We start from the raw sequence: 114773 nt of genomic DNA on the forward strand, positions 1-114773 counted from the left end.
GATCATCGAGCGCGTGCGCCCGGCGACGGTGGTGCTCTCGCAGAACGAGATCCATGCCCGCGCCCGCATCCGCGCGCTCGGCACAATCGGCTGATCAGGACCCGCTGGGCCACAGTCATCCTATAATGGAAATTGCGGGCCCAGACGCCCGCCGTCGAGGCACCTGAATGCAGATAAATACCATCGGGTTTCCCACGGGCCTATTCGGCGCAGGGGGCGCCGCTCCCGACGCCGGTATCGGCTTCGCGCAGTTTCTTGGCGCACCGGCCAACCCGGCCGGCGCTGGCGGGACTGCGGGTGCTGTTCCGAACCTGGGCGTGACCCCGCCGCTCGCTTCGAATGATACCGTGGCACCCGCCGCGACGATGAGCATGGCCCAGCTGCTGACCACCGCCGCGCCGCTGGCGCCGCCGGTCGCTGCCGCCCCGATTGCCACCGTCCCGGTCGACACCGCCCCAGTAGCCGATGCACCGGCTGTGGCGGCTCCCGAGGCGCAGCCGATCGTCGACGATCCTGCGGCCGCCGCGCTGCCCGAGGAGGCTGCTGCAACGGTGCCGCAGGCGCCGGGCAAGCCGATCGTCCAGGTCAAGCCGAACCAGCCCGCCAAGCCGGCGCCGGACGCGAAGCCCGAGCCGAGCCTCGACCTGGTCGCCGATCCGGCTCCCCAGGCGCCCGTCGCCGAAGCGTCGGTGGCACAGCCTGCCGAGGACGCCAAGACCGAGACGCCGGCAAAGCGCAGTCCGCGCCTTGCCAAGGACGTCGCCGAAGAGATTCCCGTCACGCTGGATGCCCAGCCGACCGCTGCCGATCCATCCATCGTCATGGCCGCCGTCGCCCAGGCGCCGGTGCGGCCCGAGCTGGCGGTCAAGCCCCAGCCCTCGCCCACCCGCCAGATCGGCGAAGTGACCGGCAAGCCCGGCAAGACGGATGCCGTGCGGGCCGAGCCTGACACCGCCCAGCCGGCGGCCGGCAGCGAAAAGACGCACGCCGCGGTATCGGCGATTGCCGGCAAGGCTGGCGACAAGAGCGACAACGCACCGTCCGACGAGCGCGGCCAGGCGCCGGCCTTCACGCTACGTAGCGAGGCGCACGCACCGGTCCATGCCGCACCCGAGACTGCTCGCAGCCAGGCAGCACCCGCCGTCGCGGCAGCCGAGCCCGTGGTCGCCGCGCGACCCGGCCATCTCGGCCAGCAGATGGGCGTCGAGATCGCGCGCAAGGTCGAGGCCGGCGAGGATACGCTTCGCATCCGGCTGAGCCCCGACAATCTCGGCAAGGTGGAGGTCACCCTCTCCTTCGACGATGGCGGCAAGCTGCGCGCCACGGTGCGCGCCGAGAGCCAGCAGGCGCTCGACATGCTGCGCCAGGACGCGCCCGACCTCGGCCGTGCGCTCGACCAGGCCGGCATCCGCGCCGACGCCCAGAGCTTCCGCTTCGAAAGCGGCGGAAATGGCGGCGGGGCGCAGGCCCAGCAGCAACAGCAGAACCAGAATTCATCCGGCGGCCCGTTCGCCGGCAATGACGAACCCGACACGACCGAAGTCGCGTATCGCGAGATCCGCAGCGACGGCCAGGTCGATCTCCTCGCCTAGGAGCAGCACATGACCAGCGTTACCAACACGACCAGCACCACCGCGGCCGCCGCGACCGGCACCACCGGCTCGGCCACGGGCCTCAATGCCGATTTCACGATGTTCCTGAAGCTGCTGACCACGCAGATGCAGAACCAGGACCCGCTGAGCCCGATGGACACGAGCCAGTACACGCAGCAGCTGGTGCAATATTCGCAGGTCGAGCAGTCGATGTCCCAGACCTCGACGCTCAAGTCGATCCTTTCGACGCTCGGCACGCAGAACCTGACCCAGGCATCGTCGCTGATCGGCCATGCGGTGGAAGCGGATTCGAACGTCGCCGGACTGACCACCAGCGTGCCTGCGCAGTGGAACTGGACCGCTCCGCGCGATGCCGCCACGGTGGTCGCGACGATCAGCGACGCTTCGGGCAAGGTCGTCGACACGCGCACCGTGAGCGTGACCGGGTCGACCGGCACGCTGGGCTGGGACGGCGAGACCTCGAGCGGCCGCCAGATGGCCGCCGGCAAGTACTCGATCACGATCAAGGCGCTCGACAGCTCGGGCACCGAGATCAGCAACACCAGCGTGCGCAGCATCGGCACGGTGAGCGACGTGCAGCTCGACAATGGCGCAGTCCTGGTGACCGTGAACGGCAACCAGTTCGATGCCAGCAAGCTCACCCGGATCGGCAATTGACTAGGGTATTCCCTGAGGGGACTCGGTTTGGGCACCCCTCGCTTTCTCTCTATATTTAAAGAAGAGAGGCGAGCGGGCGTATCAATCCCCTCGCGACCCGCTCGTCTCTCCACCGGCGCCCCGGCGCCCAGTATTCCTTTCGCTTAAATCAGGGCGGCCCGGTTCTCCTCCACCGGGCTGCCCTTTTTTGTGTCCGGAACCAGGCCAGGGGCGAGGCCCGGCCCCATGCGGAGGCCCGCCAGGGCCTCACAGAGCGGCCTTCATCGCCCTCCCCTTCATCGCTTGCAGGCACAAAAAAGGGGCCGTGAAGGCCCCTCTTTCGGTTGGTGCTGTGTGCCGGCGATCAGGCGTGCGCGGCGCGCAACACCGGGTGGCTTGCCAGCTGGATGATCTGGGTCGGCACCAGCTCGGCACCGTTCTCGACGATATCGAAATCCTCGATCGCACAGCCGGCGATCGCGGCCGGGCTGGTGAGCATCGCGATGCAATCGGCGATCGACGGATCCTCGCGCGGGCCGATCGTGTCGAGCACATCGGCCAGCGTCATGCCCGGCGATGCCAGCGCGCGATCGGCAGCGGCCGACCAGAGCGCGCGGACGTCTTCGACGGCGAGCGTAAGAGACACAGTGAAGCTGCCCGAAGCTTCGATACCATACGCCATGTTACCAACGCCCATTTGTCACCCCTGACCCGTTCGTGTGGAATTTGAGCCTAGATGCCGGAAACCCGGCCGTTCGCGTAGTACGGGCATGCCCCTACGTGGTTTTGCGGAATCTAGTGCACCCGCGCCTCTGCCCGCCGCCCGAGCTCGCGGGCATGGGCTGCGACCAGGCACAGCTCGGCATAGAGCCGGTCCCAGAAGGGCGCGGGAATATCGAGCGCCGGCACGCTCGACTGGTGGAGCGCCAGCGCCGCGCAGGGGTCGAGACCCAGGCGGAAGCGGGTAGCGAAGACACCGTCGATATGCTCATCCGGCAGGCCATGCGGCACGGCCAGGCGCGCCGACATGATATAGCCCGAAAGCACATCGACACCGTAGCCATCGAGCATCACGCGGGGCCGGCCGGCAATATCCGGGCGCTCCAGCACGACCAGCGCGCCCGACGGATGCTCCTCGACGCTGACCTGCAGGCGGCCGCCGAATGCATCGGTGATTTCTCTGATCCTTGGAAACACGCGCGTTAACTCCCTCTTCCCATCATTATAGAGGCGTCAACCAAGGCCGGGTCTGGAGCGGACACGAAAAAAGGGGGCCGGGACTTGCGTCCCGACCCCCTTCGTCAGGGCCATAGACTCCAGGGAAAAGTCTGGCCTTAACGGAACAGCGAGGTGATCGTCGACGGCGCCTGGTTGGCGATCGACAGAGCCTGAACACCGAGCTGCTGCTTGACCTGCAGCGCCTGCAGCTTCGCCGATTCCTTCGCGAGATCCGCGTCGACGAGGTTGCCGATGCCACCCTCGATCACGTCCGAGAGCTTGCTCGTGAAGGTCGACTGAGCGTCGATCTTGCGCGAAGCAGCGCCCAGGGTGCTGAGGCTGGTCTTCAGGTTGCCCTGCGTGGTGGTGATCGTGTCGATCATCGCCTGAGCCGAGGCCTGGCTGCTGATGTTGCCCGAAGCCGAGATCGTGACAACGGAGCCACCGAGGTCGAGACCCTGGTTGGCGACGCTGAGCGAGTCCGGGTTCCAAGCGGTCGTGCCGGTGTTCGAGTCGTTGAGCGACTGGAGAGCCGTCACGGTGCCACCGCCCGAAGCCTTCAGCAGGTTCGTGCCGTTGAAGTCAGACGAGTTGACGATCGTGGTGATCTGGTCACGCAGCGCAACGAAGTCGCTGTTGAGCGCGTCACGGGTCGCCGTGTCGATGCCGGCGTCAGCAGCCTGGTAGGCCTTTGCCTTCATCTGGTTCACGACGTCCGAGATCTGCTCGGCGCCAGCCACCGCCACATCGGTCACGCTCTTGGCGCGGCTCAGCGACGAGGAAACGGCCGCGAGGCCGCCCATGTCGCCACGCAGGCCCTGAGCAATCGTGTACGAAGCCGAGTCGTCCTTGGTCGACGCAACCTTCAGGCCGGTGTTGATGCGGCTCTGAACCTGCGACAGGCCCTTGTTGGTCTCGTTCAGGCTCTGAAGAGCCGCCATCGCACCGACGTTGGTGTTAACCGAAAATGCCATTGTAAAAATCCTTCTTGGATCAAGGGCCGCTTCTGCGACCCGAACCGGAGACGCCGGTTCGCGACGGAGACATGATCGGTATGTCCCGCACACTCATTGTGGGAAGAATTATAGGATGACCAAAATTAGGCTGCGAATTTAGTTGGTTAGCAAAGGGTTAAGGGAAATTCCGGGCCTCCCATGCTCATGATTCCAAGCACTTAGCCCCGGCCTCCCACCCGTCGTCATCCCCGCGAAGGCGGGGATCCAAGGTTACTGTGCCCGGCCAGTTCTGCCTGGCTCTGGATTCCCGCCTTCGCGGGGATGACGGGTGAGCGGCCCCGTCCCACACACCCCAAAAGAAAATCGCCCCGCAGCACGGGCTGCGAGGCGATCCTCTCAATGGTCTGGAGACAGGCTCAGAACGGGAAGAGCGCGTCGTAGATCTGCTGGCCCCAGCGCGCCTGCTGCGCATCGGTGAGCTGGCCCTTGCCGCCATAGATGACGCGTGCCTCGGCGATCTGCGAGTGGCTGATCGAGTTGTCGCGGGCGATGTCCTCGGGGCGGATGATGCCGGTGACGATCAGCTCGCGCATCTCGAAATTGACGCGCACTTCCTGGCGGCCACGGATCATCAGGTTGCCGTTGGGCATCACCTGGGTGACGATGGCGGCCATCGTCATGTTGATCGTCTCCGAGCGCGCGGTGGTGCCACCGCCGGCGTACTTCGAGCCCGAATTGGTCTCGAGCGCGGCATTGGCGTTGCCGCCGAGCACCTTTGCGACCGGCGCGATGCCGAGCAGGCCGCCGACGCCCCCGCTCTCGCTGCCGCCGCGGGTGCGCGAGGTGTTGTTGCCGAGATCGGCCTTGTCGGCGATCTTGATCTTGATCGTCAGGATGTCGCCGGTCTTGTTGGCGCGCTGATCGCGGAACAGCGCGCCGGCCCCGGTGCGGAACAGCGACGCGCCGCTGCCCGGTTGCGGCTGCCCGGGGACTGCGGCGGTGCGGACGACGCCCGACCGGTCCGACGGCATCGCCAGCGACGGCTCGATCTCCGGCACGTCGATCGGCTGGATTTCCGAGAGCTTCGGTGCCTTGCCGACGGCCTTCAGCCGACCGGTAGCGCCGCAACCCGAAAGCGTGGCGGCGATCGCCACCGCGAGAATGATCTTACGCATGTTGTTTTCCCTCAAAACTTCAAGGCGTTACGATACGCACGGTACCCGAGGCCTCGACGACCCCATCCAGCGTGCGGTTGGTGGCATTGGCGACGACCCGGATGGCCTCGCCCTTCGATCCGCCCGCGAGCGCGCGGCCGGAAGCAGTGATGATCAATGCGCCGCTGACGATACGGATCGTCACCGGCTCCCCGCGCCGCACCAGTTGCGGGCGGGTGAGATCGCTCTGGCGGACGACGGTGCCCGCCTGCAGGTTGCGCACGGCTTCCCAGCCCGAAGCCTGGTCGACGGTGAGCGCACCGCGCGCCGCGGCGGCGGGACGCGGCTCGAACGCGAAGTCGCCGCTCTCGATGCGATCGCCCTTCTGCACGGCATGGCCGAGCACCGCGACCGGCACGTCCTCGGGCGAACCGAACGCGAGCAGGGCGAGGCTGAGCAGGCCGAACATCAGCGCAGCTGGCTGGTGGTGGCCAGCATCTCGTCCGCGGTCTTCACGACGCGGCTATTCATCTCATAGGCGCGCTGCGCCGTGATCAGCGCCGTGATTTCTGCGACCGGATTGACGTTCGAGGCTTCGACGAAACCCTGCATCAGCGTGCCGAAGCCGGGATCGCCCGGAGCGCCCGAGATCGGCGCGCCCGAGGCCGAAGTCTCGAGGAACAGATTGCCGCCCTTGGCTTCGAGACCGCCTTCGTTGACGAAGGTCGCGAGCTGGAGCTGACCCAGCGTCTGCGGCGTGGGATTGCCCGAAATCACGGCATCGACCTGGCCGGTCTTCGAGACGGTGACGCTCACTGCGTTCTGCGGCACGGTGATGCCCGGCTGGACCGGGAAGCCGTCCGCGTTGACCAGCTCGCCCTGATCCGAAACGCCGAACGAGCCATCACGGGTATAGCCGGTGCTGCCGTCGGGCATGGTGATCTGGAAATAGCCATGGCCCTGGATCGCCAGGTCATACTGGTTGTCGGTCTGCTGGGCGGCGCCCTGCTCGTTGATCCGATAGATCGCGCCGGTCTTCACGCCCGAGCCGATCTGGATGCCGGTCGGGCTCATCGTCTGGGCGCTGGTCGCCGAGCCGGGACGCACGACCTGCTCGTAGAGCAGGTCCTGAAACTCGGCGCGCTGGCGCTTGAAGCCGGTGGTGCTCATGTTGGCGATGTTGTTCGAGATCACATCGACGTTGGTCTGCTGCGCGAGCATGCCGGTCGAGGCGATGGAGAGCGTACGCATGGACTAGTTCCTTATGCTCGGTTTGTGGGTCAGCCGACCTTGCTCAGCCGGTCGATCGCCGACTTGCGCATGTCGTTCATGCTCTGGGAGAGGTTCTGGCTGGTCTGATAGGCGCGCAGGATCTCCACCATGTCGGTGGTCTCCTGGATCGCGTTGACGTTGGAGCCTTCGATGCCGCCCGTCTGGAGGTGGGTCTCGCCCGAAGGCAGCTCGCGACCGCCGGTGCCGCTGAACAGCCCGTCGCCGCGCGGATCGACGCTGGCTTCATTGAACGTCGTCACGGTGAGGCGGCCAAAGGGACCGCCGGGACCGTTGATCGTGCCGTCCTTGCCGATTTCGATCTGGTTCGCGGCTTCGGCGGGGATGGTGATCGGCTTGCCGCCCTCCCCCAGCACCTTGTTGCCGCTGGAGGTGGCGAGCTCGCCGGTAGGCAGCATCTTGAGCTGGCCCGAACGCGTATAGGCGGTCGAGCCATCGGGCGCCTGCACCGACAGATAGCCATTGCCCTCGATCATCACGTCGAGCGGATTGCCGGTCGGCTGGAAGCCGCCCTGGCTGAAATCATGGGTCGCGCCATAGTCGAGCACGAACGCAGTCGTCTGCGCAGGCTTCACCGCGCTTTCGGTCTTCTCCACATATTCGCGGAAGACCGGCTGTTCGCGCTTGAAGCCAACCGTATTCATGTTGGCGAGATTATTCGCCGCCACATCCATGCGACGGCGGAGCGCCGTTTCCTGGCTGAGCAGCACATAGGAAGAAATGTCCACCGGACGTCCCTCAAAAATTCGCACTAGGCAACAATTGCCGGGCACTGATCCTATAATAGAATGAAATGCACCGGCGCGGTGTCGGCGTGCAGATTTCGGAAGGTCACCAGGGAATGTCGTCTCCGGAAATCATCGAGGAGGGCGCAGAGGCTGTGAAGGCCGCCAAGCCCAAGTCGAAGAAGAAGCTGATCATCATCGGTGCCGCGGCAGGCGTATTGCTGCTCGGCGGCGGTGGCGGTGCGGCCTTCATGCTCTCGGGCGGCAGCGCCAAGGCCGAGACGGCCGAAGGCGGCCACGCCAAGACCGAAGAGAAGAAGGCCGATAGCGGCCATGCCGAGGGCGGTGCCGAAGGCGAAGCCGGCAAGGACGCCTATGTCGATGTGCCCGCATTCATGGTGAACCTGCGTTCGCCCGACGGCCAGGCCCGCTTCCTGAAGCTGCATTTCATGATCGTGCCCGCGGACGGCGTCGCTGCGGACTCGCTGAAGGAGAAGCTGCCGCTGGTGATGGACAGCTTCCAGCCGTTCCTGCGCGAGCTGCGCCCCGAGGATCTCGCCGGCTCCGCCGCGGTCTTCCGGATCAAGGAAGAGATGATGGTGCGCGCCACGGCAACGCTTGGCGACGGCCAGGTGAAGGACATTCTGATTCAGGACCTAGTCCAGCAATGATCGATCTCGACGATTTCGACCTGCCCGAACCCCCGGTCGCGATGGGCGACGTGGGCGGCGGCAGCTTCGACCAGGCGGACATCGATGCGCTGTTCGGCGATTTCGGGCCCACGGTGGGCAAGAAGGGCCTGCGCGCCGTCATCGAATCCAAGGTCATCAGCCATGAGCGCCTGCCGATGCTCGAAGTGGTGTGCGACCGCGTGGTGCGCTCCTTCGCCCAGTCGATGCGCAACCTGACTTCGGACGGCGTCGATGTGAGCCTGGAGGAAGTGACCTCCACCCGCTTCGGCGAGTTCATGAACCGCGTCGCGCTGCCGGCCATGGTCGGCGTGTTCAAGATCGAGGAGTGGGAGAGCTATGGCCTCGTCACCGTCGATTCCAACCTGATCTACTCGGTGGTCGATGCGCTGCTCGGTGGCCGCGGCGGCGGCGGATCGACGATGGTGATCGATGGGCGCGCCTTCACCACGATCGAGACCGGCCTGGTGTCGCGCATGCTGAGCCTGGCGCTGAACGACTTCTCCGAGGCGTTCGCCCCGATCGAGCCGGTCCACATGAACCTGGAGCGCATCGAGACCAACCCGCGTTTCGCGGCGATCGCCGGCGTCTCCAACATCTGCGCCACCGCCACCTTCCGGGTGGACATGGACGGGCGCGGCGGACGGTTCACCCTGGTGTTCCCCTATGCCACGCTCGAGCCGGTGCGCGACAAGCTGCTCCAGCGCTTCATGGGCGAGAAGAGCGGCCGCGACAGCATCTGGGAGGCGCACATGGCCGCCGAGGTGCGCAAGACCAACGTTTCGATGAGCGTTCTGCTGGGCGAGAAGGCGATGAGCATCGCCGACCTGCGTGGCCTCGAGATCGGCCAGACCATCTCGCTCCACAAGAGCCCCGACGATCCCCTCGATATTGCCTGTGGCGGCGTGAAGCTCGCCCAGGGCCAGATCGGCCAGCGCAGCGGCAAGGTTGCCGTGCGCCTGGTCAACGACGTTTCCTCCGACAAGAAGGTGAAGCAATGAGCATCGCGCTACTCGCCAATGTGCTGACGATCATCCTGTGCATGGCCGTGCTCGTGCAGAGCGTCCGGATGATGAAGAGCCTGCGCACCGTCAAGGACGGCGCGCTGACCCAGGTGGTCGAGGCGCTGCAGATCGCCACCGTCCAGGCCCGCGCCGTGCTGTCGGACATGAAGCACACGCTCGGCACCGACTGCGCCCGCCACGCGCAGCTGGTCGAGCGCGCCCGCGAGCTGCGCGACGAGCTGAGCCTGATGACCGGCATCGCCGATTCCGCCGCCGAGCGGATCGTCAATGCGGTGAGCCTGGCCAATGCCCAGCGCAACGCCTCGGACGGCGAAACGGCGGACACGGCGGAAGCCGAAGCCATTGCGGAGGCCGTCGCCAAGATCGCGGAAGCCGCATAATGGCACGCCCCACCCTCCTCCTCCTCACGGCCGGCGTGGCCGGGCTAGCGGCGGTCGCCAATGCGGCGACGATCGCGACCGGTGCGCAGGACAATAGCCCGACCACGACGCGGCTCGGCAATGCGATCACGCAGGACATGAGCGACCGCGATGCCGCCGCCGCGCGGCGCAAGCGCGGCCTCGACCTGCGCGAGCAGGCGGCCAAGGCGGCCTCTGCCCGGCTCGCCGCCGACATGGAGGCGCGCAAGAAGCAGGAAGAGGCGCAGCAGCAACCTGCCGCGGGCGCGAATGGTGCCCCCGGCGCGGCCGGCCCGGCGGACTCGCAGTTCGACGAGCTCGCCCGCATCTATCAGGCGATGAAGCCCAAGGCCGCTGCGGTGGTCTTCGAGCAGCTCGACATGGAAGTGCAGATGAAGGTGGCGCAGCGCATGCGCGAGCGCTCGACTGCGATGATCATGGCGGCGATGACGCCCAAGGGCGCCGCGACGCTGAGCATGGCGATGGCGCGGCGTGGCGCCAAGCCGCAGGCCCAGCCGCAGGTGGCGGGGCGTGCTCCCGCCGGACCGGCGGCCGCTGCCCGGCGCTGAGCCGATCATCTACCCTTAACCGGGAGCGGTTAGGCATTGACGCTCTTCTCGGGAGGGTGGGATGCGCCGAATAATATTTGGAATGGTCCTGATGGGTGCGGTTGTCGTGCCCGCCATGGCCCAGGAAGCCGGAGTTCCACAGCTCACGCCCGACCAGAAGGGCTATATCGTCTACGATCAATGCATGATGCATGCTGCGATCAAGGCGTCGCATACCGATGCCAGGGACGAAGAGATTTTCGGCCTGGCCAAGGCGCAATGTGCCACGACGCGTACGCTGGTCACCAGGGGACAGGAAAGCAATCGCGCGTTCCTGGCGGCGCTGGACGCTGCGGATGCGGACAAGGCGGCCAACTTCCCGGCATGGATCAAGGGTGTGCGGGAGCGCCGCAAGAGCTTCGACGCGCAAGCACCCGCTCCGGCAGCCCCGTCGCGTCCGTAGCGGTTCGGCTGACGAGAAAAAGCCCGTCCCGGCGATCTGCCGGGACGGGCTTTTCTTTGATCCTTGCGGAAATCCGTCAGCCGGTTCGCGCTTCGACCTCGACGATCAGCACACGCACCAGGCCCGGCTCCGTGGTCTTGAGCGCGGCGGTGAGATCATGGTCGAGGCGCTGGGCGTCCACTGCGCGGAGCGCCGACGCGTTCAGCCGAGCGAACTCCAGGCCCGCCGCGATCGTGGCGGAGCGGAGCACCGGCATCTCGTCCGTGAGCTTCTTGGCGGTCTCGTCCGAGCCGGCGTCGATCACCAGCTTGAAGGTCAGCGCGCCATTCACCCGGTCGCTGTCGATGATCGGGACGGTGACCTCTTCCATCGGGACGAGGTGCGGACCTTCGCCGCCACCGCCGCCCGAGGCAAGCGCACCTCCGCCCGGCAGCGGCAATGCCGCGAGGCCCAGCGCTGCAAGCGTTTCGCGTCGCAAATCCATTCTCCGATATCGGTACACGGCGCGCCGTCCACGCGCCCATCCCTCTATAATAGAATGGAATCAGCGAGCAGGTGGTGACTTGAGCTACGATCAACGCCCGGGAAAGATGCGCGTCGTCTCCGACGCAGCCAATCCCAATGTGCGGACGATAATCGACAACCCCGCCCAGCCTGCCAAGGCGGCGGCGGCTGCCGCGCCCGGCAAGGCCGCGCTGCCGCTCATGTCGGCGATCCTGTTCCTGCTCGCCTGCATCGGCGGCGGCGTGGCGATCGCGTTCGTGCGTCCCTTCGGGATCGGCTGATGCGCAACCTGTTCCTCATCCTCGCCGCGGGCGCCACCACGGCCACCGCGCCTGCGCCGCACGACGCCGCCAAGCCGGCCGCGCCCGCGGCGCCGGCGGCGCCTGCCGCCCCCGCCGCGACCATCCCCAACGCCGCCCTGCCCCGCTTCGCGGCCGAGCTCGCGCAGATGCCGTCGATCACCGGCGGCGATGGGTGGAGCGGCATCACCGGCACCGAGGCCTGGCACCAGCTCGCCACCGCCACGCCCGACAAGCGCCAGTTCGTGCGCTGGAGCTATGCCAAGGGCCTGATCGCCGCCGAGCGCGGCGCCGAAGCGCTGGGCGTGCTCGAAGTGATGCGCCTGAGCGACAAGGACCTGGCGCTGGTGGCCCCGTATCAGCTGGCACGCGGCGCGGCGCTCACCCTGATCGGCCGCGATGCCGAGGCAGTGGAATCGCTCGCCTCGCCCGAGCTGGCAAGCAATCCCGAGGCGTGTGCCTGGCGGATGCGCGCGCTGGCCCATTCGGGCGACGCGAACGCAGCCGTGGGGCAGATCAACTGCGCCCGCATCGCGATCAACGCGCGTGCGCCGGGCGACCGGGTGGACTTCATGCTTTCCGCCGCCGGTGCGGCGATCGATGTGGGCCAGCCCCAGCCGGCGCTGCAATGGCTGGGCCTGTTCAACGACCAGAACCCCGAGGCCAATATGCTGCGCGGCCGCGCGCTGCTCGCCCAGAAGGACCTGCCCGGCGCACGGCTGCGCTTCGAGCGCGCAGCGCTCGACGGCAATGCCGAGATAAAGGCCGCGGCGCGGCTCGGTACGATCGAAGTCGGCATCGACGGCCATTCGACGAATCCTGCCGAGGCGATCAAGCAGCTCGACGCGCTGCGCTTCGGCTGGCGCGGCGGCCCGGTCGAGCAGCGTGCGCTGACCATCGAATATGGCCTGGCCAAGGACCAGCAGGACCTGCGCACCGAGCTGAAGAGCGGCGCCACGCTGCTGCGCTATTTCAAGCTGGGCGCCCAGGCCGGCCCGATGCTCGCCGAGCTCCAGCAATCGCTGACTGCGGTGCTGGCACCGGAGAGCAAGGTGCCGCTGGCCGAGGCCGCCGGCCTTTATTGGGATTATCGCGAGCTCGCGCCCTCCGGCGGCGATGGCGATCTGCTCGCCAACCGCCTGGCGGACCGGCTCCAGGCCGCTGGGCTCTATGCCCGCGCCGCCGAACTGCTGAGCTATCAGCTGAGCCAGCGCGCGCAGGACGTGGCGCAGGGCCCGCTTTCGGTGCGCGTCGCGATGCTGCAGATCCTCGCTGGCCGCCCGGACCTGGCGCTCACCGCGCTGCAGACCACCGAGCAGCCGAGCTATACCGACCAGATGCGCTGGGACCGCAAGCGGATGGAAGCCGTCGCGCTCCACCGCCTGGGCAAGGACGACGCTGCCGCGGCAGCGCTGGACGGCGTGCCCGATGGCGCGGCGGTGCGGGCGGAAATCCACTGGCGAACCCAGGACTGGGGCAATTTCGTCACCGAGAGCGAAGCCAGCCTGCCGTCGGCCAAGGCGCTCGGCGCGCCGCAACAGGCCGCGGTGCTGCGCTACGCCGTGGCGCTGGCGATGCTCAATCGGAACGACAAGCTCAAGGGGCTGAACGGCCGCTATGCAGCGGCGTTCAAGGGCCTGCCGACTGCCGGCGCCTTCGAGGCACTGACCGGCAGCCTGGACAAGATCGACCCGGCCAAGCTCGACGCCGCGATCGGCGCGATTCCCGAGGCGAGCCCCGCGGGCGCGATCGGCGATCTGCTCGACGCCGGGGGCTGAACTCCGACTTTCCCTTCCGTGCAAGGGAGGGGCCAGGAGTGGCTTAGAAAAGGTCGGGCTCGATGCCCGGCCTTTTCTTTTTCCGCTATCGACTGGCTGGGCGCCTCGGCTCGATGGGGTCGCGAAGAAAACGAAAAGCCCGGAGCATCGCTGCTCCGGGCTTTCCGTTCATCGGCGCGAGGGACGCCGATCAGCGGATATAGTTGACGAGGCTCAGGCCCGAGAGCTGCGAGAATACCGAGTAGCTCGCCTCGAGCACCGTCTTCTGCTGGGCGAGGTCGATCGCGACCTGGCCGAGATCGGCGTCCTCATTCTCCTGGATCACGTTCTGGAGGACCAGGCCGCGTGCTTCGCCGCGCGCTGCAAGCGTCTCGACCTGGTTCTGCTTGCGGCCATTCTCGGCGTTGACGGCGCGAAGGTCGCCCAGGCCGGTATCGAGCTGCGACACTGCCTGCTTGATCGCGTCCATCTGCGCATCGGTCGCCTTCAGGCCGATGTCGCCGACCGCGCCGAGCGAGCGGAACGCTTCGTACAGGCTGGCGCCGATCTCGCTCGCGCCGACGCCGTAGCTCACGTCCACACCATCGGCCACGCGGGCATTGGCGCGCACAGTGTCGTTATGGAAGGCGCTGGCGCCGGGGGTGGCGGCCGCGTCGGCAAGCGTGTTGACCGAAAAGGGCGCCTGATCGGTCTGGCTGCCGCCGAACAGCGGCGTGCCGCCTTCCGACGCGTTCAGCGAAGTGCGGAACTGGTCGAACGCCGTCTGGATCGCTTCCTGCAGGCCGGCGGCATCGCCCGTACCGACGGCGTTCATCAGGCTGGTGCGCAGGTCCGAAGTCGCGCTCTCGATGCCTTCCATGTTTGCCTGGTACAGCGTCAGCGTGGTGCCGACACGCTTCGACACGGTCGACTGCGCTTCCTGGCGGGCCAGCAACGAGTGGGCCGAGAGGTTGCGCACCGACTCGGTGCCGAGATCGGCGAAGCTCGAGGCCTTCTTGCCGGTCGACAGCTGGGTCTGGGTGATCGCGAGCTTCTCCTGCGCGCGCGACATCGCGCTGGACATGGTGCGCTGGAGTGGAATGGTGGCGACGCGGGTCATTGATGTTCCCTCTTCTTCTCTTATCAGACCATGTTCAGGAGCGTGTCGTACATGTCGTTCGCGGTGCTGATCACGCGCGCGGCAGCCGAATAGCTGTTCTGCAGCACGACCATCTGCGAAAGCTCCTCGTCGATGTTGACGCCGGCGAAGCTGTCGCGGCGGTTGACCGCGTCGTCGCGCCGCGCCGAGGCATCGGCGAGCTGGCCCTGGGCCTGGCTGGCGTTGAGGCCGATCCTGCCCATAAGGTTGCTGGCAAAGGCCTCGACCGTGGACTTGCCGTCCTTGCCGAGGTCGATCGCCGTGCCGAGCTTGTTCACGAAGGCTGTCGCCCCGCGCATGTCGCCCGCGCCCAGCGCCTTGGCGCCGACCGCGACGTCCTGCAGTTGGGCGAGGCCAAGCTTCTTGGGATCGGCGAGGATCTCCGAACGCACCTGCGCGGTGTCGAGGCCGCTCGATGCGCCGGTGAGGCTCATCAGCTGCGACAGGCTGCGGCCTGTACCGAGGCGGTTGGTCGAGTCCGACGGGATCGACAGCGTCGCACCGGCGACGTTCGGCGCGGCCTGGAAGCGCAGGCGGCCGGCGTCGTCGAGCGAGAAGGTGCCGAAGTTGGAGAGCGGGCTGCCGTTGAGATCGTCGACGATGTCGCCGAACGTCCCACCGGCGGTGGGCGCCAGGGTATAGCTGGTCAGCGCCCGGCCCGAACTGTCGCGCAGCACGATCTGCGAAGTCTCGCCCGCAGCAAAGCCATGGGGGTCGCTGCTTGCGAAACCCGAGGGGACCAGCGCAGAGCTATCGCTGCGGACGAGGTCGTTGAGCCCGAAGAATTGCGAGACGCCCTGCCCGCCACGCGCGCTGGGCGCAGTGGCGTCCTGGCCGATCGCGATGCCGGTGCCGGTGCCGTTCGCGGTGATGCTGAGCGCACCATTCGTGAAGCTGGCCGTGCCGGCACCGCCCAGGCCCGTATTGATCGCATTGACCATGTCATCGATCGTCGCGCTCGGCCCGAGTGCGTCGAAATCGACCTTGGTGCTGGCGACGAGCGTACCGTCGGCCTTAGTGACCGCGAAGGTGGCCGCGCCGGTGAAGCCCAGCCGATCGCTGCCGACCATGCCGCTGTTGCGGCCGGTGAGCGTGCTGGGCGGCGGCACGGTGCTGCCGGCGTTGGACACCGAATTCAGTGCCTGCGACAGGCCGGTGAACAGCGTGCCGAGCTGCTCGGAGAAGGCCGGGAGCGCGCGGTCGCGCAGATCGAGCAGGCCGCCGAGCTTGCCGCCGATCGCGGCGGAATCGATCTTGTCGCCGGTCGAGGCATCCGGATTGGCGAAACGGACTTCGATCGCGGGATAGGTGGGCTGCGAACCCGCCCCGGTGGTGGGATAGGAAAGCTGGCGCAGGCGCTTGTCGAGCAGCACCTGGCCATTGGCGCTCTCGATGGTGACGCGGCCGTCCGGCTGATCGCGGACAGTGACCTGCATCAGCCCGCTCAGCTCCTCGATCGCGCTCATCCGCTGATCGGCGGCGCCACCGGAACTGCGGCCAAGCCCGGTAGCCTGGGCGACGGTGCCGTTCAGGTCGTAGATGCGCTTGAGCAGCGTGTTGACCTTGTCGACCGAGTAGCCGACTTCCGATTCCACATCGGAGCGCAGCTGGGACACGTCATGGTCCATCTGCTGCATCGAATCGATCGCGTCCTGCACATCGGCAGTGAACGACGCCACCGTCTGGGTGGAGGCCTGCGACCCGGTCATCGCCACGGCAGAGGCAGTGACTGCGTCAAGCCGTGCCGGAAGGCCGGATGAGGCCCCCGGCTGCCCAAGCAGCGACTGCAGGCGATCCATGTAGTTGGAGGTGACTTCCGACCGGCCATAATCGCCCGAGCGGGTGTAGACCGTGGCCTCGAGGAAGCGATCGGCGACGCGGGTCGGCTCGCCGACCACCACCCCGCTGACCTGGCCACCGACCACGCTCGTCGAGAGGTTGACCTTCTCCCGAGCGTAGCCGGCGACGCCGACATTCGCGATGTTGTTGGAAACCGCGCGGAGACCGGCCTGAGCTGCTGTCAGGCCGGAAACCGCGGTACCGAGAATGTCACTGAGGCCCATCGTTCCTGTTTTCAGCTAGAGTTAGCGCTTGAGGTCGCTGACTTCGCGCAACATGTCGTCGACGGTCGTGATGATCTTCGACGACGCGCTGTAGGCGCGCTGGAAACGGATCATGTTGGTGAACTCGCCCGCCAGATCGACCGTCGAGGCCTCGAGCGCGCTCGAGGTGAGGTTGCCGGCGCCGAGCGAGCCCGGGACGTTCAGCGTGACGCCGCCCGACTGCTTGCTGGAGATATAGCTGTTGCCCGAGACGCGGGTGAGACCATCCGGATTCTGGAAGGTCGCGATCGGCAGCTGGAACACGGCGCGCGTGGTGCCGTCGTCGAAGATCGCGCTGACCGTGCCGGTCTTGCTGATGTCGATCGACGAGAGGTTGCCGAGCATGCCGCCATCGACGTTCGACGAGATGAGCGAGCTCTCGGTGCCGAACTGGGTGAGGCCGTCGATGCCGTCGTCGCTGCCGATCGACAGGTTGATCGGAACCGAGGCGGCATTGTTGGTCCAGGCCGGCGTGATCGGATTGAAGAAAGCCGCGCTCGAGCCGGCGCGATCGAGGCTGCCGTCCGGGTTGAACTTCACCGTGCCGCTGGCGAGCACGCCATTGGTGGCGGTCACGTCGCTGGCCGGCTTCGCGTAGATCTCGCCCTGCCACTCGTTCGGGCCGGTCTTGACGAAGCCCATGGTCACACGGTGTGCGCCGCCCTGCGAGTCATAGACGTCGAACGACCGCTCGAACTGGTTCGCGACGGTGCCCGTCGACAGGTCGCCGACCGCATAGGTGCCGGTATAGGCGTCCGTGGTCGACTGGAGATTGGCGCGCGCCTGGATGCGCGTGGTCGGCGAGGCGGTGCCGATCAGGTCGCTGACACGGACCGGCTCAAGGCCGTTGACGTTGCCGGTGTTGGTGTAGTCACCGGTAGCGTCGAGACGCCAGCCATAGAGATAGAGGCCGCCGGCATTCTTGAGGAAGCCTTCCTCGTCCGGGCGGAACGAGCCCGCGCGGGTATAGGCGACGTCGCCCGTGGAATTGGACGAAGTGCGCGTGACGAAGAAGCCGCCGCCGTCGATCGCGAGATCGGTGGTGCTGGCCGAGGCCTGGATCAGGCCCTGCTTGGAAATCATGGTGACCGGCGCGGCGTTGACGCCACCTGCCGAATAGTTGCTCTTCGCACGGCCGTCCGTCACCATGGTGCGGAACTGGGCTTCGACGCCCTTGTAGCCGACCGTATTGATGTTGGTGATGTTGTCGGCGACCGTCGCCATCGCGGCGGACTGCGCGCTGAGACCGGACACGCCGGCATAGAGAGCGGAATAAAGGCTCAAGACGGATACTCCCTGAATGCCCGCGAAACGCGCACGGGCCCACTCCCTAATTGTAGGATGACCGCAGCGCAGACCCAAAGCGGAGCGGAGAAGAAAGCGTGCTGGGCAAAAATTGCCGGGTGCGACATCCGTGGCCCGAAATGCATCCTATAATACAGCCAAACGAACGAAAGGCTGTTTCCCAATGCTTCGCATCACGCTTCGCGATGGCGAGAAGGCAATCGTCAACGGCGCGGTGATCCGCGCGGTGGGCCGCACCCAGATCGCCGTAGAGAATAAGGTATCGATCCTCCGCGGGCGCGAGATCATGCGCCCCGAAGAGGCGACCACCCCGGCGCGCCAGCTCTATTTCGCCGCCATGCTTGCCTATATTGACCCGACCAGCCGCGACAGCCACCACGACGCGGTGGTCGGCCTGGTCGGCGCGCTGATCGGCGCGTTCGGCGCGCAGGAGGCCAAGTCGGCCTGCATCCGCTTCGCCAGCGAGATCGCCCAGGGCGAATATTACAAGGCGCTGTCCACTGCGCGCGACGTGATCGCGTTCGAGGACGCGGTCATCGCCCAGCAGGCGGCCTGAGGCTCCTCGAGATGCAGACGCTCGCCAGCGCAGCCCGTGCGATCCGGGACATGACCCCCGATCGCCGCTTCGGTCGTGTCGTCGCCGTGCGCGGCGCGCTGATCGAAGTGGAAGGGCTCGCTGGTGCCGCGCAGATCGGCAGCCGCATCGAGATCGCCTCGCCCAACGGCGTGGTCCAGGCCGAAGTGACGGCGCTCGATCGCGAAGTCGCCCTGTGCCTTCCCTTTGTCGATCCGCAGGGCGTGGGCCTGGGCGCGCGTGCCGATCTCGGCGCCGGCCAGTTCAGCGTCCGCCCATCGCAGGCATGGCTCGGCCGGATGATCAACGGGCTCGGCCGTCCGGTGGACGGGCTTGGCCCCCTCCCCAACGGCGCCGACCCCCAGCCGATCAAGGCCTCGCCGCCGGCTGCTGCCAGCCGCTCGCGCGTGGGCGAGCGGATCGAGACCGGCGTGCGCACGCTCGACATGTTCGTGCCGCTCTGCCGCGGCCAGCGCCTCGGCCTGTTCGCGGGCTCGGGCGTCGGCAAGTCGGTGCTGCTCTCGATGCTCGCGCGCTGGACCCAGTGCGACGTCGCAGTGATCGGGCTGATCGGCGAGCGCGGCCGCGAAGTGCAGGAATTCATCGAGGACGATCTTGGCCCCGAGGGCATGGCCCGCTCGGTCGTCGTCGTCGCGACGTCGGACGAGCCCGCGCTGATGCGCCGCCAGGCCGCCTGGACCACCCTCGCGGTCGCCGAGCATTTCCGCGACCAGGGCCTCAACGTGCTGTGCCTGATGGACTCGGTCACCCGCTTCGCCATGGCGCAACGCGAGATCGGCCTCGCTTCGGGCGAGCCGCCGGCGACCAAGGGCTATACTCCCACCGTTTTCGCCGAACTGCCCCGGCTGCTCGAGCGTGCCGGCCCCGGCGCGCCGGGCAAGGGCAATATCACCGGCCTGTTCACTGTCCTCGTCGATGGCGACGACCATAACGAGCCGGTCGCCGACGCCGTGCGCGGCATCCTCGACGGCCACGTCGTAATGCGCCGTGCAATCGCCGAGCGCGGCCGCTATCCGGCCATCGACATCCTCAAATCTGTCTCGCGTACCCTGCCGCATTGCATGGACGACGCGCAGAACGGCACGCGCATCGCCGCGCGCAAGCTGCTCTCCACCTATTCCGACATGGAAGAGATGGTGCGGCTCGGCGCCTACAAGGCCGGCTCGTCGCCCGAAGTGGACCGCGCCGTGGCGCTCGCGCCCGAGATCGAGAAGATGCTCAACCAGGGCAAGGACGATCAGGGCCATGCCGATGCCGCATTCGCCGCGCTCGGCGAGCTCGTCGCGCTGGGCCTGGAGGCAGCCGAATGACGCCGTTCGACACAGCCCTGCGCGTCCAGCGCCGCGAGGTCGATTCCGTCAAGGTGTCGATCAGCGAGACGATCACCACGATCACCACGATCACCCACCAGACCAACGCGCATGAGATCCGCATGCGCGAGGAGCGCGCACTCGCCGCCACCGTCCCCATCGCCAGCGATGCCTGGACGCTGCGGATGAAGGCGGAGCGCGCCCGGCTCGATCATCAGGCGCAGCTCGCCCAGATGCAGCTCACCCATCTGCGTGGCAAGGCCGTCGAGGCCTATGGCACGATGCGCGCGATCGAAGGCGCCGCCGACCGCTTCAAGGACGAAGCCGAGCGCGTCGCCGCCAGTGCCGAGCAGGCACAGATCGATGATATCGCCGCGGCCAAGCTGGTCCGTGCGCGCCGTGAGGCGGAGCGCAACGCATGATCCCGCGCACCAACGAACTGGCTCAGATGAGCCCCGCCAACCGCGCCAAGGTGATCTATTCCACCGCGCAGTCCGAACTTGCGAGCCGCCTGTGGCGCGCTGCGCTCGGCGATGGCGACAGCGACGACAAGAAGAACAACGGCCTGGGCCAGACCGACTTGGCCGGGGATTCGCTGCTCGAGCTGCTCAATGGACAGACCGGCGCGCAGGCAAACGGGGTGCAGGGCTGCAATTGCGGCTGTGCCTGCGCCTGCCACCAGAAGACTGCCGCCAGCGCCAGCTTCGCCGACAATTGCATCGAGGACCTTCGCGGCGCGATCGGCAGTGCTGCCGAGCAGAGCAGCCGCAAGATGGCCGCGGCGATGGGCACCGAAGCGACCGTCTCGGTCGCAAAGGGAGCAGTAGTCTCCGGCCTCGCGCTCGGCGCCAACACGCGCTTCGCCCCCGCCCTCGCTTTGGCCGAGAGCCGCACCGGCATCCCGGCGACCGCGCTTGCCTCGATCGTCGATGCCGAGGCCGCCAAGGGCCAGGACGGCACCTGGAACACCATGTCGCGCAATCCCCGCTCCAGCGCAGCCGGCCTCGGCCAGTTCCTGAGCGGCACCTGGGAGCAACTGGCCGAGACTTCGGGCACCTGGCTCAACCAGGTCGCTTCGGAACGCGGCTGGCTGGACGGGCGCGGCAAGGTCCAGGCCGGCGCGCGCAGCGAACTGCTGGCATTGCGCTATGACGGCCAGGCCTCGATCCTGGGCGTCGCCGATCTCGCCAAGCTCAACCTGAACCGGCTCGAACAATCGGGAATCCGGGTGAGCACCGATGCCGAGACGCTGGCCAAGTCGGCCTATCTCTCGCACCATCTCGGCGTGGGCGACGCGAAGAAGTTTCTTGCCGGCGGGATCGAGCCGGGCCGCGCCCGCATGCTGCTCGCCGCCCAGATCGGCAGCGGCGCCGCCGATCAACGAATCGCTGCGGCGGGCAACGCAACCCAGGCGCACCGCCAATGGCTGCTCGGATTCATCGATCGCAGAATCCGTCCCGCGCAATTCGCCGGTTGAATTATTTCATCCTATAATATTTCTATCGGCGCCGCCGGAACTAGCGAAAAGCTACAAAAAACGCTTATTCTCTGTGCGTTATATCGGAGTTTCCCGCCCAAGGGAAATCTACGGGTGGTAGGACTACATATAGGATTTTAAGGGATCTGTTAAAGGATTAGAGACCATGTTGCTCCTGTGAACGGCGGCCCAGAACTGGCGGCCCGGACGAACAGGGGAATACAACAATGTCGAAGATCACGATCGCTCTCGAAGCCGCAGTCGCTACCGTTATCGAGAACACGCCCAAGGACGTGCCGCAGACCAACCGTCAGCGCGTCTATGTCGATCGTGCCTTCGCCCAGATCCTCAAGCTGATCGCCCCGCGCATCCGCCACTTCGTCCGCCAGTATGGCCTTATCGCCCATTGGGAAGACGCCGAGCAGTGCTGCGCCATCGCAGTGCACCGTGCCATCGAAGCCTATGACCCGGCCAAGGCGCAGTTCACCACTTTCGTGAACTGGCAGATCCGCGGCGAGCTGCAGAGCCTGCGCTTCCGCCTGATGACCGATCAGCGCCCGTCGGCGAAGAAGGTCGAGGCCACTACCGTTTCGCTCAGCGCCCTCGCCACCTCGCCGGACGGCGACGAGATCTCGCCCGAGGCGATGATCGCGGACGAATATGCCCTCGACCGCACCGAGGCCGCCGCTTCCGATTACCTCGCCGAGGGCGCCGTCTCGCAGCTCATCGATACCTATGTCGAACAGCTCCGCAAGGTCGGTGTCGAGGCGCTGCGCCGCCGTCCCCGTCCGAAGCGCGTCGAGGCAGCGCTCCGCCGCACCGAGGGGCCCCGCCTCCGCACCGCTACCCACGGCATCGATCCCGCCGAGCTCGAGAAGCTCGAGGCCAAGCTGAGCCGTGACCGCGAGATCGTGGAACGCCGCGTGTTCCAGACCGCCACGCTCGACGACCTTTCGATCGAGACCGGCGTGACCAAGGAGCGCGTCCGCCAGATCACCAAGCGCGCCGCCAAGGCGATCGCCGAGATCGCCGCCAAGGATCCGCGCTTCGCCGTGATGGCAGAATATGGCCAGCCGGGCGCCGCCAAGCGCCGCCAGTCGGCTCCGGCGTCGCGTGCCGGCATCCTTCCGGATGCGAGCCTGCCGCATAACCGCCTCGCCAGCGTCAGCGCCGTCGATCCGATGACGCTAAGCCCCGCCATCGCCGCTGCCGCCACGCAGCCGGCCGAGCGCGTCGAGGCGGTTCAGCTGGCCATCGCCCCAGCCCCTTCGAGCGCGTCGCTCCACTGATCGTATCGGACCGCTTCCCGGCGACACCATCCTATAATGCTCGGAGGAGAGCATGGAGGAACCGATGCACAGCAATTTCGACTGGCGCGACGCGAAGGAGCCGCACGGCTCGCTGCCGCGCCCCAATCGGCACCTGACCGCGCTGGCGCAGGACGTGGCCCGTCTCGCGCGGCCATTGCTGCCGGCAGGCGGCGACTTGATCCTGGGCCTGGAAGCCACGGCCGACGGACAGATCCACCTGCTGTGGTGGCGCGCACGCGACTTCAAGCGCGTCGCCGCCATCTCGGCAACGCCAGAGGCCTTCTGCCCGGAAGACAGCGATGAAGGCGCGCTGCAGGAAGCGGCGGCGGCGCTGCTCGACTATCTCGGCGGCCGGTGGCCGGCCATGCCCGAAGCACTCGGTGTCGTGACCGACGGGACCGGCATAGCCTTCGCCCCCGATCACCCTGCTCCTTCCGCACAAGGCTGGCTGTTGCGCCACGCCACCGGCGAAAGCACGCTGGCGATGATCCTGGACCTCGATCCGGCGGGTCCGTGCGCGCTGCTTTCGGGTGTGCAATCGGTAGGCTCATTCCACTAACGGAATGGCGTTTACCTTGTATTATCCTTGAATTGCTTCAAGATGCTCTCAGTTTGAGGGGATCGGGCATGGCAAGCGCGAACGGTAAGGGTAAGATGCGGCAGGGATCCGCAGGCGAACCCGTGATCGATTTCTATCGTGCAATTGTATTTCCGAACCGGATGCGCGAGCAGCGGCAACGCCATGGCTTTGCCAAGCTGCTCCGCCTCTCGGCAAAGATTCCCGAGATTCCCTATATTCGTCTTTCCAAGATCGAGCGTGGCGAAGTCATGCCGCGGCCCGACGAACTTCGTCGGATCGCTGCCGGACTGGGCATCGCACCTGCGGATTTGCTGCTCGACATCGACGCGCCCGATTTCGACATCGCCGCCTGGGCCCAGCCATTCGGCGACGGCGCAACGATTGATTTGGAGGAGGAGCGCTTCGCCGTGCTTCTCGGTGCCGCGCTGCGCGCCCGCCGCACGCTCGATCCCGCACTTACCATCGCTGCTATCGAGCGCGATTTCGGCCTCCCGCCGGTCAATCTGTCGCGCGTCGAGAATGCGCAGAAGTCCTTTGCCCGCTGGAACGCCGCAGTCCGCGAGTCGCTGTTTGCATTGTTCGGCGTGGCCGGCGAGGCGGCGCTGCGCCATGACGTGGAGCAGCGCCATGCCGCGGGCCAGCTCGACTCCTTCTTCGCCGGCATCGCCAATCCCGAAGCACGTCATGCCCGCACCCGCGAGCGGCTCGCCGATCTGACCGCGGCGCTGGAAAGCGACCCGTCTGCGCCGGCACCTGCCGCCATTCCCCTGCCGTTGCCGGCGAGCGGACCGGTGGCCGCACTCCATCTTCTCCCTGTCTATGGCGCGCCGCGACCCAACGGGCTGATCGGCCATCAGCCGACCGGCGAGACGGTCGAGGCGCCGCACATCGCCGGCCCCCGGGCCTTCGGGCTCAAGGTCGGCCGCGCGACTCTGGGCGGCGGCTTGCCTGCCCATTCGACCGTGATTGCCGATCCCGATCGGCTACCGGTGCCCGGCGGTCTCGCCGCGCTGCGCGAGGGTGAGGACTGGCGGCTGCTCTCGGTCGCCTCCAGCCGTGACGGGCGAATGATCGGCTACAGCGTCAATCCCGACCTGGAGGTGCCGCTGGACGATTGCGACCCCGCCAGCCTGGCTGCGATCGTCTCCGCCGTCTTCCTCTGATCACCTATCTTCCTCTGATCGCGAAGCCCGTGCTAGGGCGCTGAACCATGGGGATCATCGTCGCGATCGAGGGCGCCGACGGCGTCGGCAAGAACACCACTTCGCGGCTGCTCTGCGAGACGCTGCAGGCTGCCGGCAAGACGGCCACCGTGATCGGCTTCCCGCGCTATGGCGAGACCGTGGCGGGCGTAACGATCGGCCGCTATCTGGCCGGCGACATGCCCGTGCCGGTGCGCCCGCATGCCGCCGCGACGCTATACGCGCTCGACCGGTTCGAATGGCGTGACCAGGTCCTGGCGGCGATGGGCGCGCACGATGTGCTGATCTTCGACCGCTATGTCGCCTCGAACATGGCCTATCAGGGCGCGCGCGTGCCGGTGGAGGAGAGCCGCGCGCTGATGGAATGGATCCTGGCGCTCGAGACCGGCCAGTTCGCCCTGCCCGTCCCGGCCCTGTCCATCTATCTCGACACGCCCTGGGATCTTGCGCGCGCGCTGATCCTGCAAAAGGCCGAGCGCAGCTACACGAGCAAGAGCTTCGACGAATATGAAGCCGATGTCGCGCTCCAGCAGCGCGTGCGCGCCAATTACGAGTCGATCGTGCGCGCGGGGCTGCTCGGGCCGTGGCAGATGGTGCATGCGAGCACCGATGGGGCGATGCGCCCACCCGCTGATATCGTCGGGGATATCCTGGGCCATATCGCGAAGCTGCCGGAATAGCACCGGAAAGGGACGGTGACCGGCTTGACAGCCCACCCCGCGACGCAGCATGGTAGCGCTATCAAAGCACAAGATTTGGGGCGAGAGGATTTGAAAGCGTCTCCGGCGGAAATGCTGCCTGTCGATGATGAGCAAGCAATACTGATTGGCCGCGTCCTGACTGGAAGCGGTCCCAGCCCCGTAATCCTGCGCGGCGGCCGGATCTACGACGTCTCCGCGACCGCCGCGACGGTCTCCGACCTGCTCGACCTTGCCGATCCGGCAAGTGCGGGAGGTACCGATATCGGCGCCGTGTCCGAACTTGGTAGCGATACCGGTCCTGCCCTTCTCGCGCCCGTGGACCTGCAATGCGTCAAGGCATGCGGCGTGACCTTCGCACTCTCCGCGATCGAGCGGGTGATCGAGGAGCGCGCACGCGGCGACGCCGACAAGGCTTCCGAAATCCGCGGCGATCTGGAAGCCAAGGTCGGATCGGGCATCCGTTCGGTCGTCCCCGGCACGCCCGAGGCGGCGAACCTCAAGGCCGCGCTGATCGAGGCGGGCATGTGGTCGCAATATCTCGAGGTCGCGATCGGGCCGGATGCCGAGGTGTTCACCAAGGCGCCGGTGCTTTCGGCCGTCGGCTGGGGCGCGGATATCGGCGTGCGTTCGGACAGCGACTGGAACAATCCCGAGCCCGAAGTGGTGCTGGTCGTCGACCGGAACGGCACCCCCAGGGGGGCGACGCTGGGCAACGACGTCAACCTGCGTGACTTCGAGGGGCGCAGCGCGCTGCTGCTAGGCAAGGCCAAGGACAACAACGCCTCGACCGCGCTGGGGCCGTTCATCCGCCTGTTCGACGATCATTTCACGATGGACGACGTCCGTTCGGCGCAGGTCGATCTCGTCATCGAGGGGCCCGAGGGCTACCGGCTCGAAGGCGCCAACAAGATGAGCCAGATCAGCCGCGATCCCACCGAGCTGGTCCGCCAGACGCTGAGCGAGCACCAGTATCCGGACGGCTTCGCGCTGTTCCTCGGCACGCTGTTCGCCCCGATCCAGGACCGCGACCATCCCGGCCGCGGCTTCACCCACAAGGACGGCGATGTCGTGCGCATCTCGAGCCCCAAGCTCGGCGCCCTCGTCAACCGCGTCACCACGTCCAAGGCCGCCGCGCCCTGGACCTTCGGCATTCGCGAGCTGATGCGCAATCTGGCGGGCCGCGGCCTGTTATGAGCGCTTCGCTCGGACCCGTTAATCGCTTTTCCAAGGTACTCCATTCTCATGTCGGAAGCTGATCCCATGCACCTGCCGCTCACGCGCGACCAGCGTGCCGTCTATCCGAGCCTGAAGGGCAAGCGGGTGCTGATCACCGGCGGCGGTTCGGGCATCGGCGCGGGGTTGGTGGAAGGCTTTGTCCGCCAGGGTGCCGACGTGACCTTTTTCGACATCGTCGATGCGGATTCGCAGGCGCTGGTGGAGAGCCTGTCGGGCGCGCCCCAGCCGCCGGTCTATCTGCATTGCGACCTGACCGACATCGGCAGCGCCAAGCTCAGGATCGCCAAGCTGATCGAGGATCACGGCGCGTTCGACGTGCTGGTCAACAACGCCGCCAATGACGACCGCCACACCATCGAGGAAGTGACGGAAGACTATTGGGAAAACCGTATCGGGGTGAACCTGAAGCATCTGTTCTTCTGCACCCAGGCAGTGATCCCGGGGATGAAGGCCAAGGGCGCCGGCGTGATCATCAACATGGGCTCGATCTCCTGGCACCTGGCGCTCGAGGAACTGACGCTCTACCAGACCGCCAAGGCCGGCATCGAGGGACTGACCCGCAGCTTCGCCCGCGAGCTGGGGCCCGACAATATCCGCTCGGTCTGCATCGTGCCCGGCAATGTGAAGACCCCGCGCCAGATGAAGTGGTACACGCCCGAGGGAGAGGCCGAGATCGTCAAGGCCCAGTGCCTGAAGGGCCGGCTGGTGCCCGATGACATCGCAGCGATGGCGCTGTTCCTGGCATCGGACGACGCGCGGCTGGTGACGGGCCACGAGTTCTTCGTCGACGCGGGCTGGAGGTAAGCCGGTGGGCGTGGTGACGTCGGCGCCGGTCAGCGTCTGGTCGCTCGCCGCGCCGCTGCTCGAAGGACCGGTGTGGGTGGCGCGCGACGCTGCCCTGTGGTTCGTCGATATCAAGAGCCACAAGGTCCACCGCTACGATCCCGCCAGCGGCGACAAAAGCAGCTGGGACGCACCGGCGCAGGTCGGCTTCGTGCTGCCGGCGGAGAGCGGCGGGTTCATCGCTGGCCTGCAGACGGGCCTGGCCCGCTTCGATCCCGCTGATGACAGCTTCACGCCCCTGGTCGATCCCGAGCCGCATCTCCCCGGCAACCGGCTGAACGACGGCACCGTCGATCCCCAGGGCCGGCTATGGCTGGGCACGATGGACGATAGCGAAGTCGCGGACAGCGGCGCGATCTACCGGCTGGCCGGGGACGGCAGCTGCCGCGCCTCGACCCCGCCCTGCTCGATCACCAACGGCCCCGCAGTGAGCCCTGACGGGCGGACCCTCTACCATATCGATACGCTGGGCGGGGTGATCTACGCCTGCGAGCTGGGCGCGGATGGCGCACTGGCCAACCGGCGCGTGTTCGCCCGCATCCCCAACGCGGAAGGCTATCCCGACGGGCCGACGGTGGACGCCGAGGGGTGTCTGTGGGTGGGACTCTACAAGGGTTCGGCGGTGCGTCGCTATTCACCGGCGGGTGACTTGCTCGAGACGGTGCCCTTCCCCGTCGATGCCATCACCAAGATCGCCTTTGGCGGGCCGGACCTGAAGACGGTCTATGCGACCACCGCCAACAAGCACCTTTCCCCCGAGGAGAAGGCGGCGAACCCGACCGCGGGCGACCTGTTCCGCTTCGAGGTTTCGGTGCCGGGCGTGGCGGGAGCGCTGATCCGCGAGGGCTGCTAGCGATACGCCGCCAGCGCGATAACCTCCACCGCAGCACGCGCCCGCTCCCAGTCGCGGTCGCTGCTCAGGCGCATCCCCGAGAAGCGCCCGCTCGCAGCGCCGGCCAGCACGAGTTGCTGGACCGCGGCGACCAGCACGGCGTTGGCGGCGGTGGCATCCACCCCCTCCCGGGGCATGAGATTGCCGCGCTCGCGGTGGATCCAGGCGGCCATCGCCTTCGCACGCGCAGTGGCGAAGCTTTGGGCGAGAGGCGAGTCCTCGGCGACTTCCCAGGCGAGGATGCGCTGCGCGAGGCGATTGGCGCGGAGCGCTTCGAGATACTCGACCGCCAGCCTGGCCATCAGTTCAGGATAGGTGGAGGATTCGAGCGCATCCGGGCGGGCCGACAGCGCCTTGTCGAGCCAGGCGGCCATCTCCACGCCAATCGCCTCGGCCAGTCCGTCGAGCCCACCAAAATAGCGGTAGATCAACTGCTTGTCGCAGCCGGCCGCCCGGGCGATCGCGTTGACGCCCCAGGCGGCGAAACCCTTGTCGGCCAGCACCTGGCGCGCGGCGGCGAGGATCGACTCCTGGGTGCGGCCGCGATTGCGGCTCTTCTCTTCCGTCATGCCTGTCAGCCTTGTCACCGGCCAGTGATGATGTTCACCGACTGGTGACATATACCCGATCACCGCTCGGTGACAAAGGGTCGGCAAGTGGACGGTCCGGACGGCGAAATTGGCGAGGTTCAGGCGGGTGCGCGGTGGTTTTCGTACGCTGGTGTTCGCTATCCAGGAGAGCGTCGGACCGAGTCGATCCCAGCACCAGCGGACGCCTTGGTCGCGGATGTTCACGCGCCTGCGCCGCCGGGCCGCATTTTCCCTCCCAGAGGCGCCGCGCACCTCCGCGTCCGGACGTTCCCTACCTTTCAAAGAGCCATTTACTGCTAGCAGAATCCGGGCCTGTAGGACAGCGGTATATAGTAAATAATATTGACTATATAGATTATTGACTGTAAACGTACGATATGAACAATATCCCCGCCCCCCTGCTCGAGATTGCCCTGCCCGCGCTGCTGCGGCACGCGCGTCATACCTATGGCGGCGCGATGCGGGCGGCACTTGCGGCGCGGGGCTATGACGATATCCCGGGCAATGGCCTCTATGTGATCGGCGCGCTGGCGCTGGGCGAGGCGCCGCTTAGCCAGATCATCCGCGAGCTGCGGGTTAGCAAGCAGGCAGCGGGGCAGCTGGTCGATGCGCTGGTGCTGCGCGGCTATCTCGACCGGCAGGTCGACCCCAGCGACCGCCGCAGGCTGACCGTGACGCTCACCGGGCGCGGACGCGCCGCCGCCGATACCCAGATCGCCGCGCGCGAGGCGATCGATGCCGAACTGGCCGCGCGGGTGGGCGAAGCGAAGATCCTCCACGCCCGCGAAGTGCTCGCCACCCTGATCGATATCGGCCGCGGGGCCGAGGACGCCCCGGACTAGTTCCCTCCCCTTCCGAGCAAGAAAGGCACGCCGGCATGCGCCTGTCGACGAAGCACCGTGCACATCTAAGCGAGGCGTTCCGCTGGACGCCGACCGAGACGTTGACGCTCCGGACACTTGCATTGGCGGCTTTCGCCATGGGGGTGCCGGTGCTTGCCGGCTTCGTGCTGGGCAAGCCCGCCATGGGCCTGGTGATCGGCCTGGGATCGATGCTGCTCGCCAATGAAGCGCCCGGGCAGGCGGAGAGCGGCCATGGGCTGGCGGCGGTCGGGCCGGCGTTACTCGCGGTACCCGTCGCGCTGCTGCTGGCGCGCATGCCCTGGGGCGATGCGGCGATGGTGGCGCTGAGCATCGCCGCCTCGACGCTGGTCAACTGGAGCCGGCCCGTGGCCGGCGGCGCGATCCGGTTCATTATCTTCCTGATCCTGAACCTCGGGCTGGCAACGTCGGGGAGCGGCGGTGCGCATCGCGGCGGGGCGGCGCTGCTGTTCGGGCTCGGCGCGCTGTGGCGCGCGGTGTTACGGCGATTGTTCGGAAGGCCGCACGCTCCTGCCCCCGCCGAGGCGCCGCGGGCGCGGGTGGTGACGCCCCGGCAGCGGCGGAGTCACTTTCGGCGCACGATGCGTACGCTTGCGGGCTGGCAGTATCCGATCCGGCTCGGCTTCGGGCTCACCGCTGCGGTGTTGTTGCGCGACCTCTGGCCCGAACGGCATTTCGGCTGGGTGGTGCTGACCATCGCGCTGCTCACCCCGCGCGCGCTCGAGCATCTGCCGGTGCAGATCACCCAGCGCGTGGCCGGCACGCTGGGCGGTGTCGCGCTGGCGGGGCTGATCCTGCATTTGGCGCCGGGGCATGTTCTGCTGGCGGCGTGCGTGCTGCTGCTGGGCGTGGCGGCACCGCTGGCGCGAGCCGGAAACTATGCGCTCTATTGCTTGCTCTCGACGCCGGTGATCCTGCTGGCGATGGATGCCGGAGCAGAGGGGACCGACGGGCTGCTGGTCGACCGGCTGATCGCTACGCTGGGCGGGGCGGCGGTGATCCTGGTGGCGAATTTTGGGATGGATTGGTGGCTGGGGCGGAACGTACGCAGTTAACCCCCACCGTCATCCCTGCGAAAGCCGGGACCCAGGGTCAAGCAGGACCGCCTAGGAAGAGTAACCCTGGGCCCCGGCTTTCGCCGGGGTGACGTATTAGAGCGAAGGCGCCAGCACGGTGACGTTGACGTCGATCCGCCAGCGATATCCCAGCCGCTCGTACAGCGCGATTGCGGACGCATTGTCCGCGTACGCATGCAGGAAGGGCCGATCGCCCTCAGCGACGATGCGGGCGGCGACGGTGCGCATCAGCTTGCCGGCGAGACCGTGCCCGCGGAAATCGGGGTGGGTGCAGACCCCGCTCACTTCGGTGTACCCATGTGTCCGCATGCGCTCGCCGGCCATGGCGATCAGCCTCCCCTCGCTGCGGACGCCGATGAAGCGGCCGAGCTGGTGGGTGCGGGCGAAGAAGGGGCCCGGCTCGGTGAGGGTGGCGAGCGCCAGCATCTCCGGGGCATCCGCGTCGCCAAGGATCTCGAAGGCGAAGTCGGGATCGGCGGGCAGTGGGGTCTCCGCGAACATCTGCACGCCCATCCGGTGCTTCTGGACGCTTGTGTTCGGGATCGGCGGCAGCGGGTTCTTCTCGAGTATGATCGCCGGGCCGGTGGCGGCGACCAGGCGGCCGAGCATTTCCAGCGCGGCATCGTCATGACCGTCCGCGGTGGCGAAGATCGCATAGTCGGGATCGTAGCGCAGCGCCGATCCCCCGCCGCGCGCGAGGTGCTTCTGGCTGGTGGCGAGCGCGGCCCAGGCCGGGTTGTCGAGCGGATGCGACATGCTGCTCTCATGCCCCTCGCCGCGCCCGATGAAAGCCGTCCGTTCCGTACGCGGTACATGGCTTACGCGCTGTTAACCGTCGCGCGGCCATGATCGCGCGCGAACGTTTCGGGGGATAGCGTGCAAGAGATTTCGAGCATCTGGATCGGGACCGACCTGACCGACGATGGCTTTGCCGACCTGGCCGAGGAGCTGGTGGCGAAGGAGGATGTGACCCTGTTGCCCAATGTCATGCTGCTCGCCGAGCGGCATGCCGGCTTCTGGGAGAGCGCGCGCGGGCAACTGGTGCTTGCGGCGATCCTGGGCCAGCTGGTCGATGCGCTGGACGGCGGCGACGTGGTGCCGGTGTTGGGCGCGATCAACGCCTGCCCGCCCCGGCTGGCGCAACAGCTTCTCGACCTGCTTACCGCGGCGCTGCCCGAAGGCGCGCTGGGAACGCCGGCGGAGCTGGACGACGCCATCGTCTATTGCACCGCGATCCTGGCGGGCCAGAGCGGCCAGCGCGCGGCGGTGGCGACCTTCCTCGACCAGGCGCGGCCCGGCCGCGTCGAAAGCTTCTTCGGGCCGCCCGCCGCGGCGATTGCCGCGCATTACGCGCCGGCGGCGGAAAAGGCCGAGCGGTTCAAGGCCAAGCTGATCGTCTGGGACCTGGACGATACGCTGTGGCACGGCACGCTGGCCGATGGCGACGTGCCGGTGCTGATCGAGAAGCGGGCGGAGTTCGTCCGCGCCTTCAACCGGCACGGCGTTGTCTCGGCGATCTGCTCGAAGAACGAACTGGCCAAGGCCAAAGCGGCGCTGGAGGGCTTTGGGCTGTGGGACGAGTTCGTCTTCCCGCGTGTCGCCTTCGTGCCCAAGGGCGCAGTGATCCGGCAGATGATCGCGGACATGCAGCTGCGACCCGAAAACGTCCTCTTCATCGACGATAACGGGCATAATCTGCGCGAAGTCATGGATGCGGTGCCGGGGATCCGCGTGATCGACGCGACCACGCCCGAATGCGACGCGCTGCTCGAGCAATTGCTCATCGAGAACGCCCATGTCGCCAAGAGCCGCGTGGCCGATTATCGTCTGCTCGAGACCAAGGTCGCCGAGCGCGAGGGCGAGCAGCTGAGCGACGAGGAGTTCCTGCTGAAGAGCGGCATCCACGCCACCTTCACCGACCGGATGGACAATCTGGAGTTCGCCGAGCGGATCGAGGAGCTGATCAACCGCTCCAACCAGCTCAACTATACCCAGAGCCGGATCGAGCCGGGCACGATCCGCGACAAGATCCAGGACATCGACCATTACGAGACGCTCTGCGCGTTCGTGTGGGACAAATACGGCTATTACGGGCTGGTCGGGGTGGCGGTGTATGCCTTCCGCACCAGGACGCTCGAGCATTTCGCCTTCTCGTGCCGGATCATGCACATGGGCGTCGAGGATGCGATGATCCGCATGCTTGCCGAGCGCGGCTACAAGCTTGGTGCCAGCCCGCAGTTCCGCAAGCCGCTGCCGCCGCAATCGGCGCGGGCGATCACGGTGCTTTCCTATGCGGAGCCCGATGTTCGCGCGCGCGTGCTGGCCGAGGAATCGCCGCGGGACTGGAGCAAGGTGGACCTGCGCATCATGGCGGACTGCCAGTCGGGCGCGTTCTTCCATTACAGCCGTCACCAGGCGGTGACAGACTTCGACAACAACCCGCGGCTGTTCAGCCTGCCGCAGATGAAGACCGGGGCGTACAAGGAGCAGCATTTCCCGCGCTATCTCGTCTATGCCGCGGCGAGCGATTACATCGACTGGCGCTGGGAGAAATACTCGCCCGTCATCGATTACGAACTCTTCCTCGAATGCGCCGGGCTGTTTGTGGATATGGTCGTGCAGGGCGGGCACAAATGCCTGCTCTTCCTGCCGCCCCAGGGGCTGGGGCTGAAGATGTACGAGCTGCACATGGGCTGCGTGCCCGAGCGCAGCCAAGTGTGGCACCCGGTGCTCAACCATTATTGGCGGGGCGTGGCGAAGCGCTGGCCCGGGGTGTTCACGCTGGTCGAGCTGGGCGAGGAACTCGCTTCGGACGAGCTGGTGCATGCGCACCACTATGTGCCGTCGGCGCTGCAGCGGATCAGCGGGATGATCGACGCCTGGTATGATGCGGAGAAGGCGGCGGAGATCGGACTGGCGGCTTAGTTCCTCAAATCCTCCCCGAGCTTGTCTCGGGGAGGAGGACCAGCCGCAGGCTGGTGGAGGGGCCGCCGACGCCAGTCGGCGGTGTGCCACCGCCGCCCCTCCACCACCCGCTTCGCGGGCGGTCCCCCTCCCCCAGCGAGCAGGGGAGGAATTATTGGCTCAATGATTGTGCCGGGGCACCTTCTCGCTGGTCTTGCGGTACTTGAGCGCGAAGTCGAGCACCCCGCCCTCGCCCAGCTGGCCGACCTTTTCGCGGTAGAGCTCTTCCCAGGGGGTGTTGCTCTCCGGGATCGGCGGGGCCGGCTCGGTCCTGCGGCGGGCGATCTCGTCCGCTTCGACCAGCGCGTCGCAGGTGCCGGCGTTCAGGTCGATGCGGATCGTGTCGCCGGTGCGCAGCCAGGCGAGGCCCCCGCCCGCAGCACTTTCGGGCGAGGCGTTGAGGATCGAGGGGCTGTCCGACGTGCCCGACTGGCGGCCGTCGCCCAAGGTCGGCAGGCTCATGATGCCCTGCTGGATCAGCGCGTCTGGCGGCTGCATGTTCACCACCTCGGCCGAGCCGGGCCAGCCGATCGGGCCCGAGCCGCGGATCACCAGGATGCAATTGGCGTCGATGGCCAGCGCCGGATCGTTGATGTTGTGGTGATAGTCGTCCGAGCCGTCGAACACGATCGCGCGGCCCTCGAACACGCCTTCGGCGCCGGGGCGGGAGAGATAGCGGGTGCGGAAATCGTCGGAGATCACGCTGGTCTTCATGATCGCCATGTCGAACAGGTTGCCCGAGAGGACGAGGAAGCCAGCCCTTTCCTTGAGCGGCTTGTCCCATTCGAAGATCACGGCGCGGTCGGACACGTGGCTGTCGGCAATGTTCTCGGCGAGGGTCTTGCCGGTGCAGGTGAGCACGCTGCCGTCTAGCGCGCCATTGGCGAGCATCTCGGTGAGGACGGCGGGGATGCCGCCGGCGCGGTGGAAGCGCTCCGACAGGAATTCGCCCGCCGGCTGCATGTTGACCACCAAAGGCAGGTCATAGCCGGTGCGCCAGTCGTCCGGGGTGATCTCGATGCCGGCGTGGCGAGCCATGGCGACGAGGTGCGGCTGGGCGTTGGTCGAGCCGCCGATCGCCGTCAGCAGCTTGATCGCGTTGAGGAAACTCTCGCGAGTCAGGATGTTCGAGGGGCGCAGGTCTTCATAGGCCATCTCGACGATGCGCTTGCCGGTCTCGTACGCCATCTGGCCACGCTCGCGGTAAGGCGCGGGGATCATCGCGCAGCCGGGCAGCGACATGCCGAGGCCCTCGGCGATGCTGTTCATCGTCGAGGCGGTGCCCATGGTGTTGCAATGGCCCGACGAGGGGGCGCTTTCCATCGCGCGCTTGAGGAACTCGGCTTCGTCGATCTCGCCCGCGGCCATCTTGCGGCGGCTGCGCCAGATCACGGTGCCCGAGCCGACCAGCTCGCCTTCGTGCCAGCCGTCGAGCATCGGCCCGCCCGAGAGGACGATCGCCGGGATGTCGACGGTGGAGGCGGCCATCAGCGACGAGGGCGTGGTCTTGTCGCAGCCGGTGGTGAGGATGACCGCGTCGATCGGATAGCCGTTGAGGATCTCGACCAGGCCGAGATAGGCCAGGTTGCGGTCGAGCGCCGCCGTCGGACGCCTGCAATTCTCGAAGATCGGGTGGAGCGGGAACTCCATCGGGATGCCGCCCGCCGCGAGGATGCCGGCGCGGGCGCGCTTGACCGTCTCGAGATGGATGCGGTTGCACGGCGCGATGTCGCTTCCGGATTGCGCAATGCCGATGATCGGCTTGCCGCTGGTCAGCTCCTCGGGCGTGATGCCGTAGTTCATGAAGCGCTCGAGATAGAGCGCCGCCATGTCGGCACGGCCGGGCGCGGCGAACCATTCGCGCGAGCGGAAGGGGCGGACGGGGGTGCGGGTCGTCATCGGTTACTCCAGGTCTAAAACGCGTCATCCCCGCGAAGGCGGGAATCCAGAGCCAAGGGCGACGTCGCTTCTGACCCTGGATCCCCACCTTCGCGGGGATGACGAAGAGCGAGAAGGAGGGTCGCCCCTCCCCTCTCTTACCCCTCCATCGCCTCCAGTTCCTTGCCCTTGGTCTCGTGGATGAACTTCTGGACGAGGAAGAAGCTGATCACCGCGCAGACGCCGTAGAAGGTGTAGGCGCCGGTGAGGCTCCACGCCGCCATTTGCGGGAAGGTCTGGGCGATGATGTAGTTGGCGGTCCACTGCGCGAAGCCGCAGACGGCCAGCGCCGAACCGCGGATCTGGTTGGGAAACATCTCGCCGAGCATCACCCACATCACCGGGCCCCAGCTGACGTTGAAGAAGATCACATAGAGATTGGCGGCGATCACTGCGATCATGCCCAGCTGCGGCGAAAGGACGAGCTTGCCGGCGGGATCGAGCGTGCCTTGGCTGAACGCGTAGACCATCACGAACAGCGTGACGGCCATGCCAGCCGAACCGATCAGCAGCAGCGGCTTGCGGCCGATCTTGTCGATCACCGCGATGGTGACGAAGCACGCGGCGATCGAGACGACGCCTGAGACGATGTTGATCAGCAGCGCGTCATTCTCGGTGAAGCCAGCGAGCTGCCACAGGGTGGCGCCATAATAGAAGATCACGTTGATGCCGACGAGCTGCTGGAACACCGCCAGCAGCAGGCCGGCCCAGACGATCGCGCGGATGCCGAGGAAGCCGCCCGGCGCGAAGATGTCCGAGAGGCGCGGACGGTGGTCGACCGAGAAGCTCGCCTGGATCTCGGCCAGCTTAAGCGCACCGTCGGTCGCGCCGAACAGATCGGTAAGGACCTTCAGCGCTTCGGGGTTGCGCTTCTTGGCGACGAGGAAGCGCGGGCTCTCCGGGATGAAGAACAGGGCGACCAGGAAGACCGCCGCCGGGATCGCCTGCATCAGGTACATCCAGCGCCACGCTTCGATCCCGCCGAGATGGTTGGTCGACGCACCCGCTGCGCGGGCGAGATAGTAGTTGACCACGAACGCGGCGGTGAGGCCGGTGATGATCATGATCTGCTGCACCGTCGTCATCCGGCCGCGGATGTTCGCGGGGGCGACTTCGGAGATGTATGCCGGGGACAGCACCGACGCCGCGCCGACCGCGATGCCGCCGATGATGCGGGCGATGACGAAGAGGGTGTGATCGTGCGCCAGGCCCTGGACGATGGCGCCGCCGAGGAAGAGGATCGCGGCCAGGCGCATCACGTTGCGACGGCCCATCGAATCGGCGAGCGTACCGGCGAAGAAGGCGCCGAACACGCAGCCGATCAGCAGCGAGCCGACGGTGAAGCCAAGTTCGGCCGCGTCGAGCGAGAAGGCGGCCTTCAGCCCCTCCTGCGTGCCGTTCACTGCACCACTGTCATAGCCGAAGAGCAGGCCGCCGATCGTCGCCACCGCGACGATGGCGCCGATCAGGCCGAAATTGGCCTTCTGCGCCGTATCATTCATCAGGTTCATCCCCTCCATTGCGCCCCGGTTCGGACGGCATTGTTAGCGGTAACGGTGACGCGATCCGGCGGGAAATGCAAGAGGTGCGCGACCTGAACGCCACAGATCGTCATGCTGAACTTGTTTCAGCATCCAACCAACCCCAAACGATACCGCCCGTGGAGATTTGGACCCTGAAACAAGTTCAGGGTGACGGATGTCGGGTATTCATGCGGCGAGCAGCCTAGCGCCAGCTCTTCTTCGCCGGTGCGGCCTTCGCGCCGACGCCCGGAGGCGGGCCCGAGGATTCGCGCAGGATCAGCTCGTGATCGAGCACCTGCTCCTCCAGCTTGTCGGTCGTGCCGGCCCGGTGGGCGCGCAGGCGGGCGAGAAGCAGGGTGAGTGCGCTCTCGGCCATGGCGGCGATCGGCTGGCGGACGGTGGTGAGCTCGGGCCACATGGTGGTGGCGAGCGAGGTGTCGTCGAAGCCGACGATACTGATGTCCTGCGGCACATGCAGCCCGCGGCGGTGCGCGACCCCGACAGCAGCCGCGGCCATGTCGTCGTTCGAGGCGAAGATCGCGGTCGGCGGCTTCTCGCGATCGAGCAGCCGCTCGGCCGCGACGATGCCCGAGCGGAAGGTGAAATAGCCCTGCTCGACCGGCATTGCCTTGACGTCGAGCCCGGCAGCTTCGATCGCCTCGACAAAGCCGCGATGGCGCTCGGCGGAGCTGGTCTGGTTCGGGTTGCCGCGGATGAAGCCGATATTGCGGTGGCCGAGATCGAGCAGATGCCGAGTCATCGCGGCGGCGGCACCGCAATCGTCGATGCGGACGTTGAGGCTGCGCTCGGGCGGCAGGCCCATCGCGACCGAGACCCAGGGGATGCCAGCGGTCTCGAGCTCGGCGCGAACGGGCGCGGCTTCGGAAAGCGGCGGCGGCAGGATCACGCCTTCGACGCTGGTCGCGGCGAACTGGCGGGTGGCCTCGGCCTGCTCGTCCGCACGCTCGCCTTCGCATGCCTCGAGCACGAGGTGGCAGCCGGCGCGGCGGGCAGCGGCCAGCGCACCGATCAGGAATTGCGAGAGATAGGCTGCGGACGGGTTCGAATAAAGCAGGCCGATCTGGGTCGCCTCCCCCGCCGCCAGGCTGCGCGCCGCGCTGTTGGGCGAGTAGTTGAGCTTCGAAATCGCTTCGAGAACCGCCTGGCGGGTCGTCTCGCGGACATTGGATCCGCCGTTGACGACGCGAGACACCGTCATCGCCGACACGCCAGCGGCGCGCGCGACATCCTGTACGGTGACCGTGCCTCGGCTTCTGCGGCTGGGTCTGCTCATCGTTTCGGGGATATGCCGCGGTTACGGTAAATGCAATCGGCAGCGCCAATTGACGGCACCAGTTGACCGTCCCGGCTTCGCGTTGATAGTGATAGCGCTAACAGAGACGGCGCCGGGCGCGCCGCGAACCCGAAGGAGAGGATCTTTGCGCAACTTCCGCCGCATCGCCGCGCTTGCCATCGCCGCCACTGCGCTGACCCCGATGCTCGCCGTTCCGGCTCAGGCCCAAAAGGCCCCGGCCGGCGCCAGGAAAGCGGATGGGCCGCTCTACAAGGATGCCGGCCAGACGGTCGATGCGCGCGTCGAGGACCTGCTTGGGCGGATGACGCTGGAGGAGAAGGTCGCGCAGCTCGTCGCGATCTGGCTGAAGAAGGGCGATATCCAGACGCCCGAGGGCGAGTTCGATCCGGCCAGGGCGAGCAAGTCCTTCCCCAACGGCCTGGGCATGATCTCGCGTCCGTCGGACCGCAAGGGCATCACCGCGGGCACGCACAATGCCGGAGCCGATGCCGCGACGCCGAACCGCGATCCCGTGGAAACCGCGACCTATATCAACGCCGCGCAGAAATGGGCGATGGAGCGCACCCGGCTCGGCATCCCGATGATCATGCACGAGGAAGCGCTGCACGGCCTCGTCGCGCCGGGGGCGACGAGCTTCCCGCAGTCGATCGCGCTGGCCTCGACCTGGGATCCGAGCCTGCTCGAGAAGGTGTTCAGCGTCGCCGCCGCCGAAGCCCGCGCGCGCGGCGCGAACCTGGTGCTCGCCCCGGTGGTCGACGTGGCGCGCGATCCGCGTTGGGGCCGCATCGAGGAGACCTATGGCGAGGACCCCTATCTCGTCTCGGAAATGGGTCTGGCGGCGATTCGCGGCTTCCAGGGCACCACGCTCCCGCTGGCCAAGGACAAGGTATTCGTCACGCTCAAGCACATGACCGGGCATGGCCAGCCGGAGAACGGCACCAATGTCGGCCCCGCCTCGCTCGGCGAGCGGACGCTGCGCGAGGACTTCTTCCCGCCGTTCGAAAAGGCAGTGACGCAGCTGCCGGTGCGCGCGGTGATGGCGAGCTATAATGAGATCGACGGCATCCCGAGCCACGCCAATAAATGGCTGCTCCACGACGTGCTGCGCGGCGAATGGGGCTTCAAGGGCACGGTGGTCAGCGACTATTTCGCGATCCGCGAGCTCGTGACGCGCCACCATATGTTCAAGGACGCAAAGGCTGCCGGCGCGCGTGCGCTCGATGCCGGCGTGGACGTCGAGACGCCGGACGGCGAAGGCTTCAACTTCCTCATCGAGCTGGTGAAGGAGGGCAAGATCAGCCAGGGCCAGATCGACAATGCGGTGCGCCGCGTGCTCGAGATGAAGTTCGAAGGCGGGCTGTTCGAGAACCCCTATGCCGATGTGAAGCTGGCCGCCAAGCGGACCAACACGCCCGAGGCGATTGCCCTCGCCCGCCAGACGGCGCGCGAGAGCGTGGTGCTGCTCAAGAATTCCAATGGACTGCTGCCGCTCGACGCGACCGGCATCAAGCGGATGGCGGTGATCGGTACCCACGCCAAGGACACCCCGATCGGCGGCTATTCGGACGTGCCGAACCATGTCGTCTCGCTACTCGAGGCGATGCAGGCCGAGGGCAAGGGCAAGTTCCAGGTCGACTATTCGGAAGGCGTGCGGCTGACCGAGGGCCGCGTCTGGGCCCAGGACGACGTGAAGCTCACCGATCTGGCGACCAACGACAGGCTGCGCGCCGATGCGGTGGCGGCGGCGAAGGACGCCGATGTCATCGTCATGGTGCTCGGCGGCAACGAGGCGCTTAGCCGCGAGGCCTGGGCGGACAATCACCTGGGCGACAGCGAGAGCCTCGACCTGCCCGGACCGCAGGACCAGCTGGCCAAGGAGATCTTCGCGCTCGGCAAGCCGGTGGTGGTGATCCTGCTCAACGGACGGCCCTATGCGGTCAACTATCTCGCCGAGAAGGCGCCGGCGCTGATCGAGGGCTGGTATCTGGGCGAGCAGACCGGCAACGCGCTGGGCGATGTGCTGTTCGGGCGATTCAATCCGGGCGGCAAGCTGCCGGTGTCGGTGGCGCGCAATGTCGGCCAGCTGCCGATCTACTACAACAAGAAGCCGAGCGCGCGGCGCGGCTATCTGTTCGGGGATACCACCCCGCTCTACCCGTTCGGCTATGGGCTTTCGTACACCAGCTTCGAAGTGGGCAAGCCGGTGCTGGGCTCCGCGACGATCGGCGTTGCGGGCAAGGTGAGCGTGAATGTCAACGTGACCAACACCGGCAAGCGCGCCGGCGACGAAGTCGTCCAGCTCTATGTCCATGACGACGAGGCGAGCGTGACCCGGCCGGTGATCGAGCTGAAGCGCTTCCAGCGCGTGACGCTGCAGCCGGGCGAGAAGAAGACGGTGCGCTTCGAGCTGACCCCGGCGGACCTGTCGCTGTGGAATGTCGAGATGAAGCGGGTGGTCGAGCCGGGAACGTTCACGATCTCGGCGGGGCCGAACTCGGTGGATCTGAAGAGCGCCACGCTGACGGTGGAGTGACGATCTTTCCCTCTCCCGCTTTCGCGGGAGAGGGAGTTAGTTATCCAACCACACCCCCACCCACACCAGCGGGGCGTTCCAGTTGATCGCGACTTCGTTGAGCGCATAGGCGCGGACGTCGTCGGTCCAGCAGCGCTGGGGCGCGCACTTGCCCTTCATCTTCGAGGCGACCGGATCGGCCATGGCGATCGAGTTCGGGCCGCCCGAGAGCACGCCGGACGGCGGACCGGGGAGCTTTGAATCCAGCGAGGGGGCCCAGAAGCGGTGGTGCGGATGCTGCATCGACGCGGTGCCGTAGCCGCTGACATAGGAGACGCGATTGGGATTGCGGCCAAGGATATAGTCGATCGCATCGACCACCCCTGCCCGGTATCTCGGATCACGCGTGAAGTCGCCGGCGACGCCGAGCACCATCGCCCGGTTGAGCAGCGCGCCGTTCGAGCCCCAGGTATATTGGGCCAGGGGGATCTTGTAGCCGTTGCTCGCCTTGTCGCCGAGGAAGCGGTCGGCGGCGGCGATGAGGGCGGCGCGCAGGCGCTGCACCTCGGGTTCGGGCAATTGCGAAGGGCGCGTGGCCAGCGTGATCGTGCCGAGCGTCGCGACCTGCGACCAGCCGGGTTCGCCTGCCACCGCGGTGAAATGCGGCGAATTTGTCACCGCCTGGTGATATTCGGGCTTGCCGGTGGTGACGAACAATTCGGCGGCGGCCCAGTAGAATTCGTCGGACACGTCATTGTCGCCATAGCCGCCCGAGCCGGTGAAGCTGTTGGTGGCGTAGACTTGCGGGTTGCGCGTCGCCGCAGCGAAGGCGCTTTCGGCGGCGGCCAGGCAGCGTGCGGCAAAGGCGTCGTCCTTGCCCTTCCAGACGCGCGCGCACTGGGCGGCGGTGGCGGCAAGGTTGAGCGTCGCCGCGGTGGTCGGCGGATAGAGCAGGCGTTCCTGCGTGTCGTTCTGCGGCGGCGTGGGGAGTGCGGTCCACCAGCGATCGGCGACCTTCTGGTGCGCCATGCCGGAGGCGTCGATCTCGGCGAAGGGCGCCGGGGAAGCTTCCCAGGCCGGCTGGCCGGCAATCGGCCTGGGCTTGCCAACGGGGACGCTGAGCCTGGCGCCGTCGGGCACCTGCATCTTCAGTAGGAATTCCATCTCGGTGCGTGCTTCGTCGAGCAGGCCCGGTGCAGGCTTGGCCCCTTGGGCCAGCGCCTTGGGGTTGCGCTCCCAGGCGTTGAGCAGCGTCCACAGCGCGATGCCGCCATTGACGACATATTTGCCGTGGTCGCCAGCATCGTACCAGCCGCCGGTGATGTCCAGGCTGTAGGGGCAGCCGGCCCATTCGAGGCCGCGCTCGTCCTTGCCGGCGAAGCATTTCGCGACTTCGTGCGCATGGCCGGCGGGGCGTGCCCATTTGGCCCCGACGATGCGCGCCTCGACCGGAACCCCGGCGCGCTGGTGGTAGAAGAAGGCGAGCGCGTCGCGGGCGAGCGGGGCGTAGAGATCGGGGCGGATATCGAAGCTCGCGCTCGCGCTGCTGCCGGCGACGAGGTGATAGCCCCTGCCGGGCGTGCGGAAGCCGCTGAAGTCGATGCGCTGCAGGCGCAGGCCGGATGCCGCGTCGCGGCCGATGACGGTCGTCGGGCCGCTCGCCACGACCTGTCCGTCCGCATCGACCAGCTGCCAGGCCATCGGCTGCTCGCCGCCCTCGAAGATCGCGGTCTTGGGATCGCCGGGCTGGAAGCCGAGCTGGTTGAGATCGATCGGAAGCGCCGGCGAGGCCGCGCCGAGGAGGAGGGCGAGGAGCGCGCCCCTCACTCCCCTGCTCCAGCGAACAGCCCGAAGACCGAGCCGACGAAGCCGCCGGCGACCTTGGTGGTCAAACTGTCGGTCTCGACCGTGCCGATTTCCTTCCAGTCGTACATGGCATCCGGTCTGTGCGGATCGTGGCCGTAGCTGAAAGTATAGCGATTGCCCTTCACATCGATACGCAGATCGAGGCCGAACTCCACGGCCAGCGGATCCTCGACCGTGAACAGCGTCTTGCCGAGCCTGGGTGTGTTCGGGCCCTCGCGCTGATCGACCACGACCAGGTCGCGGCCACCGACGCGCCGGAGGCCGATGAAAAACCAGAAATCGTCGTTCTGGAAGGCGACGAGGCCGGCGCGGTCGCCGTCTTTCTCCGGCTTGAAGTGGAGCGAGGTCTCCACGCTTGCGTTCATGTGCTGCTGGCGGCGGGCGAGGAAGCTGGGGTTGCCATTGTCGCCAAGGCCGACTGGGCGGGCAGTGAGCGACAGGCCGGTGGCGCCGGTCCGGTACCAGCGCGCGCGCGGGTTGCGCAGCATCATCCAGTCGCGCGGAAGATCGCCGTCGCGGAAGATAATCGTGCGCACGACGATACCGCCCGTGTCCGCCCCCTCGCCCGGCGGCAACGCCGGTGCCGGGTGGCCATAGGGAATGGGCGTGTTCGGCGGCAGGATCACCGGCCAGCCGTCCTTCCATTTGACCGGCAGCAGGAAGGTCTCGCGGCCGGTGGAGTAGAAGTCGTCGGCATAGGGACGCACGGCGAGGAAGGTCGCCCACCATTTACCGTCGGGCGTGGTGACCAGCTGGGCGTGGCCGGCCGAGGTGATCGGCATCGGCCGGTCCTTCGGCAGGCCGCGCTGGGTAAGGATCGGGTTGCCTTCCCATGCGACATAAGGGCCGGTGACGCTCTTCGAGCGCAGGATCACCTGGCTATGGCCCTCGGCGGTGCCGCCCTCGGCACAGCTGAGATAATACCAGCCGCCCTTCCGGAAGATGTGCGGGCCCTCGATCCAGATCGGCTTCTTCGAGAAGTCGATGCCGCCATTCACCAGCACCGTGCGCGGGCCGATGGTCTTCAGCGTCTTGTGGTCGAATTCCTGGATCCAGATCGCGCGGTGGCCCTCATATTCGGGCTTGCCCTCGGGTGGGCCGTTATTGACCACCCAGGTGCGGCCGTCGTCGTCGAAGAACATCGACGGGTCGATGCCGCCTTCGAGGTCGGGCAGCCAGACCGGGTCGCTCCATGGGCCGGCGGGGTTCTTCGCAGTGATCAGGAAGTTGCCGCCGCAATCGACGCAGGTGTTTAGGAGGTAGAAGATCCCGTCCCTGGCCTGGATCGAAGGCGCGAAGGCGCCGCGCGACAGGCCGAGCCGCTTGAAATCGAGCTGGTCCGCCCGGTCGATCGCGTTGCCGATCTGGGTCCAGTGGACGAGGTCGCGGCTGTGGAAGACCGGGATACCGGGGAACCAGCCGAAGGTGGAGGTGACCAGGTAGAAGTCGTCGCCGACGCGGGTGACGCTGGGGTCGGGATAGAAGCCCTTGAGGATCGGGTTGTGATACCAGCCGGGCGGGAAGGCGAGGTTATCGGACGGGTCGTTGCCGGTATAGCTGAACCAGGGGAAGGTCGCGACCGGCTGGGCGGCGGCGGGCTGTGCCAGCGCCATCAGGCCTGCCGTCATCCCGGCGAAAGCCGGGACCCAGAGCCTCAGGCGACGCAGCAGACAAAGCCTGGGCCCCGGCTTGCGTCCGGGTGACGAACTGAAGAAAGGCTGGGTCATGCGGCGCAATTGTCCCGGATGAAGTCGCGGTGTCTGGGCATGTAGGCCGCGCTGTTGGCGATGGCCTCGCGGATGTGGGCGAGCCGGTCGCGGGTCTCGTCGAGGGGCATCACGTCGGCGACCGGATCGTGCGATGCCGGCTCCATCAGCTGGCCGAGCATCACCGCGAACCAGCTGGTGTCGTTGAACAGCTCCTCATTCTCGCGGAAAGCCCTTCCATGGGTGCGGAACACGCGCATCTTCTCGGCCAGCCGCTCGGGGATCTCCATCGTCCGGCAGTAATTCCAGAAGGGGGAATCGGTGCGTTCGGTGGCGTGGTAATGGAGGACGAGGAAGTCGCGGATCTCCTCGTAATCCGTCGTCATGATGCGGTTGTAGCGGTCGATATCGGCCTGGTTGAAGTCGCGGTCCGGGAACATCGTCAGGAAGCGCGACAGGCCCGACTGGATCAGCCAGATCGAAGTGCTCTCCAGCGGTTCGAGGAAGCCGCCCGAGAGCCCCATCGCGACGCAGTTCTTGACCCACATCCTGTTGCGATGTCCGGTCTTGAACGGGACGGTGCGCGGATCGGCGAGCGGCTCGCCGTCGAGGTTGGACATCAGGATCGATGTCGCCTCGTCGTCGCTCATATAGTCAGACGAGAAGACATGGCCGTTGCCGATGCGGTGCTGGAGCGGGATGCGCCATTGCCAGCCGGCGCTGTGCGCGGTGGAGCGCGTGTACGGCGTCCATTCGTCGACACTGGCGCAGGGCACGGCGATGGCGCGGTTGCAGGGGAGGTATTGCGACCAGTCGGTATAGCCGGCCTTCAACGCCTGTTCGATTATCAGGCCGCGAAAGCCCGAGCAGTCGATGAACAGGTCGGCCTCGATCTCGCTGCTGTCCTGCAGCTGGACCGATTGGACGAAGCCATCCTCGCCGCGCAGCTTCACATCGACGATCTTGCCTTCGCGGCGGGTGACGCCCCGCGCCTCCGCATAGCCGCGCAGGAACCTGGCGTAGAGGCCGGCATCGAAATGGAAGGCATAGGCGATATCACTGAGCGGTGAATTGCCAGCGTCGATCGGGCGCATGAACTTGTTGCCGCGCGCCGCCATCGCCTGGAGCGACCATTGGTCGAGGTCGGGCGCCTCGCCGAGCTGGCGCAGGCGGAGATAGTAGGCGTGGAAGGACACGCCCTTCATGTCGACGCCATAGCCGCCGAACGGGTGGAAATAGCGATGTCCGATCCGGCCCCAATTGTGGAACTCGATGCCCAGCTTGAAGCTGCCCTTGGTCTCCCGCATGAACGCGTCTTCGTCGAGGCCGAGCATGCGGTTGAAGGTCGCCATCTGGGGGATGGTCGCCTCTCCCACGCCGATGATCCCGATCTCGTCGCTCTCGACCAGGGTGATCTTCGCATAATCGGGGCCGAGAATGCGCGAGAGCGTGGCCGCGGTCATCCAGCCGGCGGTGCCGCCGCCGACGATGAGGATGGAGCGGATATTCCTGTCTGTCATGCGTCAGTCCTTGCGGGCGCATTCTGGGCGAGCCAGGCGCCGTGATCGGGCATCGCCTCCGCCGCCCGGCGGAAGGTGGAGCCGATGCGCTCGACCATCTGGGTGATCCCCCGCAGGTCGAGCGCTTCGACCAGCGGATCGCGGCCGGCGGGCTCGATCCCCTGCCCGCGCATCACGGCGACCCAGCTCGGCTCGGCGAACAGCTCGTCGTCGTGGCGGAAGACTCGGCCCCGGTTGCGGAACAGCGCGATGCGATCGGCCAGGCCATTGGGCAGCGTCATCTCGCGCAGGTCGCGCCAGAAGGGCTCGGTCCGGGCATTGGCGTAATAATGGAGGATCACGAAATCGCGCACCCGCTCGAACTGGCTGCGGCTGAGCGCGTTGTACGCGTCGCGCTCGACATCGCCGAAGCCGCTGTCCGGGAACAGCGCGAGCAGCCGGGTGATGCCCGCCTGGATCAGATGGATGCTGGTCGATTCCAGCGGCTCGATGAAGCCCGAGGACAGCCCGATCGCGACGACGTTGCGCACCCAGGCCTGTTTGCGACGCCCGGTGACGAAACGCAGCGGGCGCGGATCGGCGAGCGGTGCGCCATCGAGATTGGCGAGCAGCGTCGCGGTGGCCTCGTCTTCCGAGAGGTGCGCGCTCGAATAGACATAGCCATTGCCGGTGCGGTGCTGGAGCGGGATGCGCCACTGCCATCCCGCCGAACGGGCGGTGGCACGGGTGAAGGGATTGAGCGGGCCGACATTGGCGGAAGGCACGGCGACGGCGCGGTCGCAGGGCAGCCAGTGCGTCCAGTCCTCATAGCCGGCATGCAGCGCCTGCTCGATCAGCAGGCCGCCGAACCCCGAGCAGTCGAGGAACAGCTCGCCCTCGACGCGGGCACCACCCTCCAGCACCACGGCCTCGACATGGCCATCGGTGCCGCGCAGCGCGGTCTCGACGATGCGCCCCTCGACCCGGCGTACGCCGCGCGCCTCGGCATAGGAGCGCAGGAAGCGGGCATAGAGGCCGGCGTCGAAATGATAGGCGTAGACCAGCCGCGACAGCGCCGAATTGGGATCGTTGTTCGAAGGCAGGAAGCGGTTGCGCCGCGCGGCGGCGGCGGACATGCAGTAATCGTCGAGCGGGCCGGCCTGGCCCGCCGCATGGAGCTTGTGCCAGATCTGGTGGAAGCGCACCCCCTCGATATCGAAGCCGAACTCGCCGAACGGGTGGAGATAGCGGTGGCCGGGCGTGGTCCAGTCGACGAACTCGATGCCGAGCTTGATCGAGCCCTGGGTGGCGGCGAGGAATTCGCGCTCATCGATGCCGAGCATCGCGTTGAAGGTGCGGATCGGCGGGATCGTCGCCTCGCCGACGCCGACCGTGCCGATCGCTTCGGATTCCACGAGGGTGACGCTGACCTCCGCGGCGACCAGCCGGGCCAGCGCCGCGGCGGCCATCCAGCCAGCGGTGCCGCCGCCGACGATGACGACGCTGCGGATGGGGGGAGCGGGAGTCATGCGATCAGTCCTTCGGCGCGGAGAATGGCGCCGTGATGCGGCATGGCGCGGACCGCGTCGAGGATGACCTCGCGGATGCGGGCGGCGTGCTGGAGAAGCTGCGGCTCGGGGATGCCGTCGGCGAGTGCGTCGTAGCGCCGCGGGCGGGTGCCCTGGCCGTCGAGCACGGCGATCCAGTCCGCCGCCTCGAACAGTTCCTCGTCGTACAGGGGTACGCGACCACGGCTCTCGTACAAATCGAGCTTGTGCCGGAGCGGCTCGGGCACCGGCGCGGCGCGGGCCTGGTCCCACAGCGCTTCGCCGGCGCGGCCATTGGTCTTGTGATGGAGGATGGCGAAGTCGCGGACGCGATCGGCTTCGTTCGCGGTCAGGCGGTTATATTCGGCGGGCTCAGGGCCATTCGGCGTAGCGGGAAGCAGGGCGATCAGGCGGGCGAGCGCGCTCTGGAGAAGCGCGAGATTCCAGCCGTGGAGCGGCTCGATACAGGTGGCTGCGGCGCCGAGCGCGACGACATTGCCGGTCCAGGCGTGGGTGCGGCGGCCCTGGGCGATGGGGATGGCGCCAGGCTGTTCGGGGAGATGGCCGGCGGCGTAGAAGAGCGCACCGCCCTGTCCGCCGACGAGCGGTACGGTGCGCTGCCAGCCGGCCGCGAAGGCGCCGGCATGGCTGTAGGGCGGCGGGACGCCCTCGGCCGGACTCCAGCTTTCGACGACGCGGTTGCAGGGGAGCCAGGCGGACCAGTCTTCCCAGCCGCCCTCGCCGGCGAGCAGTGCGGCGGGACCGGAGCAATCGAGCCAGAGGTCGGCGGTGACGTGCGTGCCGTCCCGCAGTTCGACTGCGCCATCGGCGAATGCACGGAAGGCACCGGCGGCGTTAAGGCCACTGGCGCGGCGGAGCGTAACGGCGAGGCCGGCGCGGTCGAGATGCAGCCCATAGCCATAGCTGGAGAGGACCGAGCGCGGATCCTCGCTCGGCCGGTCGAAACGCCCGGCGGCGGCGGCGATGGCGGCGAGCGAGAAGTCCGCCAGGCGCAGCGCGTGCCCGCCGGCGCGGAGGCGGGCGACAAGCTGGTGGAAGGCAGTGGTGCCAAGCGGCGCGCCGATCGTGCCGAAGGGCAGGAACCAGTCCGAATCCCCTGCCCAGCTAGAAAAGGCAGTGCCGAGCGAGAAGCTGCCATGGGCGGCGCGGAGGAGATCGCCTTCGTCGACGCCGTGATCGGCGAGCCAATGGGGGAAGTCGGGCAGGCTGGCCTCGGCCGGGCCGAACGGGCCGAGGCTCCAGTCGGGGCCTTCGGTGTCGACAAGGACGATGCGCGCGTTCGGCAGCGCGCGGACGAGCGCCAGCGCCGCCATCCAGCCGGCGACGCCGCTGCCGACGATACCGATGCTGCGGATCATGCGCGCATCCCCAGCGCGGCGGCGTGGCCGGGCATCGCCTCGGCGGCGGCAGCGATCTCGGCGCGCATTGCGGCCATTTGGACGGTTACACCGTCCCCGCCTGCACGCGGATCATGGTGACGGGGCGTGACGTGCTGGCCGAGATAGACGGCGAGCCAACTCGGCTCGAGGAAGGTGCCTTCGCGATATTGGGTGACCACGCCGCGCTCGCGGAACAAGGCGAGCTTGGTTTCCAGCGAGTCCGGCAGAGTCATGTCGCGGCAGTGGTGCCAGAAGTCGGAATCGTCGCGTTCCTGGCAGTGATAGTGGAGGATCAGGAAGTCGCGGACGCGCTCGTAATCGAGCGTCATCAGCCGATTGAACTCGGCGGCATCGAGCGGATCCCAGGCCTGGGTCGGGAAGAGATCGAGCAGCCGGCCGATCGCGACCTGGATCAGGTGGATGCTGGTGGATTCCAGCGGCTCGAGGAAGCCCGAGGCGAGGCCGATCGCGACTGTGTTGCCCAGCCATTGGGTGCGGCGCTTGCCAGTGACGAAGCGCAGGCGGTTGGGGTCGGCGAGCGGTTCGGCGGGGAGCTGGGCGAGCAGGGTCTCCAGCGCAACCTCGTCGCTGGTGAAGGCGCTAGAATAGACATGGCCGTTGCCGGTGCGGTGCTGGAGCGGGATGCGCCAGATCCAGCCGGACTCCTGTGCAGCAGCGCGGGTATAGGGCGCGGGCGGCCCGACATTGGCGCAGGGAATGGCGACCGCGCGGTCGCAGGGCAGCCAGTGCGTCCATTCCTCATAGCCGGCATGCAACGCCTGCTCGATCAGCAGCCCGCGAAAGCCCGAGCAATCGAGGAACAGGTCCGCCTCGATCGTCTCGCCGCTCTCCAGCGTGACCGAGCGGACGAAGCCGCTCTCCCCGCCGAGCGCGACGTCGACGACCTTGCCTTCGCGCCGGACGACGCCGCGCGCTTCCGAATAGCTGCGCAGATATTTCGCATAGAGCCCGGCATCGAATTGATAGGCGTAATTATAGGGTGCGCCGTCGGGACGGCGGAAGCGTCCGCGGCGCGCGGCCTGTATGGGGAGCGAATAGTCCTCGAACGCTCCGGCCAGGCCGGTCGCCAGCCATTGCTGGTGGAAGGGAACCCCGTGGATAGGCGCGCCGAACTCGGCGAAGGGGTGGATGTAGCTGTCGCCGACACGGCCCCAGTCGGCGAACTCGATGCCGAGCTTGTAGGTGCCTTTCGTGGCAGCGAGGAACTCCGCCTCGTCGATGCCGAGCGTCGCGTTGAAATGGCGAATGTGCGGAATCGTCGCCTCACCGACGCCGACCGTGCCGATCTCGGCCGATTCGATCAGGGTAATAGCCAGGTTCGTGCCGGCGAACTTATGCGCGAGCGCAGCGGCGGCCATCCACCCCGCCGTGCCCCCGCCGACCACGAGTACGCGCTGTATCAGCATGCTTGCGATGCCCCTCTCCCGGGCGAATGTTAGCGCTCCCGCGGCGAAATCGTCAATCGGAACGGGGGCGATTCGAGGCCGGAACGGCCCTTTCGCAGGTGCAAAAACCCCGCCGCAATGCAGCGAAACCGTTGCAAAATCGCCACAAATCAGCGGCTTCCGCGTTCCTGCAACAAGACGGCTTGATCTTTGGATAACTCCTACTTTAGGTTCGACACAAATAAGAAACGCGCCAACATATGGTAGCGCTAACACAGGAGGGGACAGCTCGATGCGCAAGCACGCAATGATTCACCATGCCGACAAGGTTGCGAGGTTCCGTACGGGGACCTTGCGCGCCGGCGTGTCCGCGGCGGCGCTCGCCTGCCTGTCGATCGCAGCCCCGGCCTTCGCGCAGGACACTGCGGCCGCCCCCGCCACGCAGGACACGCCGCCCGAGGACGCGATCGTCGTCCAGGGCTATCGCCAGTCGCTGCAGAGCGCCCAGACGCTCAAGAAGAATTCGGACGTGATCGTCGACTCGGTGACTGCCGAGGACATCGGCGCCCTGCCCGACCGTTCGGTGACCGAGACGCTGCAGCGCATCCCCGGCGTGTCGATCAACCGCTTTGCGGCCGGCGTCGATCCCGACCACTTCTCGGTCGAAGGTTCGGGCGTGGTCGTGCGCGGCCTCACTTATGTCCGCTCGGAATTCAACGGCCGCGAGGCGTTCACCGCCAATAACGGCCGCGCGCTGAGCTTCGCCGACGTGCCGTCGGAAATGATGGGCGGCGTCGATGTGTTCAAGTCGCCCTCGGCCGACCGCATCGAAGGCGGCATCGCCGGCGTGGTCAACCTGCGCACGCGCAAGCCGTTCGACAACAAGAAGGGCCTGGTCGTCGCGGGCTCGCTCGAGGCGAATTATGGCGACTTCGAGAAGGAATGGACGCCGACGGGCTCGATCATGGTCAGCGACCGCTGGCAGACCGGCATCGGCGAGATCGGCATCCTCGGCAATTTCTCCTATTCGCAGCTGAAGAGCCAGTCGGACCGCTTCCAGGTCTCGAGCTTCCGCATCCGCAACCTCTATTCGGACGGCGACGTCATCGACAATGGCGGCACCACGGTGAACCGCCAGGTCTATTTCCCGCGCGGCGCCGTGATGGGCCGCCAGGAATTCAACCGCGAGCGCTATGGCTATGCCGCGGCGCTGCAGTATCGCAGCAATGACGGATCGATCGAAGCCGTCGCCCAGTTCCTGCGCTCCGACGCGCGCCAAGCCTGGACCGAGCGCACGATCGAGATCGCGACCGACAACGTCTCGTCCAACGGTGACTCGCGCCGCGTGCCGGGCACCACGCTCGACTTCGACAGCGACGGCATGTTCGTCAACGGCACGATCACCGGCCCGACCGGCTGGCGCGGCGACCAGAACACCGGCGCGGCGCGCACGCCGATGCTGGGCCTGCAATCGAACAATATCCGCCGCGACCAGCAGCAGAAGCTCGTCACCGACGATTACGGCTTCAACCTGAAGTGGAACGCCAGCGACCGGCTGGGCGTGACCTTCGATTACCAGCACGTGAAGTCGAAGACCTATCTGCTCGACAACACGCTGTGGAATTCGACCTATCAGAACGCATCGATCAAGCTGAACGGCGACGATTTCCCGACGGTGGCCTTCCTGCCGCCGCAGGTCTGCAACGGCCCCTCGGCCAATTCGCAGAACCCGCCGGGCACCGCCTATGACTGCAACACGGCTCAGCCCGTGGGCGGCTCGATGAACCCGAGCTATTACGGCGCGGGCCACAACAGCTTCAACGATCCGTACAACACCTTCCCGCGCGCGGCGATGGATCACGTCGAGCAGAGCGACGGCAATTCCGACGCCTTCCGCCTCGACCTCGACTATTCGCTGGGCGAGGGCAGCTTCCTGAAGTCGATCCAGGGCGGCGTGCGCTATGCCGACCGCGACCAGGTCTCGCGCTTCTCGCGCTACAATTGGGGCGTGCTTTCGGAGCAATGGGGCAATAACGGCCCGATCTGGCTCGACACGCCGGTGAACGGCAACAACGCGTCGCGCACCGACGGCGCGCCGATCTCCGCTTACTCGCCCTATTCCTTCGACAATTTCTTCCGTGGCCAGGTGACCAACCCGCTCGGCGGACAGAGCCGCCTCTATTATAATGGCGACACCGTCCAGAATTACGACGCGATGGTCCGCTATGCGTCTGCGATCGCGCGCGAATGGCAGGGCACGACGACCTGCGGGACCCGCACGATCAACGCGGGCTGGAACCCGTTGGCGGAGCGCTGCGGCGTCATCGCCGGCACGCCGTTCCTGCCCGACGAGATCAACCCGATCCGCGAGCGCAACTATGCCGCGTATCTGATGACGCGCATCGATACGCATCTCGGCGGGCTGCACCTCACCGGCAATGTCGGCGTGCGCTACACCAGGACCAAGCGCCAGTCGGACGGCTACAACTCGTTCACCAACACGACTGCCTTCCCGACCGATGCGACCTGCTCCACGCCGGTCGTGCCGCCCGCGACGCTTTCGCCGTTCTGTTCGTTCAGCATCGCGGACCGCAATGCGGCACGTGCCTTCGTCAACGGCGCGCTGACGGCCTCCAGCGTCAAGCTCGACTATGACTATTGGCTGCCGAGCGTGAACCTGAAGCTCGAAGTGGGCGGCGGCCTGCAGTTCCGCGCCGCCTATTTCAAGGGCGTCTCGCCGCCCCAGACCGGCTATATCCGCAACTACACCCAGGCGAACCTGTCGGTGGTGCAGAACACGGACACCAGCGGCACGCTGATCCCGAACAGCTTCCGCTTCCAAGGCGTGACTACCGCGGGCAACCCGTATCTGAAGCCGACCGAAGCCGATAACTTCGACCTCACGGCGGAATGGTATTTCTCGCGGGTCGGCTCGCTGACCGTCTCGGCCTTCTACAAGGTGCTGGACGGGGTGGTAACCAACGACACCCGCCGCGTCGACCTGACCAACAACGGCCAGACCTACCCGGTCGTCATCACCACCCCGGTGAATGCGACCGAGAAGGGCAAGATCAAGGGCTTCGAAGTTGCCTATCAGCAGACCTTCGACTTCCTGCCGGGGCCGCTGAAGGGCCTGGGTCTGCAGGCGAACTATACGTTCGTCGACAGCTCGGGTGTGCCGCAGTCGACCCTGTCGGAAACCGATCCGGACGTCGCCGCGGGCCGCGTTTCGACCGTGGACACCTCCACGCTGCCGCTCCAGGGCCTCTCTAAGCACCAAGTGAACATCACGCCGTTCTTCGACTATGGCCCGATCTCGCTGCGTGCCAGCTATTCGTGGCGCTCGGACTTCGTGGTCACCGTCCGCGACGTGATCACGCCGTTCGATCCGATCATCAACAAGGCGACCGGCCAGCTCGATGCCTCGGTCTTCTTCGCGGTGACCAAGCAGATCAAGATCGGCGTCCAGGGATCCAACCTGACCAACGAAGTGACCCGCACCAACGCGGTGATCTCGAAGATCGGGGGCGGCAATGTGGAAGTGCCGCGCGGCTGGTTCATGAACGACCGCCGCTTCTCCGCGATCGCCCGCTTCAACTTCTGATCCAAGCCACACCTTGCACTGGCGTCGTCGGTCCCTACCGGCGGCGCCAATTTTTTTGCTCAGGCGGGGCGGTAGCTGAGGAAGATGTTGGCTGTGAGCCGGCCGCGGCGCGGATCCGGGTCGAGCACGGCGGGGACCAGTCCGGAGTGGAGCTGGCGGCTGCGATAGACGAGCATCCGGTCGAAGGCGGCATCGGCGGCGGCGATCTGCTCGAACTCGGGGGTATCCCCCTGGATATAGCCGGGCGCGGGTGCGGGTTCGGTGGCGCGGATGGCCTCGTAGGTCGCGAGCCGCTCGGGCAAGAGCGCTTCGAAGCCGGTGGCTCGGTGGCGATAGAAAGCGGTGCCGCCCCGATCCGGGCCGCACAGATAATGCAGGAACGCGAATTGCAGGGGATCGGTGGTATCGATGTGGGGCACGCGCTGCGAGGGGGTGAGATCGTCCGCACCCAGCGTGACCAGCGAGAAGTTGCATTCGGCACGCCCGAGGCGGACCGGGCCGAGCCCGAAGGCTTCCCGCACCACCGGGTCGAGCGCGCGCACCACGGCCTCGACATAATCGAGCGGCGCGGGCGCGCGGATACCGGGATAGCCGCCTTCGGGACCGTGGACGGGAGCGAATTCGGTCCGGGTGGCGGCATAGTCGACCAGCGCCGTCGCATCGCGCATCAGCCCGTCCAGGCAGAGCAGCGGCTCCCCTTCCCTGCCGAGGTGCGACAGGCGCGCGACGGGGCGCGCATTCAGCGAAAAATCGTGCGACAACACAGACATGCCCGGGACATCAACCCTCCGGATATCGTCGTAGCATTACCGGGATAGCGAGTACCATGCCGCAAGCGCCGATCCGTGAGATTGAGGGCCCGCTGGACGCCGCAGGGCTGCGCACGCTGATCGCGGGCTATGCCCCCGTCGTGCTGCGCGGCGTGGCGGCGGACTGGCCGCTGGTGCAGGCGAGTGCGCAATCGGACCAGGCAGCATGCGATTACCTGCTCGGCTTCGACCAAGGTGCCAGCGCCGAGGCGTTCATCGGCGCGCCGGCGATCCAGGGGCGGTTCTTCTATTCGCAGGACATGCGCGGCTTCAATTTCGAGCGGCGCAAGGGGCGCTTCGCCGATCTGCTGCGCTATGTGCTGGGGCTGAAAGGCAAGGATACCGTGCCCGCGGTCTATGCCGGGGCGGTGGAGACGGCGCAGGCGCTGCCGGGGTTCGCCGGCGCGAACCAGCTGCCCGCCCTGTTCGGCATGGGCGCCGAGCCGCGGATCTGGATCGGCAATGCCTGCAGCATCTCCACGCATTTCGACGCGTCGGACAATATCGCTTGCGTTGCCGCCGGACGCCGGCGCTTCACCCTGTTCCCGCCCGAGCACACGTCGAACCTCTATATCGGCCCGCTGGATCACACCGTGGCGGGCCAGCCGCTGAGCATGGTCGATATGGCCGAGCCCGACTTCGCGCGCTTCCCGCGCTTCTGCGACGCGCTGGATGCCGCGCTGGTGGCAGAACTGGAGCCGGGCGACGCGATCTACATCCCGGCCTTGTGGTGGCATCAGGTGGAGGCGCTGTCGCCGTTCAACCTGCTGGTCAATTTCTGGTGGACGGACTCGCCCGACCAGGATGCGCGCTTCGATGCGATGGTGCATGCCGTGTTGACGATCAGCCATTTGCCGCCCGAGCGGCGCGAGGCCTGGGCGGAATTCTTCGACACGTTCGTCTTCCAGCGGCACGGCGATCCCGCGGCGCACATGGCGCCCGAGCATCGCAGCGTACTGGGCGAGCCGACGCCGCAGCTGCGGCAGTATATCAAGCAGTATCTGGCGCGGGGGCTGGCGCGGCCTTGACGGGCGCTTCCTTCTCCTTCGTCATCCCCGCGAAGGCGGGGATGACGGTTAGGGAGCGCCCTCCCCTTCTACCTCAACCCGCCTGCCCCGGCGCGTTGGGCGTGGTGATCGCCTTGTAATAGTCGAGGGCTTGCGCGGGCGGCTTGTGGCCGGCAGGCAGCGGGCGCTTCGAGATCGACTGGAAATACGCCACCGAAGCATCCCGCCACCAGATCGCTTCCTCAAGCTGGATCGCCAGGAAATCGCGGACCTCGGCCCAGCGGGTCTCGTCAACCTTGCCGCGCAGTCCCGCCCAATCGACCTGCATCTGGCGCACGCCATCCACGCCTGCGTCGTAATGGATGACCAAATCGTCCCACAAAGTCCGGCCGGACTTCATCCGATAGTCCCACGGCACATGGTGGAACCAGAGCAGCAATTCATCCGGTACGGTTTTCACATTGCCCCAGTTTCTTGCGACCTGAGGGGCATATTGGGAAAGCGCGTCGCTGCCCCTGGGCGTCCGGTCGAAGCCGATCCCGTCGGGCGCAGCCTTGTTATAATAAGCCGGGTTCCATTCGGGGCGCTTTAGGTCGGCGATCCAAGGCCCGGGGCCGTAGTGATGGCCGGTCGCCATCTGGTGGGTAAGGCCGAGCGGAGTCATGTAATCGACCACCGCCTCGCGCGAGCCCATCATCATGCGGACCGCCGTGTCGGCGGCAGCGGCGCCCCAGGTCATTACTGCCCAGTCGCGCGCGATCGCTTCCGCCTTTGCGTCGGGATCCCAGGCGAAGCGGCCGAATGCGTACCAGTTGGCCTGGTCGAATTGCGAGCCCGACCAGTTGCGGTCGTTGCCGATATTGGCGACGCCGGCCATGCCGGTGACGGCGCCGGGCTCGACCGGCTTCTCGATCACCTTGGCGACGGTGCTGCCCTTGGCCGGGCGGAAGGTGTCGCTCTGCAGCGCCTCCTCCCACATCGTGCCGAGATAGGCGAGATGGGTCGCGAAGCCGAGATATTCCTTGGTGATCTGGAATTCCATCATCAGCGGCGTGCGGGGCATCGCGCCGAACAGCGGATGGAAGGGCTCGCGCGGCTGGAAATCGATCGCGCCGTTCTTGACCTGGACCAAGACATTGTCGCGGAACTTGCCGTCGAGCGGCTGGAACTCCGCAAAAGCCTGCTTGTGCCGGTCCTCGGCATTCTCGGCGGCATAGACGAAGGCGCGCCACATCAGGATGCCGTGATGCGGGGCGAGCGCATCGGCGAGCATGTTGGCACCTTCGGCATGGGTGCGATGATAGTCGGCTGGGCCGGGCTGGCCTTCCGAATTGGCCTTGACCAGCAGGCCGCCGAAATCGGGGATCACGCTGTAGATCTCGTCGATCTTGGCCTTCCACCAGGCCTGGACCGCGGGATCGAGCGGATCGGCGGTCTTCAGCTTGCCGAGTTCGATCGGGGCGGAGAAGCGCGCGGTCAGATAGACCTTGATGCCATAGGGCCGAAAGACTTCGGCCAGCGCCTTCACCTTCTGGAGGTAATCGGGGCGAAGGATATCGGCATTGGCGTTGACGTTGGTCAGCACCGTGCCGTTGATGCCGATCGAGGCGTTGGCGCGGGCATAATCGGTGTAGCGCGGGTCCCTGTAGAGCGGTAGCTTCTGCCAGTCCCACAGCGACAGGCCGGCATAGCCGCGCTCGACATGGCCGGTGAGATTGTCCCAATGGTTGAGTACGCGGACCTGCAGCTTGGGCGCATCGGTGATGGCGAGATTGTCGATGGGAGCGCCGGTCTGGAGCAGCTTGAGGAAGCGGAACACGCCGTAGAGCGCGCCGACATCGCTGTTGCCCGCGATGATCGTGACGCGCTCGCCCTGCACATTGGCGGTGCGGATCAGATAGCCGTCCGCGCCGAGCTTCGCGAACGGCAGGTCCAGCCCCTGGAGCAGCGGCGAGCCCGCGCGCACCACCAGCACGGCGCCGTCCTGGACCGCTTGGTGCCGGGCAAGCGTCAGGTCGAACATGCGCTGATAGCCGCGCGCAAGCTCATCGACAGCGGCGCGGATCGTCGGGCTTTCATCGGGGGCGACGACGCTAGCGATCTGCGGCGCGTAACGCGCCTTCGCAGCGGATTCGAGCGGCTGATAGCGCAGCCAGAGGTCGTATCCGTCTTCGGCATGGCCTTGATTCGCAAGGCTGAAACACAAAAACGCAGACAAAATAGCCAGCAATTTCCGAAGCATCGCTCTTCCTGTCCCTCGTCGGTCAAAAGCCGCCGTTGACAAGCTTGTAACAGGTCAACAATGGTAGCGCTACCAAGCACATAGGCGCGCGAGGGAACGACGCGTCGGACGAGGAAGGGGAAGCAGAGGCGACATGGCCGAGATCATATCCGCGCGCGTGATCGTCACCTGCCCCGACCGCAATTTCGTGACGCTGAAGATAGAGACCTCGGACGGGGTAACCGGCCTTGGCGACGCGACCCTCAATGGCCGCGAGCTGTCGGTGGTCAGCTATCTGCAGGACCATGTCATCCCCTGCCTGATCGGACGCGACGCGCACCGGATCGAAGATATCTGGCAGTATCTCTACAAGGGCGCGTACTGGCGGCGCGGACCGGTGACGATGTGCGCGATCGCCGCGGTCGACATGGCGCTGTGGGACATCAAGGCCAAGGTTGCGGGCATGCCGCTCTACCAGCTGCTCGGCGGGGCGAGCCGGACGGGCTGCATGGTTTACGGGCACGCGAACGGCGCGACGATCGAGGAGACGATCGAAGAGGCGGTGCGGCACGTCGAAGAGGGCTATAAGGCTGTCCGTCTCCAGGCAGGCGTGCCGGGGCTGAAATCGACATACGGCGTCGCCAAGCCCGGCCAGCGCTACGAGCCTGCCGACGGCGCGCTGCCGACCGAGAGCCTGTGGTCGACCGAGAAATATCTTCGCTCGGTGGCGCCGCTATTCGAGAAGGCGCGCGACGTGCTGGGCTGGGACGTCCATCTGCTCCACGACGTCCACCACCGGCTGACGCCGATCGAGGCGGCGCGGCTGGGGATGGAGCTGGAGCCGTATCGCCTGTTCTGGATGGAAGACGCGACCCCGGCCGAGAATCAGGCGGGCTTCCGCCTGATCCGCGAGAAGACCACCACGCCGCTGGCGGTGGGCGAGATCTTCAACACGATCTGGGACACCAAGCAGCTGATCGAGGAGCAGCTGATCGACTATGTCCGCGCTACCGTGGTGCATGCGGGCGGGATCACGCATCTGCGCCGGATCGCGGCGTTCGCAGACCTCTATCAGGTGCGCACCGGCTGCCACGGCGCGACGGACCTGTCGCCGGTGTGCATGGCCGCCGCGCTGCATTTCGGCCTGTCGGTGCCCAATTTCGGCATCCAGGAGCTGATGCCGCACACGGCGAAGACCGACGATGTTTTCCCGCACGCCTATTCGTTCACGCATGGCATGATGCATCCGGGCGACGCCCCGGGACTGGGTATCGAGATCGACGAGGAACTGGCGGCGAAATACGAATATAAGCGTGCCTATCTCCCCGTCGCACGGCTCGAAGACGGAACGCTGTCCAACTGGTGAGCGGGAGAGGCTCGATGATTGAACTGACACGCCGTGGATTGCTGGGCGCAGGCGCTGCACTGGCCCTGCCCTTCCCCGCACTCGCCCAGGCGACCGAAGGGCTGAACGCCGTGGCAAAGACCAGGGGCATGCGCTTCGGCTCCTGCGTTTCCTGGAGCCCGCCGGGCGCCGACCGGGGCTCGTTCGCCAATCCCAAATATGCCGAGCTGCTCAAGCGCGACTGCGGCGTGCTGGTGCCCGAGAACGAGTTCAAATGGCAGGCGATCCGGCCGGATGCCAAGACCTTCAACCTCGACCATTTCTCCGACATGCTCGATTTCGCCGAGACGAACGGCATGGCGATGCGCGGCCACACCCTGTTGTGGCACAAGACGCAGTATTTCCCGAAATGGCTGAACGACCATGACTTCGGCGCAAGCCCGGCGAAGGAAGCCGAGCGCATCCTGGGCACGCATATCCGCACGCTGTGCAAGCTCTACGGCAAGCGCATCGCCAGCTTCGACGTGGTCAACGAGACGGTGGAGGAAGGCAGCGGCGCACTGCGCACCTCCTCGCTCTCCAACGCCTTCGGCGGGACCGAGGCGATGCTTGACTTCGCCTATCACACCGCGCGCGAGCATGCGCCGGGCGTGGAGCTTACCTACAACGACTATATGAGCTGGGAGCCGGGCAATGAGGGGCATCGCTATGGCGTGCTCAAGCTGCTCGAGGGCCTCCGCAAGCGCGGCATTCCCTGCGACACGCTGGGCGTGCAATCGCATATCGGCCTCACCGCCGGGGGCACGGTGGGCGCGCTGGTGAGCCGGCAGGAGAAGCCCTGGCGGACCTTCCTCGATACCGTCACGCAGATGGGCTACCGCCTCGCGGTCACGGAGTTCGACGTGAACGACAAGGCGCTGCCCACCGATACGAAGATCCGCGACGGGATCATCGCCAACTATGCCGCGGCCTATCTAGAGATCATGTTCTCCTATCCCCAGCTCAGGGACGTGCTCGCCTGGGGCATGTGCGACCGCTTCACCTGGCTGAACGGCTTCACGCCGCGCGAGGACAAGACCCTGCAGCGTGCGACGCCCTATAATGCGGAGTACCAGGCCAAGCCACTCTACGGGGTAATCCGGGATGCCTTTGCGGGTGCGCCGGCGCGATAGGTCGATCTTGTCCAAGATCGTTCAGAAAACTCGTGCTAGGGGCTGATTCGACGGACCGATAACGGGGGGTGAAACGATGGCGGCGCTGGCCGCAGTGCAGGAACCGGGCTTCGAGGCGCTGCTTGCCGGCGATCTCGATATGACCCAGCTGCACGCCCTTGCCGATCGCATCGCCGCAGGTCACGCCGCGGCGCCTAGGGGCGACGGCGCGGTTTTCCGCAAGACGCTGGCGCTGAGCGCCGCCACCGAGGCGCAACGCGCCGAACTCGATTTCCACAAGAACTCGATCGCCCGCCGCATTACTGCGGGGCGCATCCATGCGGTGATGGGCGAGCCGGTGGATGTGCTCCACGACCTGGCCCGCACGCTGATCGAGGTGATGCGCGCCGGCATGGCGGGCGAGGCCAATACGATCGCCAACCGTTATCTCGACGTGGCGCCGCAGGGCGCGACCGGCTGGGCGCTGCTGCCGCTCTACCTTTCCCTGCGCGCCGATGGCGAGACGGAGCTGGCGGACAGCCTGCTCGCCCCTGCCAAGCCCAGGCTGGTGGTGATCGGCGGGCTTTCGGGCACCGGCAAATCGACGCTGGCGCGGCTGCTCGGCAGCCGGATCGGGCGGCTGCCCGGCGCGCGGGTGCTGCACTCCGATGTGTTCCGCAAGCGGCTGGCGGGCGTGACGCCAGAAACCCGGCTGCCGCCCAGACATTATACCCGTCGCAATGACGACGAGACCTATGAAGCGCTGTTCGAGTCCGCCGACGATCATCTCGCCTGTGGCAACAGCGTGATCCTCGACGCGGTGTTCATGGCGCGCAGCGAGCGCGACGTGGCCGAGGCGCTGGCCGATCGCTACCGGGCGGGCTTCACCGGCATCTGGCTGGAAGCGCCGGAGCGCGACCGGATCGCGCGGGTGAATGCGCGCGAGAATGATGCTTCGGACGCGACCGAGAAGGTGGTGTGCGAACAGTCGCGCCGCTCGGTGGGCGAGATCCACTGGCACCGCGTGCGCGCCAACCGCCCGCAGGAACTGATCGTCGCCGCCGCGCGCGCGGCGCTGGATCGCGCGCGCTGATGGCGATCGCCACGCTGACGCTCAATCCGGCGCTCGACGTGACCACCTGCACCGAGAAGGTGCGCCCCGGGCACAAGCTGCGCTGTTCCACCCCGCGTTTCGATCCGGGCGGCGGCGGGATCAACGTGGCACGCGTGGTGACGCATCTGGGCGGTGCGGCGACCGCGGTTTTCCCGAGCGGCGGTCCGGTAGGCGCGGTGATCGTCAAGCTGCTCGAGGCGCAGAAGGTGCCGATCCTGGCCGTGCCGATTGCCGGGACGACGCGCGAGAGCTTCACCGTCGACGAGGGCCGGCCGGGCGACCAGTATCGCTTCGTGCTGCCGGGCCCCGAACTGAGCGAAGACGAGCAGGCGGCTCTGCTCGACGCGCTGTTCGGGGTGGCGGCGGTGAGCCATGTCGTGGTGAGCGGCAGCCTGCCGCCGGGGTGCGATCCGGCGATCCTGAAGCGGATCGGGGAGCGTTGCCGGGATAACGGCGTGAAGCTGGTGATCGATACCTCGGGGCCCGCGCTGGCCGCTTGCGAAGGCGCGGGTGCCTGGCTGATCAAGCCGAGCCTGCGTGAAGTGGCCGACCTGCTCGGGCGCGAGATCGCCAGCGAGGCAGACGAGATGGCCGCTGCACGGACGTTGCGCGAGCGGGCCTTTGCAGAGGTGGTGGTAATCTCGCTCGCCGAGCGCGGTGCCTTGCTGGTCGGCGAGGGCGAGGAGTTGCGCGTCGCGGCCATCCCGGTGGAGGCCAAGGGCACGGTGGGCGCCGGGGATTCTATGGTGGCGGCGATCACCCTCGCCTGTTCGCAAGGCAAGGGGATCGAGGAAGCACTACGCTATGGCATCGCCGCCGGAGCGGCTACGCTGATGACACCGGCAACCGAACTGGCCAGCAAGGAAGATGTCGAGCGGCTCTACGCCGCTTCCTGAGCCTCGTCCTGGCGGCAGAACAGGCCGTGCATCGACACCAGCATCTGGCGCGCCTCGTCGCTGGCCAGCGAATAGAAGATCATCTGGCCGTCGCGCCGGGCGGCGACCATCCCTTCGCGGCGGAGCAGCGCCAGCTGCTGCGATACGGCGGTGTCCCGTGCGCCGGTAAGGCGCGCGAGCTCACCCACCGACTTCTCGCCATCGAGAAGGTGGCACAGCAGCAGAAAACGGCTTCGACCCGACAGTGCCTTCAGAAACGCAGAGGCACGATCAACTACGGCAATCATTTCGTTCTTCACGGGGCGACAGCTAGGGCGCCGAACCGCCGGTTGCAACCGCTATCGTGCGGTAAAAACAATGGAATTCCATCCAAACCTGCAGGTATCCGGCTCTGGAAGTGCGGGTTTCCGCGCCCCATATCCAAGGGGTGTCCATGTTGTTTCCAGATATTTTCGGCGACGCCCTGCCCGCCGGAATCGAACAGGCCAAGAATATCGTCTCGGCCGATGAAGAAGCCGATCTGATTCGGGCGATCGACGCCGCCGGCCTCGCGCCGTTCCGATTTCAGCAATGGCTGGGGAAGCGCCTCACGCGCAGCTTTGGCTGGCGCTACGACTTCACCGATTCGAGCTTTGCCGAGACCGAGGCGATCCCCGACTGGCTGATTCCCCTTCGCGCGCAGGCGGCCGCGTTCGCCGGGTTGGCGCCCAAGGACCTCGTTCAGGCGCTGGTGATCCGCTACGATCCGGGCGCCGGGATCGGCTGGCACCGCGACCGGCCGGTGTTCGAGCATGTGGTGGGCGTGTCGCTGGGGGCGCCGGCGGTACTGCGGCTGCGGAGACGCCGGGCCGACGGGAAGTTCGACCGCGCGGAAGTGCCGCTGGAGCCGCGGGGAGCGTATCACCTCTCCGGCGAGGCGCGGCATGTGTGGGAGCACAGCATCGCGCCGATGGATGCGGCGCGGTGGTCGGTGACGTTTCGGAGTCTGGCCTAGGTTTGTTCGTCATCCCGGCGAAAGCCGGGACCCAGAGCCAAGAGCGACACCGAAGCGGAACCCTGGGCCCCGGCCCTCGCCGGGGTGACGATTATGGTTCAGAGCGCGCCGAAGTCGATGGGGCCGTCCTTGTCGAGCGTGACGGAATGGTCGGCCAGCGGGTATTTCAGCCCGGTCGCGCAGTTGAACAGCACCACTTTCTCGTCAGGCGAGACCAGTCCGTCGCCCAAGGCCTTGCGCCAGGCCGCGAGTGTCGCGCCACCTTCGGGGCAGAGCAGCAGGCCGTCCTTGCGCGCCGCATCGTCCACCGCCTGGGCGATCGCTTCGTCGCTGACCGCCATCGCCACGCCGCCGCTCTCGCGCACCGCATCGAGGATCAGGAAATCGCCGACCGCCTGGGGCACGCGGATGCCCATCGCGATGGTGTGCGCATCCTCCCAGCGCGTCGCGTGGCGCTCGCCGGCCCAGAAGGCACGGACCATCGGCGCGCAGCCCTCGGCCTGGACCGCGATCATCTTCGGGCGCTTCGGGCCGATCCAGCCCAGCGCTTCCATCTCGGCGAATGCCTTCCACATGCCGATCAGGCCAGTGCCGCCGCCGGTGGGGTAGAAGATCGCGTCGGGCAGTTCCCAGTCCAGCTGCTCGGCGAGCTCGAGGCCCATCGTCTTCTTGCCTTCGATGCGATACGGTTCCTTGAGGGTGGAGAGGTCGAACCAGCCTCTTTCCTTCGCTCCCTGCCCTACCAGCTTGCCGCAATCGTCGATCAGGCCGTTGACCCGGTAGACCCGCGCGCCTTGCGCGGCGATCTCGCGGACATTCACTTCGGGCGTGTCGGCGGGGCAGAAGATCACGCTCTCGATGCCGACCCGGCTGGCATAGGCGGCCGCGGCGGCGCCGGCATTGCCGTTGGTCGGCATGGCGATCGTCCGGACGCCCAGCTCCTTGGCCATCGCGATCGCCATGACCAGGCCGCGCGCCTTGAACGAGCCGGTGGGAAGGCGCCCTTCGTCCTTGACCCAGAGATTGCTCGCGCCCGCTTCGCGCGCCACGGCGTCGAGCGGGATGATCGGCGTGGCGATCTCGCCCAGGCTGACGATGTTCCGGGTCCGGCGAACGGGCAGCAGCTCGCGATATTTCCACAGATCCGCCGGGCGGCGTGCGAGCTCGTCGCGGGGCAGCGCAGCCTTCGCGCCCTCGAGGTCGTAGCGCACCAGCAGCGGGCGGCCGACACGCGACAGGCCGTGGAGCTGATCCGCCTCATAGCGCTCGCCGGTCATCGCGCATTCGAGATGGGTGACGAAGGTCGGACGGTCGGTCGTCAGATTGGCATCGTGGCGCAAGCGATCAGTCTCCGCGGGCGAGTTTCTCTTCGGTCGGCGTATAGGCCGATCGCGCGCCCGGTCCATCGGGGACGTCGGTGGCGAAATAGGCGACGCCGGTGCCGGTGGCCTTGTCGATCCACAGGCCGGCCTTGAGGCCGTACGCGTCGCCGGAGTGGCCGAAGCGCCGCTTGCCGTCCCCAAAGGGATCGTCGCGGCAGCCCTTCACCGGCGTAGCCTGGAAGGCGACGGCAAGGCCGTAGCTGCAGGTGAAGCCGCCGGTGGGCGTCTGCACCGAGATATCACCGCCAATGTCGCCGTTCGTGCCGTCATAGGTCCAGACCGGCATCTCCATCAGGCGGACCGAGGAGGCGCGCAGGATATGGGTGCCGTCGAGCGTGCCATTGCCAAGGAACATCCGGCCCAGGCGGGCCAGGCCGCGGGCCGAGATGCGCAGGCCACCTTGCGGGGCGAAGATCGCGCCGTTCGCCCCCGCGCGCCAGACCGAGAGATCGCAACTACCGTCCTTCGCGGGGCTGACGGGACAGGCCGGCGGCGCGCCGTGGTGATCGTCCTTGGTCGGTTTGTTCTCGCGGTACTGGACTACCGCGCTGGCGGCAGCCTCCGGCCTGCAGGTCGCCCAGTTATAGCAGGCGTCGAGCTTCATCGGCTTGAGCACCAGCCGGTCCATGAGGCGGTCGAAACGCTCGCCGGTGGCGCGCTCCATCACCGCGGCGATCACGGGGAAGTTGAAGTTGGTATAGGCCCACCAGCTGCCGGGCGCATGCGCGTCGTCCCAGGCCTTGGGGTTCTGGAGCACCGCGCGCATGTCCGCATCGAGCGGCAGGACATAGTCGACCCGGTCGGTGAGGCTCGAGCGATGCGAGAGCAGCAGGCGCAGCGTGATCCTCGCGCCCGGAAAGGCCGGGTTGCGCAGCTTCCAGCCGAGGTAGCGCGAGACGTCGGCATCGAGATCCAGCCTGCCCTGCTCGACCAGCCGGAGCACGCCGATCGCGACGACGAGCTTGGAGATCGAGGCGATGCGGACGGGATCGTCGGGGCTCACCGGGCGCTTCGCGGCGATATCCGCCAGGCCGGACGTGGTGATCGAAACCTCGCCCGCACGATCGAAGGCGACGCGGACGCTGGCGACCGGCTGGTGGACGACGGGCTGCGGATCGGCGGCGGCGAGGAGGAAAGCGAGCATCGGGATACCTTCGATGTTTCGTACCAAAAGAAAAGGCCGAGGCATGATGCCCCGGCCTTCTCGAAACCATCCGGCTATCCGGGAACTAGAACTTCACATCCGCCGCAACGGTGAACGAGCGGCCGCGCGGATCCGCGACGCGCGGATCCCACGAGCTGCCGGCACCGCTGTTGCCGTCATAGGTGATGGTGAAGGGCGGATCGGTGTTGAACAGGTTCCGCACGCCGAGGCTCAGCTTGTAGCCCGGCGCCAGGCCGGTGAAGCTGATCGAGGCGTTGTAGACGATGTAGTCGTCGGTGTGGACGTTATAGTCCGGACGCGTGATCGTGCCCGCCGCGATGCCCGGCAGCGCGCCGTTCTTGAAGCCCTGGCGGAAGATCTGGCTGATCGAGATCGACCAATCGTCGTTCGACCAGCTGACGAACGCGTTGTGCTTCCACCTGATGCCGAGGTCGCCGGCATAGCTGAACACGCCGATCAGGCTCGGGCCATAGGCCGAAGTGGGCGTGAGCTTCTCGCGCTTCTTGAGCAGCAGCGTGCCGTCAAGACCGGTCGAGAAATTGCCGCCCAGCGCCTCGAACCGATCGCGGAACGAGAATTCCACGCCCTGGGTCCGGCGCGAACCGGCGTTGATCCAGCGATCGTCGATCACCGTGACGGTCTGGGTCACCGGGTCGCGCTGGAAGCGATCGGGGAAGAGCGAGGCGTTGTCGATCAGCTGGCGCAGCGTGAGCAGCTGGATGGTGTTGTCGACAGAGATCGACCACCAGTCGGCCGAGAGGCTCATCCCCTGAATCGGCTGGAACACGACACCGGCGCTGAACTGCTTGGCCGTCTCCGGACGCAAATCCGCGGTGCCGCCCGTCCAGATGTTCGGACGGATGATCGCGCAAGGCAGTCCGCTATTGTACGCGTCGATCGGCTTGCCGCCCGGGCAACGCACCGGATCGGCGAGGTCCGAGCCCGCATAAGGCGATTCAGTGATGCCGTTGTAGATCTGGTTGAAGGTCGGGACGCGGAAGCTGGTGTTGTACGAACCGCGGAACATGAGTTCGTTGATTGGACGATATTTGAACGCGATCTTCGGGTTCTTGGTGGTGCCGAAGCCGGTGTAATCGTCGATGCGGCCGGCCAGGGTCAGCTCGAAGCCCTTGAACAGCGGCACGAGCAACTCGGCATAGGCCGCCTTCACGTCGCGATGCTTGGGGGTGAGCGCATTGACGTTGTCGAACGCGGCCAGGAAGATCACCGGCGCCGCTGCGGCAGCCGCCGCCGAACCGTTGAACTCATAGGTCTCGCGACGATAGTCGACACCCGCGGCAAGCTGGACATCACCGCCCCAGATCCCGAACAAGGGGCCGGAGATCGAGGCATCCGCCTGCTTCACTTCATAGCGACCGCCATAGAGCGTCGCGCCATAGGCCGAAACCGACTGAAGCGCGGCGAGGCCGGCATCGGTCTGGGTGAGGCTGAACGGATTGATTAGGCCCGAGTTCATCACGCCGACCAGGCCGCGCATGCCGGCGGCGGCGCCGGCGACCTGCGGCGCATTGGGATCATAGGCGCCCGTGCTGGTGGTGCCGCGATAATAATAGCCGCTGCCGAGCACCGACGAGGTTTCGCTGCGCGCATAGGACGCGCCGGCACGATAGTCCCATCCGGTCCACAGCGGTCCTTCGAAGCCGAGTGCGGCACGGAAGGTCTCGCTGTTGGTCTTGTATTCGCGGGGCCCGCAAGGGAGGCAGCGCCAGCGATAGGAAATCGGGCTGCCATAGCGACCGTTCAACGCAAGGATCTGCGCTGCGCGGTTCGGGTTCGTCGGCACGTCGAAGGCCGCACGGATGGCGTTGAACACCGCGTCATACTGCGCCGCGGTCGCCGCGGAATAGGGATAGGCGATCGGCAGGTTGGTGGTGTTGGCGGTAAGCTGCGCGTTCGAGAAGCTCTTCGCCGAATCTGCCTTGGACCCGGTGACTTCGAGCGCGACCTGGTGATCGCCCGAGATCCGCCAGGTAGCCTTGGTGTAATAGGTCAGCGTCTGGATCGGCTGCTGGATCACCGCCGCGCGGCCCGTGTCCCACGAGCAGGCATATTGTGCGCTCGGCGTAGCCCAAAGCTGCTCGTCATATGCCATGCCGCCGTCGACCGAGGCGCAGCCCGCGCCGCCCGGCAGATCGAGGATATTGATGCCGCCCGCGGCGCCATTCGCGCCATTCGGCAGCGTGAGCGTGAGCCCGGTGAGCAGCGTGCCGGTCTGCCCCGCGTTGAACGGGTTCCGCGGCATGGTCGCATTGGCGCCGATGTTGAACGCCGTCGCGATCGGCGTGCCGCGCGTGTCGACCGAAAGGCCGCGATTGGGCTGGTCGCCATTGACGAAGTCACGGTCCGAGCCGCGCAGGATCTTGTTCCAGCTGTAGGAGACGGCGCCCATCACGTTGAAGCCGTCTTCGTCGAGGTCGCCATAACCGACGACGCCGCCGATGCGGTAGATGTTACCGCCGCCCTGCTCGGAAGTGTCGGTGAAGCCGTTGAGGCTGAGACCCTGGAAGTCCTTCTTGGTGATGAAGTTGATCACGCCGCCGACTGCGTCGGTGCCGTAGATCGCCGAGGCGCCGTCCTTGAGGATTTCGACGCGCTCGATCGCCGCGAAGGGGATCTGGTTGACGTCGACGGCCGAACCCGAAAGGCCGTGCGCGGCAACGCGGCGGCCGTTGAGCAGGACGAGCGTGGCGCCCGAGCCCTGGCCGCGCAGATTGGCGGCCGACAGGCCGTTGGTGCCGCGCTGGGCGCCGGTCACGACGTCGGAATTCGAAGCGAGGTTGTCCGCACCCGAGCCGCTGGTCGTCAGGAACATCATCAGCTGCTCGGGGCTGCTGATGCCGTTGCGGGTGATTTCCTGCTGCGTGATGATCTGCAGCGGCAGGGCCGAATTGTTCGGATCCTGCTTGATGCGCGAGCCGGTGACGATGATCTCGTTACCCTTGCTCGGCTTGCCGTCGGTCTCATCCGCGCTGGTGGTGGGAACCGCACCGGTGGGCGTCGCGGCCTCTTGCGTGGTGCTTTGCCCCGAAGTCTGCGCCCAAGCTGGCATGGCGCTTGCCATTGCCGCGAACGCAACACCCGAGACGAGAATCCTTCTGAATGCCCTCGCATCGATCATGTTGTATTACCCCCTGAAACCGCGTTTCCCGCGCGGTGAGAGGGCATTAGGTACCAAGAATGTTGCGCCGCGCCATAGTTTCTGTTCCCCAAACCATAACCCGATGGCATCAAATGAGACGATTGCGCGGGAAAGCGTGACACAGCTGCAACACAAGCCTGTTAGCCTCGCCATTGACTGCGTCCGCGCCCCGGCCGAGCAGTAGGGAAACCAGGATCAGGGAGCCCTAGATGCCGCATTTCGATCGTCCCTTGCCGCGTGACTGAGGCTTCGAGTCCCCCTGCAGCAGTGGTCCGTCCCGGCGCAGGGCGACTGGGCCTGTACCTGCTGCTCGGCTTCGCCGCGGGCCTGCCCTTCTACCTGTTCAGCGCCACGCTCTCGCTGCGCCTGGCGAAGCACGGCGTCGACATCGTCATCATTGGCTTCTTCGCCTGGGTGTCGCTGATGTCGACCATCAAGTTCGCCTGGGCGCCATTGCTCGAGAAATATGACGTGCCCGGCTTTGGCCGTTTCTGGGGCAAGCGGCCCGGCTGGATCATGCTCTCCCAGCTGGCGATCTTCGCGTCGGCGCTGGGCATGGCGTTCACCGCGTCGGACACCAGCCTGCCGCTCACTGCGCTGTTCGCCGTGCTGCTCGCCTTCTGGACCAGCACGCTGGAAATCGCCGCGGACGGCTGGCGCGTCGAACTGGCGCCCCATGCCGACGAGCAGGGGCCGCTCGTCGCGGCGAACCAATGGGGCTATCGCACCTCGATGGTGATCGCCAGCGGCGGCGCGATCTACCTGGCCGACAGGTTCGACTGGACGATCGCCTATCTGGCCGTCGCGGTGCTGGCGTTCCTGCCCTTCCCCGTGCTCGCTGCGCTGCGGCCGGAGCGCGAAGGCACCGGCGGGCGGATGGTCGGACTGCTCACGGGCACGCTCGCCAGCCTGGCGGCGATCGTGGCGAGCATCGTCGCAGTGGGCGCGATCGGCTGGGTGCTGCTCGCCGCCATCGGCTCGGTCGGGATCAGCAATCCCGGCGTGGTGAGCTATTGGGTATTCGGGGTCTGCCTCCTGCCCTTCATCCTGCTTGGCGTGGCCGTGCCGTGGCTGCGCAACCTGCCTTGGAACGCGCCGCTGCGCCGTTCGGCGGCGCTCGGCCCCTATGTCGATGTGGCATGGCGCTACGGGCTGGCAGTGATCCCGATCCTGCTGTTCGTCTCGGTCTATCGAACCGGCGACGTGATGGCGAACACGCTGTCGCATCCCCTTTTCAATGCGCTTGGCTACGGCCTCAAGTCGATCGCCGCCGCCGATGCCTATGTGGCGCTGGTCGCGGGAATCCTCGGCGTGACGATGGGCGGCATCCTGGCGGCCAAGGCACCGATGGGATGGGCGCTGGTGATCGGCGGTATCATGTCGGCGCTGTCGAACTGGATCTTCGCCTGGCTGGCGCATCAGGCGCCGGGCGGGCCGGTGTGGTTCTCGCTGTTCGGCATGCAGGTGACCGCGGGCGATTTCGACCTCTACCTCGCCATGGCGCTCGACCAGTTCGGGCACGGCTTCGAAGGGGCGGTGTTCGTCGTCTATTTGTCGATGCTGGTGAACCCTCGCTTCCCGAGCGCGCAATATGCGCTGTTCTCCGGGCTAGCCTTCCTGATCCCGCGGCTGCTCGCGGGCCTGTCGGGCGTGTTCCAGAAGGCGATCGGCTATGACGGGTTCTTCATCATGGCCGGCGCGATGAGCCTGGGCGCGCTGATCTTCCTGCCCTTCATCGTGCGCGCCAAACCCAAGCCCGACGACACGCCGGCGGGCGCCGCGGCATGATCGAGACGGCTTTCGCGCCGGCCGCCGAAGCGGTCGCCTCGGGGCGCATTCCAGGGGCCACCCTGGGCGTGGTGGCGGCCGACGGGCGGCGCTGGGTGACGCATACCGGCATGGCCGCGCTGGTGCCCGAGCCCGAGCCGCTGACGCTCGACCATTGGTTCGACCTTGCCTCGGTCTCCAAGGTTATCGCCACTACCACGATGATCCTGAAGCTGGCGGACGCGGGGCGGATCGACCTCGACGCGCCGCTGACCACGGCGATCCCGGACCTGCGCCAGTACGACGTGGCCGGCGCCTATGAGCGCACGCTCACCTTTCGCGACTGCCTGGCGCACCGGACGCTCTTCCCCGCGGTCGAGCCGATCTACACCTATGGCGACGATCCCGGTCGTCTCCGCGCCTTCGTGCTCCAGCGCGAATGGAAGCATATTCCCGAACCCGTCTATTCGGACATCAACTTCCTGCTGCTCGGCATCGCGATCGAGCGCGTGACCGGCGCGCCGCTCGGGGAATGGCCGCTCGGGCCCGGCCTCAGCTATGGCCCGCCACCCGGGCCGGCGGTGGCGACCGAGCGCTGTGCGTGGCGGGGCCGCGTGCTCAAGGGCGAGGTGCATGACGAGAATTGCGCGGCGATGGGCGGACAGACCGGGCATGCCGGACTGTTCGGCACCGTGGCGGGCGTGCTCGACTTTGCGCAAGGCGTGCTGAGCGGCAGCTTCTCGGACGCGATGCTGGCGGCGATCCGCACTCCGCAATACAGCCACCGCACCTGTGGCTGGGAGCGCAAGTTCCCCGGCTGGTCGGGCGGGCAGGCCTGTTCGGACGAGACGATCGGACATACGGGCTTCACCGGCACCGGGCTGTGGATCGATTTCGCGCGCGGGCTCGCCTGGACCCTGCTCACCAACCGCGTCCACCCGACGCGCCATTTCGACAGCGGCATCTTCTTGCTGCGCCCCGCGACGGGGGACGCCGTCATCACTGCCTGGGAGTCCTGAATGATCTCGCTTCTTGCCCTCGCCATCGCCCTGTCCGGGCCCGATAGCGACACCCCCTCCCCCGCCGACCGGCTGGCGCATGAGCAGATGCTGGTGCTCGACACCCATCTCGACACGCCCGAGCTGTTCGAGCATCCCGGCTGGAAGTTCGACGAGTGGCACGACCGCGACTTCGACAAGAGCCAGATCGACCTGCCGCGCATGGAGGCCGGTGGCCTGGATGGCGGGTTCTTCGTGATCTACACCGGCCAGGGCCCGCTGACCCCCGAAGGCTATGCCAAGGCGCGCGACGCGGCGCTGACCCGCGAGATGTGGATCCAGCGCGTCGTCGCGGCAAACGCCGACAAGATGGAGTTCGCGACCACGCCCGAGGATGCGTACCGCATCGCCAAGGCGGGCAAGCGCATCGTCTTCCAGTCGATCGAGAACAGCTATCCGCTGGGCACCGACCTGACGCTGCTCAAATGGTATTACGACCAGGGCGTGCGGCTGGCCGGGCCGATCCATTTCCGCAACAACCAGTTCGGCGACAGCGCCACCGACAAGGTCAAGCAATGGAACGGCCTGAGCCCGCTCGGCAAGCAATGGGTCGCCGAGATGAACCGGCTCGGCATGGTGATCGACGTCAGCCACTCCTCGGACGACGTGTTCGACCAGGCGCTGGCGCTGTCGAAGACGCCGATCATCGCCTCGCATTCGGGTCCGCGCGCGATCTTCAACCACCCGCGCAACCTGGACGATGACCGCATGCGCAAGCTCGCCAAGGCGGGCGGCGTGCTGCAGGTCAACAGCGTCTACCTGGTCGAGGGCGACCATGACGATGCCCGCAACAAGATCTCCAACCGCCAGGATGACTGGCACGCGCTTTCGGATGCCGAGCAGAAGAAGCTGATCGCCGACAAGGCCAAGGCGGATGCGACCAACCCCTATCAGGGCGCCGATTTCGAGCTGTTCATGAAGAGCCTGCTCCACTGCATCGCGGTGATGGGCGTCGAGCATGTCGGCATCGGCGCCGACTGGGACGGCGGCGGCGGCGTGCGCGGGATGGAGGACATCACCGCGATCCCGAAGATCACCGCCCGGCTGCGCCGCGAAGGATATTCAGATGCGGACATCGAGAAGATCTGGAGCGGGAACGTGCTGCGGGTGCTGAAGCAGGCCGAGGACTGGGCGGCGAAGAACAAGTGACCGTATTTCCCTCTCCCGCTTTGGCGGGAGAGGGAGGGAGCCGACGAAAGTCGGCGGAAGGGTGAGGGTCTGTACGGGCCGCGAGCTTGGCGCTTGCCTCCAGCGCTGACCCTCATCCTGCCTTGCTGCGCCCGGCGCCCCTCTCCCGCAAAAGCGGTAGAGGGAAATGCAGCCTAGTTCCCCGCAGCCACCAAGTTCAGCACATCGTCCATATACTTGGTCGCGCTCACATCGCCCGGCACGTCATTGGCGTAGAAGGCGAAGGTGAGCGTCTTGCCGCTCGCCGCGGTGAAATAGCCGGCCAGCGCATTGGTCTGGTTGAGCGTGCCGGTCTTGGCGAAGAGCTTGCCCTCCAGCGGCGTGCCCTTGAAGCGGTTGCGCAATGTGCCGTCGATGCCGCCGATCGGCAGCGTATCGCGATACTGGGCGCCCCAGGGCTGGGCAGCGACCCAGCGCAGCAGCAGCGTCGAGCCGCGAGGGCTCACGCGGTTGTAGCTCGACATGCCCGATCCGTCGGAAAAATCCCAGGCCGTGCGCGGCAGGCCGGCCGCCTCGAGCATTGCCCGCACCTTGGCCACGCCATCGGCGAGCGAGCCGCTGCCCTGCAACCGCGAAACGCGGCGCAACGCCAGCTCGGCATGCAGGTTCTGGCTGACCTTGTTGATGTGCTTGAGATCCTCCGCGACCGGCGGCGGCGTCAGGCTGGCCAGGACCGGCTCGCTGGGTGCCACCTGTACGAGCGGCACGGCGTTCTTCGCGCGATATTCGGTATCGTCCTGTGGCCTGAGCGGGCGGTGGCGGGCCTGGACCGCTCCCTTCACCTTCACCCCCCGCGCCTCGAGCAGTACCTTCAGGCGCCAGGCCGCGTATTCGGCGGGATCGTCGATGCCGAGCTTCCACGTCTTGGGCTTGGCGTCGGCGCCGATCGTGCCGGTGATGTGCAGCAGCTTACCGTTGGGATCGCGGTCCCAGCCGAGTTCGGTCTTGTCGCCCGGGACCGTCTTTGCCTGGTTGTCGATCGTGAAATAGGGCCAGAGATCGACCTTGGCGGCCTCACCCGGCTTGGCCGGAGTGATGGTGAGCTTCAGCTCATTGTCGTCGAGCGTCAGCGCCGAGATGCCGGTACCCGACGAACTGGGGATGTTGTTCCAGCTCATCCCCGGGCTCCAGCGCTGGTCCGGAAAGATCGTGTCGTCGCCGATCACGTTGCGGACGTGCCTGGTCCTGGCAGCGATCGCATCGGCCAGCGTGGCGAGGCAATCGACCGTGCAATCGTCGGCGCTCGACAGCCGGGCATCGCCGCGCCCGACGAGCAGCACATCCTGGCCGACCAGCGACACGGTGGCGCCGCCCGCCATGTCGGGCTGGTTGATGTCCGGCAGGTTCGCGAAGGCGGCAGCGGTGGTGTAAATCTTGGTATTCGAGGCCGGGATGAAGCGGCCGTCCGGGTTGATCGCGACGATCTCCTTGCCGTCCGGATCGGCCACCACCAGCCCGAAGCGGGTGCCCGTCGGTGCCTCGGCGAGCTTGGCGGCGATGCGCTGGTCGAGCGTCTGCGCCTGCTGGGCAAGGGCCGGGGTGGCGAGCGTGAGGGCAAGGAGGATGGCGAGATGCTTCATGCCTTGAGCGTACCCATCGCCGGCAAAGGTGCAAAGCCGCGATCATTCTGAGGAGTTGCCCTGGCATAACCGGCGCGCATGTCGGCATTGTTCCGGACACGTCCCCCCTGCACGTTCACCCCATGACAGTCCGTATCGCTTTCAAGCTTGGGTGTTCGCTGGCGCTGGCATTTGCCACGCCGGCGCTGGCGCAAACCGATGACCTGGCGGCGGCGCTCGCCCTGCCGGTGGCGAGCCAGATGGCCGGGGCACGCGACGTGCCGCGCTTTGCCTGGGTGGAGAACCGCGCGGGCATGCGCAATTTGTGGGTGGCCGATGCGGGCCAACCGGCCCGGCAAGTGACGCGCTATGCCGAAGACGATGGCATGATGCTCTATGATCTGGCGCTGAGCCCCGACGGCAAGCGCCTGGCGTTCGTTCGCGGCGGGGACGACGAGTTCCCGGACGGCAAGATTCCCAATACCGCCTCGGCTGCGTTTTCGCCGGGGCAGCAGGTGTTCGTCGCCGATGCAACCGGCGGAGATCCCACGCCCGTAGGTGACGGGCACCTGCCTGTATTCTCGCCCGACGGGCAGCGGATCGCCTTTACCAAGCGCGGCGAGATCTGGCTGTGGCAGAGCGGCAAGCCGGCGCGGATCGCTTCGGTCTCGGGCGAAGTCACCGATCTCAAATGGACGCCGGACGGCGCGAAGCTGTTCTTCGTCGACAATCGCGACGACCATGCATTTATAGCGCTGCTCGAGGTGGAGCCGGCCAGGCTGACCTATATGGAGCCGGCATTGGGCTTCTCGGTGGAACCGGCGCTTTCGCCGGATGGCACGCAGATCGCCTTTATCCAATATCGCGACCCGCCGGCGGGTGCGGCGGCGGATGGCGGCCCCTATTGGTCGATCCGCGTGGCAGATACCGCGACCGGCAAGGCACGCACGCTCTGGACCGCGCCGCAGGGCATGGGCGGCCGCTATGGCGGCACGCGCCAGCACAATCTCTACTGGAGCAAGGCCGGCAAGCTGCTCTTCCCCTGGGAGCGCAGCGGTTTCCTGCATGTCTATGCGATCGACGCGGCCAAGGGCGATGAACCCAAGGAGCTGACGCCCGGCAAGTTCGAGGTCGAGACCTTCGTGCTCGGCGGCGACGACGTGCTGACCTTCGCCGCCAATATCGACGAGACCGACCGGCGCCATTTCTGGCAAGTTCCGGCGAGCGGTGGCACGGCGAAACGGCTGACCAATGGCAAGGGCAGCGAAAGCCTGCCGGTGTTCGCCGGCGGGTTGCTCGCCGGGATCGCGACCGATGCCAGCCATCCGGCCCATCCGGTGGTCGCCAAGGCATTGTCACCGCTCGGTCATGTGGCCGAACTCAAGGGTGCGATCGAGCCCGAGGCGGTGAGCTATCAGGCCGAGGACGGGGTCACCGTCCATGCGCAGCTGTTCCGTGGGCGCGGCAAGGGACCGCGCCCGGCACTGATCTTCGTCCATGGCGGGCCGCGGCGGCAAATGCTGCTCGGCTTCCACCCGTCGCAATATTATTCCAACGCCTATATCAACAACCAGGCACTGGCCGCGCATGGCTATACCGTGCTGTCGGTCAATTATCGCAGCGGCACCGGCTATGGCCTGGCCTTTCGCGACGCGCCCGACATCGCGCGCGGCGGCGCTTCCGAATATCGCGATGTGCTCGCCGGCGGGCGCTGGCTGGCGGCGCAGAAGGGCGTGGACCCGGACAAGATCGGAATCTGGGGCGGCAGCTGGGGCGGATACCTGACCGCGCTCGCCCTCGCTCGCAACAGCGACCTGTTCAAGGCGGGCGCGGACTTCCACGGCGTCCACACGATGCTCAAGCCGATTGAGAACAACATCTCGCCCGAACTGCAACTCGCGGTGCGCCAGAAGCAGTGGGACTCGTCGCCGATGGGATCGATCGAGAAGTGGCGCTCGCCAGTGCTGCTGATCCATGGCGACGACGACAAGAATGTCGATTTCGGCCAGTCGCTGCTGCTCGCCCGCGAGCTGGCGGCGCGGCGCATCCCCTTCGAGGAGCTGGTCTTCCCCAATGAGCGTCACGAATTCTTCCGCTACGCCGACTGGCTCGCGGCCTATCGCCGCACCACCGCGTTCTTCGACGAGAAACTGAAATGAGGTGGCTGATGGCAGTAGCGGCAATAGCCGGCGTGAATGTCGCCCAGGCGCAGGAGCACGCGACGCTGATCCATGGTGCGCGCGTGTTCGACGGCACCGGCAAGGCGGCGAAGCTTGCCGATGTGCTGATCGCGGACGGCAAGATCGCGCGGGTCGGCAAGAAGCTGCGCGTGCCTGAGGGAACGGAAGTGATCGACGCGACCGGGCTGACGCTGATCCCCGGGCTGCATGACCTGCACATCCACACGCGGCGCGAGGCGTTTGCCGATGCTGCTTCGCTGCACCGCTTCTACCTGCCCTATCTCAAGGCTGGCGTGACCGGCATAAACGAATTCTCGGTCTCGGGCGAGATGATGGCCGGCATCCGCGCCTTCCAGGCCGACACGCCGCGCCTCACGCTGGCGATCCGGCTAGGGGTGCCCGGCGGGCATGGCACCGAGAGCAAGTTCACCCAGGCGATCACCTATCAGGTGACCAACCCGGATGAGGCGCATGCGGCGATGGTCAAGGCGCTGGCGTTCAAGCCGGACATGATCAAGGTGTTCGCCGATGGCTGGCGCTATGGCGATCCGGCACGGCCCGACCGGCCGAGCATGGACGAGCCGACGCTGGCGGCGATCGTGGCGGACGCACACCAGGCGGGCATCAAGGTGATGACGCACACGGTGACGCTGGAAGGCGCCAAGATCGCCGCCCGCGCCGGCGTGGACGCGCTCGCGCACGGCGTGGGCGACGCGCTGGTCGATGCCGAGCTGATCGGACTGATGCGGAAGCACCACATGGCCTATGTCGCGACGCTGGCGACCTATGAGCCGCTCGAGACGCGGGTGCTGGCACCCGAGGAGCTTGCCTTGCTCTCCCCCGAGGACCGCACCCGCGAGGAAGCGCGGCTGGCCAAGGGCGAGGTCGTGGCGCCTTATGACGTAAAGCGCTGGGAGATCATGCGCGAGAATATCCGGCTGCTGAAGGCGGCGAAGATCCGCATCGGCGTGGGCACCGATACCGGCATCGAAGGCGTCTATCCTGGCTTCGGCGCGCTGCGCGAAATGCGCTGGCTGACCCAGCTCGGCTTCACGCCGGCGGAAGCGATCGAGGCGGGCACGCGAGTGAGCGCCGACATCATGGGCCGGCACAAGACCGAGGGCACGATCCGCAAGGGCATGCGGGCGGACCTGGTACTGACCGGGGGGACGCCGGATGTGACGTTCCGGGACCTGTATGATGTGAAGCGGGTCTGGGTGGCGGGGAAAGAGGTCAGCCTCGCCACTTACCCCGCGAAGGCGGGGATCCAGGGTTTCTCAGCCGAATCGCTTGTGACTCTCCTTCGCGGGGATGACGACGATAAGGTCAGGCCATATCGGCTGCGCGATAGACTTCCTCGTCCAGCTCGCCTTCCCAGCGCGCGACCAAAGTCGCCACCGTGAGGTTCGCCGATGCGCTAGGCACCGTGCGGGTCATGTCGAGCAGCCGGTCGAAGGGCAGCACGAAGCCGACCACCAGCGCCGTCTGCTCCGGCGAGACGCCGACTGCGCTCAGCACCGCCGCCAGCATGAACAGCGAGGCCGAGGGCACCGGCGCCGTGCCGAACGCCGCCAGCGCGCCGGTGAGCAGCACGGTGGCATAGACCGTCGGCGTCAGGTGCACGCCGAACGCCTGCAACGCGAACATGCTCAGCAGCCCGACATACATCGCCGTGCCGTCCTTGCCGATGCTCGCGCCCAGGGGCAGCACCGTCGAGAAGACTGGCCGGCCGATGCCGAGATTCTGCTCGGAGACGCGCATCGCCACCGGCAGCGTCGCGCCGCTCGAGGCAGTCGAGAACGCCACCGCCAGCGCGTCGATGATACCGCGGAAGAAGGGCAGCAGCGGCAGGCGCGCGACGAAGCGCAGGAGCAGGCTATGCACCACCAGCATCTGGATCAGCGAGCCCAGCACCACCGCCAGCGCCAGCCACCCGACATGGACGAACACCGCCGCACCGTTGGCCGCCACCGCATTGGCGATCAGCGCGAACACGCCGAAGGGAGTCACTTCCATCACCAGCCCGACCACGCGCAGCAGGACCGCCGACGTGGATTGCAGCAGGTTCGCGAACGGCTTGCCCGCCTCCCCCGCCACCACCGTGCCGCAGCCGATCAGGATCGACGTGAAGATCAAGGCGAGCATGTCGCCCTTGGCCAGCGCGTCGAAGATGTTCGTCGGGATGATGTTGATCAGCTGCTCATAGGGCGTGACCGGCGTGCCGAGCGCATGCGCCTGGGCCGTGCCGAGCGGCGCGCCCACACCGGGTTGAACGATTGTCGCGACGAGCATGCCGACCGACACTGCGATGAAGGTGGTCAGCGCGAACATGCCGATGGTGCGGCCGCCGAGGCTCCCCAGCCGCTTGGGATCGGCGAGCGTGGTGATCCCCGAGGCGATGGTGACCAGCACGATCGGCGCCACCAGCATGCGGATTGCACGGACGAACAGGTCGCCGATGAACTGGACGTAGGGCGTCGCCTGGGGCGCGACGAAGGCGAAGATCACACCGAGCAGGAGGAAGGCAAGCACGCGCTTCCACAGCGCGGTGCCGAACCACCAGCTCACTTGCAACTGCCAGGCGTAGGCGTGTGCGGCAGCGCGCGGCCGGCGGCCTTGCCGGTCATCGCGCCCTTGTCGACCGCGACCACGCCGTTGACGACGACGGTCTGCACGCCCGCGGCATATTCAGTGGGCGCCTCATAGGTGGCGCGCGAGGCGTAGGTCTTCGGATCGAACACCACGATATCGGCGAAGGCGCCCTTGCGCAGATGGCCGCGCCCCTCGAGCCCGAAGGTGTCGGCGGTCAGCGCCGAGCTGCGCTCGATGAACTCGCGCAGCGTGATGACATGGTCGGTCTTGACGTACTTGTCGTACTTGCGCGCGAAGGTGCCGTAGACGCGCGGGTGGCCGCCCGAGGCGTCCGATCCGGTCATCACCCAGGGCTGCCTCATGAAGGCGCCGATGTCCGCTTCGCTCTGGTTGAACGAGACGGTGCCGGGGTCGCCGATGCGGATCACCGCGATCGCGGCGTCGACGGGGGCAAGGTTGAGTTCCTTGGCGACGGCATCGAGATAGCGGTTCTTGTACTTGCCCTCGACGATCAGCAGCTTGTCCGCCCCGCCGCGCTTGCGGAGGTTCTCGACCATGCCGGCGTGCATCTTCGCGGTCAGCGACGGATCGTCGAAGCGCTTAAGCAAAGCCGGGCGCCCGCCATCCTGCGCCCAGAGCGGGACGAGCGAGGCGACCAGGCTCGTGCCCGATGCGGACCAGGGATATTGGTTGGCGGTGACCTTCTCGCCGCGGGCGCGCGCGGCTTCGATCTTGGCGATGATCTTGGGCGCATCACCCTGCACATCGACACCGAGCGCCTTGATATGGCTGATATGCGCGGGCAGCCCGCCTTCGCGGCCGATGCGGATCGCCTCGTCGATCGCGGCGGCGAGACCCACGGTGTAGCTGCTCTCGTCGCGGATATGGCTGTCGTACGAGCCGCCGCGCTTGCCGGCTTCCTTGGCCAGTTCGATCACTTCCTCGGTCTTGGCGAAGCTCTGCGGGGCGTAGAACAGGCCCGTGGAGAGACCGAGCGCGCCGTGGCACATCGCATCGGCGACCAGGCCCTTCATCGTCGCCATCTCGGCCGGCGTCGGCTCGCGATTATCCTCGCCGACCACCTTCTCGCGCACCGCGCCGAAGCCGACCCAGGCGGCATAGTTGATGCCGACGGGCTTGGTCGCGGCGCTGCCAAGCACCTTGGTCAGGTCCGGATTGCCGCCACCGTCATTGCCGATGAACGCAGTGGTGACGCCCTGCATCAGGAAGGCCGGAACCAGGCGCTTGGCCGGGTCCTTCGAGGCGAGATCGCCGCCCATATGCGTGTGCGGATCGATGAAGCCCGGCGCGACGATCATCCCCCTGGCATCGATGATGCGCGCGGCGCTGACATTGGCGTGCCTGCTCACCGAGACGATATGGTCGCCGGTGATCGCGACATCGCCGATGAACGGCGCGTCCGAGCCGGTGTAGATCGTGCCCCCGCGGATCAGCAGGTCAACGCGCTGCGGGAAGGATGGCGCGGCGGCGCCCAGCGAGACGGCGGCAATCCCCAGCAGCAGCGCGACCTTCATGGTGTTCCCCAAAATCCCGGAATTGGCGGATAGAGCGTGCCGCCTCGGTCTTCTACGCCACCGAGGCGATCCTTGGCGAGCCAGATCGGACCGTCCAGGTCAACGAAGTCCGACATGCGCGCGATGTGCAGCGCCGCGGCGATCGACAGCGACGAGCTGACCATGCAGCCGGTCATCAGCCCGAGCCCGCGATCACGCGCCGCCTGGGCAAGCCGGAGCCCCTCGGTCAGGCCACCCGACTTGTCGAGCTTGACGTTGATCACCTGGTAGCGGCGCGACAGGACTTCCAGGTCTTCGCTGGTGTGGACGGACTCGTCCGCAGCGATCGGCACCAGCGGGCGGAAATTCTCAAGGCATTCGTCGATATCGGCGGAGACAGGCTGTTCGAGCAGATCGACCCGCAACTCGGCGAGCAAAGGCTGCATCGCCTCGACCAGTCGCGCATCCCAGCTCTCGTTCGGATCGACGATCAGCTTCGCGTTCGGCGCGGCGGCACGGACGGCGCGGATCTGCGCGTCGGGCAACCGGCCATCGACCTTCACCTTGAGCAGCGGCGCATTGGCGACATGACGGGCGGCGGCGCCCATCATCATCGGCGTGTCGATCACGATGGTGAGCGCGCTGGCGATCGGACCCGGTTCGGGTGCACCGATCAGCTGGGCGACGCTCTTGCCGGCCTGGCGCGCTTCCAGGTCCCAGAGCGCGCAATCGACGGCGTTGCGGGCCGCGCCGGCGGGGAGCAGCGAAAGCAGCTCCTCGCGGTTCGCCCCCGCCTCGATCGCCGGGCGAATGCCCTCGATCGCGGCAAGCGTGCTCTCGATGCTCTCGCCGTAGCGGGCATAAGGCACGCCTTCGCCCTTGCCCTCCAGCTCCCCGGCGCGGATCGAGACCGTGACCACATCGGCCTCGGTCTTCACGCCGCGCGAGATGCGGAAGGGCTTGGTCAGTGCGAAGCGGTCGTGGCGTGCCGTGAGGGTTCGGTGCATAGCAACTCGTCGATGATCGCATCGACCCCGAAGGCGATTGGATCGGTACAGGGAAGGCCGAGCTCGGACTCGATCTGTCGGCAAAGCGCCTTGGCTTCCTCGGCCTCCATGCGGGAGGTGTTGAGGCAGATGCCGACGGCGCGGACGTTCGGACTGGTGAGGCGGGCGACCTGGAGATTGGCCTCCAGGCACTCCTTCAGGCTGGGCAGCTGACGGCCCGGGATGCCGCGCATATGGCTGCGGCTCGGGTCGTGGCAGATAACGATCGCCTCGGGCTGGGCCCCGTGGAGCAGGCCCGTCGAGACACCGGCGAAGCTCGGGTGGAACAGCGAGCCCTGGCCCTCGATCAGGTCCCAGCCGCCGTCGTTGCGCTCGGGCGCGAGCATCTCGATGCCGCCCGAGATGAAATCGGCGACCACGGCGTCGATCGGCACGCCGCCCCCGGCGATCAGGATGCCGGTCTGGCCGGTCGCGCGGAAATCGGCATCGAGCCCGCGCGCCTTCAGCGCATCGGCCAGGGCGATGGTGGTGTACATCTTGCCGACCGAGCAATCGGTGCCGACAGTGAGCAGGCGGTGGCCGGCGCGGGCATAGCCATTGCCGACGCGCAGGTCCGCGGGGGGATCGCGCACGTCGAACAGCTGCAGGCCCTTCTCCTTGGCGAGCGCGGCCAGCTCGGGCACGTCGCGCAGCCGCTGGTGCAGGCCGGCGGCGATGTTCATCCCCGCCTCCAGCGCCGCCACCGCGTCGCGCACGAGATCCCCGCCCAGCACGCCGCCCGAATTGGCGATGCCGAGGACGAGCGTCTTGGCGCCGGCAGCGGCGCCTTCTGCGATCGTCATGCGCGGCAGGCCGAGCGTAAGGGTGGAATCGTCGTGACGGAACTCACCCACGCAATCGTCGCGCCGAAATTCGGCGAGGCCGCGCGAGGTCTTGATGCCCACGAAATCGGTGCTGTGACCGAGGTAGAGGAGGTAAGGTGCCGGTATCATGTTGGAATAACGCTATCGCCCCGCATCCGGCACCGCACATAGCGAGTGGGGCCCTCGGCATAGCCAGCCGTTATGGCAAAGCCCTCAGGCGTCGATGACCTTCGCCAGCGTCTTCAGGAAATCGGTAGCCAGCGCGGTCGGCGGGCGATTGAGCAGGAACATCGCGTGGACGTCGAAGGTGAGCTGCGGCTTGAGCGGCCGCATCGCCAGGCCCGGGACCAGCGAGGCCTGCGCGGTGAAGCTGTCCACCACCGTCATCCCCACCCCCTGCGCCACCAGCGCCGTGGCGATGTAGAAGGTCCGCGCTGAGATCACTTCGTCGAGCTCGAGCTCGAGCCGCAGGCATTCCTGGGTGAAGAGCTGGCCGATCGGGCCGCTATTGGCCAGGCTGATGAACGGGCGGCCGCGCAGCCGCTCCAGCTCGATGCGCGGCGGCGCGTCGGGCATGTCCTCCTCGCGGTAGAGCACCACCAGCTCGCCCTCGCCCAGCCAGCGATGGCCGATCGGCGCGGCGTGCGGCACTTCATAGGCGATCGCGACATCGGTCTCGCGCTCGTAGAGCTTGCGCAGCAGGTCGTCGTGGTGGACGGTCTGCAGGTCGAAGCGCACGCCCTCGTGATTGCGCATGAAGCGCGAGACGGCGGTGGGCAGCGCGTTCAGGGCGAGCGACGGCAGCGCCGAGACCTTCAGCATGCCGCCCGCGCCGCGCTTCAGGTTGCGGCCCGCCTCGCGCAGCGCATAGACGCGGTCTTGGATCTCCGAGACTTCGGTGAACAGCGTATGCGCGTCCTCGGTCGGGACGAGGCGGCCATTGGTGCGGTGGAAGAGCTGGAAGCCGAGCAGGCTCTCGGCATGGCGCAGCATCTTCGAGACCGAAGGCTGCGACACGTTGAGCGCTCGCGCGGCGCCGCTGACGGAGCCGTTTACATAGACCGCATGGAATATCTCGATGTGCCGCAAGTTCATTGCGCCAGCCTATCGAACTCGGCGAAAAGGGAAAGGCCCCGTATTGGCGCTAATGTTCCACCACCAATCCATCGTCACCCTGAACTTGTTTCAGGGTTCAACTCTCCACGGATGCTATCGCCTGAGGCGCGCTGGATGCCGAAACAAGTTCAGCATGACGGGTGATGGATATTATCCGCCCGGCGTGAACTCGGCGACGAGATCGTAGCGATCGCCTGGGAAGGTCTGGCGGACGAAGGTCACCGCCCGGCCGGTGCGCCAGGTCCAGCGCTCGACCTGGAGGCAGGCGGCGTGCGGTTCCAGCTTGAGCCTCTGGCCGAGCGCACGGCTCGCCGAGACGGCACGGATGCGGTGGCGCGCATCGGTCCACGGCACATGGTGCAGCAACCAGGAGCCCGGGGCCTCTGTCTCGAAGGTATCGGCGCGCGGGACCGGCACGGTGTCGAGCGCGATCAGCCGGCGCTCCGCCGCGAAGGGCTGGCCGCCGGCGAAGTGGATGCCTTCGATCAGTAGCGCCGGCGCCGGGATACCGGAGACTTCGATATCCGCATCGCGGTTGACCACGCGGCACGTGTCGAGCTCCCAATGATAGGCCTCGCCGCGCGCCGCGATCAGCTGGGCGAGGTCGGGCACCGCCAGCACCGCGGCATGGACCTGCGGGTGCGCCACGAAGGAACCGGCCTTGCGGCGGCGCTCGATAAGCCCGGCATGGGCGAGCCGCTCCAGCGCCTTGCTGACCGTCGCTCGCGCGCAGCCATAATGCGCGACCAGCTCATGCTCGAACGGGATGCGGTCGCCCGGGCGCAGTTCGCCCGAGCGGATGCGCTCCTCGATGTCCGAACGGATGCGCTCCTGGAGCGTCATGCCAGCAAACGCGTCAGGATTTTGTGATAATGATTATCAATAGCCTCGCTCGCGAGGTGCTTTCCGCGAGCGACTTGCAGCTTGCCCGCGCGCCAGACGCAGTCGATCGCGCCGGCGCGGCCGGCGAAGATCCAGCGATCAAGGAGAGTGCCTGGCGTGACGCCGGCAAAGCTTGGATGGGCCATGTTCAGGCTCACGATATCGGCCAGCGCGCCGGGCGCAATCCCGGTCGTGACGCCGAGCGCCTGCCCCGCCCCGGCGAGCGCGGCGGCGAACAGGCTTTCGCCAACGCAAGCGCCTTCGGGCGAGAGGATCGCCCGGCGGCGCTGGGCCAGGCGCTGCGAATATTCGATCGAGCGGAGTTCATAGGCCGCGTCGATCTGGATGTTGGAATCGGTACCGGTGGCGATCTTCCCACCAGCCGCGAGATAGCGCTCGGCGGGAAAGATGCCGTCGCCGAGATTGGCCTCGGTGACGGGACAAAGGCCGGCGACCGCGCCCGAGGCGGCGAGCCGGTCCGTCTCCGCATCGGTGAGGTGAGTGGCGTGGATCAGCGTCCAGCGTTCGCTCAGGCCAACATTGTCGAGCAGCCATTCCACGGGTCGGACGCCGCTCCAGGCGAGGCAGGCCTCGACTTCCTTGAGCTGCTCGGCGGCGTGGATGTGGAGCGGGCCGTAGGTTAACGCGGTCACCGCCGTTAACTCCTCGGGCGTGACCGCGCGCAGCGAATGCGGTGCGATGCCGAGCACCGCGTCGGCGGGGAGCTTGGCCTTGCTCGCCTCGACCAGTTTCGCGAAGCCATCGACGTCCGAGATGAAGCGCCGCTGGCCGGGCTTGGGGTTGGCGCCACCGAAATCGCTGTGTGCGTAGAAGACCGGCAGCAGCGTCAGGCCGATGCCGGCCTGCTCCGCCGCATCCACAATCGCGCCTGCCGTCTCGGCCGGATCGGCGTACCCCACGCCGTTGATATCATTGTGGAGATAATGGAACTCGCCGACGCGGGTATAGCCGGTCTCGAGCATCTCGACATAGGCCTGGGCGGTGATCGCAGCGATGTCGTCCGGAGCAAGCCGGTCGAGGAACCGGTACATGATCTCGCGCCAGCTCCAGAAATCGTCATCGGGCCGGCCACGGCGCTCGCTCAAGCCCGCCATGCCGCGCTGGAAACCATGGCTATGGACATTGCCGAGGCCAGGGACCGCGACGCGATGACGCTCGGCGCTCGCTGGATCTGTGCCCGGCATCACCTCGGTGATCCGGCCATCCACGATGCGGACAGTGACGCGCTCGGTCCAACCGTCCGGTAGCAATGCGGTTTCGAACCAGAGATCCATCCAAGCCTCCACCACACCGTCATCCCCGCGCTGGCGGGGATCCAGGATCACAAGCCGCGTCGCCCTTTGGCTCTGGATCCCCGCCTGCGCGGGGATGACGGCTAAAGGAAGCGGCCCAGCATTCTTCATTATGTCTAGACATAACATAATGCACAGGCAAGGATGCGCGCATGGACCGACTCTGGACCAATGCGCGGATCGCTACGATGACGGGGCCTGGCCACGGCATCGTCGAGCGCGGTGCCGTGGCGGCGAAGGATGGCCGGATCGCCTGGGTCGGTTCCGCGAGCGAAGCGCCGGCTGCCGCCGAGACGATCGATTGCGAGGGCCGCTGGATCACCCCGGGCCTCATCGATTGCCACACCCATCTGGTTCACGGGGGCGATCGCGCGCACGAATTCGAGCTGCGCCTCCGGGGTGCTAGCTATGAAGAGATCGCCCGCGCGGGCGGCGGGATCGTCTCGACGATGCTCGCCACCCGCGCCGCCAGCGAAGCCGATCTGGTGGCGAGCGCCCTGCCCCGCCTGGACGCGCTGATCGCCGAGGGCGCCACCACGATCGAAGTGAAGTCGGGCTATGGCCTGTCGCTCGACGACGAATGCAAGATGCTGCGCGCGGCCAAGGCACTGGCACGCAAGCGCCGGATACGGATCGCGACGACGTTTCTTGGCGCGCATGCCTTGCCGCCGGAATATGCGGAGAACCGCTCTGGTTATATCGATCTCCTGTGCGAGACGATGATCCCGGCAGTGGCCAAGGCGGGCCTGGCCGATGCGGTGGACGCATTCTGTGAGGGAATCGGCTTCACGCCCGACGAGACCGCGCGGGTCTTCGCGGCGGCCAAGGCGCACGGCCTGCGCGTGAAGCTCCATGCCGAGCAGCTCTCCAACCAGCAGGGCGCGGCGCTGGCGGCATCGTACGGCGCGCTGTCAGCCGACCATCTCGAATATCTCGACGATGGCGGCATCGCGGCGATGGCTAAGGCCGGCACGGTGGCCACGCTCCTCCCCGGCGCCTTCTACTTCGTCCGCGAGACCAGGCTGCCGCCAATCCAGGCGCTGCGCGACGCGAACGTGCCGATTGCGCTCGCTACCGATTGCAATCCCGGCACCTCCCCGCTCACCAGCCTGCTGCTCGTGATGAACATGGGCGCGACGCTGTTCCGGCTGACCGTCGAGGAATGCCTGGCCGGCGTAACCCGGAACGCCGCCAAGGCGCTGGGACTCTCCCATTTGATCGGCACGATCGAACCCGGCAAGGCCTGCGACCTGGCGATCTGGGACATCGAGCGGCCTGCGGAGCTTGTCTATCGCATGGGGCTGAACCCCCTCCATGCGCGCATCTGGAAGGGCCAATGAGCGAAATCCTGTTGATCCCCGGCGCCGTGCCGCTGGCCGAGTGGCGCGCGATCTGGCGCGGCGCGATGCCGAAGCTCGATCCGGCTTCCGCCCCACGCATCGCCGAGAGCGCGGAGGCGGTGCGCCGCATCCTGGCGCGCGGCGAGCCGGTCTATGGGATCAACACCGGCTTCGGGAAGCTTGCCAGCGTGCGGATCGAGGCCGAGGATCTGGCCACCCTCCAGCGCAACATCGTGCTCAGCCACGCCGCGGGTACCGGCGCGCCTTCCCCTGCCCCGATCGTCCGGCTGATGATGGCGCTCAAGCTCGCCAGCCTGGCGCAAGGTGCATCGGGTGTGCATCCGGAAACGGTGGCCTTGCTCGGGGCGATGCTCGCCAAGGGACTGGCGCCGGTGGTGCCGTGCCAGGGATCGGTGGGCGCGAGCGGCGACCTCGCTCCGCTTGCCCATATGGCCGCGACGATGATCGGCGTCGGGCATATCGAAATCGATGGCCGCGTGCTGCCGGCCGAACAGGCACTGGCCGAAGCAGGTCTCCACCCGGTGACACTCGGGCCCAAGGAAGGCCTTGCGCTTCTCAACGGCACCCAATTCTCGACCGCCAATGCGCTGGCCGGGCTGTTCGAGACCGAGACGCTGTTCCAGGCGGCGCTGGTTACCGGTGCGCTGTCGACCGAGGCGGCCAAGGGCACCGATGCGCCCTTCGATCCACGCATCCACGCGCTGCGCCGCCATCCCGGCCAGATCGCGGTGGGCGAGACATTGCGCACGCTGATGGCCGGCTCGGCGATCCGCGCCTCGCACCGCGATGACGACCCGCGCGTGCAGGACCCCTATTGCCTGCGCTGCCAGCCCCAGGTGATGGGCGCGGTGCTCGACCTGCTGCGCCAAGCGGCAACTACGCTGGAGACCGAGGCGAACGGCGTTTCCGACAACCCCCTGATCTTCCCCGAGACCGACGAAGCGCTGTCGGGCGGCAATTTCCACGCCGAGCCGGTCGCCTTCGCCGCCGACATGATCGCGCTGGCGCTATGCGAGATCGGCTCGATCGCCGAGCGGCGCGTGGCGATGCTGGTCGATCCCGCCCTCTCCAACCTGCCCGCGTTCCTCACGCCGCAGCCGGGGCTCAATTCGGGCTTCATGATCCCCCAGGTGACGGCGGCCGCGCTCGTCTCCGAGAACAAGCAGCGCGCGACCCCGGCAAGCGTAGACTCGATCCCGACCTCGGCCAATCAGGAGGACCATGTCTCGATGGCCGCCCACGGCGCCCGGCGGCTGCTCGAGATGGCGGCCAACACCGGCGCGGTGATCGGCATCGAGCTGCTGGCGGCGGCACAGGGCTGCGACTTCCATGCCGGGCTGACTTCGTCCGAGGCGCTGGAGCGGGTCCGCGCCCGGCTGCGGCGCGAGGTGCCGACGCTCGACCATGACCGGCATTTCCACCCCGATATCGAAGCCGCGACCGCAATCGTGCGCGCTGGCGCGGTGGCCGAGGCGGCGGGGATCTCGCTGCCGGGCGTCGCATGAGCTGGCTCGAAATCCACCCCGGCACCGCGCCGCTGATCGTCGCCTTTCCGCATACCGGTACGGACATTCCGCCGGAGATCGATTTCCCCTGCCTTTGGCTGGCGCGCAAGGACGCGGACTGGTGGATTGACCGGCTCTACGACTTTGCACATGACCTCGGCGCAACGACGATCCGCACCCGCATCTCCCGCAGCGTGATCGACGTGAACCGCGATCCCTCGGGCGCGTCGCTATATCCGGGCCAGGCGACGACCGAGCTCTGCCCGACCACCACCTTCGACGGGGAGCCGCTCGGCAACCCCGATGCCCACGAGATCGCGCGGCGGCGAACAACCTTCTTCGATCCCTATCACGCCGCAATCGAAGCCGAGATCGCCCGCCTCCGCGCGATCCACCCCAGGGTCGTCCTCTACGACGCGCATTCGATCCGCAGCCATGTCCCCCGGCTGTTCGAAGGCGAGCTGCCCCAGTTCAACATCGGCACCAATGGCGGCGGCACCTGTGCCCCCGCGCTGACCGCCGCCGTCGAGGCCGGCTGCGCCGCTACGCCCTGGAGCCAGGTGACCGACGGCCGCTTCCGGGGCGGCTGGACCACGCGGCATTATGGCCGGCCCGAACAGGGCGTCCACGCCATCCAGATGGAGTTGGCCTGCCGCGGCTATATCGACGAGCCCGCCAGCTTCGACGAGGCGCATTGGCCGACGCCCTATGACGAAGCCCGCGCCGCCGCGATGCGCGCCGCGCTCACCAATGTCCTCACCGCCTGCCTGACCTTCGCCGGAGCCCCGGAATGACTCGCCTCGACAATAGCCGCATCATCAAGCCCGCCACCGGCCCACAGCTGACCGCCAAGAGCTGGCTCACCGAAGCGCCGCTGCGCATGCTGATGAACAACCTCCATCCCGATGTCGCCGAGCGGCCCGAGGAGCTGGTCGTCTATGGCGGCATCGGCCGCGCGGCGCGCGACTGGGAGAGCTATGACAAGATCGTCGAAGCTCTCCAAAAACTCGAGGCGGACGAGACGCTGCTGATCCAGTCGGGCAAGCCGGTCGGCGTGTTCCGCACCCACGAGAACGCGCCGCGCGTCCTCCTCGCCAACTCCAACCTCGTCCCCCACTGGGCGACCTGGGAGCATTTCAACGAACTGGATCGCAAGGGCCTGGCGATGTACGGCCAGATGACCGCCGGCTCGTGGATCTATATAGGCACCCAGGGCATCGTCCAGGGCACCTACGAGACCTTCGCCGAGATGGGCCGCCAGCATTATGGCGGCGACCTGAAGGGCCGCTGGCTGCTTACCGCGGGCCTGGGCGGCATGGGCGGCGCGCAGCCGCTCGCGGCGGTGATGGCGGGCGCCTCCTGCCTTGCGATCGAGTGCCAGCCGAGCCGGATCGAGATGCGGCTGCGCACCGGCTATCTCGACCACAAGGCCGAGACGATCGACGAGGCGCTGGCGATCCTCCAGGGCGCCGCCAAGCCCGTCTCGGTCGGCCTGCTCGGCAATGCGGCCGAGCTGCTACCGGAGATGTTCGCCCGCGGCATCCGCCCCGACCTGCTCACCGACCAGACTTCGGCGCACGACCCGGTCAACGGCTATCTCCCCGCCGGCTGGACCGTCGACGCATGGCTCTCCGCCCGCGAGCGCGACCCCGAAGGCGTGGCCAAGGCGGCCAAGGCTTCGATGGCGATCCACGTGAAGGCGATGCTCGACTTCCAGGCGGCGGGCGTGCCTACGGTCGATTACGGCAACAACATCCGCCAGATGGCGCTCGACGAAGGCGTGGCGAATGCCTTTGACTTTCCCGGCTTCGTCCCCGCCTATATCCGCCCGCTCTTCTGCCGGGGGATCGGCCCGTTCCGCTGGGTCGCGCTCTCCGGAGACCCCGAGGACATCGCCAAGACCGATGCCAAGGTGAAGGAGCTGCTGCCCGACAACGTCCATCTCCACAACTGGCTAGACATGGCGGCCGAGCGCATCCACTTCCAGGGCCTGCCCGCGCGCATCTGCTGGGTGGGCCTGGGCGACCGCCACCGGCTGGGGCTCGCCTTCAACGAGATGGTGGCGTCGGGCGAGCTCAAGGCGCCGATCGTGATCGGCCGCGACCATCTCGACAGCGGTTCGGTCGCCAGCCCCAATCGCGAGACCGAGGCGATGCAGGACGGATCGGACGCCGTGTCCGACTGGCCGCTGCTCAACGCCCTGCTCAACACCGCCAGCGGCGCGACCTGGGTGTCGCTCCATCACGGCGGCGGCGTCGGAATGGGTTATTCGCAGCATGCCGGCATGGTGATCGTCGCGGACGGCACGCCCGAGGCGGCAAAGCGGCTGGAACGCGTGCTGTGGAACGATCCCGCGACGGGCGTGATGCGGCATGCGGACGCCGGCTACGTCGAGGCCTTGGACTGTGCGCGTGAGAAGAGGCTCAACTTGCCCGGTATCTTGTAGGCAGTCTTCCCTTCCAGAAGCGGAAGGGATGGAGGCGGGCCGATTGCAACTCGGCCCGCCTCTTGAACGCCTGAATCGCAGGAGGGCGTCGCCACCACCCTCCCTTGTCATGCTGAACGCGTTTCAGCATCCAAGGCGCCGCGAGGGATACCGCTTGTGGAGAGTTGGACCTGAAACAAGTCCAGGGTGACGGCTGGATGGGTGTTCGGCCCGCCCTCAAATCTCCACGAACCGGCCGGCCTCGCGATCCTTCACCACCTTGCCGGCTTCGAAAACCGTCCCGTTCATCGTGATGTAGACGCCCGGCGGCGCGACCTGGACGGTGGCGAAGGCCATGCCCAGGTTGAACGGCGCATCGCTCTCGGCGAAGCGCGCCGGGGCAAGCGCGCCGACCAGCACGATCGTCTTGCCCGCGATTCCGGCAAGCGCCTTGGCGGTCTCGGTCATCGTATCGGTGCCGTGGGTGATGACGATGCGGGTGGCGCTGGAGGCAGCAGCGCGCTCGGCGATCGTCGCGCGGTCGCTATCGTCCATCTCCAGGCTGTCCTTGCGCATCACTTCCTCGATCTCGAAGGGGTGCAGGACGCGCCCGATCTCGAGCAGCCGCGACATTATCGTGCCGACGATCGTGTATTTGCTCGAGGCGTCGAAATATTGCTTGTCGATCGTGCCGCCAGTGGTGAGCACGAGGATCGGTTGCTGAGTCATGCGCGGCCCTTACGCCCGATGGCAGTCTGGGGAAAGCACCGCCCTCCCCCGTCCGCCCCCGCTTCTCCTCTGCGTCATCCCCGCAAAGGCGGGAATCCAGGGTCACTCTGCCCGGGCGGCTTTTCCCTGCTCTGGATCCCCGAATTCGCGGGGATGACGACTGGTAAGGACGGCCGTTGGCAGGGGTGGCCTTGGGCATGAGACAAAATGCCCAGCCCCGCCGGGCGATTACGGACGTGACCCGCCCGCTCCGATCGGCTAGCCCGCGAGTGTGGGAACCTGGCGCGCCTTCCTCAAGGAGCATCGCTGGCTGGCATTGTGGCTGATCGCCGCGGCGCTGGCGGTGAAGGCGCTGGTGCCCGCCGGCTATATGCTCGGCCAGACCGCCGGCAAGACGCTGACCATGGCGATCTGCGACGGCAACGGCCCGGCGACGATGACCATCGACGTGCCGATGGATCCCGACCACGCCACGGCGCCTGGCGGCAATAAGCAGGACGGCGGCTGCGCCTATGCCGCGCTGAGCCACGCGATGACCGGCGGCGCCGATCCGGTGCTTTTGCTCGCCGCGTTCCTCTTCCTGCTTGCGCTCGGCTTCGCGCCGGTCGTGCAGCCCGCGCCGCGGCGCCGGGCCTTTACCCGGCCACCTTCCCAGGGACCACCTTCCCGCACCTGAACCGCATCTTTCCTCGTTCAGGTGAATTCCCATGTCCCGATATCGCCGCGCGCACCTCTGTGCGCTGCCGCTTCTATGCATTGCCGCCCCTGCCCTGGCGCAGGAGACGGACGAACCTTCCATCCTCGTGGTCGGCCAGAAGGACGCGCCGATCAGCATCGATCCGCGCGGGCTCTCGGTGAGCCTGGGCGACGAACAATTCGCCGGCGTGAATGCCCAGAATGTCGAGGATCTGATGAAATACGCGCCCGATTTCTTCGTGCGCAAACGCTATGCAGGGGACTCCAACGGCGTGCCCGGTTTCCGCGGCACCCACTCGATGCAGAGCGCCCGCGCACTGGTGATGGTCGATGGGTTCGTCGTGTCGAACTTTCTCGGCAATTCGTTCGCCTTCGCGCCCAAATGGGGCGTGGTCGGACCGGGCGAAGTCGAGCAGTTCGATATTGTCTATGGCCCGTATTCGGCGCGCTACAGCGGCAATTCGATGGGCGGGATCGTCAACATCACCACCCGCTCGCCGGACAAGACCGAAGCCTTTGTCACCGTGCAGGGACTGGCCGAACCGTTCGATCAATATGGCACGCACGCGACCTATTGGGGGTGGTCGGGCGAGGCGGGGCTCGGCTGGCGGCAGAAGGATGGGCCGTGGTCGGCTCGGCTCTCCGGTCGGCACTTTCGCAACACCGGCCAGCCAATGAGCTGGTACGGGCTGACGCCTGCCCCTGCAGGCGCGGTCGGCACGCCGGTGACCGGAGCGATCGTCGATCCCGGCCAGGCGATCCCCAACGCGCCCGGCAATGCGACCAACCCGATCTTTGCCGCGCAGAGCCCTGCCGCGACCACCCAGGACCAGGCCAAGTTGCGCATCGGCTATGACGGTGCCTCGGGCGTGACCGGCGAGATGGTGTTCGCCTGGTGGCATAACCTCGACGACCAGACCGCGCCGGATTGCTATCTCCGCAATGCCGCGGGCGCGCCGGTCTGCGGTGGCACGGTGACGACGCTGGGCAGGGCCTGGCTTGCCAATGGCGCCAACTGGTCGCGGACGGTACGCGACGAATTCCTTGCCGGCGGCAAGATCGCCGCGCCAATCGCGCCGGACGTGACCGCGAAGCTCAACCTCTCGACCTATCAGGTCGCGCGATCGGATGGCTTCACCTCAAGCGGTTATGCGGCGGGCGCCGCTGACGGCGCAGGCACGCTAGCGCGCCAGGGACCGACCGGTTGGTACACCGGCGAGCTCTCGGTGGATGCGAAGACGGGTCCGTTCGACCTCGCTGCCGGGGCGAGCGCCAATCTCTACCAGACCGACCTCACCAACTATGCGCTGCCGCATTGGCGCGCGGATGATGGCGGAGCCTTCGCCACCCGCACCTTCGGCAAGACCCGGCTGCTCGCCGGTTGGGCCGAAGGGCGGCTGCATGCAGATGCGCTTGTGTTCACGCTGGGCGCGCGGTTTGAGAGCTGGCGCGCGTTCGATGGCGGGCTTGGCCGGGTCGGCACGGGCGGCGCGCCGGTGACCAACCGCTACGCGGCCCGGGGCGACACGGCTTTCGATCCCAAAGCCTCGCTCGAATGGCATGGCGGGGCGACCAGCGTGCAGCTGAGCCTGGCGGAAGCGACACGCTTCCCGACGGTGGGCGAGCTGTTCCAGGGCAGCCTGAACGGCGATGGCAGCTTCAACGCGAACAGCTTCGATCCGAACCTTAGACCCGAGCGCTCGCGCGATGCGAACCTGCTGGTGGCGCAGGACTTCGGCCGCGTGAAGCTGACCGGGTCGGCCTTCTGGCAGCGGGTGGACGACACGATCTTCTCGTTCGTCGGGTTCAACCAGAACGGGATCACCACTTCGACCTTCAAGAATATCGACGTGACGCGGCAATATGGGCTGGAGCTGATCGCCGAGGCACGCGATGTCGGCGTGCGCGGTCTCGATCTGGATGCGAACCTCGCCTGGATCGATTCCAAGACGGTGCGCAACGATGCGGCGCCGCTGGCCGAGGGCGTGCAGTTCCCGCGCATCCCGCGCTGGCGATTGAACGCCAATCTGCGCTACGCGGTGACCCCGCGGGCGCTCGCCTCGATCGGCATGCGCTATGCGACGCGGCCCAATACCGACCTGTTCGGGACACAGCGCGGCGATACGTTCGGCTATACCTCCGAACTGTTCGCGCTCGATGCCAAGGTGAACTGGAAGATGACCGACAATCTGCGGCTCAGCGCCGGCGTGGACAACATCACCAATAACCGCGCCTGGGTCTATCACCCCTATCCGCAGCGCAGCTTCCTGGTCGAGGCGGGGTGGACGCTGTGAGCGACAGCCTTGCCCTCGTCCGCCACGAGCGCTGGTTCCGCGCGGTGTGGCGCTGGCATTTCTATGCCGGCATCTTCTGCGTACCCTTCATCCTGTGGCTGTCGGTGACCGGCGGCATCTATCTGTTCAAGCCGCAGATCGAAGGCTGGCTCTACGCGCCCTACACGCATGTCGCCGCACCGGGCGTGCCGATGCTGGCGCCCGAGAAGATCGTCGCGGCGGGGACGCGTGCGGTGCCAGGGTCGGTGCTGCACAAATATGTGCTGCCCGAGGCGAGTGACGACGCGGTGCAGCTGCTGGTCGGCGCAGGCGCGGAGGAAACACGGGTCTGGGTGCATCCCCAGACCGGCCAAGTGCTCAAGGCGGTGGTCGAGGAAGACCGCTTCATGCGCGTTATCTTCCGCCTGCACGGCGAGCTGCTCGCGGGCAAATGGGGGTCGGCGCTGGTCGAGATCGCCGCCTGCTGGACGATCGTGATGATCCTGACCGGCCTGTTCCTGTGGTGGCCGCGCGGACGCTCCGGCAAGGGGCTGGGCGGCATCCTGTGGCCGCGGTTCGGCGGCGGCAAGCGGGTGTTCTGGCGCGACATGCATGCGGTGACTGGGCTGTGGGTGTCGATCGGCGCAGTGTTCCTGATCGCATCGGGCCTGCCCTGGGCGAAGAACTGGGGCGATTATCTCAAGCAGGTCCGTGTCGTCACCGGCACGGCGGCGATGCGGCAGGACTGGTCGGCAGGATCCGAGTCCGACGCCAAGGCACGCGCCTATCTCGACAAGGGCGTCCGCGCGATGTTGGACGAGCATGCCGAGCATCACGGGATGACCATGGCGCATGTCGCCCCCACGGGCCCCGCGCTCGACCGGGTGGTGGCCAAGGCGATGACGCTCGGCCTCGCCGCCCCGGCCGAAGTCAGCCCGCCGACCAGGGCAGGCGCCCGCTGGCTCGTACAGTCCCAGGCCGAGGACCGCACCCGCCGCGTCTCGGTCGAGATCGGCGATGACGGCGTAGTGATCGGCTCGCAGGGCTATGGCGACCGCCACTGGATCGACCGGGCGGTGGGCTTCGGCGTGGCAGTCCACGAGGGCGCCTGGCTCGGGCTGCTCAACCAGCTGGTGAACCTGCTCGTGCTGCTCGGCCTGGTGACGCTGGCGGTGTCGAGCGTGGTGCTGTGGTGGCGCCGCCGGCCCGAGGGCACGCTTGGCGCACCGGTGGCGAAGGACCCGCTGCGGCACAGCTGGGCGCTGGTCGGCACGACCTTGCTGCTCGGACTGCTGCTGCCGCTTTTCGGAATCACCTTGGCGATTGCCGCGACGTTCGAAGCCGTGACGCGACGCCTTGCTCCGGGGGCGGCGCACTGGCTCGGGCTTCGCATGTCCAAAATGTAACCTGACGGCCAGCCCTGCGATATCTTGCGGAGCCTATTGCTTGCCTCGCGGTCGCCGAAGTGATCGCGAGACAGGAGTATCCGAAATGCTCAACCGCCGCTTCACGCTCACCCTGCTGGCAATCGCCACCCTGGTGACCGGCACGGCGGCCTGGACGACCGCGGACGCTCGCCTCGCGCACAAGCCGGTGGCTGCCAGGTTCACCGGTTTCTGATCTCCCGCTTTCGGCGTCGCCCTCCCCGTTTCGGGCGATGTCGACGGGTGCGGGTCTCCCTCTTTATCCCGCACCCGCAAATAGCGGCCGGCGCGCTCCGCCCCCTGGCGCGCCGGCCGCTTTCTTGTGGGCTGGGCTCGGCCACATGACAGGATTTTAATCTGCCGGGCAGGTCCGGGAAGGGCTGGCGCGGCTAGAGGAAACAGGCCGGCCCGACTCAGCGTTCTTGGGCTGACAAACCAGCGGCGTCCGGCCCCTCCGCACTCCTCGGGCCGGGCGCCGCACCCATTCTCGACATTACAGGGCACAATGGCGATGGAACGTCCGATCTTCTTCGATGCGAGCGGCAAGCGTAACCGCTGGACGATGCGGGCCTTCTTCGCGCTGATCCTGGCGGTGGTGCTCGCCGCGGGCGCCTTTGCGATGACGCTGGTGCGGGTCCCCACCCCCGGCCCGCTCGCCATGTCGATGGAGCATCCCCAGCCGCGCTCGCTCAAGCAGCAGGCCAACCGGCTGCGCCACAGCTTCGCGTCCTGGCTGCCGCATGGCAATGGCCGCGCATCGGCCGCGCCGCTCGCCGTCGGCTTCTATGTGCCATGGGACGATGCCAGCGGCGCGGCGCTGCGCCGCCACGTCAACGATCTCGATTGGGTCGTACCTTCGCTCTACACCGTGACGGGACCGCAGCACCGCATCGCCGTAGCGCCCGACGTGAAGTTCGACGCGATCATCGCCGGCGCCACCAGGCGCCCGAAGGTGCTGCCGATGGTGCAGAACGCCACCGGCGACAATTGGGACAGCGCCGGCGCCGCCGCGCTGCTCCACGACCCCAAGGTGCGCGCGGCGTTCCTCGACGATCTCCAGCGCACCCTGGTCGCGCGCAAGGCGGACGGCGCGGTGTTCGATTTCGAGGAGCTGCCGACCGCTTCCCAGCGCGACTATCTGGCGCTGCTGCGCGATGCCCACACCCGCTTCGCCGCGGCAAAGCTGAGCATCGCCGTCACCGTGCCCGCCCAGGACGACGACTGGAACATGAAGGCCTATGCCGCCGTGTCCGACAAGGTCATCCTGATGGACTATGACGAGCACGCGCCCGCCACCGGCGCCGGCCCGATCGCCAGCCAGGCCTGGTTCGTCCAGCAGATGAACGCCGCGCTGAAGCAGGTGCCGGCCGACAAGCTGATCGTCGGCATCGCCAACTACGGATACAATTGGACCGCTCCCGGCAAGGCCGACCCGATCTCGATCGAAGAAGCCTGGCTGATCGCACATGACAGCGACGCCACCGTCACCTTCGACAAGGCGAGCGGCAACCAGAGCTTCGCATACGAAGAGAATGGCACCGAGCACACCGTGTGGATGGCCGACGCCGCCACCGCCTGGAACCAGCTGCGCGCCGCCAACATCAAGGGTGTAGGTGGTGTCGCGCTGTGGCGTCTCGGTTCGGAGGACTCGAACTTCTGGCCCGCATTGGCCGCCGCGCATTCGGGCAAGATCCCCGACCTGCGCCGCATCGAGGCGGTGGGCGATGTCGATGTCGAGGGATCGGGCGAGATCCTGCGCATCACCAGCACGCCGAGCACCGGCGCGCGCACGATCACCCAGAACCCCAACGGCCTGATCGTCGACGAGCAATTCCAGTCGCTCCCCACTCCCTATGTCGTCACCCGCACCGGCTATATGCCCGGCAAGGTCGCGCTTACCTTCGACGACGGGCCCGATGCCGACTGGACGCCAAAGATCCTCGATATCCTCAAGGCGAAGCACGCCACCGGCACCTTCTTCATGATCGGCGAGAATGCGATGGAGGAGCCCTTCCTCGTCCGCCGTGTCGTGGCCGAGGGCAATGAAGTGGGCAGCCACACCTTCACCCACCCGAACCTGGCGCTGGCCTCGGCGCGCGGCACGCGGATGGAGCTGAACGCCACCCAGCGGCTGATCGAGGCCTATACCGGCCGCTCGGTCCGCCTGTTCCGCGCGCCCTATTTCGGAGACGCCGAGCCGACCACCGCGGACGAGTTGATCCCCGCCCTCACCGCCCAGCGCGCGGGCTATACCAATGTAGGGCTGCACGTGGACCCCAACGACTGGCAGCGTCCGGGCGTGGATGAGATCGTCAACACCACCCTTCGCGAAGTCGAAGCCGGCAATGCCGACCAGTCGGGACAGATCATCCTGCTCCACGACGGCGGCGGGGATCGTTCGCAGACGATCGCGGCGCTGCCGCGGATCATCGATGGCCTGCGCGCCAAGGGCTATCAGTTTGTCCCCGTCTCGCAGCTCGCCGGCCTCAGCCGCGACCAGGTGATGCCCGAAGTGCAGGGCGCCGACCTGGCCGCGGTGCGGACCGATGTCGGCATCTTCCTGGTCGCCGCCGCATTCGGCTTCGCGCTGAAGTGGCTGTTCTTCGTCGCGATTGCGCTGGGCATCGCCCGGGCGCTCGTCCTCGCCGCGCTGGCGGTGAACGGCAACCGCAGGAAGAACAGGCAAATCGCCCCGGCGATCGATCCGGGCCGATTCGTCTCGGTGCTGATCCCCGCCTATAACGAGGCGCGCGTGATCGAGAGCTCGATCCACCGCGTGCTCGCCAGCGAGCAGGTGAATGTCGAAGTGATCGTGCTCGACGACGGATCGAAGGACGGCACCAGCGATGTGGTGCGCGCCGCCTTTGCCGACGAGCCGCGGGTCAAGCTGCTGACGCTGGAGAATGGCGGCAAGGCGCGCGCGCTCAACCAGGGGCTGAAGCTTGCCAAGGGCGACATCGTCATCGCGCTCGACGCCGATACCCAGTTCGAGCCGCTGACCATCGCCCGCCTCGCCCGCTGGTTCGAGGACGAAGAGATCGGCGCGATCGCCGGCAACGCCAAGGTTGGCAACCGCTTCAACCTGGTCACCCGCTGGCAGGCGGTCGAGTACGTCACCTCGCAGAATCTCGAGCGCCGCGCGCTCGCCAGCCTCGATGCGATCATGGTCGTCCCCGGCGCGGTCGGTGCATGGCGCAAGGCGGCGCTGGACGAAGTCGGCGGCTATCCGGTCGACACGCTGGCCGAGGACCAGGACCTGACCATCGCGATCCAGCGCAAGGGCTGGCGCGTCGGCTATGACATCGATGCCGTCGCCTGGACCGAGGCACCCGAGAGCTTCGGCGCGCTCGCCAAGCAGCGCTTCCGCTGGGCGTTCGGCACGCTGCAATGCCTGTGGAAGCACCGCGCGATCCTGCGCACCCGCAAGCCCGCCGGCCTCGCATTGGTCGGTGTGCCCCAGGCCTGGGTATTCCAGATCGGTTTCGCGATGATCTCGCCGCTGATCGACCTGGCGCTGCTCCTCTCGATCGCCGGAACGGCGCTGCGCGTCTACCAGCATGGCTGGGCGCAGACCGAGAGCGACGTGATCCGGATGGGCATCTACTGGATCGCCTTCACCAGCATCGACTTCCTGTGCGGCTGGGTCGCCTATCGGCTGGAGGCGCGCGAGAAGCGCTATCCAGGACTGCTGCTGCTCGCCCAGCGCTTCGTCTATCGCCAGCTGATGTACTGGGTGGTGCTGCGCGCCGTCGCCAATGCGCTGCGCGGCCCCTGGGTCGGCTGGGGCAAGCTGGAGCGCAGCGGGCGGGTGGAGACACAGGCGGCGTCTGCATGAAGGTGGCCCGGCACGAGCCGGCCGTCCAGCACATGCTCGACGAGCGGGCGTGCCGGATGATCTGCCCGATCGCCGCGGCGATGGTCGGCGTATGCCTCACTGCAATCGGCATATTGCGTGTGGTGATCGCGGTGCGCCGCACCAACACGCTGGCTGACGACATGCTGGCGCTCGACGCGGTGTTGTTCCTGATCGCGACACTGACGAGCTATTTCGCGCTGCGCACCGGGCCAAATGCGCGGCTGCACGGGCTGGAGCGGATCGCCGACGTGACCTTCATCACAGCGATGTCGCTGATGACGCTGGTGGCACTGGTGATCACCTATGCGGTGGCGGTGTAACCCTCCTTCCCTCTCCCGCAAAGCGGTAGAGGGAATTCAGAACCGGATCACCGCCCTCAAACCCGGCGCATTATCCTCCAGCACGAAGCTCCCCTGGTGCAGCCGCGCCACTGCCTCCACCAGCGACAGCCCCAGCCCCGATCCGGTGACGTGCCGCGCCGGATCGAGCCGCCCGAACCGCCGCATCGCTTCCTCGCGGCGCGCCTCGGGGATACCCGGCCCGTCATCCGCCACGGACAGCGCGATCCCGCCATTCTCGCGCGCGGCACGCACGGTGATGTGCCCCCCGCCTTCCGCATATTTCGTGGCGTTCTCGATGAGATTGCCCAAGGCCTGGCCGATCAGCTCGCGGTGGAGCAGCGCGTGCAGGCCCGGCTCGGCCTCGACTGCGATCTCGAAGCCGCGATCCTCGGCCAGCGGACCATAGACTTCGCCCAGATCCTCGAGCAGCGCGGCGATATCGGTATCGACGAAGCGGTCGCGGCCGATCCCCGCCTCGGCCCGGCTGATCAGCAAGGCGGTGGAGAGCATGCCGAGCAGCGTCTCCGCCTCGCTCGATACGCGCTCCAGCGCGCCAAGCGCCGTCTCGTCCTCGGTCTCGAGGATCGCGCGCTCGAGCACGACCTTGATGCGCGTGACCGGTGACTTGAGGTCGTGCGCCAGCCCGTCGGTCATCATGCGCAGCTGCGAGACTAGCGCCTCGATCCGATCGAGCATCGCATTGACCGATTGGCCCAGCGCATCGAAGGCGTCGCCGCTGCCGTCAGTCGGTACGCGGCGGCCCAGCCGCCCCTCGCCGACATCCCGCGCCGTCGTCACTACGCCCTGGATCTGGTTGGAGAGGACACGGCCGATCAGCAATGCGCTCAGCAGCGCAAAGATCACGCCGATCACCAGGGCCGCGGTGGTCGCCTCCTCGTTCACCCGCGCGAGGCGCAGGCTCGCGGTGATGACATGGCCGGCGAGCAGGCGCTCGCCATTGGGCAGCGTGGTGGAGGCGACACCCATCAACTCGGCGCGGTCGCTGCCGGTGCGGTAGAGCTCGATCGCGCGCCAGTCGGTCTCCGCCGGGATCACTGTCGGCCAGTCGCCCAGGTTACCGCGGATCGGGTCCTCGCTCGCGGTGGCGAGCAGGATCACCGGCGGACTGCCATGCGCCTGTTGCAGGCGGACATCGATGATCCGGCGCAGCGCCGCATCGCCGCCGGCACGCCAGGCGGAGACCAGATCCTCGCGCAGATCGGCGACCAGCGCCTTCTGCTCCGCGGCAAGCGCGCTCTCGCTCGATTGCTGGACGAACAGCAGGATGCCGCCGGTGACGGTCAGCTGCACCAGGAAGGCGACGATCACGAACCGCGCGGTGACCGAGCGCAGCACCTGCCCCCAGCGTAGCGTCATCTCACGCCGCCGGGCCGAGGCGATAGCCGGCGCCGCGGATCGTGTGCAGGATCGGATCGCCGCCATCGTCCAGCTTCTTGCGAAGCCGGCTGATATGGACGTCGATCACGTTCGTTCCAGGATCGAAATGATAATCCCACACGCCTTCGAGCAGCATGGTGCGGGTGATCACCTGGTCGGGGTGGCGCAGGAAATATTCGAGCAGGCGGAATTCGCGCGGCTGCAGGTCGACGATGCGTTCGCCGCGCTTCACCCGGCGCGAGAGCAGATCCATCTCGAGGTCGCCAATACCGAGCTTGGTCACCGCGCCCTCGGCGGCGCCGCGCTTGCGCAGGAGCAGGCGGACGCGGGCGAGCAGTTCGGCAAAGGCAAAGGGCTTCACGAGGTAATCGTCGGCACCCGAAGTGAGGCCGCTGATCCGGTCGTCGGGCGTGCCGAGCGCGGAGAGGATGATGACGGGCGTCTCGATCTTGGCGGCCCGCAGCGCGCCGAGCACGGCCATGCCGTCCATGCCGGGCAGCATGCGATCGAGAACGATCGCGTCGTAACTGCCGTCACTGGCGAGAAACAGGCCGTCGCGGCCATTATCGGCGCGATCGACGGTGAACCCCTCTTCGCTCATTCCCTTGGAAATATAGGCGGCGGTGGGTTCGTCATCCTCCACCAGCAGCAGCTTGTGCCCCATTGTCTCCACTCGCACTTCGCAAGAGCCTGAGATGGCGTAGCTGCTTTTGGTGCACCAAGTCGAGCGTTAGTGCCGGCTGATGGTCTTCGCGGAGGTAATGGCGGGCCTGATCGAGCGAGTCCGTGGCGCGGCCGTCGATCGCGACGATCGCATCGCCCACTTCCATTCCGTCCTGCGCCGCCTCGCTGCCCGAGCGCAGGCTGGTCACGACCAGGCCATGCGCGGCGCCGCTGCCCTGCTCGGCGGTGAAGCCGGGGAAGAGGCTGGCGCCGCTCTGCGCGGAGAAGACGTGGTTGATCCCCGATCGCCACGCCCAGCCCAGGATCACCATGGCACTGAGCGCGAAGGACAGGACAAGGATCATCACGAACCCGTCGGGTCCGCGCGCGGCGCTTACCTTCGCGGTGGCGCCGTCCTGGATGTCGCTGCTGGTCATTGCAGGGTGGAGATGCCCGCAAGCCCTGGGCAAGTCACGTTAAGCTTTGGTCATGATCCGGCAACCGCCCGGCGAGGCTCGGCGTCCTAGAGCAAGCGCATCTTGCAGGAGTTCCTACATGCGCCGCCGTACGATCAGGATAACGCTCGCCGTGCTGGCGCTGGCGCTTGCCGGGTTCACCGGCTTCCTGGGCTATATCGGCTATTTCGGCGGGCCGGTCTATTATGACGTGCCCCCGACCAGGCCGACGCCGCCCGCGGCCAAGGGCCTGGCGGTTGTGCTGGTCTCGGGTGACATGGGCTTCAAGATCGGCATGGGTCCGCAGATTGCGGCACGCTTCGCCGCGGACGGCATGCCCGTGGTCGGCGTCAGCTCGCTCGCCTATTTCCGCCAGCAGCGCACCCCCGCCGAGATCCAGGCGCTGATTGCCGATGCGGCGCGCCGCGCGCTGGCCTTTGGTCACGCCGACCGGCTGGTGCTGATCGGCCAGTCCTTCGGCGCGGACATGATGCATGTCGGGCTGACCGGACTGCCCGCGGAGCTGCGCGCCAAGGTGAAGCTCGTCGAGCTGGTCGTGCCCACCGACACGGTCTTCTATCGCGCGTCCCCGTCCGAGCTGTTCGACTGGGCCAGGCCCGACACGACAGCGCTGCCCACCGCCCGCCAGCTGACCTGGGTACCGGCGCTGTGCGTGCAGGGCGCCGAGGAGAAGGACAGCCTGTGCCCGGCGCTCACCCAGCCCAACATGCGCCGCGTGGCGCTGCCGGGCGGGCACAACCTCCACCGCGACGCCGACGCGCTCTACCGCGCGCTTCGCGGGGCGATCGCCAACATTACCAAAATTTAGGGTTGCGACCACCCGCCCGACAGGCCCGCGCGGGCAAAGGGCTCCATGAGAGAGCGAGTTTGAGGGAGATTTCCATGCGTTTCGGCAAGATCCTGGCCGGCATCGGCCTGGGCACCATGCTGCTCGGCGCGGTCCAGGCCTCGGCGCAGGCGCCCGTCGCGGCTGCGGCCGGCGTCATGGGCATCTGGGTCAATCCGCGCGGCACCGTGAAGGTGCAGACGCGCGCGTGCGGCGACAAGCTCTGCGGCTTCGTGGTCTGGGCCAATCCCCAGGCGCAGCAGGACGCCAAGGAAAGCGGCGTCCAGAAGCTGATCGGCACCGAACTGCTCCAGGACTATCATCCGATCGGCAGCGGCAAGTGGCAGGGCCAGGTCTATGTCCCGGACATGGGGCGCACCTTCTATTCGAAGATCGAGCAGCAGGGCCCGAACAGCCTGAAGATCAGCGGGTGCATCCTGGGCGGCTGGGTCTGCAAGTCGCAGGTCTGGCAGCGCGGCTGATGCGCCGCGCGCCCAAAGCCGCGCTGCAAATCGGCGCCGTGGTCGCGATCCTCGCGCTGGCCTTTGCCGCGCTGCGCGGGCTGCTCCACGAAGTGCATTGGCGCGACGTGCGCCATGCCTTCCACGCGATCAGCGGGTGGCAGATCGCCGGCGCGCTGGCACTGACCATGGGCAGCTATCTGATGCTCACGCTCTACGACGTCCTGGCGCTGCGCATCATCGGCCGGCCGCTGCCCTATCGCACCGCCGCTCTGGCGTCGTTCACGAGCTACACGCTCAGCCACAATCTCGGCTTCGCACTGCTCACCGGCGGATCGGCGCGCTACCGCGTCTATCATGCCGCCGGGCTAGACACGCCCGAGATCGTCAAGGTGGTCACCACCGCAAGCATGACCTTCTGGTCGGGCGTGGTGGTGATGGCCGGTGCCGCGCTGGCGCTGCACCATGGCGCTCTGGAACTGGCCGGACTGACGATCCCGGCGGGTGCGCAGCACGCGCTCGGGATCGCGGTGCTGGGCGTGACTCTGGCGGTGCTCGCGCTGCTGCGAGGACGCCCGCGCGCGTTGAAGCTCCGGCGCTGGCATTTCCGCCTGCCCACCCTCCCCCAGGCGATCGGCATGATCGCGACCTCGGCGATCGACCTCGCGCTGGCCAGCGCCGCGCTGCTGATCCTGGTGCCGGGTGCCGGGCTGCACGCCTTTCCGGCCTTCTTCCTCGGCTATGCCCTGGCGATCATCGCTGCGCTGGTGACGCATGTCCCCGGCGGCGTCGGCGTGTTCGAAGCGGTGATGCTTGCCGCCCTGCCGAGCGCCGATCCGTCGCAGATCCTGGCGGCGCTGATCCTCTACCGACTGATCTACTACGTCCTGCCCCTGCTGGTGGCAGGCGCGCTGCTGGCAGTGCACGAGCGCCGCCAGCTCCGGAAGCCGCTCGCCGCGATCCGTGCCGCCGGCCTCGCGATGCACGGGCTCGCGCCGACCTTCCTGGCCGCGCTCGTCTTTGTCGGCGGCATCGTGCTGCTCGTCTCCGGCTCGCTGCCGGCGATCCCGGCCCGCCTGCGCGTGCTCCACGCCTTCGCGCCGCTGCCCTTTGTCGAGGCTTCGCACATCGCCGCCAGCCTGGCCGGCACCGCGCTGCTGCTGATCGCCCCGGCGCTCTACCGCCGGCTCGATGCAGCCTTCCACCTCTGCCGCACGCTGCTGCTCGCCGGCGCGCTGTTCTCGCTGGTCAAGGGCGTGGACTATGAGGAAGCCGCGATCCTGCTGGTGATCGCCGGGCTGCTCCAGCTCTCGCGCACCGCCTTCTACCGCAAGACCGCGCTGACCAGCGCGCTCACCGGGCGCGCCCTGCTGTCGGTGGCGGTGGCCGTGGCGCTGGCGACCTGGATCGGCTTCTTCGCCTTCAAGCACATACCCTATCAGGACGATCTCTGGTGGGAGTTCGCCTGGCGCGGCGACGCCTCGCGCTTCCTGCGCGCCAGCTTCGCCACCGCCGTGGCACTGACCTGCGTCGCCGTCACCCAGTGGTTCGGCTATGCCCAGCCCAGGCGCGAGGAGAACGCGCCCGATACCGAGATGCCGCGCACCGCCCTCGCGCACGCCAACCGCACCGATGCGATGCTCGCTTATGCCGGCGACAAGCGCTTCCTGCGCTCGCCGAGCGGCGAGACGCTGCTGATGTACCAGGTGCAGGGGCAGAGCTGGATCGTGATGGGCGATCCGGTGGGCCCGCGCGAGGAATGGGGCGATCTGCTCTGGCGGATCCGCGAGATGGCCGACGCCGCGCAGGGCCGCCTGCTCCTCTACCAGATCTCCACCGAGAGCCTGCCGATCGCGATCGACCTCGGCCTCCAGCTCGTCAAATATGGCGAGGAAGCGCGCGTCGCCCTGCCCGGCTTCACGATGGAAGGGCCGGAGAAGCGCTCGCTTCGCCATTCGGAGCGCCGCGCCGCGCGCGAAGGCGCCAGTTTCGAGATCGTCCCTGCCGCCGCAGTGTCCTTGATCATGCCTGTCCTCCGCGGCATCTCGGACGCCTGGCTGCGCGACAAGGGCAATAGCGAGAAGGCCTTTTCGGTCGGCCGCTTCGACCCCGCCTATATCGGCCGCTTCGATTGCGCGGTGGTGCGCCAGCATGGCCAGATCGTCGCCTTCGCCAATGTCTGGGCGACGGAGAATCGCGAGGAGCTGTCGGTCGACCTGATGCGGCACCTGGCCGAGATGCCCTATGGCACGATGGACTATCTTTTCGTCCAGCTGATGCAATGGGGCCGCGACCAGGGCTATCGCTGGTTCAACCTGGGCATGGCGCCACTATCGGGGATCGAATCCCGCCGCCTCGCGCCGATCTGGGCGCGGATCGGGGCGCTGCTCTATCGCCACGGCGACGCGTTCTACGGCTTCGAAGGGCTGCGCGCCTACAAGGACAAATTCTCGCCGGTCTGGACCCCGCGCTACATCGCGGCGCCGCCGGGCCTGGGCCTGGCGCGCGGGATGATCGACTTGCAGACGCTTGTGGGCGGCGGTTCGCGCAGCGCGGCGCGGCGTGGCAAGCTCAAGCTGGTGGCCTAGCTTGTAACCGTCATCCCGGCGAAAGCCGGGAGCCAGAGCCAAGAGCGATGCCGCAAAGAAACCCTGGGCCCCGGCTTTCGCCGGGGTGACGGCTTGGACTAATACCGCCCCCAGACGAAGCGCGACGACAAGGCGAAGTTCCACACCGCGGCCACTGCGATCCCGGCCATCGCCGCGAAGCGCCAGTCGCCGTGCTGGACGTTGTGCAGGAACGCCGCGACCCCGACATTGGCCGCCGCGCCCACGCTGCACACCACGCAGAACGACACCCAGCCGCCAAGCATCGGGCCAAGGCCCTTCAACCGCTGCTCGCGATAGGTCAGCGCGTTGTTGAGCAGGAAATTGAAGCTCATCGCGGCAAGCACCGCCACCATCGTCGCGCCGACAAACGGCCAGTCCAGCCCGCCGAACAGCGCGCCGAGCACGGCGAAATGCACCGCCGCTCCCAGTGCCCCGACGCCAGCGAACATCACGAAGCGCACCGGCACGACCCTGCCGAACATCCGGTCGTAGAGCGCGATCAGATATTCCATCGCCACGACATGATCGAGCTTGCTCTCGCCCAGAGCGCGGGTGCGGAACACGTACGGCAGCTCGAGGAAATTCAGCGGCCGGTGCGAGGCGGTCATGATGTCGAGCAGGATCTTGAAGCCGATCGCCGACAGCGTCGGCACCAGGTCGCGGACGATCCCGGTGCGGATCATGAAGAACCCGCTCATCGGATCGGAGAGATCGGCCTTGAGCACTTTCCGGCAAAGCCGGGTCGCCAAGGCCGACTTGGCCACGCGATCCTCGTCCCATTCGCCCGTCCCGCCGCCAGCGACGAAGCGCGATCCGATCACCACGTCGAGATCGGCGCCGCCTTCCAGCGCGTCGAGCATCTTGGGCAGCAACGTCTCGTCATGCTGGAGATCGCCGTCGATCACCGCCACGAAGGGCGCCGCGGTCGCGCACATGCCCTCGATACAGGCCGAGGAAAGCCCGCGCCGGCCGATCCGCTGGATCACCCGCACCCGCGGATCGCGCCGGCCGATTTCGCGGGCGGCATCCGCCGTCCCGTCCGGGCTGTCGTCGTCGACGAAGATCGCTTCCCAGTTGCGTCCCGCCAAGGCCAGGTCGAGCTTCTCGATCAGCAGCGGCACGTTCGCGCGTTCGTTGAAGGTCGGGATCACCACCGCGAGTTCGAGAGCGGTGGGCGGTGCAACGCGGGCGAAACGGGCAATCTCGCCGTCGAGGAAGAGCTTCATGCGATCCCTTTGTCGTGGCCCCCGCCTTGATCCCCCTATGAAGACCCCGGGAGGGGCGCGCCGGGGCACAGATACGCAAGTGGCGCGCCCTCCCGGGGGTTCGACGCAAGACGGGCGATGCCGGGGGACGGTCAGGCTCGTCTTGCCTCGGGGGCTTGGTTGAGACGGACCCGGTGTGGCGATCCCGCAACGCTTTTCGAAAAAATTCTAGAAGCCGATTTCCAGGCCCAGCCGCACGGTGCGCGGGCGCAGCGGCGTGATCTGGTTGTCGTCGCGGATCAGCAGCGGCGAGCCGAGCGCGAAGCGGTTGCCGCGGGTGTCGAGCAGGTTGGTCGCCGACAGGGTCAGCGCGCGCCGCCCGCGCTCGAGGCGCAGTTCCAGCCCGGTATCGACATAGTCGCCCTGCGGCTTGCCGAGCACCGGCCCGATGCCGAGCGTCGATTTGCCGACATAGCGCAGCCAGGAGGTCGCCGAGAATTCGGCCTCGCCGCCCAGCCTGGTGCGATAGGCAGCGCCGATCCGCCCGCTGGCATCGGCGACATTGGGTAGGCGGTTGAAGTCGGACGGCCCTTCGGCAAGCGGGAACACCGCCTGGGACGGGTTGGTGACCTTGGAACCGTTCAGGTAGAGCGAGGCATCGAGATCGAGCCCCGGCGCGGCCTTCCAACGCGCCGCGAAGCCAAGCGAGAGCACCCGCCCGTCCCCGATATTCGCCGTGGTCGGGAAACCGAAACCGTCGATCAGGTCGGCCTGGATGCTCGTCCACCAGGTCATCGAAGCGCTGGCCGTCAGGCTGACGCCGTTGCCTGTATAGCGTGTACCGGCCTCGACGGTGGAGAGACGGTCGCCCTGGAAGCGCTGGATCACGTCGCGCCGCACCGCCAGGCCGCCGGGGCGGAAGCCCTGTTCGAAGCGGCCGAAAACCGTGACCCCGGCATAGGGCTGATAGGCGATCGCGGCGGAGGGCAGGAACCGCGTCTCCGTGCGCGCCGCCCGGGCACGCGGATCCTCGCGAAAGGCGAAGGAGCGATCTGCATCCAGCGAATTGCCGGTCAGATGCGAGCGGGTCAGGCGCCCGCCGGCAGTGATCGTGACGCCGCGCACCGGCTCGACCGTGCCTTCGCCGTAGAGGGTGGCCTCGTCGACCGTATTGCGCACGCCCGTCAGTGCGAAGCGGCGGCTGCCGAAGCTGCGGTTCACCCGCCCGCGATTCTGGAGGAGGCTGACGCCGATCAGCCAGCCGGTGCCGCGCGGGCCGCGCCGGGCCAGCCGGGTCTCGGTGGTCAGCATGTTGACCCGGTTGACTTGCTGATAGCCGATCAGCGGCGAATTGAGCGCGGGCAGCGGGAAGGCCGCATTGACGTCGCTCACCGATTGGCCGGCGAACACCTCCGACACATATTGCTGGGCATAGGCGACGGCGGAGCTCAGCTCCAGGGTGCCCCAGCGCTTGCGGCCGACCAGCTCGCCCAGCCAGAACTCGTTCTCGAACGGCTGGGCGATCGAGCTGGCGCGCGAGAGGCCGTCGCCCTGCCCGTCCGAATATTGCGCGTCATTGCCCTTGATGCTCTGGCCGACGCCGTTCAGGTCGATCGTCCAGCCATCGACGTCCCAGCGCAGCGCCGCGCGCCCGCCGGTGGTGCGCACGCTGTTGACGTCCTTCAGGTTGCGCTCGCGATCGTCGATATAGCCGCCGTCGCGCGCGCTGAAGACCAGGGCGCGGGCCGCCAGCTCGCCTTCCTTGATCGGCAGGTTGACGATGCCACCCACGTCCCAGCTGGGCGTGCCATGCTCGGTCACGGAGCCGCCGCCCCACACCTGCCCGCCGCTCGCCCAGAAATTGGGCGCGCGCGGCACCACGCGGACGACACCGCCCAGCGATCCGGCACCGTAGAGCGTGCCCTGCGGCCCCTCCAGCACTTCGACCCGGCCGATATCGTAGAGCTTCAGGTCCGGATCGGGCGCGCTGTAGGTGATCCGGCTATTGCCCCAATATTGCCCGACGGTCGCCTGGGTGGGGCCGACGAAGCTCGAATCGGCGATGCCGCGGATGAACAGCTTGTTGCGGCCAGGCCCGAGATGGGTCGAGGCAAGGCTGGCGACGCGGTTGGCGATCACGTCGCTGCCCTTGCCGCCTTCGGAGATCGGGATGTCGCGGCCCTCGACGATCTGGACGCCGCCGGGATATGCCTTGAGCGGGATGTCGCGCTTGCTGCCGGTGACGAGGATCTCGGCCGGCGGCGCGTCGGGCTGCTCGGGCGGCGGCACGGGGTGCGCCTTGGGCCGCTCGACCGGCGCGCGTTCGATCAGCCAGGTGCCATTGGCGACGCGGCGCGCCCGCGTGCCGCTGCCCTTCAACATCTCCGCCAGCGCACCATCGACGCTGTGCCTGCCCTTCACGCCGCGGACCTTGATCGCTCCGAGCCCGGGCTCGCGCAGCCCGATGCTGCTGCCGGTCTGGCGGCCGAGCGTGAACACCGCGGCGTCGAGACGCCCCGCGGGCACGGAGACGCTGTGCCGCTTCTCCTGGGCCAGTGCCGGCGGTGCTGCCAGCAACGCTAGCGGGAGGATCAGTTCAGCGCGGCGCACCGTCGATCGCGTCCAGCGTCCATCCTTTGCCTGCGCGCGTCGCCCGGGTTCCGGTGAGCGCCGCGATCCGCTCGATCACCGCGCCGGGGCCGCCCTGGGTGGAGATGGTGCCGGTAAAGGGAATGGCGCCGGTGCCCTTTCCCGCACGCACCTTGATGCCGAGGTTGCGCGAGAGATCGGCGGCGACGCGGTCCAGCGTCGCATTGCGATAGACGAGCTGCCCGCCGCGCCAGGCGCCGACATCGGCGGGCACGGTACGCGTCAGCTCCGGCGCGCCGCTGGCGGGCACGCTGAGCGCATCGCCGGGCGCCAGATGCACAGCATCATTGCCGGGCTGGTAGATCACCGCGCCCTCGGCCACTGCGACGCGCAGGCCGCTCTCGTCGCGCACCACGTTGAACACGGTGCCCGCATCCTGCAGCACCACGCCGCCGGTCTTGACGATGAAGGGATTGGCCGCGTCGTGGCGCACTTCGAACAGCGCCTCGCCGGTGATCAGCTCGGCCTGGCGCTTGTCGAGCAGTGCGACGCGGGTGGCGCCGTTGAGCACCATCTTCGATCCGTCGGACAGCGCGATCTCGCGGTGCTCGCCCGGCCCGGTTGCATATTCCTGGCGCGTGCCCGGCCCGCTCAGGCTGGTCCAGCCGACGACCAGCGCCAGCGCCGCGGCAACCGCGCCGCCCGAAAGCCAGTAGAGCCGGCGGCCCTGCGGAGCGACTACGGGCTCCAGGTCCTGCGCCGGCGCATGCGCGAACAGCCCCGCCATCACCTCATCCGAATCGAGCGCGGCGTTATAGGCAGCCAGATGCGCCGGATCGCGCTCGAGCCAGTCGGCGAACGCGTCCCAATCGGCAAATGCCGAGTCCTGCAGCCGGATCACCCAGGTCCGGGCGTCCTCCGCGATCAATTCCTTCACCCCGTTCATGCCCACCTCTGTGCAAGGACGGAGCCGATGCGCCTATTCCGCATCGAACCGCTCCCTGAGCTGGGCAAGGGCCCGATAGGCCTTTTGCAGATCCTTCTCCACCGAGCTCAAGCTTACCCCCAGTTCGCGCGCAATCGCTGCCTGCCCGATCCCCTCGAGCCGATAGCGGCGGAAAATCTGATCGACTCGCGGGCCGAGCGCAAGCAGCGTTGCCTCCGCCTCGCGCAACCGCTCGCGCGCGATCAGCACGCGGTCGCCCTGCGGCTCGGCATCGCTGGCGGCGAGATCCTGCCATTCATGCTGGCGCCGGCCGCGGCTGATCGCGGCGCGCTGGCGGTCGCGCAGCACATTCTCGGCAGCGCGGAAAAGATAGGAGGCCGGGTCCGCCACCGGCCGCGCCTCGGCGCCCGACAGCTTCTGCCACAGGTCCTGCAGCACGTCCTCGGCATCGTCGCCCGCCCCGCGCGCGGCGAGGAAGCGCAGCAGCCGCGGGCGCTCATTCTCGAGCACGCGCTGCAGCCCGCTGGTCTGGGTCGAGGGGGTCATGCTGCCGGCCAACACATCGTGCGCGGCTATTGCGAAGCGCGATGGCATAATTGCGGCGGCGGAAAGGAGTGGCTCAGGCACCGGGCCGCCGCCGATAGACGATCCGGCTGCGGCTGCCGACCGGCACTTCCAGCGCCGGCACATAGTATCGCGCTAGCAGCGCGGTCATGTAACCTAGCGCCTGTGGATTGAGATCGGGATCGGGCCGCGTGCTGGCGACGACGAATTCCGGCTTCCCGGCCATGATCCGGTGGATCTCCGCCACGGGATCGGCACCGATCGCCCGCGATTCGCGGCTGAGGCTGAGGTGGCTCGGGAACGGCCAGCGCGTGGGCAGGCAACTGCCCGTCAACTGGTAGAGCACCGGCTCGCCATCGAAGACGTAGAGGCAGTCCTTGAGCTGCGGCCGAATGAAATCGGCCATCCGCTCCACCTGCGGGCCCCAGCCGCGGTCGCGGCGATTGTCGTTGATCAGCCCCAGCGACAGCCCGGTGACGAGCACCATCAGCGCCACCCCGGCGGGAACGCGCACGCGGCTACGGGCCGAGGTAAGCACCAGCCCCGCCTCGGCGTCTCCGAACCAGGCCGCGGCGAGCACGCAGAGCGGCGCGATCAGCGGCAGAGCGTAGTGATCGAAATAAGTGCCGAAGATCAGCACGCCCCCGATCGCGGCGATCGCCCAGCCCTGCAGGAGCCGCCGGACATCCTCCCCTGCCGGCCGCGCCAGGCCGAGCCCGAGCCAGGCGGCGACCCCGAGCGGCGCCATGCAGAGCGCGATCCAGCCGAGCCGCTTCACCGTAATCCCCAGCCCGTCCGAGCTGCGATCGAGGATCGAAAGGAAATTGGCCTGCACAAAGGCATCGCCATGCCCGATCGCGGCATAATAGCCCCAGGCGGCAAGCGTCGGCAGCAACGCCGCGGCGATCCAGGCGGCCGCCATCGCGGCGAGCGCGCCCCGGCCCCGCCCTGCCCCGCGCTGCCAGCCGAGCCACAGCAGGGCCAGCCCCAAGAAGAGCCCCTCGAACAGCGCCGTGTACTTCACCTGCATCGCCACGCCGACCAGCAGCATGACGCCCGTGCCCAGGCTGAACGCCCGCGCGCCAAAGCCAGGTCGCCGGGCGATATCGGTCATCGCCCAGACGGCGAGCGCCACGAACAGGTTGTAGAAGACCGGCGACTGCCCGCCCTCCCCGCCGAACATGCCGAGATAGAGGATATAGACCACGCCCGCCGCAGCCGCTCCGTGCGGCCCCGCGAGATTGCGGGCGATCCGCGCCACGACGAACGCCGTCGCTGCGGCGAACAGGATCGCGACCAGCTGATATTCCACCACCCCGCTTCCTCCGAGCAGGCGGATCGCGGCATAGATCAGGAACAGCCCGACCGGCTTGCGGTCCCAGATATCGACATAGGGCAGCGCCCCATGGAGCATGCGGTCGCCGGTGAGCAGGTAGAATTCGTCATCGACCTGCACCACGGGATTGCCGAGCTGCGCCGCCCGCGCCGCGATCGCGATGACGAGCAACAGCGCGGCGAGCAGCGCCGGATTGGTTGCCCACACCCGCGTCGCCGCAGCCAGCCGCGCCGTCCAGGGCGCAGGCGCCGGCGCAACGAGGCGCAACGCACGGAAATGCGGGGACTCGGACCAGCTACGGGCTGGGGAACGCTGCATATCGATCAGGACCCACGCATGTTACTCTGCGTGGGACGGAGCAGTAGCGGCGATCCCGCATGCCGGCGCGACCGGAGGTGGCGAAGGCGCGACCAACTAAAGCCCCTCCCCTGAAGGAGAGGGGCTAGACTCACAATCGTCCGGCCCTGGCTCAGCTCTTCGGCGCGCGCGGATAGGGCACGAAATCGCCCAGGCCGACAAAGCCAGTCTGCATGCGGATGCCGTTGTCGTAGAGCCGCACGATATCGATGCTGCACAGCTGCGACGAATGGGTGTCGGTGATCATCACGTCGGTCCAGTCGAGCGTGCTGGCGCCGCTCTTGGGCCGGTTCACATAGATCAACCCGTTGTTCATCTCATAGACGATCGCCGTCTTGTCGATGATCCGCGACGAGCGGATGTTGCGCAGCGTGATGCAGTCGACCGGCGCCCCGGCGGAGCGGCCCGCAACCGCCTTGGCAAGCTCCGTCTCGCCATCCTCACGCGGGGCGGCTCCGGCCGGCATGGCAAGGGCAGCCAGCAGGGCGGCGCCGAGCAAAGGGATCGAGATCTTCTTCATGGCACTTCCTTTAACGCCCCCGGGCGGATGGGGGAGCATATAGGAATGACCCGCAATTAGGCCAGCCGTGAACGCATAGGCGTGGAATGCTGTGGATGCGTGGAAAGCTATCCGCA

96 protein-coding genes (1 of these 96 only partly in view) are annotated in these 114773 nt (G+C 67.3%); 50 read left to right on the forward strand and 46 right to left on the reverse strand.

Annotated elements, in window-relative coordinates:
• The 3 genes from flhA to AC1RPL_RS05345 form a co-directional block, all read left to right on the forward strand.
• On the forward strand, positions 1–94 hold the end of the coding sequence (flhA, locus tag AC1RPL_RS05335) for a flagellar biosynthesis protein FlhA (protein WP_493068213.1). The gene continues 1988 nt to the left of window position 1, outside the view; only the last 94 of its 2082 coding nucleotides appear in the window; its start codon lies beyond the left edge, outside the window; the stop codon is at positions 92–94.
• A 73-nt stretch (positions 95–167) separates the two neighbouring features.
• On the forward strand, positions 168–1592 hold the full coding sequence (locus tag AC1RPL_RS05340) for a flagellar hook-length control protein FliK (protein WP_493068214.1): 1425 nt from the start codon (positions 168–170) through the stop codon (positions 1590–1592).
• Between the two features lie 9 nt (positions 1593–1601).
• On the forward strand, positions 1602–2270 hold the full coding sequence (locus tag AC1RPL_RS05345) for a flagellar hook assembly protein FlgD (protein ID WP_493068215.1): 669 nt from the start codon (positions 1602–1604) through the stop codon (positions 2268–2270).
• Positions 2271–2613: 343 nt separating this feature from the next.
• Here AC1RPL_RS05345 and AC1RPL_RS05350 read toward each other — a convergent pair whose 3' ends face one another.
• The 7 genes from AC1RPL_RS05350 to flgF form a co-directional block, all read right to left on the reverse strand.
• Positions 2614–2931, reverse strand: a complete 318-nt coding sequence (locus AC1RPL_RS05350) for a hypothetical protein (RefSeq protein ID WP_493068216.1) — start codon at positions 2929–2931, stop codon at positions 2614–2616.
• 113 nt (positions 2932–3044) lie between these two features.
• Positions 3045–3446 (reverse strand): hypothetical protein, encoded by a 402-nt coding sequence (locus AC1RPL_RS05355; RefSeq protein ID WP_493068217.1) that lies wholly within the window; start codon positions 3444–3446, stop codon positions 3045–3047.
• A 137-nt stretch (positions 3447–3583) separates the two neighbouring features.
• A complete protein-coding gene (locus AC1RPL_RS05360) occupies positions 3584–4441 on the reverse strand; it encodes a flagellin (protein WP_493068218.1) in 858 nt (285 codons plus the stop codon).
• Between the two features lie 398 nt (positions 4442–4839).
• A complete protein-coding gene (flgH, locus tag AC1RPL_RS05365) occupies positions 4840–5598 on the reverse strand; it encodes a flagellar basal body L-ring protein FlgH (protein WP_493068219.1) in 759 nt (252 codons plus the stop codon).
• A gap of 19 nt (positions 5599–5617) precedes the next feature.
• Complete coding sequence (gene flgA, locus AC1RPL_RS05370) at positions 5618–6046, reverse strand: flagellar basal body P-ring formation chaperone FlgA (RefSeq protein ID WP_493068220.1); 429 nt, start codon at positions 6044–6046, stop codon at positions 5618–5620.
• Complete coding sequence (flgG, locus tag AC1RPL_RS05375) at positions 6046–6828, reverse strand: flagellar basal-body rod protein FlgG (RefSeq protein ID WP_493068221.1); 783 nt, start codon at positions 6826–6828, stop codon at positions 6046–6048. The genes flgA and flgG overlap by 1 nt, the downstream gene beginning before the upstream one ends.
• Positions 6829–6857: 29 nt before the next feature.
• Positions 6858–7595 (reverse strand): flagellar basal-body rod protein FlgF, encoded by a 738-nt coding sequence (flgF, locus tag AC1RPL_RS05380; RefSeq protein WP_493068222.1) that lies wholly within the window; start codon positions 7593–7595, stop codon positions 6858–6860.
• Between the two features lie 113 nt (positions 7596–7708).
• On the opposite strand from flgF, the gene AC1RPL_RS05385 reads away from it, so the two are divergent.
• From AC1RPL_RS05385 to AC1RPL_RS05405, 5 genes are all read left to right on the forward strand, one after another.
• Entirely contained in the window at positions 7709–8263 is a 555-nt protein-coding gene (locus AC1RPL_RS05385) for a flagellar basal body-associated FliL family protein (protein ID WP_493068223.1), read from the forward strand.
• The gene (fliM, locus tag AC1RPL_RS05390) at positions 8260–9282 is read left to right on the forward strand and encodes a flagellar motor switch protein FliM (protein WP_493068224.1); all 1023 of its coding nucleotides are present in this window, start codon (positions 8260–8262) and stop codon (positions 9280–9282) included. Before AC1RPL_RS05385 ends, fliM begins: the two co-directional genes overlap by 4 nt.
• The gene (locus tag AC1RPL_RS05395; protein WP_493068225.1) at positions 9279–9686 is read left to right on the forward strand and encodes a DUF6468 domain-containing protein; all 408 of its coding nucleotides are present in this window, start codon (positions 9279–9281) and stop codon (positions 9684–9686) included. Before fliM ends, AC1RPL_RS05395 begins: the two co-directional genes overlap by 4 nt.
• Complete coding sequence (locus AC1RPL_RS05400) at positions 9686–10273, forward strand: MotE family protein (RefSeq protein WP_493068226.1); 588 nt, start codon at positions 9686–9688, stop codon at positions 10271–10273. Before AC1RPL_RS05395 ends, AC1RPL_RS05400 begins: the two co-directional genes overlap by 1 nt.
• A 91-nt stretch (positions 10274–10364) precedes the next feature.
• Positions 10365–10715, forward strand: a complete 351-nt coding sequence (locus tag AC1RPL_RS05405) for a hypothetical protein (protein WP_493068227.1) — start codon at positions 10365–10367, stop codon at positions 10713–10715.
• Between the two features lie 76 nt (positions 10716–10791).
• Here the strand turns inward: AC1RPL_RS05405 and AC1RPL_RS05410 are convergent, their stop codons facing one another.
• Complete coding sequence (locus tag AC1RPL_RS05410; RefSeq protein ID WP_493068228.1) at positions 10792–11193, reverse strand: hypothetical protein; 402 nt, start codon at positions 11191–11193, stop codon at positions 10792–10794.
• A gap of 85 nt (positions 11194–11278) precedes the next feature.
• Between AC1RPL_RS05410 and AC1RPL_RS05415 the strand changes: the two genes are divergently transcribed.
• On the forward strand, positions 11279–11500 hold the full coding sequence (locus AC1RPL_RS05415) for a hypothetical protein (RefSeq protein ID WP_493068229.1): 222 nt from the start codon (positions 11279–11281) through the stop codon (positions 11498–11500).
• Positions 11500–13296, forward strand: a complete 1797-nt coding sequence (locus AC1RPL_RS05420; RefSeq protein WP_493068230.1) for a hypothetical protein — start codon at positions 11500–11502, stop codon at positions 13294–13296. Before AC1RPL_RS05415 ends, AC1RPL_RS05420 begins: the two co-directional genes overlap by 1 nt.
• Before the next feature lie 190 nt (positions 13297–13486).
• Here the strand turns inward: AC1RPL_RS05420 and AC1RPL_RS05425 are convergent, their stop codons facing one another.
• The 3 genes from AC1RPL_RS05425 to AC1RPL_RS05435 are packed head-to-tail and all read right to left on the reverse strand — an operon-like array spanning position 13487 to position 17820.
• Complete coding sequence (locus AC1RPL_RS05425) at positions 13487–14395, reverse strand: flagellin family protein (RefSeq protein ID WP_493068231.1); 909 nt, start codon at positions 14393–14395, stop codon at positions 13487–13489.
• A 23-nt stretch (positions 14396–14418) separates the two neighbouring features.
• Complete coding sequence (locus tag AC1RPL_RS05430; protein WP_493068232.1) at positions 14419–16497, reverse strand: flagellar hook-associated protein FlgK; 2079 nt, start codon at positions 16495–16497, stop codon at positions 14419–14421.
• A 21-nt stretch (positions 16498–16518) separates the two neighbouring features.
• Positions 16519–17820 carry a flagellar hook protein FlgE gene (locus tag AC1RPL_RS05435; RefSeq protein WP_493068233.1) on the reverse strand — a complete coding sequence of 434 codons (1302 nt, stop codon included), beginning with the start codon at positions 17818–17820 and terminating at the stop codon, positions 16519–16521.
• 184 nt (positions 17821–18004) lie between these two features.
• Between AC1RPL_RS05435 and AC1RPL_RS05440 the strand changes: the two genes are divergently transcribed.
• From AC1RPL_RS05440 to AC1RPL_RS05490, 11 genes are all read left to right on the forward strand, one after another.
• Positions 18005–18397 carry a flagellar biosynthesis repressor FlbT gene (locus tag AC1RPL_RS05440; protein ID WP_493068234.1) on the forward strand — a complete coding sequence of 131 codons (393 nt, stop codon included), beginning with the start codon at positions 18005–18007 and terminating at the stop codon, positions 18395–18397.
• A gap of 11 nt (positions 18398–18408) precedes the next feature.
• Positions 18409–19746 carry a flagellar protein export ATPase FliI gene (gene fliI, locus AC1RPL_RS05445; RefSeq protein WP_493068235.1) on the forward strand — a complete coding sequence of 446 codons (1338 nt, stop codon included), beginning with the start codon at positions 18409–18411 and terminating at the stop codon, positions 19744–19746.
• Positions 19743–20168 carry a hypothetical protein gene (locus tag AC1RPL_RS05450; protein WP_493068236.1) on the forward strand — a complete coding sequence of 142 codons (426 nt, stop codon included), beginning with the start codon at positions 19743–19745 and terminating at the stop codon, positions 20166–20168. Before fliI ends, AC1RPL_RS05450 begins: the two co-directional genes overlap by 4 nt.
• The gene (locus AC1RPL_RS05455) at positions 20165–21223 is read left to right on the forward strand and encodes a peptidoglycan-binding protein (protein ID WP_493068237.1); all 1059 of its coding nucleotides are present in this window, start codon (positions 20165–20167) and stop codon (positions 21221–21223) included. The genes AC1RPL_RS05450 and AC1RPL_RS05455 overlap by 4 nt, the downstream gene beginning before the upstream one ends.
• Before the next feature lie 227 nt (positions 21224–21450).
• A complete protein-coding gene (locus tag AC1RPL_RS05460; RefSeq protein ID WP_493068238.1) occupies positions 21451–22512 on the forward strand; it encodes a sigma factor-like helix-turn-helix DNA-binding protein in 1062 nt (353 codons plus the stop codon).
• Positions 22513–22576: 64 nt separating this feature from the next.
• A complete protein-coding gene (locus tag AC1RPL_RS05465) occupies positions 22577–23092 on the forward strand; it encodes a hypothetical protein (protein WP_493068239.1) in 516 nt (171 codons plus the stop codon).
• 122 nt (positions 23093–23214) lie between these two features.
• Positions 23215–24276: a helix-turn-helix domain-containing protein gene (locus tag AC1RPL_RS05470; protein ID WP_493068240.1), complete on the forward strand. Its 1062-nt coding sequence runs from the start codon at positions 23215–23217 to the stop codon at positions 24274–24276.
• Between the two features lie 47 nt (positions 24277–24323).
• Positions 24324–24995, forward strand: coding sequence for a nucleoside/nucleotide kinase family protein (locus tag AC1RPL_RS05475; protein ID WP_493068241.1), 672 nt, complete (start codon positions 24324–24326; stop codon positions 24993–24995).
• 111 nt (positions 24996–25106) lie between these two features.
• A complete protein-coding gene (locus AC1RPL_RS05480) occupies positions 25107–26210 on the forward strand; it encodes a fumarylacetoacetate hydrolase family protein (RefSeq protein WP_493068242.1) in 1104 nt (367 codons plus the stop codon).
• 66 nt (positions 26211–26276) lie between these two features.
• Entirely contained in the window at positions 26277–27056 is a 780-nt protein-coding gene (gene xylB, locus AC1RPL_RS05485) for a D-xylose 1-dehydrogenase (protein ID WP_493068243.1), read from the forward strand.
• Between the two features lie 10 nt (positions 27057–27066).
• Positions 27067–27948 (forward strand): SMP-30/gluconolactonase/LRE family protein, encoded by an 882-nt coding sequence (locus tag AC1RPL_RS05490; RefSeq protein WP_493069084.1) that lies wholly within the window; start codon positions 27067–27069, stop codon positions 27946–27948.
• On the opposite strand, the gene AC1RPL_RS05495 is transcribed toward AC1RPL_RS05490, so the two are convergent.
• On the reverse strand, positions 27945–28556 hold the full coding sequence (locus AC1RPL_RS05495) for a TetR/AcrR family transcriptional regulator (RefSeq protein WP_493068244.1): 612 nt from the start codon (positions 28554–28556) through the stop codon (positions 27945–27947). The two genes, AC1RPL_RS05490 and AC1RPL_RS05495, sit on opposite strands and share 4 nt — an antisense overlap.
• A gap of 398 nt (positions 28557–28954) precedes the next feature.
• Between AC1RPL_RS05495 and AC1RPL_RS05500 the strand changes: the two genes are divergently transcribed.
• Positions 28955–29419, forward strand: a complete 465-nt coding sequence (locus tag AC1RPL_RS05500) for a MarR family winged helix-turn-helix transcriptional regulator (RefSeq protein ID WP_493068245.1) — start codon at positions 28955–28957, stop codon at positions 29417–29419.
• Between the two features lie 35 nt (positions 29420–29454).
• Positions 29455–30513 (forward strand): FUSC family protein, encoded by a 1059-nt coding sequence (locus AC1RPL_RS05505; protein WP_493068246.1) that lies wholly within the window; start codon positions 29455–29457, stop codon positions 30511–30513.
• Positions 30514–30609: 96 nt separating this feature from the next.
• Here AC1RPL_RS05505 and AC1RPL_RS05510 read toward each other — a convergent pair whose 3' ends face one another.
• Positions 30610–31290 carry a GNAT family N-acetyltransferase gene (locus AC1RPL_RS05510; RefSeq protein ID WP_493068247.1) on the reverse strand — a complete coding sequence of 227 codons (681 nt, stop codon included), beginning with the start codon at positions 31288–31290 and terminating at the stop codon, positions 30610–30612.
• 120 nt (positions 31291–31410) lie between these two features.
• Here AC1RPL_RS05510 and AC1RPL_RS05515 point away from each other — a divergent pair, with 120 nt between their 5' ends.
• Positions 31411–33459 (forward strand): hypothetical protein, encoded by a 2049-nt coding sequence (locus tag AC1RPL_RS05515; protein ID WP_493068248.1) that lies wholly within the window; start codon positions 31411–31413, stop codon positions 33457–33459.
• 159 nt (positions 33460–33618) lie between these two features.
• Here the strand turns inward: AC1RPL_RS05515 and AC1RPL_RS05520 are convergent, their stop codons facing one another.
• From AC1RPL_RS05520 to AC1RPL_RS05530, 3 genes are all read right to left on the reverse strand, one after another.
• The gene (locus AC1RPL_RS05520; RefSeq protein WP_493068249.1) at positions 33619–35397 is read right to left on the reverse strand and encodes an IlvD/Edd family dehydratase; all 1779 of its coding nucleotides are present in this window, start codon (positions 35395–35397) and stop codon (positions 33619–33621) included.
• Between the two features lie 137 nt (positions 35398–35534).
• Positions 35535–36938 (reverse strand): sugar porter family MFS transporter, encoded by a 1404-nt coding sequence (locus AC1RPL_RS05525; protein WP_493069085.1) that lies wholly within the window; start codon positions 36936–36938, stop codon positions 35535–35537.
• 223 nt (positions 36939–37161) lie between these two features.
• On the reverse strand, positions 37162–38253 hold the full coding sequence (locus AC1RPL_RS05530; RefSeq protein WP_493068250.1) for a LacI family DNA-binding transcriptional regulator: 1092 nt from the start codon (positions 38251–38253) through the stop codon (positions 37162–37164).
• Between the two features lie 145 nt (positions 38254–38398).
• Here AC1RPL_RS05530 and AC1RPL_RS05535 point away from each other — a divergent pair, with 145 nt between their 5' ends.
• A complete protein-coding gene (locus AC1RPL_RS05535) occupies positions 38399–40807 on the forward strand; it encodes a glycoside hydrolase family 3 N-terminal domain-containing protein (protein WP_493068251.1) in 2409 nt (802 codons plus the stop codon).
• 36 nt (positions 40808–40843) lie between these two features.
• Here AC1RPL_RS05535 and AC1RPL_RS05540 read toward each other — a convergent pair whose 3' ends face one another.
• The 6 genes from AC1RPL_RS05540 to AC1RPL_RS05565 form a co-directional block, all read right to left on the reverse strand.
• Positions 40844–42613 carry a glycoside hydrolase family 9 protein gene (locus AC1RPL_RS05540; protein WP_493068252.1) on the reverse strand — a complete coding sequence of 590 codons (1770 nt, stop codon included), beginning with the start codon at positions 42611–42613 and terminating at the stop codon, positions 40844–40846.
• Positions 42610–44280 (reverse strand): glycoside hydrolase family 43 protein, encoded by a 1671-nt coding sequence (locus AC1RPL_RS05545; protein WP_493068253.1) that lies wholly within the window; start codon positions 44278–44280, stop codon positions 42610–42612. Before AC1RPL_RS05545 ends, AC1RPL_RS05540 begins: the two co-directional genes overlap by 4 nt.
• 95 nt (positions 44281–44375) lie before the next feature.
• Entirely contained in the window at positions 44376–45878 is a 1503-nt protein-coding gene (locus AC1RPL_RS05550; protein ID WP_493068254.1) for a tryptophan halogenase family protein, read from the reverse strand.
• Positions 45875–47386, reverse strand: a complete 1512-nt coding sequence (locus AC1RPL_RS05555) for a tryptophan halogenase family protein (RefSeq protein ID WP_493068255.1) — start codon at positions 47384–47386, stop codon at positions 45875–45877. Before AC1RPL_RS05555 ends, AC1RPL_RS05550 begins: the two co-directional genes overlap by 4 nt.
• The gene (locus AC1RPL_RS05560) at positions 47383–48783 is read right to left on the reverse strand and encodes a tryptophan halogenase family protein (protein ID WP_493068256.1); all 1401 of its coding nucleotides are present in this window, start codon (positions 48781–48783) and stop codon (positions 47383–47385) included. Before AC1RPL_RS05560 ends, AC1RPL_RS05555 begins: the two co-directional genes overlap by 4 nt.
• Positions 48780–50231: a tryptophan halogenase family protein gene (locus tag AC1RPL_RS05565; RefSeq protein ID WP_493068257.1), complete on the reverse strand. Its 1452-nt coding sequence runs from the start codon at positions 50229–50231 to the stop codon at positions 48780–48782. Before AC1RPL_RS05565 ends, AC1RPL_RS05560 begins: the two co-directional genes overlap by 4 nt.
• 271 nt (positions 50232–50502) lie before the next feature.
• On the opposite strand from AC1RPL_RS05565, the gene AC1RPL_RS05570 reads away from it, so the two are divergent.
• Positions 50503–53814, forward strand: a complete 3312-nt coding sequence (locus AC1RPL_RS05570; protein WP_493068258.1) for a TonB-dependent receptor — start codon at positions 50503–50505, stop codon at positions 53812–53814.
• 59 nt (positions 53815–53873) lie between these two features.
• Here the strand turns inward: AC1RPL_RS05570 and AC1RPL_RS05575 are convergent, their stop codons facing one another.
• Positions 53874–54584 carry a DUF6445 family protein gene (locus AC1RPL_RS05575; protein WP_493068259.1) on the reverse strand — a complete coding sequence of 237 codons (711 nt, stop codon included), beginning with the start codon at positions 54582–54584 and terminating at the stop codon, positions 53874–53876.
• Positions 54585–54640: 56 nt separating this feature from the next.
• On the opposite strand from AC1RPL_RS05575, the gene AC1RPL_RS05580 reads away from it, so the two are divergent.
• Positions 54641–55651: a cupin-like domain-containing protein gene (locus AC1RPL_RS05580; RefSeq protein WP_493068260.1), complete on the forward strand. Its 1011-nt coding sequence runs from the start codon at positions 54641–54643 to the stop codon at positions 55649–55651.
• A 73-nt stretch (positions 55652–55724) separates the two neighbouring features.
• Here the strand turns inward: AC1RPL_RS05580 and AC1RPL_RS05585 are convergent, their stop codons facing one another.
• Complete coding sequence (locus AC1RPL_RS05585; RefSeq protein WP_493068261.1) at positions 55725–57872, reverse strand: alpha-glucuronidase family glycosyl hydrolase; 2148 nt, start codon at positions 57870–57872, stop codon at positions 55725–55727.
• A gap of 133 nt (positions 57873–58005) precedes the next feature.
• Here AC1RPL_RS05585 and manD point away from each other — a divergent pair, with 133 nt between their 5' ends.
• The 4 genes from manD (at position 58006) to AC1RPL_RS05605 (ending at position 62357) form a co-directional block, all read left to right on the forward strand.
• Complete coding sequence (manD, locus tag AC1RPL_RS05590; protein WP_493068262.1) at positions 58006–59217, forward strand: D-mannonate dehydratase ManD; 1212 nt, start codon at positions 58006–58008, stop codon at positions 59215–59217.
• A 14-nt stretch (positions 59218–59231) separates the two neighbouring features.
• Positions 59232–60368, forward strand: a complete 1137-nt coding sequence (locus AC1RPL_RS05595; RefSeq protein ID WP_493068263.1) for an endo-1,4-beta-xylanase — start codon at positions 59232–59234, stop codon at positions 60366–60368.
• Between the two features lie 76 nt (positions 60369–60444).
• On the forward strand, positions 60445–61440 hold the full coding sequence (locus AC1RPL_RS05600) for a P-loop nucleotide/nucleoside kinase family protein (RefSeq protein ID WP_493068264.1): 996 nt from the start codon (positions 60445–60447) through the stop codon (positions 61438–61440).
• A complete protein-coding gene (locus AC1RPL_RS05605; RefSeq protein ID WP_493068265.1) occupies positions 61440–62357 on the forward strand; it encodes a 1-phosphofructokinase family hexose kinase in 918 nt (305 codons plus the stop codon). The genes AC1RPL_RS05600 and AC1RPL_RS05605 overlap by 1 nt, the downstream gene beginning before the upstream one ends.
• On the opposite strand, the gene AC1RPL_RS05610 is transcribed toward AC1RPL_RS05605, so the two are convergent.
• On the reverse strand, positions 62342–62656 hold the full coding sequence (locus tag AC1RPL_RS05610; RefSeq protein ID WP_493068266.1) for an ArsR/SmtB family transcription factor: 315 nt from the start codon (positions 62654–62656) through the stop codon (positions 62342–62344). The two genes, AC1RPL_RS05605 and AC1RPL_RS05610, sit on opposite strands and share 16 nt — an antisense overlap.
• A 134-nt stretch (positions 62657–62790) precedes the next feature.
• Here AC1RPL_RS05610 and AC1RPL_RS05615 point away from each other — a divergent pair, with 134 nt between their 5' ends.
• Positions 62791–63351 (forward strand): alpha-ketoglutarate-dependent dioxygenase AlkB, encoded by a 561-nt coding sequence (locus AC1RPL_RS05615; RefSeq protein ID WP_493069086.1) that lies wholly within the window; start codon positions 62791–62793, stop codon positions 63349–63351.
• A 98-nt stretch (positions 63352–63449) separates the two neighbouring features.
• Here the strand turns inward: AC1RPL_RS05615 and AC1RPL_RS05620 are convergent, their stop codons facing one another.
• The 3 genes from AC1RPL_RS05620 to AC1RPL_RS05630 form a co-directional block, all read right to left on the reverse strand.
• Positions 63450–64691 (reverse strand): threonine synthase, encoded by a 1242-nt coding sequence (locus tag AC1RPL_RS05620; RefSeq protein WP_493068267.1) that lies wholly within the window; start codon positions 64689–64691, stop codon positions 63450–63452.
• 4 nt (positions 64692–64695) lie between these two features.
• Entirely contained in the window at positions 64696–65877 is a 1182-nt protein-coding gene (locus AC1RPL_RS05625; protein WP_493068268.1) for a serine hydrolase domain-containing protein, read from the reverse strand.
• A gap of 85 nt (positions 65878–65962) precedes the next feature.
• Entirely contained in the window at positions 65963–68968 is a 3006-nt protein-coding gene (locus AC1RPL_RS05630) for a TonB-dependent receptor domain-containing protein (RefSeq protein WP_493068269.1), read from the reverse strand.
• Positions 68969–69325: 357 nt separating this feature from the next.
• Here AC1RPL_RS05630 and AC1RPL_RS05635 point away from each other — a divergent pair, with 357 nt between their 5' ends.
• Genes AC1RPL_RS05635 through AC1RPL_RS05645 form a run of 3 tightly spaced genes read left to right on the forward strand, consistent with a single transcriptional unit; the run spans position 69326 to position 73032 of the window.
• Positions 69326–70846 carry an MFS transporter gene (locus tag AC1RPL_RS05635; protein ID WP_493068270.1) on the forward strand — a complete coding sequence of 507 codons (1521 nt, stop codon included), beginning with the start codon at positions 69326–69328 and terminating at the stop codon, positions 70844–70846.
• Positions 70843–71844: a serine hydrolase domain-containing protein gene (locus AC1RPL_RS05640; protein WP_493068271.1), complete on the forward strand. Its 1002-nt coding sequence runs from the start codon at positions 70843–70845 to the stop codon at positions 71842–71844. The genes AC1RPL_RS05635 and AC1RPL_RS05640 overlap by 4 nt, the downstream gene beginning before the upstream one ends.
• Positions 71845–73032, forward strand: coding sequence for a dipeptidase (locus AC1RPL_RS05645; protein ID WP_493068272.1), 1188 nt, complete (start codon positions 71845–71847; stop codon positions 73030–73032). It abuts the gene before it with no gap.
• A gap of 173 nt (positions 73033–73205) precedes the next feature.
• On the opposite strand, the gene dacB is transcribed toward AC1RPL_RS05645, so the two are convergent.
• Positions 73206–74651: a D-alanyl-D-alanine carboxypeptidase/D-alanyl-D-alanine endopeptidase gene (gene dacB / locus AC1RPL_RS05650; RefSeq protein ID WP_493068273.1), complete on the reverse strand. Its 1446-nt coding sequence runs from the start codon at positions 74649–74651 to the stop codon at positions 73206–73208.
• A 122-nt stretch (positions 74652–74773) separates the two neighbouring features.
• Here dacB and AC1RPL_RS05655 point away from each other — a divergent pair, with 122 nt between their 5' ends.
• Entirely contained in the window at positions 74774–76789 is a 2016-nt protein-coding gene (locus AC1RPL_RS05655) for a S9 family peptidase (RefSeq protein ID WP_493068274.1), read from the forward strand.
• An 8-nt stretch (positions 76790–76797) separates the two neighbouring features.
• Positions 76798–78213, forward strand: a complete 1416-nt coding sequence (locus AC1RPL_RS05660) for an amidohydrolase family protein (protein WP_493068275.1) — start codon at positions 76798–76800, stop codon at positions 78211–78213.
• On the opposite strand, the gene AC1RPL_RS05665 is transcribed toward AC1RPL_RS05660, so the two are convergent.
• The 7 genes from AC1RPL_RS05665 to AC1RPL_RS05695 all read right to left on the reverse strand — a co-directional run bounded on the left by AC1RPL_RS05665 (position 78137) and on the right by AC1RPL_RS05695 (position 86079).
• Positions 78137–79378 (reverse strand): dicarboxylate/amino acid:cation symporter, encoded by a 1242-nt coding sequence (locus AC1RPL_RS05665; RefSeq protein ID WP_493068276.1) that lies wholly within the window; start codon positions 79376–79378, stop codon positions 78137–78139. The genes AC1RPL_RS05660 and AC1RPL_RS05665 overlap by 77 nt on opposite strands.
• Positions 79375–80937 (reverse strand): N-acyl-D-amino-acid deacylase family protein, encoded by a 1563-nt coding sequence (locus AC1RPL_RS05670; RefSeq protein ID WP_493068277.1) that lies wholly within the window; start codon positions 80935–80937, stop codon positions 79375–79377. Before AC1RPL_RS05670 ends, AC1RPL_RS05665 begins: the two co-directional genes overlap by 4 nt.
• A complete protein-coding gene (gene dgcA, locus AC1RPL_RS05675; protein WP_493068278.1) occupies positions 80934–81923 on the reverse strand; it encodes an N-acetyl-D-Glu racemase DgcA in 990 nt (329 codons plus the stop codon). Before dgcA ends, AC1RPL_RS05670 begins: the two co-directional genes overlap by 4 nt.
• Positions 81881–82915 carry an N-acetyltransferase DgcN gene (gene dgcN / locus AC1RPL_RS05680; protein ID WP_493068279.1) on the reverse strand — a complete coding sequence of 345 codons (1035 nt, stop codon included), beginning with the start codon at positions 82913–82915 and terminating at the stop codon, positions 81881–81883. Before dgcN ends, dgcA begins: the two co-directional genes overlap by 43 nt.
• An 84-nt stretch (positions 82916–82999) precedes the next feature.
• Positions 83000–83881, reverse strand: coding sequence for a LysR family transcriptional regulator (locus tag AC1RPL_RS05685; RefSeq protein WP_493068280.1), 882 nt, complete (start codon positions 83879–83881; stop codon positions 83000–83002).
• A 171-nt stretch (positions 83882–84052) separates the two neighbouring features.
• Entirely contained in the window at positions 84053–84745 is a 693-nt protein-coding gene (gene hutC / locus AC1RPL_RS05690; RefSeq protein ID WP_493068281.1) for a histidine utilization transcriptional repressor HutC, read from the reverse strand.
• Positions 84742–86079, reverse strand: coding sequence for a formimidoylglutamate deiminase (locus AC1RPL_RS05695; protein WP_493068282.1), 1338 nt, complete (start codon positions 86077–86079; stop codon positions 84742–84744). Before AC1RPL_RS05695 ends, hutC begins: the two co-directional genes overlap by 4 nt.
• A 170-nt stretch (positions 86080–86249) precedes the next feature.
• Between AC1RPL_RS05695 and hutI the strand changes: the two genes are divergently transcribed.
• Genes hutI through hutU form a run of 4 tightly spaced genes read left to right on the forward strand, consistent with a single transcriptional unit; the run spans position 86250 to position 91409 of the window.
• Complete coding sequence (gene hutI / locus AC1RPL_RS05700) at positions 86250–87437, forward strand: imidazolonepropionase (protein WP_493068283.1); 1188 nt, start codon at positions 86250–86252, stop codon at positions 87435–87437.
• A complete protein-coding gene (hutH, locus tag AC1RPL_RS05705; RefSeq protein WP_493068284.1) occupies positions 87434–88963 on the forward strand; it encodes a histidine ammonia-lyase in 1530 nt (509 codons plus the stop codon). Before hutI ends, hutH begins: the two co-directional genes overlap by 4 nt.
• Positions 88960–89757 (forward strand): N-formylglutamate deformylase, encoded by a 798-nt coding sequence (gene hutG, locus AC1RPL_RS05710; protein WP_493068285.1) that lies wholly within the window; start codon positions 88960–88962, stop codon positions 89755–89757. The genes hutH and hutG overlap by 4 nt, the downstream gene beginning before the upstream one ends.
• Positions 89754–91409 (forward strand): urocanate hydratase, encoded by a 1656-nt coding sequence (gene hutU / locus AC1RPL_RS05715; protein ID WP_493068286.1) that lies wholly within the window; start codon positions 89754–89756, stop codon positions 91407–91409. The genes hutG and hutU overlap by 4 nt, the downstream gene beginning before the upstream one ends.
• A 216-nt stretch (positions 91410–91625) precedes the next feature.
• Here hutU and AC1RPL_RS05720 read toward each other — a convergent pair whose 3' ends face one another.
• Entirely contained in the window at positions 91626–92117 is a 492-nt protein-coding gene (locus AC1RPL_RS05720; protein ID WP_493068287.1) for an asparaginase domain-containing protein, read from the reverse strand.
• Positions 92118–92388: 271 nt separating this feature from the next.
• Between AC1RPL_RS05720 and AC1RPL_RS05725 the strand changes: the two genes are divergently transcribed.
• The 6 genes from AC1RPL_RS05725 (at position 92389) to AC1RPL_RS05750 (ending at position 100686) form a co-directional block, all read left to right on the forward strand.
• On the forward strand, positions 92389–92793 hold the full coding sequence (locus tag AC1RPL_RS05725; RefSeq protein WP_493068288.1) for a DUF2946 family protein: 405 nt from the start codon (positions 92389–92391) through the stop codon (positions 92791–92793).
• A gap of 31 nt (positions 92794–92824) precedes the next feature.
• The gene (locus AC1RPL_RS05730) at positions 92825–95107 is read left to right on the forward strand and encodes a TonB-dependent receptor (RefSeq protein WP_493068289.1); all 2283 of its coding nucleotides are present in this window, start codon (positions 92825–92827) and stop codon (positions 95105–95107) included.
• The gene (locus AC1RPL_RS05735) at positions 95104–96492 is read left to right on the forward strand and encodes a PepSY-associated TM helix domain-containing protein (protein ID WP_493068290.1); all 1389 of its coding nucleotides are present in this window, start codon (positions 95104–95106) and stop codon (positions 96490–96492) included. The genes AC1RPL_RS05730 and AC1RPL_RS05735 overlap by 4 nt, the downstream gene beginning before the upstream one ends.
• A gap of 85 nt (positions 96493–96577) precedes the next feature.
• A complete protein-coding gene (locus AC1RPL_RS05740; protein WP_493068291.1) occupies positions 96578–96706 on the forward strand; it encodes a hypothetical protein in 129 nt (42 codons plus the stop codon).
• A gap of 315 nt (positions 96707–97021) precedes the next feature.
• On the forward strand, positions 97022–100345 hold the full coding sequence (locus AC1RPL_RS05745) for a glycosyltransferase (protein ID WP_493068292.1): 3324 nt from the start codon (positions 97022–97024) through the stop codon (positions 100343–100345).
• Positions 100342–100686 carry a hypothetical protein gene (locus AC1RPL_RS05750; RefSeq protein WP_493068293.1) on the forward strand — a complete coding sequence of 115 codons (345 nt, stop codon included), beginning with the start codon at positions 100342–100344 and terminating at the stop codon, positions 100684–100686. Before AC1RPL_RS05745 ends, AC1RPL_RS05750 begins: the two co-directional genes overlap by 4 nt.
• 36 nt (positions 100687–100722) lie before the next feature.
• Here AC1RPL_RS05750 and AC1RPL_RS05755 read toward each other — a convergent pair whose 3' ends face one another.
• Genes AC1RPL_RS05755 through AC1RPL_RS05765 form a run of 3 tightly spaced genes read right to left on the reverse strand, consistent with a single transcriptional unit; the run spans position 100723 to position 103205 of the window.
• A complete protein-coding gene (locus AC1RPL_RS05755) occupies positions 100723–102084 on the reverse strand; it encodes a sensor histidine kinase (RefSeq protein ID WP_493068294.1) in 1362 nt (453 codons plus the stop codon).
• 1 nt (position 102085) lies between these two features.
• Entirely contained in the window at positions 102086–102769 is a 684-nt protein-coding gene (locus tag AC1RPL_RS05760) for a winged helix-turn-helix domain-containing protein (protein ID WP_493068295.1), read from the reverse strand.
• The gene (locus AC1RPL_RS05765) at positions 102738–103205 is read right to left on the reverse strand and encodes a PDZ domain-containing protein (RefSeq protein WP_493068296.1); all 468 of its coding nucleotides are present in this window, start codon (positions 103203–103205) and stop codon (positions 102738–102740) included. Before AC1RPL_RS05765 ends, AC1RPL_RS05760 begins: the two co-directional genes overlap by 32 nt.
• A 118-nt stretch (positions 103206–103323) precedes the next feature.
• Between AC1RPL_RS05765 and AC1RPL_RS05770 the strand changes: the two genes are divergently transcribed.
• The 3 genes from AC1RPL_RS05770 (at position 103324) to mprF (ending at position 107119) form a co-directional block, all read left to right on the forward strand.
• Positions 103324–104052: an AcvB/VirJ family lysyl-phosphatidylglycerol hydrolase gene (locus AC1RPL_RS05770; RefSeq protein WP_493068297.1), complete on the forward strand. Its 729-nt coding sequence runs from the start codon at positions 103324–103326 to the stop codon at positions 104050–104052.
• Between the two features lie 74 nt (positions 104053–104126).
• On the forward strand, positions 104127–104552 hold the full coding sequence (locus AC1RPL_RS05775) for a DUF2147 domain-containing protein (protein WP_493068298.1): 426 nt from the start codon (positions 104127–104129) through the stop codon (positions 104550–104552).
• On the forward strand, positions 104552–107119 hold the full coding sequence (gene mprF, locus AC1RPL_RS05780; RefSeq protein WP_493068299.1) for a bifunctional lysylphosphatidylglycerol flippase/synthetase MprF: 2568 nt from the start codon (positions 104552–104554) through the stop codon (positions 107117–107119). Before AC1RPL_RS05775 ends, mprF begins: the two co-directional genes overlap by 1 nt.
• 98 nt (positions 107120–107217) lie before the next feature.
• Here the strand turns inward: mprF and AC1RPL_RS05785 are convergent, their stop codons facing one another.
• The 6 genes from AC1RPL_RS05785 to AC1RPL_RS05810 all read right to left on the reverse strand — a co-directional run bounded on the left by AC1RPL_RS05785 (position 107218) and on the right by AC1RPL_RS05810 (position 114657).
• On the reverse strand, positions 107218–108366 hold the full coding sequence (locus AC1RPL_RS05785; protein WP_493068300.1) for a glycosyltransferase: 1149 nt from the start codon (positions 108364–108366) through the stop codon (positions 107218–107220).
• Between the two features lie 207 nt (positions 108367–108573).
• Positions 108574–110955 carry a TonB-dependent receptor gene (locus AC1RPL_RS05790; protein WP_493068301.1) on the reverse strand — a complete coding sequence of 794 codons (2382 nt, stop codon included), beginning with the start codon at positions 110953–110955 and terminating at the stop codon, positions 108574–108576.
• On the reverse strand, positions 110942–111880 hold the full coding sequence (locus AC1RPL_RS05795; RefSeq protein WP_493068302.1) for a FecR family protein: 939 nt from the start codon (positions 111878–111880) through the stop codon (positions 110942–110944). The genes AC1RPL_RS05790 and AC1RPL_RS05795 overlap by 14 nt, the downstream gene beginning before the upstream one ends.
• A 33-nt stretch (positions 111881–111913) precedes the next feature.
• Complete coding sequence (locus AC1RPL_RS05800; protein ID WP_493068303.1) at positions 111914–112426, reverse strand: RNA polymerase sigma factor; 513 nt, start codon at positions 112424–112426, stop codon at positions 111914–111916.
• Positions 112427–112499: 73 nt separating this feature from the next.
• Positions 112500–114098: a hypothetical protein gene (locus AC1RPL_RS05805; protein ID WP_493068304.1), complete on the reverse strand. Its 1599-nt coding sequence runs from the start codon at positions 114096–114098 to the stop codon at positions 112500–112502.
• A 151-nt stretch (positions 114099–114249) separates the two neighbouring features.
• On the reverse strand, positions 114250–114657 hold the full coding sequence (locus AC1RPL_RS05810; protein WP_493068305.1) for a hypothetical protein: 408 nt from the start codon (positions 114655–114657) through the stop codon (positions 114250–114252).
• Positions 114658–114773: the final 116 nt, after the last annotated feature.

The organism is Sphingomonas sp. GW821-FHT12D09 (assembly GCF_058807215.1).

What these genes read in the sequence shown, in the direction of transcription:
- AC1RPL_RS05545 (WP_493068253.1), bottom strand. Translation starts at nt 44,280, where the DNA reads ATGACGGCAGGCCTGATGGCGCTGGCACAGCCCGCCGCCGCCCAGCCG.
- flgH (WP_493068219.1), bottom strand. Translation starts at nt 5,598, where the DNA reads ATGCGTAAGATCATTCTCGCGGTGGCGATCGCCGCCACGCTTTCGGGT.
- AC1RPL_RS05510 (WP_493068247.1), bottom strand. Translation starts at nt 31,290, where the DNA reads ATGTCGCATCCGCTCGACAACCCGGCCTGGGCCGCGCTCGCCACCAGC.
- AC1RPL_RS05475 (WP_493068241.1), top strand. Translation starts at nt 24,324, where the DNA reads ATGGGGATCATCGTCGCGATCGAGGGCGCCGACGGCGTCGGCAAGAAC.
- AC1RPL_RS05500 (WP_493068245.1), top strand. Translation starts at nt 28,955, where the DNA reads ATGAACAATATCCCCGCCCCCCTGCTCGAGATTGCCCTGCCCGCGCTG.
- hutH (WP_493068284.1), top strand. Translation starts at nt 87,434, where the DNA reads ATGAGCGAAATCCTGTTGATCCCCGGCGCCGTGCCGCTGGCCGAGTGG.
- AC1RPL_RS05605 (WP_493068265.1), top strand. Translation starts at nt 61,440, where the DNA reads ATGGCGATCGCCACGCTGACGCTCAATCCGGCGCTCGACGTGACCACC.
- AC1RPL_RS05495 (WP_493068244.1), bottom strand. Translation starts at nt 28,556, where the DNA reads ATGACGGAAGAGAAGAGCCGCAATCGCGGCCGCACCCAGGAGTCGATC.
- hutG (WP_493068285.1), top strand. Translation starts at nt 88,960, where the DNA reads ATGAGCTGGCTCGAAATCCACCCCGGCACCGCGCCGCTGATCGTCGCC.
- AC1RPL_RS05430 (WP_493068232.1), bottom strand. Translation starts at nt 16,497, where the DNA reads ATGGGCCTCAGTGACATTCTCGGTACCGCGGTTTCCGGCCTGACAGCA.
- xylB (WP_493068243.1), top strand. Translation starts at nt 26,277, where the DNA reads ATGCACCTGCCGCTCACGCGCGACCAGCGTGCCGTCTATCCGAGCCTG.
- AC1RPL_RS05555 (WP_493068255.1), bottom strand. Translation starts at nt 47,386, where the DNA reads ATGACTCCCGCTCCCCCCATCCGCAGCGTCGTCATCGTCGGCGGCGGC.
- AC1RPL_RS05550 (WP_493068254.1), bottom strand. Translation starts at nt 45,878, where the DNA reads ATGACAGACAGGAATATCCGCTCCATCCTCATCGTCGGCGGCGGCACC.
- AC1RPL_RS05465 (WP_493068239.1), top strand. Translation starts at nt 22,577, where the DNA reads ATGCACAGCAATTTCGACTGGCGCGACGCGAAGGAGCCGCACGGCTCG.
- AC1RPL_RS05405 (WP_493068227.1), top strand. Translation starts at nt 10,365, where the DNA reads ATGGGTGCGGTTGTCGTGCCCGCCATGGCCCAGGAAGCCGGAGTTCCA.
- hutC (WP_493068281.1), bottom strand. Translation starts at nt 84,745, where the DNA reads ATGACGCTCCAGGAGCGCATCCGTTCGGACATCGAGGAGCGCATCCGC.
- AC1RPL_RS05615 (WP_493069086.1), top strand. Translation starts at nt 62,791, where the DNA reads ATGTTGTTTCCAGATATTTTCGGCGACGCCCTGCCCGCCGGAATCGAA.
- AC1RPL_RS05630 (WP_493068269.1), bottom strand. Translation starts at nt 68,968, where the DNA reads ATGCCAGCTTGGGCGCAGACTTCGGGGCAAAGCACCACGCAAGAGGCC.
- AC1RPL_RS05645 (WP_493068272.1), top strand. Translation starts at nt 71,845, where the DNA reads ATGATCTCGCTTCTTGCCCTCGCCATCGCCCTGTCCGGGCCCGATAGC.
- AC1RPL_RS05340 (WP_493068214.1), top strand. Translation starts at nt 168, where the DNA reads ATGCAGATAAATACCATCGGGTTTCCCACGGGCCTATTCGGCGCAGGG.
- AC1RPL_RS05740 (WP_493068291.1), top strand. Translation starts at nt 96,578, where the DNA reads ATGCTCAACCGCCGCTTCACGCTCACCCTGCTGGCAATCGCCACCCTG.
- AC1RPL_RS05385 (WP_493068223.1), top strand. Translation starts at nt 7,709, where the DNA reads ATGTCGTCTCCGGAAATCATCGAGGAGGGCGCAGAGGCTGTGAAGGCC.
- AC1RPL_RS05585 (WP_493068261.1), bottom strand. Translation starts at nt 57,872, where the DNA reads ATGCTTCGGAAATTGCTGGCTATTTTGTCTGCGTTTTTGTGTTTCAGC.
- AC1RPL_RS05420 (WP_493068230.1), top strand. Translation starts at nt 11,500, where the DNA reads ATGCGCAACCTGTTCCTCATCCTCGCCGCGGGCGCCACCACGGCCACC.
- hutU (WP_493068286.1), top strand. Translation starts at nt 89,754, where the DNA reads ATGACTCGCCTCGACAATAGCCGCATCATCAAGCCCGCCACCGGCCCA.
- AC1RPL_RS05760 (WP_493068295.1), bottom strand. Translation starts at nt 102,769, where the DNA reads ATGGGGCACAAGCTGCTGCTGGTGGAGGATGACGAACCCACCGCCGCC.
- AC1RPL_RS05345 (WP_493068215.1), top strand. Translation starts at nt 1,602, where the DNA reads ATGACCAGCGTTACCAACACGACCAGCACCACCGCGGCCGCCGCGACC.
- AC1RPL_RS05655 (WP_493068274.1), top strand. Translation starts at nt 74,774, where the DNA reads ATGACAGTCCGTATCGCTTTCAAGCTTGGGTGTTCGCTGGCGCTGGCA.
- dgcN (WP_493068279.1), bottom strand. Translation starts at nt 82,915, where the DNA reads ATGATACCGGCACCTTACCTCCTCTACCTCGGTCACAGCACCGATTTC.
- AC1RPL_RS05785 (WP_493068300.1), bottom strand. Translation starts at nt 108,366, where the DNA reads ATGAAGCTCTTCCTCGACGGCGAGATTGCCCGTTTCGCCCGCGTTGCA.
- mprF (WP_493068299.1), top strand. Translation starts at nt 104,552, where the DNA reads ATGCGCCGCGCGCCCAAAGCCGCGCTGCAAATCGGCGCCGTGGTCGCG.
- AC1RPL_RS05775 (WP_493068298.1), top strand. Translation starts at nt 104,127, where the DNA reads ATGCGTTTCGGCAAGATCCTGGCCGGCATCGGCCTGGGCACCATGCTG.
- AC1RPL_RS05745 (WP_493068292.1), top strand. Translation starts at nt 97,022, where the DNA reads ATGGAACGTCCGATCTTCTTCGATGCGAGCGGCAAGCGTAACCGCTGG.
- AC1RPL_RS05480 (WP_493068242.1), top strand. Translation starts at nt 25,107, where the DNA reads ATGCTGCCTGTCGATGATGAGCAAGCAATACTGATTGGCCGCGTCCTG.
- flgG (WP_493068221.1), bottom strand. Translation starts at nt 6,828, where the DNA reads ATGCGTACGCTCTCCATCGCCTCGACCGGCATGCTCGCGCAGCAGACC.
- AC1RPL_RS05730 (WP_493068289.1), top strand. Translation starts at nt 92,825, where the DNA reads ATGTCCCGATATCGCCGCGCGCACCTCTGTGCGCTGCCGCTTCTATGC.
- manD (WP_493068262.1), top strand. Translation starts at nt 58,006, where the DNA reads ATGGCCGAGATCATATCCGCGCGCGTGATCGTCACCTGCCCCGACCGC.
- AC1RPL_RS05580 (WP_493068260.1), top strand. Translation starts at nt 54,641, where the DNA reads ATGCCGCAAGCGCCGATCCGTGAGATTGAGGGCCCGCTGGACGCCGCA.
- AC1RPL_RS05795 (WP_493068302.1), bottom strand. Translation starts at nt 111,880, where the DNA reads ATGAACGGGGTGAAGGAATTGATCGCGGAGGACGCCCGGACCTGGGTG.
- AC1RPL_RS05695 (WP_493068282.1), bottom strand. Translation starts at nt 86,079, where the DNA reads ATGGATCTCTGGTTCGAAACCGCATTGCTACCGGACGGTTGGACCGAG.
- AC1RPL_RS05720 (WP_493068287.1), bottom strand. Translation starts at nt 92,117, where the DNA reads ATGACTCAGCAACCGATCCTCGTGCTCACCACTGGCGGCACGATCGAC.
- AC1RPL_RS05395 (WP_493068225.1), top strand. Translation starts at nt 9,279, where the DNA reads ATGAGCATCGCGCTACTCGCCAATGTGCTGACGATCATCCTGTGCATG.
- AC1RPL_RS05455 (WP_493068237.1), top strand. Translation starts at nt 20,165, where the DNA reads ATGATCCCGCGCACCAACGAACTGGCTCAGATGAGCCCCGCCAACCGC.
- AC1RPL_RS05400 (WP_493068226.1), top strand. Translation starts at nt 9,686, where the DNA reads ATGGCACGCCCCACCCTCCTCCTCCTCACGGCCGGCGTGGCCGGGCTA.
- AC1RPL_RS05565 (WP_493068257.1), bottom strand. Translation starts at nt 50,231, where the DNA reads ATGCTGATACAGCGCGTACTCGTGGTCGGCGGGGGCACGGCGGGGTGG.
- AC1RPL_RS05530 (WP_493068250.1), bottom strand. Translation starts at nt 38,253, where the DNA reads ATGAGCAGACCCAGCCGCAGAAGCCGAGGCACGGTCACCGTACAGGAT.
- AC1RPL_RS05425 (WP_493068231.1), bottom strand. Translation starts at nt 14,395, where the DNA reads ATGACCCGCGTCGCCACCATTCCACTCCAGCGCACCATGTCCAGCGCG.
- AC1RPL_RS05805 (WP_493068304.1), bottom strand. Translation starts at nt 114,098, where the DNA reads ATGCAGCGTTCCCCAGCCCGTAGCTGGTCCGAGTCCCCGCATTTCCGT.
- AC1RPL_RS05450 (WP_493068236.1), top strand. Translation starts at nt 19,743, where the DNA reads ATGACGCCGTTCGACACAGCCCTGCGCGTCCAGCGCCGCGAGGTCGAT.
- AC1RPL_RS05505 (WP_493068246.1), top strand. Translation starts at nt 29,455, where the DNA reads ATGCGCCTGTCGACGAAGCACCGTGCACATCTAAGCGAGGCGTTCCGC.
- dacB (WP_493068273.1), bottom strand. Translation starts at nt 74,651, where the DNA reads ATGAAGCATCTCGCCATCCTCCTTGCCCTCACGCTCGCCACCCCGGCC.
- AC1RPL_RS05570 (WP_493068258.1), top strand. Translation starts at nt 50,503, where the DNA reads ATGCGCAAGCACGCAATGATTCACCATGCCGACAAGGTTGCGAGGTTC.
- AC1RPL_RS05640 (WP_493068271.1), top strand. Translation starts at nt 70,843, where the DNA reads ATGATCGAGACGGCTTTCGCGCCGGCCGCCGAAGCGGTCGCCTCGGGG.
- AC1RPL_RS05625 (WP_493068268.1), bottom strand. Translation starts at nt 65,877, where the DNA reads ATGCTCGCTTTCCTCCTCGCCGCCGCCGATCCGCAGCCCGTCGTCCAC.
- AC1RPL_RS05600 (WP_493068264.1), top strand. Translation starts at nt 60,445, where the DNA reads ATGGCGGCGCTGGCCGCAGTGCAGGAACCGGGCTTCGAGGCGCTGCTT.
- AC1RPL_RS05750 (WP_493068293.1), top strand. Translation starts at nt 100,342, where the DNA reads ATGAAGGTGGCCCGGCACGAGCCGGCCGTCCAGCACATGCTCGACGAG.
- AC1RPL_RS05560 (WP_493068256.1), bottom strand. Translation starts at nt 48,783, where the DNA reads ATGATCCGCAGCATCGGTATCGTCGGCAGCGGCGTCGCCGGCTGGATG.
- AC1RPL_RS05765 (WP_493068296.1), bottom strand. Translation starts at nt 103,205, where the DNA reads ATGACCAGCAGCGACATCCAGGACGGCGCCACCGCGAAGGTAAGCGCC.
- AC1RPL_RS05525 (WP_493069085.1), bottom strand. Translation starts at nt 36,938, where the DNA reads ATGAATGATACGGCGCAGAAGGCCAATTTCGGCCTGATCGGCGCCATC.
- AC1RPL_RS05810 (WP_493068305.1), bottom strand. Translation starts at nt 114,657, where the DNA reads ATGAAGAAGATCTCGATCCCTTTGCTCGGCGCCGCCCTGCTGGCTGCC.
- hutI (WP_493068283.1), top strand. Translation starts at nt 86,250, where the DNA reads ATGGACCGACTCTGGACCAATGCGCGGATCGCTACGATGACGGGGCCT.
- AC1RPL_RS05670 (WP_493068277.1), bottom strand. Translation starts at nt 80,937, where the DNA reads ATGAAGGTCGCGCTGCTGCTGGGGATTGCCGCCGTCTCGCTGGGCGCC.
- flgA (WP_493068220.1), bottom strand. Translation starts at nt 6,046, where the DNA reads ATGTTCGGCCTGCTCAGCCTCGCCCTGCTCGCGTTCGGTTCGCCCGAG.
- AC1RPL_RS05440 (WP_493068234.1), top strand. Translation starts at nt 18,005, where the DNA reads ATGCTTCGCATCACGCTTCGCGATGGCGAGAAGGCAATCGTCAACGGC.
- AC1RPL_RS05520 (WP_493068249.1), bottom strand. Translation starts at nt 35,397, where the DNA reads ATGACGACCCGCACCCCCGTCCGCCCCTTCCGCTCGCGCGAATGGTTC.
- dgcA (WP_493068278.1), bottom strand. Translation starts at nt 81,923, where the DNA reads ATGCACCGAACCCTCACGGCACGCCACGACCGCTTCGCACTGACCAAG.
- AC1RPL_RS05755 (WP_493068294.1), bottom strand. Translation starts at nt 102,084, where the DNA reads ATGACGCTACGCTGGGGGCAGGTGCTGCGCTCGGTCACCGCGCGGTTC.
- AC1RPL_RS05350 (WP_493068216.1), bottom strand. Translation starts at nt 2,931, where the DNA reads ATGGCGTATGGTATCGAAGCTTCGGGCAGCTTCACTGTGTCTCTTACG.
- AC1RPL_RS05595 (WP_493068263.1), top strand. Translation starts at nt 59,232, where the DNA reads ATGATTGAACTGACACGCCGTGGATTGCTGGGCGCAGGCGCTGCACTG.
- AC1RPL_RS05770 (WP_493068297.1), top strand. Translation starts at nt 103,324, where the DNA reads ATGCGCCGCCGTACGATCAGGATAACGCTCGCCGTGCTGGCGCTGGCG.
- AC1RPL_RS05800 (WP_493068303.1), bottom strand. Translation starts at nt 112,426, where the DNA reads ATGACCCCCTCGACCCAGACCAGCGGGCTGCAGCGCGTGCTCGAGAAT.
- AC1RPL_RS05460 (WP_493068238.1), top strand. Translation starts at nt 21,451, where the DNA reads ATGTCGAAGATCACGATCGCTCTCGAAGCCGCAGTCGCTACCGTTATC.
- AC1RPL_RS05360 (WP_493068218.1), bottom strand. Translation starts at nt 4,441, where the DNA reads ATGGCATTTTCGGTTAACACCAACGTCGGTGCGATGGCGGCTCTTCAG.
- fliI (WP_493068235.1), top strand. Translation starts at nt 18,409, where the DNA reads ATGCAGACGCTCGCCAGCGCAGCCCGTGCGATCCGGGACATGACCCCC.
- AC1RPL_RS05660 (WP_493068275.1), top strand. Translation starts at nt 76,798, where the DNA reads ATGGCAGTAGCGGCAATAGCCGGCGTGAATGTCGCCCAGGCGCAGGAG.
- AC1RPL_RS05685 (WP_493068280.1), bottom strand. Translation starts at nt 83,881, where the DNA reads ATGAACTTGCGGCACATCGAGATATTCCATGCGGTCTATGTAAACGGC.
- AC1RPL_RS05575 (WP_493068259.1), bottom strand. Translation starts at nt 54,584, where the DNA reads ATGTCTGTGTTGTCGCACGATTTTTCGCTGAATGCGCGCCCCGTCGCG.
- fliM (WP_493068224.1), top strand. Translation starts at nt 8,260, where the DNA reads ATGATCGATCTCGACGATTTCGACCTGCCCGAACCCCCGGTCGCGATG.